At 43.3% G+C, this 88,150-nt stretch carries 56 protein-coding genes; 23 read left to right on the top strand and 33 right to left on the bottom strand.

Annotation, left to right across the window (positions count from 1 at the left end):
• Positions 1-114 precede the first annotated feature (114 nt).
• Positions 115-462: a hypothetical protein gene (locus ACFSKL_RS09470; protein WP_376885676.1), complete on the top strand. Its 348-nt coding sequence runs from the start codon at positions 115-117 to the stop codon at positions 460-462.
• Positions 463-901: 439 nt separating this feature from the next.
• Here the strand turns inward: ACFSKL_RS09470 and ACFSKL_RS09465 are convergent, their stop codons facing one another.
• From ACFSKL_RS09465 to ACFSKL_RS09435, 7 genes are all read right to left on the bottom strand, one after another.
• On the bottom strand, positions 902-2,173 hold the full coding sequence (locus ACFSKL_RS09465) for a DUF4998 domain-containing protein (RefSeq protein WP_376885674.1): 1,272 nt from the start codon (positions 2,171-2,173) through the stop codon (positions 902-904).
• A gap of 15 nt (positions 2,174-2,188) precedes the next feature.
• A complete protein-coding gene (locus ACFSKL_RS09460; RefSeq protein WP_376885672.1) occupies positions 2,189-3,421 on the bottom strand; it encodes a DUF5000 domain-containing lipoprotein in 1,233 nt (410 codons plus the stop codon).
• Between the two features lie 27 nt (positions 3,422-3,448).
• Positions 3,449-5,323: a RagB/SusD family nutrient uptake outer membrane protein gene (locus ACFSKL_RS09455; protein WP_376885670.1), complete on the bottom strand. Its 1,875-nt coding sequence runs from the start codon at positions 5,321-5,323 to the stop codon at positions 3,449-3,451.
• 9 nt (positions 5,324-5,332) lie between these two features.
• Positions 5,333-8,743: a SusC/RagA family TonB-linked outer membrane protein gene (locus ACFSKL_RS09450; protein WP_376885668.1), complete on the bottom strand. Its 3,411-nt coding sequence runs from the start codon at positions 8,741-8,743 to the stop codon at positions 5,333-5,335.
• Between the two features lie 150 nt (positions 8,744-8,893).
• Positions 8,894-9,940 (bottom strand): FecR family protein, encoded by a 1,047-nt coding sequence (locus tag ACFSKL_RS09445; RefSeq protein WP_376885749.1) that lies wholly within the window; start codon positions 9,938-9,940, stop codon positions 8,894-8,896.
• Between the two features lie 280 nt (positions 9,941-10,220).
• The gene (locus ACFSKL_RS09440; protein WP_376885666.1) at positions 10,221-10,904 is read right to left on the bottom strand and encodes an RNA polymerase sigma factor; all 684 of its coding nucleotides are present in this window, start codon (positions 10,902-10,904) and stop codon (positions 10,221-10,223) included.
• A gap of 1,003 nt (positions 10,905-11,907) precedes the next feature.
• Positions 11,908-12,825 carry a dihydrodipicolinate synthase family protein gene (locus ACFSKL_RS09435; RefSeq protein WP_376885665.1) on the bottom strand — a complete coding sequence of 306 codons (918 nt, stop codon included), beginning with the start codon at positions 12,823-12,825 and terminating at the stop codon, positions 11,908-11,910.
• A gap of 443 nt (positions 12,826-13,268) precedes the next feature.
• Between ACFSKL_RS09435 and ACFSKL_RS09430 the strand changes: the two genes are divergently transcribed.
• Positions 13,269-15,038, top strand: a complete 1,770-nt coding sequence (locus tag ACFSKL_RS09430; protein ID WP_376885663.1) for a DUF885 family protein — start codon at positions 13,269-13,271, stop codon at positions 15,036-15,038.
• A gap of 687 nt (positions 15,039-15,725) precedes the next feature.
• Here ACFSKL_RS09430 and ACFSKL_RS09425 read toward each other — a convergent pair.
• The 9 genes from ACFSKL_RS09425 to ACFSKL_RS09385 all read right to left on the bottom strand — a co-directional run bounded on the left by ACFSKL_RS09425 (position 15,726) and on the right by ACFSKL_RS09385 (position 31,195).
• A complete protein-coding gene (locus ACFSKL_RS09425) occupies positions 15,726-18,080 on the bottom strand; it encodes an alpha-L-arabinofuranosidase C-terminal domain-containing protein (RefSeq protein ID WP_376885661.1) in 2,355 nt (784 codons plus the stop codon).
• 192 nt (positions 18,081-18,272) lie between these two features.
• Positions 18,273-19,265, bottom strand: a complete 993-nt coding sequence (locus ACFSKL_RS09420; protein ID WP_376885660.1) for a hypothetical protein — start codon at positions 19,263-19,265, stop codon at positions 18,273-18,275.
• Between the two features lies 1 nt (position 19,266).
• Positions 19,267-19,917, bottom strand: coding sequence for a hypothetical protein (locus ACFSKL_RS09415; RefSeq protein WP_376885658.1), 651 nt, complete (start codon positions 19,915-19,917; stop codon positions 19,267-19,269).
• Between the two features lie 12 nt (positions 19,918-19,929).
• Positions 19,930-21,405 carry a RagB/SusD family nutrient uptake outer membrane protein gene (locus ACFSKL_RS09410; protein ID WP_376885656.1) on the bottom strand — a complete coding sequence of 492 codons (1,476 nt, stop codon included), beginning with the start codon at positions 21,403-21,405 and terminating at the stop codon, positions 19,930-19,932.
• Between the two features lie 31 nt (positions 21,406-21,436).
• A complete protein-coding gene (locus tag ACFSKL_RS09405; RefSeq protein WP_376885654.1) occupies positions 21,437-24,577 on the bottom strand; it encodes a SusC/RagA family TonB-linked outer membrane protein in 3,141 nt (1,046 codons plus the stop codon).
• A gap of 504 nt (positions 24,578-25,081) precedes the next feature.
• On the bottom strand, positions 25,082-26,938 hold the full coding sequence (locus tag ACFSKL_RS09400; protein WP_376885653.1) for a DUF4859 domain-containing protein: 1,857 nt from the start codon (positions 26,936-26,938) through the stop codon (positions 25,082-25,084).
• Positions 26,939-27,150: 212 nt separating this feature from the next.
• Positions 27,151-27,408: a hypothetical protein gene (locus ACFSKL_RS09395; RefSeq protein WP_376885651.1), complete on the bottom strand. Its 258-nt coding sequence runs from the start codon at positions 27,406-27,408 to the stop codon at positions 27,151-27,153.
• Complete coding sequence (locus ACFSKL_RS09390) at positions 27,405-28,733, bottom strand: PepSY-associated TM helix domain-containing protein (protein WP_376885649.1); 1,329 nt, start codon at positions 28,731-28,733, stop codon at positions 27,405-27,407. Before ACFSKL_RS09390 ends, ACFSKL_RS09395 begins: the two co-directional genes overlap by 4 nt.
• 17 nt (positions 28,734-28,750) lie before the next feature.
• Positions 28,751-31,195, bottom strand: coding sequence for a TonB-dependent siderophore receptor (locus ACFSKL_RS09385; RefSeq protein WP_376885648.1), 2,445 nt, complete (start codon positions 31,193-31,195; stop codon positions 28,751-28,753).
• A 363-nt stretch (positions 31,196-31,558) separates the two neighbouring features.
• On the opposite strand from ACFSKL_RS09385, the gene ACFSKL_RS09380 reads away from it, so the two are divergent.
• The 11 genes from ACFSKL_RS09380 to ACFSKL_RS09330 all read left to right on the top strand — a co-directional run bounded on the left by ACFSKL_RS09380 (position 31,559) and on the right by ACFSKL_RS09330 (position 47,862).
• Positions 31,559-33,988 (top strand): TonB-dependent siderophore receptor, encoded by a 2,430-nt coding sequence (locus ACFSKL_RS09380; RefSeq protein WP_376885646.1) that lies wholly within the window; start codon positions 31,559-31,561, stop codon positions 33,986-33,988.
• Between the two features lie 155 nt (positions 33,989-34,143).
• Positions 34,144-36,519, top strand: a complete 2,376-nt coding sequence (locus tag ACFSKL_RS09375; protein WP_376885644.1) for a TonB-dependent receptor — start codon at positions 34,144-34,146, stop codon at positions 36,517-36,519.
• A gap of 81 nt (positions 36,520-36,600) precedes the next feature.
• Positions 36,601-38,955 (top strand): TonB-dependent siderophore receptor, encoded by a 2,355-nt coding sequence (locus ACFSKL_RS09370; RefSeq protein WP_376885643.1) that lies wholly within the window; start codon positions 36,601-36,603, stop codon positions 38,953-38,955.
• Positions 38,956-39,003: 48 nt separating this feature from the next.
• Complete coding sequence (locus ACFSKL_RS09365; protein ID WP_376885642.1) at positions 39,004-40,221, top strand: PepSY-associated TM helix domain-containing protein; 1,218 nt, start codon at positions 39,004-39,006, stop codon at positions 40,219-40,221.
• A gap of 108 nt (positions 40,222-40,329) precedes the next feature.
• The gene (locus ACFSKL_RS09360) at positions 40,330-42,684 is read left to right on the top strand and encodes a TonB-dependent siderophore receptor (protein ID WP_376885640.1); all 2,355 of its coding nucleotides are present in this window, start codon (positions 40,330-40,332) and stop codon (positions 42,682-42,684) included.
• A gap of 480 nt (positions 42,685-43,164) precedes the next feature.
• Positions 43,165-43,491 (top strand): DUF6686 family protein, encoded by a 327-nt coding sequence (locus ACFSKL_RS09355; protein ID WP_376885638.1) that lies wholly within the window; start codon positions 43,165-43,167, stop codon positions 43,489-43,491.
• Positions 43,492-43,561: 70 nt separating this feature from the next.
• Positions 43,562-44,233, top strand: coding sequence for a nickel uptake transporter family protein (locus ACFSKL_RS09350; RefSeq protein WP_376885636.1), 672 nt, complete (start codon positions 43,562-43,564; stop codon positions 44,231-44,233).
• Positions 44,234-44,328: 95 nt separating this feature from the next.
• Positions 44,329-44,658, top strand: coding sequence for a hypothetical protein (locus tag ACFSKL_RS09345; protein ID WP_376885634.1), 330 nt, complete (start codon positions 44,329-44,331; stop codon positions 44,656-44,658).
• A 5-nt stretch (positions 44,659-44,663) separates the two neighbouring features.
• Positions 44,664-44,960 (top strand): hypothetical protein, encoded by a 297-nt coding sequence (locus tag ACFSKL_RS09340; protein ID WP_376885633.1) that lies wholly within the window; start codon positions 44,664-44,666, stop codon positions 44,958-44,960.
• Entirely contained in the window at positions 44,957-46,582 is a 1,626-nt protein-coding gene (locus ACFSKL_RS09335) for a PepSY-associated TM helix domain-containing protein (RefSeq protein WP_376885632.1), read from the top strand. The genes ACFSKL_RS09340 and ACFSKL_RS09335 overlap by 4 nt, the downstream gene beginning before the upstream one ends.
• Positions 46,583-46,854: 272 nt before the next feature.
• Entirely contained in the window at positions 46,855-47,862 is a 1,008-nt protein-coding gene (locus ACFSKL_RS09330; RefSeq protein ID WP_376885630.1) for a glycoside hydrolase family 43 protein, read from the top strand.
• Positions 47,863-47,992: 130 nt separating this feature from the next.
• Here ACFSKL_RS09330 and ACFSKL_RS09325 read toward each other — a convergent pair whose 3' ends face one another.
• From ACFSKL_RS09325 to ACFSKL_RS09295, 7 genes are all read right to left on the bottom strand, one after another.
• A complete protein-coding gene (locus ACFSKL_RS09325) occupies positions 47,993-48,520 on the bottom strand; it encodes a hypothetical protein (protein WP_376885628.1) in 528 nt (175 codons plus the stop codon).
• A gap of 110 nt (positions 48,521-48,630) precedes the next feature.
• Positions 48,631-49,554, bottom strand: coding sequence for a hypothetical protein (locus tag ACFSKL_RS09320; protein WP_376885627.1), 924 nt, complete (start codon positions 49,552-49,554; stop codon positions 48,631-48,633).
• A gap of 138 nt (positions 49,555-49,692) precedes the next feature.
• Positions 49,693-50,538, bottom strand: a complete 846-nt coding sequence (locus tag ACFSKL_RS09315) for a hypothetical protein (protein WP_376885626.1) — start codon at positions 50,536-50,538, stop codon at positions 49,693-49,695.
• A gap of 127 nt (positions 50,539-50,665) precedes the next feature.
• A complete protein-coding gene (locus tag ACFSKL_RS09310; RefSeq protein WP_376885624.1) occupies positions 50,666-51,463 on the bottom strand; it encodes a LytR/AlgR family response regulator transcription factor in 798 nt (265 codons plus the stop codon).
• Positions 51,464-51,544: 81 nt separating this feature from the next.
• Positions 51,545-53,371 carry a tetratricopeptide repeat-containing sensor histidine kinase gene (locus ACFSKL_RS09305; protein ID WP_376885622.1) on the bottom strand — a complete coding sequence of 609 codons (1,827 nt, stop codon included), beginning with the start codon at positions 53,369-53,371 and terminating at the stop codon, positions 51,545-51,547.
• 281 nt (positions 53,372-53,652) lie between these two features.
• Positions 53,653-54,342 (bottom strand): potassium channel family protein, encoded by a 690-nt coding sequence (locus tag ACFSKL_RS09300; protein WP_376885620.1) that lies wholly within the window; start codon positions 54,340-54,342, stop codon positions 53,653-53,655.
• 18 nt (positions 54,343-54,360) lie between these two features.
• Positions 54,361-56,166: a TrkH family potassium uptake protein gene (locus ACFSKL_RS09295; RefSeq protein WP_376885618.1), complete on the bottom strand. Its 1,806-nt coding sequence runs from the start codon at positions 56,164-56,166 to the stop codon at positions 54,361-54,363.
• 269 nt (positions 56,167-56,435) lie between these two features.
• Between ACFSKL_RS09295 and ACFSKL_RS09290 the strand changes: the two genes are divergently transcribed.
• The 4 genes from ACFSKL_RS09290 to ACFSKL_RS09275 all read left to right on the top strand — a co-directional run bounded on the left by ACFSKL_RS09290 (position 56,436) and on the right by ACFSKL_RS09275 (position 62,552).
• Positions 56,436-57,263 carry an outer membrane beta-barrel protein gene (locus ACFSKL_RS09290; RefSeq protein ID WP_376885617.1) on the top strand — a complete coding sequence of 276 codons (828 nt, stop codon included), beginning with the start codon at positions 56,436-56,438 and terminating at the stop codon, positions 57,261-57,263.
• Between the two features lie 246 nt (positions 57,264-57,509).
• The gene (locus ACFSKL_RS09285) at positions 57,510-57,917 is read left to right on the top strand and encodes a GNAT family N-acetyltransferase (RefSeq protein WP_376885615.1); all 408 of its coding nucleotides are present in this window, start codon (positions 57,510-57,512) and stop codon (positions 57,915-57,917) included.
• 364 nt (positions 57,918-58,281) lie between these two features.
• Entirely contained in the window at positions 58,282-59,802 is a 1,521-nt protein-coding gene (locus ACFSKL_RS09280) for a TlpA family protein disulfide reductase (protein WP_376885613.1), read from the top strand.
• A 14-nt stretch (positions 59,803-59,816) separates the two neighbouring features.
• Positions 59,817-62,552 carry a DEAD/DEAH box helicase family protein gene (locus tag ACFSKL_RS09275; protein ID WP_376885611.1) on the top strand — a complete coding sequence of 912 codons (2,736 nt, stop codon included), beginning with the start codon at positions 59,817-59,819 and terminating at the stop codon, positions 62,550-62,552.
• A 720-nt stretch (positions 62,553-63,272) separates the two neighbouring features.
• Here ACFSKL_RS09275 and ACFSKL_RS09270 read toward each other — a convergent pair.
• From ACFSKL_RS09270 to ACFSKL_RS09225, 10 genes are all read right to left on the bottom strand, one after another.
• Positions 63,273-65,069 carry an alpha-amylase family glycosyl hydrolase gene (locus ACFSKL_RS09270; protein ID WP_376885609.1) on the bottom strand — a complete coding sequence of 599 codons (1,797 nt, stop codon included), beginning with the start codon at positions 65,067-65,069 and terminating at the stop codon, positions 63,273-63,275.
• A 647-nt stretch (positions 65,070-65,716) separates the two neighbouring features.
• A complete protein-coding gene (locus tag ACFSKL_RS09265; RefSeq protein ID WP_376885608.1) occupies positions 65,717-66,508 on the bottom strand; it encodes a hypothetical protein in 792 nt (263 codons plus the stop codon).
• Positions 66,505-67,800: a purple acid phosphatase family protein gene (locus ACFSKL_RS09260; protein ID WP_376885606.1), complete on the bottom strand. Its 1,296-nt coding sequence runs from the start codon at positions 67,798-67,800 to the stop codon at positions 66,505-66,507. The genes ACFSKL_RS09265 and ACFSKL_RS09260 overlap by 4 nt, the downstream gene beginning before the upstream one ends.
• Before the next feature lie 4 nt (positions 67,801-67,804).
• Positions 67,805-69,193, bottom strand: a complete 1,389-nt coding sequence (locus ACFSKL_RS09255) for an alkaline phosphatase (RefSeq protein ID WP_376885603.1) — start codon at positions 69,191-69,193, stop codon at positions 67,805-67,807.
• A gap of 11 nt (positions 69,194-69,204) precedes the next feature.
• The gene (locus tag ACFSKL_RS09250) at positions 69,205-70,515 is read right to left on the bottom strand and encodes a porin (RefSeq protein ID WP_376885601.1); all 1,311 of its coding nucleotides are present in this window, start codon (positions 70,513-70,515) and stop codon (positions 69,205-69,207) included.
• A 66-nt stretch (positions 70,516-70,581) separates the two neighbouring features.
• A complete protein-coding gene (locus tag ACFSKL_RS09245; RefSeq protein WP_376885600.1) occupies positions 70,582-72,657 on the bottom strand; it encodes a phytase in 2,076 nt (691 codons plus the stop codon).
• Between the two features lie 16 nt (positions 72,658-72,673).
• On the bottom strand, positions 72,674-75,529 hold the full coding sequence (locus tag ACFSKL_RS09240) for a TonB-dependent receptor (RefSeq protein ID WP_376885598.1): 2,856 nt from the start codon (positions 75,527-75,529) through the stop codon (positions 72,674-72,676).
• 347 nt (positions 75,530-75,876) lie between these two features.
• On the bottom strand, positions 75,877-76,890 hold the full coding sequence (gene iolG, locus ACFSKL_RS09235) for an inositol 2-dehydrogenase (protein ID WP_376885596.1): 1,014 nt from the start codon (positions 76,888-76,890) through the stop codon (positions 75,877-75,879).
• A gap of 190 nt (positions 76,891-77,080) precedes the next feature.
• Complete coding sequence (locus ACFSKL_RS09230; RefSeq protein WP_376885594.1) at positions 77,081-78,556, bottom strand: CoA-acylating methylmalonate-semialdehyde dehydrogenase; 1,476 nt, start codon at positions 78,554-78,556, stop codon at positions 77,081-77,083.
• 16 nt (positions 78,557-78,572) lie between these two features.
• Positions 78,573-80,156, bottom strand: coding sequence for a solute:sodium symporter family transporter (locus ACFSKL_RS09225; RefSeq protein ID WP_376885592.1), 1,584 nt, complete (start codon positions 80,154-80,156; stop codon positions 78,573-78,575).
• 921 nt (positions 80,157-81,077) lie between these two features.
• Between ACFSKL_RS09225 and ACFSKL_RS09220 the strand changes: the two genes are divergently transcribed.
• From ACFSKL_RS09220 to ACFSKL_RS09195, 6 genes are all read left to right on the top strand, one after another.
• Positions 81,078-81,791: a Crp/Fnr family transcriptional regulator gene (locus ACFSKL_RS09220; RefSeq protein WP_376885590.1), complete on the top strand. Its 714-nt coding sequence runs from the start codon at positions 81,078-81,080 to the stop codon at positions 81,789-81,791.
• 200 nt (positions 81,792-81,991) lie between these two features.
• Complete coding sequence (locus ACFSKL_RS09215) at positions 81,992-83,263, top strand: alginate export family protein (RefSeq protein ID WP_376885587.1); 1,272 nt, start codon at positions 81,992-81,994, stop codon at positions 83,261-83,263.
• A 34-nt stretch (positions 83,264-83,297) separates the two neighbouring features.
• On the top strand, positions 83,298-84,686 hold the full coding sequence (locus tag ACFSKL_RS09210; protein ID WP_376885585.1) for a CmpA/NrtA family ABC transporter substrate-binding protein: 1,389 nt from the start codon (positions 83,298-83,300) through the stop codon (positions 84,684-84,686).
• Positions 84,687-84,749: 63 nt separating this feature from the next.
• Entirely contained in the window at positions 84,750-85,841 is a 1,092-nt protein-coding gene (locus ACFSKL_RS09205) for an ABC transporter permease (RefSeq protein WP_376885583.1), read from the top strand.
• 4 nt (positions 85,842-85,845) lie between these two features.
• Positions 85,846-86,730: an ABC transporter ATP-binding protein gene (locus ACFSKL_RS09200; protein WP_376885581.1), complete on the top strand. Its 885-nt coding sequence runs from the start codon at positions 85,846-85,848 to the stop codon at positions 86,728-86,730.
• A 12-nt stretch (positions 86,731-86,742) separates the two neighbouring features.
• A complete protein-coding gene (locus ACFSKL_RS09195) occupies positions 86,743-87,561 on the top strand; it encodes an ABC transporter ATP-binding protein (protein ID WP_376885579.1) in 819 nt (272 codons plus the stop codon).
• Positions 87,562-88,150: the final 589 nt, after the last annotated feature.

Raw genomic sequence — 88,150 nt, 5'->3', positions numbered from 1 at the left:
TATTGTTTCCAGGGCAAGTTGACTGTCAACCGTCGACAGTTGACAATTATCCGCATGATTACATATGCATAATTTAACTACTGGTGCCATTGCGGATAATCATAATAAATAAAAATGAATACGAAGAACCTCGCTTTTCTACTAATCTGCTATCTCATTTCTGGATGTGATTCTAAAAACACTATTATAGAGGTGGAAATTACACCGGAAATAATCCTCGAAAGCATAGCCACAAGAATGCCTGGGAGCTTGTATTATTCTGATGAGAAACTGTTGATGATCGACCCATTTGGGAATCCCAATTTCATTCAGGTTTTTGATTATAATGGAAACTTGATAAAAAGCTTACATTCCAACATCCCTATTCTGAGACTTTCTGATAACATTCAGTCTAACACTCTTTTTGCAATAGGAGTTACCCCAGAGTTCTGCCTGATGAAGTTCCACTTAGATGATAATTAAACTACTATCGGCTAAAGATCTATAGGTTTGGTTTCGCTTAAAGGCGACTAAAGTGAATCCGAGACTTAGTGTTCTTTGTGAAAAACTTGGTGATCTTTGTGGTTATAATTTTTACCACAAAAATCACCAAGTAAAAACACCAAGTTCCCAAAGTAAAGCGTACTTTATCATATGCGGCTCTACTACAAATTTCAAATAGAAAGGGCCTGTCATAACAAATGACAGACCCCAGCCTTTACCCATACAAAGTCTGCTAAATCAATTCCCGAACACTTTCCTTTACTTGGCTCAGGGAAAGGGAGGATTTAGCTTCTCTATTCAATTGCCTCCATTATTTCAAAACTCATGAATTTAGCCTTCTGGCTTAATTTTTCATGGGGGAAAAATTAAGCCAGAAGGCCAAAAATTTTAATTCATGCTAACCGGTATTACCCACCCATCAGAGTCCCCAAATACCAAAGAATTCAAAAGACTCAATATTACAATGTCTACCATTGGAGGTATCAGGGTATTGCTGGGAGACCTGTCCTCCAGGTTGGGTGGTAGCAAATCCTACAGAGACCTCTGTATCATCAGTTATGGTAAATGTAATTTGAAAGGCATCAGGGCTGTTGCTTCTCAAAATCCTGACAAAGCCCAAGGTTTCATCCGATGTTTCTATTACTTCCACATCTGGAATTTCAGCTCCTTTGCCGACCACTAGGTAAACCTGGTCTCCCTGTCCTTCATTCCATGTATCTGGCACGCCATTGACCAATCTAAAATTAGCCTTAAAGGTATAAGTACCAGGACCGAGGACAAATGTTTGATGGATCTTACCATTTGTTATCCCATCTGGTACAGCCCCCCATCCGGTCTCCACATTGAAAATATTCCCATTTCTTTCATCCCATCCACCATAGCCGTTATGTACTTTGATGGCATCATTGGTGATCCAATCAGCCAATGTACCCCAGCGGCCACTCCTACCCTCAATCTGAAACGGTATCGCCCTGTTCTTAAGCGGTACTACATTAAGTACCCTGAGATTTTGGGTATTGGTATAAAACGTATCCAAGGCATGGCTGCCAGGTACAAACAAGGATTGGTAAGTCAAAGGGCTAGCTGGTTTAAAATCATCTATCGTTATAGTTTCCGTCCCATTCTCCACAAATAAGGTTTTATCTTCACCTACTATCCCTTCATAATAAAATACAGAACCCAATGCCCCACTGTCACTAGAAGTACTAAGATCCAGTGTCAGCAACCCATCCTCATATTTAGCACCCCTAACAAATATATTTTGGATTGCATTTTGGTAATTTTCCCCATATACATTGGCTGGAATTTCAAATGGGACAGACCTGTTGCCTTTTGAATCGACTGTAGTAAAGAAGAAGGTGTAATTGTCCTCTTCCAAACTCTCCAACAAAATATCGGAGGTATTGTATTCCCTTCCCTTTGTCACATCTGCACTTAGGGAATCTGAAACTCCCCTATACGTCCATTTCACCCATACTTTCTCAACAGATGGGTCGGGATAGGTCGTCATGGAAAACCGGATTCTATTCTTGCCTGTAAAGGTCTGTACACCTACAACCTTTCCCGGGTAAACAATAGGCCCTTCCTTTATCATATCCTGATAGTAATGGTCCATCCCCGTGCATGCGGCCAAAAGTGCCAATACCAGGATTGTGATGGCCGAATAAATATTCTTAATGATCATGTTCATAGTCTTTAAATTTTACTACTCTTGATAATCTCCCCAAAATTCAAGTTCGGAAATTGCAAAGTGCTGAGTCCTTCCCCAGGTTTCCTCCACCACTACTCTCAAAAAACGTACAGCTGGAGCATCTATTGGCACATCAAACTCATCCCCGGCATGTCGGGTATCCCAGTCATCCTGAGTAAGTTCCCCTACAGGCAAGCCAGAAGGCTTGATCATTTCGTATTCCCCCAACAGAATCCAGCTATCCCAACTTCCATCAAGATTCGGTTCATTGCTACCATACACCTTCCATTTTCTTGGAGAAAGTCCGGCATAGATATGACTGGACCCTTCCCATCTCTGCCATAGTTTATACCTACTCAGCTTGGCTTTCTTACCCATGTCAAAGGTAAAATGTGCGGGAATGCCAGAGTTGGGTACTGTATGGAAAATCTCATTAGCGTTATTGGCATTACCATTAAACATAAAGTGGATGCCTCTCGGAGCTATTCCACTCCAGCTATGCCCCTGCCAGTTGTCTGTAGGCAGGCGAAGCTCCTCCATGATTGTCCTGTCCAGTTTTTGTTCGAAGAAAGGCAACAATTCCACACTGAGCGTATCAGTGGAATTTCCCCAACGGTCCCTCATCACTATATAGAAATTTTGTGGTTCTGCCGCATATCCTCTTGCAGAGAAGCGGATATTCCTTTGTTTGGTATAATATGAATGGTCCAAACTCAGATCACCTTGCCCTTCTTTTGTGAAGATTTCAAAAACCAATTCCCCTTCAAACTCATTGACCGCCTCAACAGTAAGTCCCCCAAAATCCTCAAATACCTCAATGCTTTCAAAAGTCGTGATCACAGGAGGTCTGTTGATTTCTACAGAAACTACTACAGGCTCTGATCTTTCCTCATTAAGTCCCACGGCATACAAACTTACACTGTAAGCACCTGCTCTTGCAAAACCTTCTACCGTCAGGGACTGGACATATCTGGAAGCTTTCGCTTCCTTCCTTACCCCTTCACGGGTTTCATACTCCGCCAGGACATACAAAACGTTTTCCTGCGGCAAATCATAACTGATCCTTGCTTTCCCTGCCCCGCTGACCACACTTACATTCGTTACTGATTGGGGAGGATTGCCAGGATTTAATTCCTGATACCAAATATCCTCTTCACATGAGGATACCATCAGCAGCACTGACAAGCCTATAAGCATCAAAACAACCCTCTGTTTCAATAAGCTTTTATCTTTATATATATTAACCATTTTGATATTCTTTTATGTTGAAACCCATTACCAACCAGGGTTTTGAACCAGATTTTTATTTCTTAATAAAGTCCCTTCATTCAGGGGCCATAGGTAATCCCGCTGTCTGAAAGTCTGGTTAAAAATGACCCGCTTTCTATAGAATCCCTCCGGGCTTTGTTCAAACACATCCCATCCTTCTATAGGCATGCTTTGTTCTGTATGCGCTCGTTTCCAGCGGCGTAAATCCCAATACCGTTTACCTTCCAAAGCCAGCTCAATCAACCTCTCATGATGGATGATCTGTCTCAAACCTTGCTGTGTCGAAAATTTACCGGGATTATTGGAGTGTTCTGTCCAAGACTCCTGTACTCCTTTCAATCCTGCCCGTTCCCTGACCTGATCCAGATAATAAAACACTTCTTCTCCTGGCCCTTGATATTCATTGTAGGCCTCAGCATACATCAAATACAGGTCTGCTAGCCGGATTACCGGCCAGGAATACCAGCGTTGTGTATAGGAGTTGGTTTGAATGACGTTTTGGGGGTTAATGAGCTTTTTAGGCCAATATCCAGTGACAGAGTAAGCCCACAAAATCTGCAAACCGGCCGCCCCTCCCATCCTGTTTTGAATGTAAAAATTATTGCTCTCATCAAAATTCCCTTGTCCATACCAAACCCCTCCATCAAAACCCAGGCTGGCATAAAACCTATCCTCCCGATCAAAATGAAGTTTGGCAGTGGTGTACCCCTCCCGGATATTCAGTCGATCTTCATTTGAGGCAACTTGTATATCATACCGGTTGGCATAGTCATAATCCTTATCCTCATTGATGGGTACTCCATTTTTGGAGTAAAACATTTCCGCAATCTTGAGAGTGGGAGCGAATGCCCCCGCTACGGCATTATGATTACGGCTGGGGTCCCAGGTGCGGGGAGTAAGAGCAGGCTGGTCGATTAAGGAATTGGAATTCCCCCAAATCACTTCTGAATTCCACCTTTCCGTGACACTATTGCGGATACTCATTTGAATCAAAGTGGATTCGGACAAGCCCGTCTGTCCTATACCGGGAAGATACCTATACAATTGATATCCCAGTGAACTACATAGATCTATGGCTTCCTTGCTGGCATCCATTGCCCTTTTCCATTTACCCAAATCATGTTCGGCATTGAATAAGTTTTCCCCTCTTGCGTTCTTAAAACCGATATAATCAGGGTTTCCATTAAATAAGGGGCTTGCCGCAGTCACCAATACCTGTGCCTTGACCGCCATGGCGATAGGCTTGTTGATCCGTCCGGCCATAGCCTGCATGTCTACTTCCTCAGGAAGTACTTCTATGGCTTCATCCATCAACTCCACAATATAATCCACTATCATATCCACCGGTTCTCTATGCACCTGCACTTGGTCTATTGTTGCATCAATAGGCAAGTTTTCCTTGATCAACGGAATGGGTCCATACATGCGCATCAACCAGAAATGATAATAGGCTTTTAGGAATTTCACCTCAGCTTCCCATACATTTTTCATAGATTCTTCCAGATCGGGAACATTCCTTACATTTTCCAGAAAGATATTACAATCCCTCAACCCTTGGAACATGGCCCTGCCCTCAGTTCCATCCCAATAATTCAGCAGGGAAGAATTTTGGTTCTGCAGCCCTCTGGCCAGTCTGACGGATGACATTCCACTAGTGGGGACTGCCCACATCTCATCACCGCCCAAGAAACCCGGATTCGTAGAAAGACTTGCGTGATTTGGCATCCAAGAATAGCAGGTAAACAAATACCGCTCGGCGGAGGCCCGCATATAGAATGCGTGGTCAATAGTGGCCACATCATCTGGGACCACATCCAGATAATCACATCCGCTTAGCAGAATGACATATAATATTATCAAATACCTTTTCATAGTTTTCATGTTACCTGTTTAGAAAGATGCGTGTAAACCTAAATTGACTACCCTTTGGATTGGATATCCCAATCCATTCCCTGCCATCTCAACGTCCCACAGTTTAAACTTAGACCAAGTCATTAGATTAGTGCCATTGGCATAGATCCTGAGGTTTCTCATCTTGATTTTATCAAGCACCCTTGAAGGCAGTGAATATCCCACCTCCACTTGTTTTAGACGTAGAAAAGACCCATTCCGCATAAACCAGGTACTCCTCTGCATATTGTTTTCTACCAGGGTAGGGCTTAATCTCGGCCATAAAGCATAGATATCCCGGTTCTCTTCAGACCAATAGCTGTCGGCATAAGCCTGCAGCAAGGCATTTTCCGGAATCCCCGGAAGTGTCTCATTCTGGTAATAATAAGGTATAAATGGTGCGGTAGCACGGGAATCTATCCAAAAGGATGATCTGGCTGAACCTTGGAAGAAACAGGAAAAATCCCAATCTCCCCGCCCAAACGAAAGGCCAAATCCATAATTGATTTCCGGTGTAGTAGGATGTCCTATCGGCACCCTGTCCAAGTCCGTAATCCTTCCATCCCCATTTGTATCGAAATATTTGATATCCCCACCCATGGTAGCCTGGTTTCCAAACAATTGCTGGGGGGAATTGGCCACTTCCTGATCGTCTACAAACAAGCGCTCTGCAACAAAACCCCATTCTTGCCTTAAATTATGCCCTACACGGCTCAACCAAGGATGAGGATAATCCGGTTCTTCATAGACCAAATACTCACTGGTCGCATAGGTGAAATTACCCATCATCTGTATCCATGTCTTATGGTTGATGCTATGCTGTCCATTCAACTGTACATCTATCCCTCTACCCATTACCTCTCCGATATTGGCTGCTATCGGTGTCGCCAAACCCATGGTGGTCGGGATATCCACCCTATTCATATAGATATTGGTACGGTGCTCCTTGAATATGTCCGTGATAATCTCAAACTTATCAAACAAACCCAACTCTATAGCCATGTTGGTCTTATAAGACTTCTCCCATCCAATATAGGGATTAGAGTATCGGCTAACTGAAATCCCCGATCTTCCATATAGCCTATCGAGACCAAAAATGGCTCCCCGATCAGCATTATTCATGTTGATCTCCGACAAATACAGGAAGCGTTCGTTATCCCTGGCAACCCTATCGTTTCCTACCATACCATAGGTACCCCTGACCCTTAGTTTAGAAATGATCCTTTTGGCAGGATAGAAGAATTCTTCATTGGAAATACTCCATGCCAGTCCGGCAGAAGGGAAAAAGCCCCATCTGCTTGACTCATGAAAACGCTCCGAACCATTGTATCCAAAATTGAACTCGGCATAGTAGCGGTTGTCATAGTTATATGTAGAACGTCCAGACAAGCCCAGATTTCTGAACGGCAAAGACTCTTGGAGACTACCTGCATTTCCTCTTAAGGAGTTCCTTAGGATAAAAACCATCATCCCACTGACATTGTGCTTCTCCTTAAATGTCTGGTTATAATTCAAGGCGCTTTCCATATAAAACAGGGTTTCTACTTCCTTGTTTCCTTCTGAATAATCCAAGAAATCTGAACCGAACAACTCATTCAGCAGCTCATACCTGTAGTTTCCTGTAAACTGATCAAACCCTGCCATGGAATAGTAAAAAGGCATATAAGATCGGTTTATATCAAAAAAAGCCCTTCTGGTGGTATTTCCCAGGAACCTAAAATTCAACCCTTCTGTAAGAAAAGATAGGTTTTGCCTCAACTCCACTTGGGCCAACATCATGGAGCGGGAACTTTGCTTATAGCCTCTTACCAATTCTGCATATGGGTTCAGGAACTGGCCTAGTTCTGCGTTCCCGAACATGATATGGCGCAAATGCTGCTGCTCATCTCCTGGGGGATAATAAGGCTGGAACAAAACTGGGTTGGAACGCATAATCATTTTGTACACATCCGCTCCCCCTCTCATTGGTCCAGTGTACTCATCAAAGGAACCGTTCAACCTTACCAACAATTCTGTAGTTTCGGTCAAATTCATATCCACATTCGACCTTAACGAGTAATTTTTAAGGCTGATGTTATTATTGAAATTACTCCTCTTGGGCACTTCCAGTACCCCATTGTCCTGATTGAAAGCACCTGAAACAAAGAACCTGGCGACTTTCCCCCCACCCCTAACATTCACATTCACCCTTTGGTTGACAGCATAGGGCTTGACCAGCTCATCCATCCAGTTTACCGCTGGGTAGAGCATAGGATCACCACCGGCGGCAGTACGGTCTATTTTACCTAGTGGGTAGCGGATGGGAGACAATGGATCTCTTGTTGAAATTGCCTCATTGGTCAATCTCATATAAGTCACAGGGTCTGCAAGTTCTACATTTCTGGTAGGTGCCGAAATCGAGTTTTCCAAACGTATGTCCAAAGTCGTTTTTCCTTCAACACCTCTTTTGGTCGTTACCAAAACCACTCCATTGGCTCCTCTGGCGCCATAGATTGCTGTGGCTGTGGCATCTTTCATGATGGTAAAACTCTCCAGGTCATCCACCTGGAGTCTGGCCAAATCAGTAGTGGTAACCTCCACGTTATCTATCAATATCAACGGGGCAATATTGGCTCCAAAGGTGGTGATGCCACGGATAAAGAAATCGGCATTGTCCATCCCAGGCTCTCCACTTCTTTGGTAGGCAATCATCCCTGCGACCCTTCCTGACAATGCTGTGGTCAAATTACTACTGGGAATCTTCAAGTCCCGTACAGCAACACCCTGGACGGCACCTATCATGTCCGTTTTTTTCACCACATTGCCAAAGTCTGTAACAACAACTTCCTCCAGACTGGACAAATCTTCGACAAGAGTCACATTGACCTGTGTGCGTGCCCCCAAAAGAATCTCTTGGGTCTCAAATCCCACAAAGGAAAATCTTAATACAACATCTTCCGAATCAGGGACAGCAAGGACATAATTTCCATCTACATCCGTCGCCGTACCAGTTTGGGTGCCTTTCACCATGACTGTCGTCCCTGGTACAGGCAAACCGTCTGTTGAGGAAATCACTACCCCTTTTACAACCCTATCTTCCATCTTCTCACTTTTTGGCGAGTGGTCACTCGTAACGTGGATGGTCTTATTGACACTCTTAAACCTCAAATTAGTCTTTTTGGAAAGCTCTTCCAATACCGCCAACAAGGACTGATTCTCTACCTGAACGGTCTGGGGCTTTACTCCGGCCAGTTTCCTCTCTTCGTAGGCAAATCCATAGGATGTCTTTTTCTCAATCTCATCAAAAACCACCTTGACTGGTGCATTTTTGATCTTTAGTGTAACAAAAACCTTCTCCAATTCATGTACCTGTGTATCGCCCGCTTTTACTTGGGACAGCAACATACAAAACAGTACCATTTGGAGTATCATAATCTTGCCGATCGATTGCCGACAATTGGTGGGTACTTGTTTTTTCATCATATAAATTTTGGGTATAACATATTAATAAATCTTAAGGTGGTTTTCATTTGGCATTACCTTTTGATGCAATCGGTTAATGCATCTTCATATATATTTAAGCTATTGATTATTTTTCTTACTGACATATACCATTTTATCCCTGATTGTAAAATCAAATTCAGATGAGTAGCGCATGCCAATCAGCACATTACTTAGGGTTTGGCTATGAAATCTCCCGCTGTATCTTCCATCCAGAGATATCTCCTCTGGAACTACAAACTGCACATCGTACCACCTTGACAGAATGTCAAACACTTCGCTGATGGGGATATTCTTGAATTTCAGTACCTTTTCCTTCCATCCCAACATGGCATCGTAATCAAAATCGGTTTCGGTCAATGAACCGGAAGTTCTGTCGTATTTGGCAGCTTCATTGGGAGAAATCTGAAACTTACTTCCCTGTACTGCAACCACTTCTACCAATCCAGTAGCTACAGCCACCTGAAAGTAACGCTGATCTGGATATGCCCTCACCCCAAAAGATGTCCCCAAAACTTTGGTTTCCACCTCGCCACTTTTTACAATGAAGGGACTGGTTTTATCCTTTTTCACTTCAAAAAATGCCTGCCCTTTCAACTCTACCTCCCGGCTTCCCATAAACGTGGAGGGATACCGGATCTCACTATCTGCATTTAAGGTCACCCTGGATCCATCAGGCAATAGAAATGCCTTTTTCATGCCTCTTGGGACAGACTTCGTTACCCATGTTATCTCCGAACCTGTAATTCCCTCTCCCACATTTCCTTGATTGAACAATCCCTTCAACACACCCAGCAATAATATAGAGGCCGCTATTGAGGTTCCCCAAACCAAAAACCTCCTCTTGGATACCTTATGGTGCTTTTTTGGCAAGGGCATATTCCTGTGGTTTGCCAGTATCAACTGATCCAAGATCCTCTGTGAATCCTGGGCATCCATCACATGTTCCTCTTTAGGCCTAAATGAAAGCAATATGTTTTTGGCACTTTGGAGCATGTCGGTTTTGCCCGGGTTATTCCGGCACCATTCCATCCAATACCTGTCGGTGTGCTCATTGGGAGAATGTACCCATTTGGTGAAAAATGGGTTCTTTAGAAAGTCTGATTCGTGTTGGGGATCGAAGCCCATATTTCTCAATACTTAAATAGGTTAAAACTAATCTCGGTTTTGGTTTTGGAAGGTATAGAGACATAAACACTAAAAATGACATCGTCAAAATCTGTGTTTTTTCAAAAAAAAAATCAAAAACAGCTTCAAACAGCCAGAATCAAACAATATTTTTGATTTGTATAATGATCTAAAAGATACCTTAATAGAAAATGACAGCTGTCAACGACCAATTGGTAGGTACTTAAAAAAACAAAAATTGGATATTTGGACTTTTCTCACTGATCCGCCACAAAATATCCTAGCACATCAGTATGGGTAAGAAATATAGCAATTGTAACACGTCTTTGTATTGACCCAGCAATTCAGCCAGTCTGTTGATCGCTTTGTAGAGGTGGTTTCTGGCTGACTTTACATGTGAAAGCCCCATTATCTCGGCAATCTCACCATAGGATAGTCCTTCAAAATAATGTAAAAGAATAATCTCACGCTGTTTTGCAGGCAATCGATTACAGGCATTTTCCAAAAGCTTCTTTTCATCTATGGTGAATCTGGTGTGGATTTGAACCAATTCTGGATCAACACTGATCTGAAACCCATCTTCCCGGGCATATTCACTCATGAAATTAAGTTGTCGATGTTTCTTCAGCAATCGGATCATACTTCTTCTAAAACATGCATAAAGATAAAACTTCACCGAAGACGCAGCCCCAATCTCGGTACGCCTTTGGATCAAATTGAGAAACACATCCTGGACTGCGTCCTGAACCAATCCTTTATCTCGGGTAAACTGCCGTCCGTATGCATACAATTTATTGGAATACAATTCAAAGAGTTTGGCCAAAGCGGCATCACTCCCCTGCTGGAATTCCAGCCATATTGTAGATTCCACAACTAGCCCCGAACTCCCAAAACCCCTTGAATCTACTAAAGGACTATCTTCCCCATGTTCATTTTTCTTACTTACATTTAATCCCGGTATCATTTTAGGCTTGGTTAATTGACACAAAAATTTCCAATTTTTGATTATTATTATTCAATTCATCTTTATATTTAATGATTTGCAATATTAAATTCGTCATAAATAGAATTTGCCCAAATTAAATAAACTTATAAATCAAAAACTAGCAATATTGAAAATTATCAGTATTCAAAGCACACCTTGAGCGGCTCCTAACATGTTCGTTTTTTTTCACCACATTGAATATGTCTATAACAACAACTTCCTCCAGAATGGAAAATCTTCATGCAACGTCTTCCGAGAATTTCTGATTCTCTGTCTGAACAAATTGGGCTTAACCCCAACCGGCATACTCTCCTCCCAAGCAAACCTACAGGCTGCCAATTTCCCAATCTCACCTAAAACACCTTGACTGGTGCATTTTTGGTCTTTAGTGTAACATAAACCTTCTCCAATTCATGCACTTATGCATTGCCCGCATTTGCCTGGGACAGCAGCATTCAAAGTAGTATCATATTATAAGTTTTTAATCATTAAATTTATTTTAAAACATTTCCTTTTATATAAAGAAATATTCATATTATTTCTCCCATCAGTTTTAACATAAACTTTTATTTTTCAAAAGTTAATTTAAAAAAAATATAATTTAAGAATAATAGATAAAAAGTTTCGAAATCGATTCCGTAAGTGATAATATGTTAAAATCAGAATGAAACGGAATTATTCAATTTAAAACCAAAATAATTCAAAAAATAATTACTTTCGTAATAACAATTTATACAATTATTATTTGCTGATTTTACTGTATAGAATTCTTGATTTAACAAAAATTTCATTTACTAAAATTTGAAAATGAAATTTCAACAATGGGTCGCCAATAGAGACAGTTATACATAGTAAAAAACAAGGTGGATTTATTGGTTATCAATACTTTTTTGACAGTCCATCAAAAACACTATGCTCTCATCTAATACATCCCCCATCTCGGAAGAAGCACCCCCTCCCGAGATAGGGGTCATATCCTAAACTATTCTGCTGCCAGTACGGTATAACCTTCCAATACAGGCCTATTGTCTATTCCTTTTTGGACCAGTTTCACTACCCTTTCCCTCTCTTCTCCGACCAGTTCCAATCTCGGTGCCCTTACCTTTGCCGAACCTATACCAGTCATCTCTTCGGCCAGCTTGATGTATTGCACCAACTTGGGATGGATATCCAACTCCAACAATGGCAAAAACCACCTGTATATCTCCAATGCCTCGGCGGTTTTACCCTCTTTGATCAACTTGAACAAAACCACCGTTTCTTTGGGAAAGGCACATACCAACCCTGCCACAAGCCCATCCGCTCCCATGGTCAGACTCTCCATGGTCAGGGTATCTACCCCACATAGGATCTTGTATCGATCCCCAAACTTGTTGATCATCCTGGTCACATTGGACACATCCCTTGTCGATTCTTTGACCGCTTGGATATTTTCGTAAGGCAAAAGTTCCTCAAAAACCTCCAGTGTGACATAAGTCTTGTAATCTATCGGATTATTGTAGATCATGATCGGCAAAGTCGTGCTTTTGGCAATGTCCGCAAAATACGTCACCAACTCCCTATGATCTGTAGTGTAGCGCATTGGCGGCAACAGCATCAACGCATCCACACCCATACTCTCAGCTGCTTGGGCACAGGCTATCGCCTTCTTGGTAGACCCTTCAGCGATATTCAATATCACCGGAACCCTACCCTTCACATATGCAATGGTTTTGCTGGTAAGCTCCATCTTTTCCTCATCTTCCAATACACTGGACTCCCCTAATGTTCCTCCCAAAATAATCCCCGCAACCCCGGCATTTATCTGCTCTTCAACATTTATAAAAAACAGCTTATAATCGATGCTGCCATCTACCGAAAACTTTGTTGTCACGGCAGGCAAAACTCCATTCCAATTCATTTTTTGTATATTTTGATCCTCTTCAAAATTACGACATCAGCCCCCAATAATATTGCACCAGATTAGTCAAGGCTTATACAATATTGGCAATTACAATTTTGGATAGATTATTTTATTAAATTCAACAATAAAAACGCTATAGATTCTATCCAATACTATCGACTAAAGACCGATAGGTTTGGTTTCGTCTAAAGGCAACTAAAGTACATCCGAGAATTAGTGTTCTTTGTGAAAACCTTTGTGGTCATTGTGGTAAAAATTATAACCACAAAGATCACCAAGTAAAAACACCAAGTTCACAAAGAAAAACACGAAAGTCTTTGCTTAATGGCGAGGGATATCCCCCCAGATTGACTAATAGTGAGGCTGATTTTAAAATCCATTGCATTCACTGGCAAAGTGACTAATACACAGAATATCTATAATACATAAACAGAAAACCAATGTCCCCAACACCCGGAAATGTAAAAACCCATTCCCCACACCTATCTCAAACCCTGCCCAAGGCAAGGATTCTGGCAATCCTGTTTGTCTGTATATTGACTCCCCTTTTCTCAAATGCCCAGAGTCTCTATACCGAATTGGAATCCTATAAGGCAGATCTGTCTACCCTGAACAGAAAATACACCAACAGACATTCTGAAGAGTACTTTGAGCGCATCGACAGACATTATTCAGACTGGCTGAACCAGCTCGACAAGATTGATTTCGGGGATCTGGATCGGGATGCCCAAATAGACTATCTTATCTTTAAAAACAAACTCACTAAAGATCGATACTTTCACCAGCAGTCTTACGCTTCCTACAAAGATGTCATGCATGTCGCTTCATTTTCAGGCCCTTTGTCTGACTTTTACACCCAGAGAAGAAAAGGCACCAAACCTGATGCGCAGAAATTGGCTGGTGTATTCAAGGAAACAACAGAAAAAGTCAAAAGCCTACACCGAAGCTTGGAAAAAAGCAGTCCATTCGACAGCTGGCAAAAAGCTGAGCTGGCAAGTGATGCCATCCATAGCTTACAAAGCAATGTTGAAGAAGCCTTTGGATTCTATAATGGTTATGACCCGGAGTTTTCATGGTGGATGAAGATGCCTTTCGAAGAGCTGAACGAAAGCTTGACTGCCTACAAAACGTTCTTGAAGGAGCATTATCAAAATACACTTGTAAAAGACGATGGCAGTGGGATCATCGGAAAACCTATTGGAAAAATAGCCTTGGAAAAAGAGCTCGAATTCGAGTATATCCCCTATTCTCCCGAGGAGTTGATAGCCGAAGCTGAGAAACAATTCGCTTGGTGTGAGGAGGAAATGCTGAAAGCATCCAACGAACTTGGCTACGGAAATGACTGGAAAGCTGCGATTGAATACGTCAAAAACACCTATGTGGCACCTGGTACCTGGCCAGAGGACATCTATTTTTTGGCAGAAGAAGCGATCCAGTTCCTTGAAGACAGGGACCTGATTACGATCCCCGAATTGGCAAAAGAAACTTGGAGAATGCGCATGATGTCTCCCGAGGCCCAGCGGATCAACCCTTTCTTCCTTGGTGGTGAAGTGATCCAAATATCTTACCCTACATCCACCATGAGCCATGAGGAAAAAATGATGAGCATGAGGGGAAACAACCCGCACTTTTCCAGGGCGACCGTCCAACATGAATTGATCCCTGGACACCATTTGCAGGGCTACATGATGCAAAGACATAAGCCATACAGATCACTTTTCTCCACCCCGTTTTGGATAGAAGGCTGGGCGCTCTATTGGGAAATTGCACTTTGGGACAAATCATTCCCGAAATCCCCAGAAGATAAAGTAGGGATGTTGTTTTGGAGAATGCATCGCTGCGCAAGAATCATCTTCAGCCTGAACTACCACCTGGAGAAAATGTCCCCCCAAGAAGCCATAGACTTCCTGGTAGACAAAGTCGGTCACGAACGTGCCAATGCAGAAGCAGAAGTAAGGAGGTCTTTTGAGGGGCGTTATGGCCCATTATACCAAATCGCATACATGGTAGGAGGACTACAGCTCTATGCGCTCAAGGATGAATTGGTAGAAAGTGGAAAAATGCCCGAAAAGGAATTTCACGACCTGATCCTCCAAAACAACAGCATCCCCATAGAAATCCTGCGAATTGTCTTGAGCGGAGAGGAAGTGAAGAAAAACTATACTACCAACTGGAAGTTTTTGGAAAATCTTGACATCCCCCACAGATAGATAGATCCAAAACCCAACAAAAATATTGAGATTGGGTCAAAAGAATGGTCTTTACCAAAAGGAAATTCTGCACGTCGATACTTCATTAAAAGAGATAGGAGAAAGATCGAAGGGACAACTCCCTTTGTCTTTCTCCTATCCTATTTTCATTATATGATTATCCGCTACTTTGCCAGTAAGTAAATAAGCAAAACATCATGTTGCGGATAATCGTCAACTACGCCACGGCGCACGAGTGTCAACAGCCTACGGTCAACAGATTGGACACAACAGTTGTTGGGAACATTTTAAAGGTCTACTTGCAAGAAAGCGTATATACATATTTCATTATTAGAGAAACTCCACAAAACAACCTTTGGCATGAAAATATCGGTATTTGCTTTTGAGTCAAGCTCAATATTTCTTCACACAAAAACACCTCAACTTTTCCACTGACAATTAGCCATTTATGCTACTTTTCCAACACTAAAGACAAAACCTGGGCTTTGTGGACTTGGTGGTGAAAAAAACCTAACCACAATGGACACGGCAGAATACACAAAGAACATAAAAACACCAAACATAATCTTCGTCTAAAGACGGGGGAATTACCCCCTGAGTGTGGCATTAAAAAAAATAGAGCCCGATTGGGTTCAATCGGACTCTATCAGTATTTGAAGGCCAAAGAAAATAAATTGGCTTTTGGTATTACTCTACAGGGAATTTATAAATAACGGCACTCATTTTAGGCACTTTTACCTTTCCTCCATCCATGGTGACCATCTTGGATTCAAGGGTGATTTTTTCTTCTTTTTCTTCGTTGAAATCCATGTCATCAGAAGAGGTGATGATATACATCTCACCATTATTCTTTACCCCATTTCCATCCAGCCCAATCGTCAGCTCATAATCCTCAAAGTTGGCATTTACCACCGCCACGGTCAGAAATCCATTATCCTCGGTCAATGCAGCAGCCACATCCAAAGGCCTGTGATCCCCTTGCAAACTTACGGGAATAGTACCGAAATGATGCCTATACATCTTCAAGACCAGGCCCGTACTTTCCATCCAGCTGCCTGTTTGGGTTGCTTTGATAGCACCTATCACATTGACTGTCTGTGCGTAATTGGCCATATAATAAATATCCGATTGTCTCGAAAACTCATTCAATCCCGCAGCAATACCCAAAGCATCCCTCAAGAAATAGCGTGTTCCCAGCAATCCATGGACATGTGGGCCATACCAGTAATTCCACTCGTCCATGGCAATTCTCAGTACTGGTTTTTCCGGATCACCACTTCTTTTCCTATGCTCTTCGGCCACCTCTTTGATAAGATCTGCAAGCTGCCGGGCATGTGTCAGCAATCCCCCGGAATGCCAATCCTGCTTATAGATATGCTCACTGATGTAATCCATATTGTCCAAACTATGCTCATACATCATGTCATTCCAATGCCCTGGGAATCCTACCCCGATCAGTTCAATATTGGGATCAACTTTAATCATTGCCTCTGCCACTTCATTATGCTTAACCACATATTCTTCTATTGGTATATTACCCAATTGCCAATCGCCAAACATCTCGTTGCCGACTGCCCATAGCTTCACGTTGTATGGTGCTTCATGGCCGTTATCAGCTCGCCATTTACCCATTTTTGTAGAGACATCCCCATTGACATATTCTACTTCCTCTGCAGCCATTTTTGCTGTTCCCAGCCCTGTGTTGACCGCAATGTTTGCATCGGTATCCAACAACTTGCACAATTCCATAAATTCATGGATTCCCACATCATTGGTTTCCAATCCATCCCAGGCACGCTCGTAGCGGGTAGGTCGCACGTCACGGTCACCCAAACCATCTTTCCAATCATAGCCACTCACAAAATTGCCCCCTGGCCAACGGTAGATAGGCGCATTCAGCTCTTTCATCAATGCCAAAACATCTGGTCTGAACCCTTTCACATTGTCCGAAGGCATCAATGTGGCTGCCAACAAACGCATCTTTCCCAAGCCTTTGGCTGTAATCCCCAAACCACCGGCTTCCACCTCACCCGAAGGCTGGAAGGAGAAAGCCACTTTGGTATGTCCTTCTGATTTTTCTTTGGAAGTAATCTCGGCTGCATGCTTTTGGTCTCCGGACAGCCAGAATACTTCAGGCTCTACATTGTCAGGAATATCCAACAAAAAGTAACCCTCGTAAGCTTTCGCCTTAAATTTCAGGTTCCTTTGCTCCAAACCCTGCTCTTGGTCGGCACTCAAATCCAACAATGGTGTCGGATTCCCTGAATACTTGTAATTGCTGTCATGGGATATTTTTGATCCCCATATTTTCCATGGGCTGTTTTTTGCGCCAGGGGCATAGTAGAATTTCCGATCTTCCAACAACTCAGCCCAAATCCCTCCATAGATACATTTGCCCATATGTTCGATAAATTGACCATAGATATACGCTTCCATGGGAGCTTTCTGGACTGTCAAATCAATATTGACAGCAGGTTTCAACTCAGCAAGGGCAATTTCCCGAACCTCCACATCTTTGAGGTATATGGCTCCTTTTGCAGGACCTTCCTTTCCCAAGACACTTTCTATCAGGAAGCTATCAAAACCTTCTGTATTGAATTCCTGCTCAAAGGAAATCCAATCCGAGGTACCGACCAGTATGGTGTCATTGTCTATCTTTATTTGTCCCAGCCGGATTCCAGCACCACCTTTTCCACCTTGGCTCACCACATTCTCTGCTTTGATCTTTGCTGTGATTTTGTAGGTGCTGTAAGGCTTCAGTTGAACCTTCCTATACCACCTGGATATAGAAAACGAATCTGCCTCAATCGCCAAAACCCCAAGGGCAGAACTTTCCGAAGGGATGATTTTATAATTTTCCTTTGGACTCCAGTACTCCCGTTCCCATCCATTCAGGCTGTCTTTTTCGGGGCTAAAAGTTGGAGACAGTCCGAGAATCTGGGAATCGACCGAAGTGTCGCAGGAGAAAGTGCTAAAAGCGATCATCCCCAAAAACAATATCGACAGCATATCTGACAATCTTTTTACTAATCCTTTTTTCATATTAATATGACAGTTAATTTCTTAATTTTAATATCATTTCCATTTGGCATTTTGTCCTATAATGACAAAAAAGAGAGAAAAAGATCTTCTCTCCTTTTTTATAAATAAACCCTAAACAATTTAACTTGACTACATGCTTATATCTTCAATTGACCTAAGATTGAAGTAGCATAATTACTTCTCTTACTTACTTTAGATATCTATAAAATCACATTTGATAGTGATATTATAAGTACCAGGAAGATTGAATTTCATATAACTGTTTATCCTGACATTAAAGCTATTAAACCCTGCTTTTGCTTCAAACTCCTTGGCCACATCTCCAGTGGGACTAAAAGAAAACCCGAAATTTCTCCAAGGCTCAATCCAAGAATAAGGAAAGGGTGTAACTGGATAAGAATAGGAAACCTTGGTATCGCTTACATCACTTGGCACCTCTCCATCCCAAGGAGTAGAATCGCTAAACTTATATCCGTCAGAAATCCTTTGTTCCTGAAAGCCATACTTGCTGGGATTGATTACTTCACCATCCTTGTCCACAAATTTGAATGTCACTTTGTTCTCTCCAGATGAGTCCCATTCTGTAGAAGATCCAAATCCAAAGAATATTTCTTGTACAACATCCTTACCCTCTTCATCCTTCACTGTTCTGAAGGCTGATGCACCGCCATGTACATCGGGAAGTGGGTTGGCTTCGTGGATAATGATCGTACAGATATCTTTGACCACCCTGGTCCCTGCCCCGTTGGAAACTTCTACATCCATGGTATATTCTCCCACCGGGATATTGAACGTTTGGTTGGAAAACAACATGGAACCACCTGACTCCACTACGGAAAATATAGGCATCAACTTCTCTGATACTTTCTCATTGATAGACTCATAGGTATCGGTTTTGGAAATCGAACTGGTATAAACTGATGTCGAGTATTCCTTAAAGAACAAGTCATTCACCACTTCCCCTGTAACTTTGTTGCGAATCTCCGTAGGGATTACCTTCAATGGCAAAGTAGACCCATCACCCTGAATAGTGTTGGATGTGACAACCCTTCCCTGAGGAACATAAAATGGGTTCTGTGAGTAGAAAATATTGTCGCTTATAAATCCCTCAGGAACTTCTGCACAAGCTGTCAACACAAAAACAGCCAAAAGGACACTGCATATATTTACGTATGTAAGTCTCATATTATTGGAAGTTAAAATTAAGGTAATGGAGGTTTTCTAGAATATGGACAGTTCCAGTTGTGGTCGAAATATTACTGGTCTGAACATAATTACTTCTGTCTCGCTCGTTAACAGGTATTTGATCTATAGGAATCCCCATTTCAAAATCAGACTCCCCTACGATTCTGAATACGCGGAGTCTGTAAACAGGCTGTGTAGTCCATTGCGTGTACTGAAACTGTGTTTGAAGTTCCTTGTGTAAATCAAACCGTTTCCCCCCTTTACTTTCTATGATATTGGATTCCACATCCAGGGATTCCAAAGTGGTAACCGGATCAAACAGGTAATTTCTCAGAGAGTCTCGTGTGGTATATGTAAACAGGGAATCCAAAGTCCAGTTTGCTCTCATGCTCCTGCCTATGCTATAATCAGTGATTGCCAACACAGTACCTGCTGCATTGACCTCTTCCTTCATTCCCAGGTTGTCGATTAGCATGACCAGCGTATCAAAATTTGAGAATCGTTCTGTCCTCAAATAATCATAGGTCGTCATGTTCACTTTCGGATTATGTATCCCGTCTTCTGTGAGATATTCATATGCACAGGAAGGCAGCAAGGATATCACCAAGATACCAGCCATGATGTATGTTATACAATTGCTTTTCTTTTTCATAATAGTATTGGTTTAGAGTCTACTATCCCAAAATTGGGTTTGTGTCAAAATCGGGTTGTTGTTGAACAAAATGGGATCAACTGGCCAATAACTTTTTCCACCCTCAAAATCAGCCGGGGTAATAAACTCAAATTTGTAAATTTGCTTGTGTCGGGCCATTCTTACCATATCAAAAAACCTGTGTCCTTCCAGAAACAGCTCCCGGGCCCGTTCTTCCATGACTTCCTGATAAACATCATCTGGATTGGTCAGGGGCTGGATTTCATTCACCTCCCTTACCTCATTGAGAATTTGTAATGCCTCGGCATTGCGCCCGACAGCAGCAAGTGCTTCGGCTTTCAGCAATCTCAGCCCTGTATACCTATAGATATTGATCACGTATGAGTACCTTGGTCCAATTCTGTCCCCTTCATTTTCCCAACTAAAGTTGAGGTACTTCATGATCATAGGTCTTGGTTGATCCACTTTTTGAAAGCCATATTTGAATCGGATATCATCTTGGTCCTCAAACAGGGCATTCAAACGGCTTGTACTAATGGCAAACAAGGGCTCTGGACGATCCCTGTGATAAGGGGTAGCCCCAGTCACCCAAGCGATATCACTATCCAACCCCGATTCGAAAGTATTTTCCATATCTTCCAAAAGCCTTGGAAGGAAGAAAACATTATCGGGGGTATTGCCTGAATAGAACCTGTTTATATAATCACTTTCCCCACGAGGACCATAGCCATAAGTGCCGTTGGCGTCCATCTGATCAAGCGCCAATATAGTTTCAGGATAATTGCCCAACCAAGCTTCGAAATGGGCTTTCAAGGCATAGGCTACCGCTTTATTGGCCCTTATTCCTCTTTTCCCTCTATAAGAGGTAGAAAGAAGCGCAATCGCTTTGTCTATATCACTTCGGATAAGCTCATATACTTCTTCTTTTGGTGATCTGGGAATATTGGTTGCCAAAATCACATCTTTCACCACTTCAGTAGACATTGGAACATCACCCCATATTTTGGTAATATATAGGTAGGTAAACGCTCTCAGAAAGTAGCCCTCGCCCAACAAATGGCTTTTGACGGACTCATTGCTAAAATTGCCTACGGGTATTGCCGGCACTTTTTCTACAATGCTATTGGACCAATCAATCACCCGGTAGAATGAAGTCCAGTCTCTATGTTTTACTTGCGGTCTCCATACTTCGCTTGCCGCAAAGGAATAGTCCAAGGAAAATTGCCTGGCGAAGTTAAAATCCCATTCACAGTTGCTGAATTGATCTGAAGTCACATCCCCATAAGTGAAATACCTACTCGCTTGTGTCATGGCATTTCTCAACAAGCTATAACCTCCATTTACTGCAACTTCCACCTCATTTTCATTGCTCCAAAAAGCCTCATCTACCGCCACACTTATTGGCTCCCTGTCCAAAAAGTCTTGGCATGCCCCAAGCACAAACAATGCTGCAAAGAGGACAGATATTTTAATATAGTTCATTTTCATAATTCCTTCTTTTTTCAGTTATTATCTTGAATTAAAATTCTATATCCACGCCAAGTGTAAACTTGGGAGGCAATGGATAGCCATCTCCCCTTGTATACCCTCCTGGATCACCCACTTCCGGATCGGGAAGGTTTGCTTGATGCCACAGGAATACATTCTCCCACATGCCATACAGCCGAACACTTCTCAGCTTGGCCTTATCCAATATATTTTGGGGAAGTCTGTAGCCTACTTGTATATTTTTAATTCTGAAAAAAGAGCCATCATCGATAAAGTAAGACTGGGCGATGTGGTAGTTGTCTACCGTGTTTTGGGCTCCAAGAATCCTTGGATACACAGCTTCGGAACCCGGCTCTGTCCAAAAACTGAAATTATCGAAATTTGATGCAGGACCGGAATTTGTACCCCAATCAGCCCAATATCTTTGAGATCCATTCAATTTGTCTGAAAGAAACCCGTTCCATAATTTTCTACCGGCAACAAAGTATGCATAGACTCCAAAAGTCCAGTTCTTATAGATAAAGTTGTTGTTAAAACCTCCAGAATACTTTGGGTGCGGATTTCCAAGTAAAACTTTATCCTGATCATCAATATTATAATCTCCATTGATATCCCTTCTAATCGGATCCCCTGCACGGAAAAAATTCCCTCCATACCATCTTGTCGGCTCACCGGTAAGTGGGTTGACAGGCACTTGATCATCATAGTCATATATTCCATCCACCATCCACACACTATATTCATATATCGGACGGCCTTTGGTCAAGACATATTGTAACCAAGGTGGCCCAACTTTATAATCCCTGTTGTCGTTGGGCAACTCGGTGATCATGTTTCTATTGATAGCCAACACAAAATTTATGGACCATTGTAGGGAACCTCCCGGCTTGAGATTTTGGGTAGTCAATGTAAACTCAACCCCTTCATTTCTAATCGAGGCAACATTGCCAAACCCTTGTGTATATCCTGTGGTCACCGGAACCATGACATTGAATGGGATATTTCTGGATTCTCTATTGTATATTTCTGTTGTCAAATTGATCCGATCCTTGAAAGCCCGGAGGTCAAAACCAATATTCCATTGAGGATCTGTCTGCCAAGTTAAGCTGCCCCCTGTAGCGACTGCATTGTAATCGGGATAGATAAAGGCTTTTCCTCCATAGCTGTTTACGGGCCTTGGTCCATAGCCCATATCCCCACCTTGGGTTATGGCTGTCAGTCTTCGGAAAGAAGCATAAGGATCACCAGGATCATAACCTGTCATCCCATAGCTTCCCCGGATTTTGAGAAAGTCAACAATATTGCTCTGCGGAAAGAAGGACTCTTCAGTCATTACCCATCCTACTGACACCGAGGGAAAATGCACCCATTTATTCTGCTGTGCATAGCGGGAAGACCCATCCATTCTCCAAGAAGCTGAGAATAAGTATTTGGCAGCAAAGTCATAATTGGTTCTGGCAAAAACAGCCAATCTTGAATAATCAGAAACAAAGGTATTGCTCCAGCGGTCTACAAAATCCGTATTGATCCCCTGGATGGTTTTATAGAAATCCGTAGGGAGGTTGGTGGCTCCGAAGTTTTCCGATTTACTTTGAAATACCTTTGCACTTTGTCCCAAGATCGCACTGATATTGTGCCTTCCAAAAGTCTGTGCATACATCAGGTAGTTCTCTACTTCCCAGTTGGAGTTGCTTTGGCTGCTAAACCTGGCTTCCGGTGTACGGGAATTACTAATCGTAGAAGCCCTTGCTTCTTCCCTTCTGCTACTTGTCAAAAATCCAGTAGCATTGACATTGAATGAAAGAAAATCAGTCAACAGAAGCCTTCCCTGCAAATTGGCGGAAATATAATTATCGACATTTTTGTCACGGATATCGTTATACGCTCCCTTGTATCTGTTGATCTCATCGTCGGTGAGATTCCAGAAAGAGGAAGGGAAACCCCAAGGGGAAAAAGGGTAGTTATCCGCCAATCCATTTCCCCTTTTTCTATCCGAAAAAGATCCCATCAGCGTAAGGTCGAAATTCAACCTGTCATGGGGTTTAGCATTCAAAAACACTGTCCCCTGATATCTTTTAAAGCCCGTATTCAGCAAAGTCCCCTGTTCATCGAAGTAGCCTAACGAAACCCTGTAGCTGCTTTTTTCATTCATCTGGGCAATGGAAAAATCCATATTGCTGATGGTTGCATTTTGTAACAGCATGCCTTGCCAATCAGTATTGTTGTTGAAGGAGCTGTTTAGACTATCTGTCAGATAAGGACTCAAGTTATGCCAGAAATTCTCATCTCGCGGGGCAAATTTCTGGATCAGGTCCATTTTGTACCTTCTCTCCGCCGCACCTGTATACACAGGCATCATCCGGGGGATATTGCTCCGGCCCGTATAGGCATTGATCCTGATCTGAGGCTTACCGTCTTTTGGCCTTTTGGTTTTGATGATGATCACCCCATTGGCAGCACGCGATCCATAAATGGCCGCCGCCGATGCATCTTTCAGAATATCGATGGACTCGACATCATTAGGATTTAGCATGGCTATGGGATCCACTCCAGATGCCGCCGAACCCATCTCATTGAGGTCCAAGAGTACCCCATCCACTACGTAGAGCGGATAGTTGTTCCCATTTGGTCCAGATAGATTGCTTACCCCCCTTAGATTTACCGTATTGGGAGCTCCTGGTTCACCTGATGAAGCCAATACTGTAAGTCCGGCCACCTTCCCCTGCAAGGCCATGTTCAAACTCGGCGAGGGGGAATTTTCGATATCCCGGGATTGTACAGTGGATATGGATGCCGTAGAGAGATCCCGCTCGATATTCTGATATCCTATGACTACTGCGTCTTCCATTTGAAGGAAGTCAGGATCCAGGTAGATCTCAATCTGCGTTTGATTCCCTACGGTAATCTCTTTCTTCTTGAAGCCGATGGCTGACACGACCAATACCGGGTTTCCCGATTTAATCTCTAGTGTAAACCGCCCATCAACATCACATGCCGTCCCATTGGACGTCCCTTTTATCAGGATATTGGCTCCTATCAAAGCCTCCTTGGAATCCGAATCATACACAGTCCCTTTGACGATGTGCTGTGCCCACCCTCCATGAGAGATGAAAGTTGCCAAGAGCATTATCAGAATACTCCGGGCATACCAATTGGTAAAGATTTGTTTCATAGTTTGTATGTTTGGTTTGAAATATATGCATCAATCAAAACCCGTGTAACAAACTCTTTTACAACACATTGACATCTTCATAAAAGAGACTGGATTTTGAATTTTATAAATTTAAAAAGTATTTAAGTGTATTTTTAACACTAAATTAACCATGAATGACACTAGATTACTAAAAGTATAGAAATTAGAAATAATTTCTCTCTTAACACTGTATTTACATTATTTAATATTGAATTTATCAGATATAGACAAAGTTTACCACACACTTAAAATCTGCGACAAAAGAAACCTCTAATCTTAAATTTCTCCAACATTAAGCATCGCTCAAATAACAAATCCAATACCTATTAAAAACATAGGAAGGAAGAGTATTCATAATTCAAAATCACAAAAAAGGGTAGGCTCAAAAATTTGAGCCTACCAAGATTTCTAAAATTTCCCTATGCCACTATTATGATATAAACAAGCTTTCCCTACCTCATCCCACCCAAAACCTAATTTGTATCAGATCAAAGTGATATTGAATTTCACGGTCACCTGGACTGTCTGGCCAGGCAAATATGTGTAAACAAAAGCCTGACTGATCTCATAGGTATCCCCAGGCTGGCTGTGTCCTGGATACTGGCCAATAGTAAATGTGAAATTACTTTCACTAAACTCAGAAAAGACTTTAGCATCCTCACCCCAGTTACAGATATTACCATCGGCATCAAACCAGTGGCCATATCCATTGGCGGTATTGGTGGCATTGAGCGTGCCATCACCCTCCACACCAAAAAACTGGATACTTTCTCCAAAACTGCTGATGATTTCATTGGGCTGCAACACAAAAGCCTCCGCCAACTCGGCCATGTTCAAAGTAATGGTAGGACCAACATAGTCAGTGCCACTAACTGGAAATTCCACATCAATGCTTATGGTTCGATCACTTGGAACAGCATCTTCCGGAAAATCCACCATTCCCAATATATTGGTATTCGAAAATTTGACCTTATAAGGCCACTGGTCATCATTGGATTCATCATCATCCCATGCGTGCGGTTGATAAGTATTGGGAGCACCTGTCACCACAAACCAAAGTTTGCTACAATTTTGTGGTACTTCAAAGCTCGCAACTCCCGTCATCCCCTGATTCATATCGCCATAGACCCTTTGCCCATTTTCGAGAAGTGCCACATAGCCATATCTCCATCCAGCCCTGCTTGGATCGGCTACAGCATTGTAACCTGAGGCATTGACCAATCCAGTAAAATTCGCAGAAACTGTTCCCCCACCTTCAGGCACATTAAGAGGAATTACATTATAGCCTGTAGTACCCGGTGTGAAATCATAAGTTACCTGATGGCTTCCATCTTCCAAGGTTTGAAAATTGAACCTCTGCTTCCCAATATGGTCAGCTCCTTGCTGCCTCACTCCATCTAAATCCCATGTGACGTTTTTACTTGCCGCTTCATAGATTTCATTGTTGAATTGCTCTACAGATACCCCCGTCAGCCGCATGTACGCCTGGATAGGATCCTCGGGATTGACTGCTTCCCTCCATATCTTCCCAATAATGTCTATCCCATGTTTTTCTGTCCAGTAATAATGGATAAAGTAACTTGCATATCTATAGGCTTCATGACAAAGATGCCTGTGATAGTTATCTACATAAACTTGAAAGTCGTGGGTGGTAAAAACCTGTTCTGGATAAGATTGCCATGCCTGCCACTGGGCAGTCTGCTCCCAGAATGTATTCCCGCCATTTCCTCCGAAACCATAGCGAAAACCACTGCCTCCCTTTAGGTCAGAGAAAACCTGATACTGGAAACTGTGTCCGATTTCATGGGCAATGGTTGCCCCTACGGGTTTACAGGTTGACGGATTTACCCAGATTGCACCAATGACATCATCATACCCTGCCCCAAAAGCCATCCATTCTTCTTGGTAATACAAGAATATCATCATTTTATATTTATCCAGATTCGACTCGCCCACCCCTCTTTTAGCAAAGACAAGCTCATCTACATTGAGTTCATAGTATGTCTCCGCTTTGGCCAGCAAGTCGTCGATATCCACCCTGTAGAACTCGGGGACTTCTTGGGAATTGGGATCGTTTCCTTCGTACTTTTTGTCCCAAAACACGATAAAGTGATCTGATTGCCTACTTCTCTGGAAACTCCACGTACTGGAATCGTCATTGTAATCCATTTCTGAAAATTCATTGGGTACATAAATTTCCAATGAATCTGGTTCCAAGTCTCCGACTTCAGGTCCGGACGGTATCTGTTCAGTACAGCTGATGGAATATAGAGCCATCAGCATTATGGTGAAAATTACGGCGCTTTTTTTTTGTAGATTCGAAAAATTGATCTTTTCCATAGTCATAGTAGTTTAATGAGCTGATAACATGATTAATTTCAAGCAATTTATATTGGCAAACCCCATTTATGGTTTTGTCCAATTTAATATTACCTAAAGAACATTTAAAACTATCTAAACTTTTGGATATCACAGCAATACAATATCACCGAATACCGGTAGCAATTTCGCAAAAACCAAGAGCGGACAGTCAAAACCATTTCATCATCAGACTAGAAAAAACTAAATACAACAACCAGCAATAGAACAAATAAAAGCAGCAGGTGGAAATAAAGTTTTCTGATTTTGAATGTGAATGGCACCAGCAAAGCGAGAATGGAAGATACAATCAACAAGTTCAGATTGACCATTTTTCGGCCATAAATCAAATACATGTCCAACTGATACAACATCAGAATTATACTGACCAGAAGTACGCAGGAATAGAAAGGAAGGAGAAAATGCTCCAAGATTTTTTGGGGATTTTTCATACCTTGGTTTTATAAATCGAATGCTTTTTCATCCTTTTCTTGACCATTTTGATCCCAGAATAGACCAGAATCCCGACAAGTGTGAGATACACCAATGGTGTAACCAAAACTGACATGTATACATACCCGACCCAAACAGAACCAAATCCGAGTATGATCAAAACACCTATACCATAAAGTGTGAATACGATTGTCTTTTTCAATGCCATGGAAGATTGAACCTGCTTTCCCTTTTTTCTGGAGAGATAAATGACAAAACCACTGATTGACAGAAATCCCGAAGTCAAAGCCAAAAGAGCGTAGGCTATTTTAAGCCCCAACCCTCCAAACCTTCCAAAATGCAAGCCTTCCTGCAAAAAATAAAGCCAATGTCCCCATTCCTGATCCCGTATATCATAAGCAAACAATACCGCTCCGCTTTTTTTGTCCAGTACCACCTTGTTGATATGGGGTTCGATAGGCAATCCTGCGAGATCTCCGCGGATTTCCACAGATTGGCTTCCATCCACTGAAGGGATGACCATCACGGGGTGAAACCCAGGAATACTGGCCCGTGATTTCTCCAAAAAACCATAGTAATCAAAAGATGCTCCCTTGTCCTCATCTGCAGAAATCGGAATCTCTGCTCTTTTATAATTATTGGGGATTTTGATATCCAACCAGCTCATCAGCTTGGGCTGCAGACCCAACCAAGCTCCGGTGAGTGCTATGCCCAAATTGAACAACAGCGCTGCCATACCTATCAGTTTGTGCCAGTCAGCCATGAGGATCCGGATGCCTCTTCCCTGCCGGATTGTGCCGAAAAGCTGTTTTTTCATAAATTTTCCATAAATCAACAATCCGGTGATACAGGTCAGGGCCAGCCCCAACCCAGCCAGCCCAACCAGTTGCCTTCCGTACCATCCATCCAACAACCGGACATGTACCTGACGGAGAAAATTCACCAAGCTGTTAAGGTGATCCTTGACGGCAAGAATTTCTCCAGTATATGGGTCAGCAAATATCCTATACCTCGATGAGCCCAAAATCCCATTTGGATTATAGAAATCAAAAACCAAAGCCCTGTCCGGTTTTTGTGGTGGAACTATATTCAGCAAGACAAAACCCGGATACTGGCTTTGTAGATTGGACAACATTACAGCCACATCGGTGTAATTTTCACCTTTATCTATTTGATGGTATCTTGCTTCCAGCAAATGGTCTATTTCAGGAATGAATACAGCTAAAGCTCCCGTCAGGCTTAAGACAGCTATCACGATACCCACATACAGACCTGTCCAGTTGTGGATTTTCCAAAGGATATTTTTTGGTTTTGTCTGGGACACAAATATTGCAGTTAGACTTAAAAGGTATAGCTGATAGTCCCCAAAACATTTCTAGGCGCTCCCGGGAACAACCGGATATAATCATAGCCACCCACCCAATGGGTTTTGTTGCTCAGGTTGTTGACATTAAGCTGCAAGCGCATATTTCCACTGGTATAATAAACAGCCGCATTGAGCAATGTATAGCCCGGTATGGTCTGGCTTGCATTGAGGGATACATTTCTTTCTGTTACGAAATTGGTTCCGAATCCAAATCCCAATCCCTGAAATGATCCCTTGTCAAATTCATATTTGGTCCAAAGATTCCCCTGATGTCTGGGGGCATTGGGTTTCTGACGGTTAAGATCTCCCTCATTGGGGCTTTCTGTGATACTGGCATCATTGTAGGCATAGGAAGCCAGTACGCTCCAGTTCATCAAAATCCTCCCTGTCACATCAAATTCAATCCCTTTGGCAGTTTCTTTTCCTATTTGTTCAAGCAGGTCTATTTCTCCAAGAACGGGATACAATGTGTTTCTCTGCTCAATTTGATAGATTGCAGCTGTGACCTCAAGTCGCTTGTTGAACCACTCAGACTTCATTCCGAATTCCACCATGTCGCTGATCAATGGGTCAAAAGGACCTCCAGCGTTGGGATTGGAGATCACAGAAGCAGTCTGGGGATTATAGCCTTCCACATATGTCCCATAGACATTGATGTTTTCAGTAGCTGAGTACACCAACCCAAATCTAGGCAACAGCACATTTTGGGTTACCTTGGTTTCTGTGGGCTTTTTGTATTCCTCAAAATCAGTATAGAATTCATAGCGAAGCCCAAGCATTGCCTGAAACTTACCCCATGTGATCTGATCCTGTACATAGACACCGTTGAGATGGTAAAGCGTTGGATCAAAGCCTCTGGTCAAATAGTGATACTTGCTCACGTCGAGCATTCTTTGGGAAGCAATGGGGTCATTCAGGTCAAAATGTGGGACGTTTGGCACTGGATTGCCAAAATTATCCAATAGATAATTTTCTCTTTCCGAAGGTCTGTAAACATTGATTGAACCTGTATCGTCCGCATTCCTATAGCCAGATGCCGTTAGTTGCGAACCTCCAGGGGGCTGGATTTCCTGGGCATAATCATAGCCTACCACCAATTTGTGTTCTAGGGGACCTGTGTTTCTGTCAATGTTGAAAAATGCTGAAAAATTATCCACATAACGGCTTCTTTTTCTGATGAAGATCTGTCGGGCAACCATATCGCCCATGGTATCCCCATTTCCATCCAACGCATAGGCATTGGCTGAGCGATGCTCACTGAGGTCTTCATTGTAACCTGTTTTCATGTAAGAAGCATTGAAACTGGCCCAATGGTTGAATCTGTGGTTCAATGAAGTAGTAACGGTGTAGGTTTGCTCTTTTAAATAATCGCTTGCTGTATTGAGGGAAAGGGAAATGGGGGTTGCATATATATCATCCTGGAATGCCGATTGCCCCCTGTCCAACCTGCTGTTCGAATTGTTGAAAACCATATCCAAGTTTACCCTTGTTTTCTCTGAAGGGATAAAGGAGAATGACGGTGCGATGACGATGTTCTTGTCAAATTGGAGATCCCTGAAAGTCTGGGCATCTTCATAGCCGACATTCAGCCTATAAAGCAAAGACTTGCTGTCATTGACAGGTCCTGTAAAATCGGCCAAAGCCCGGAATGTGTTGAAACTCCCCACTGAAAAAGAAAGGCTGTTGCGGGTAATATCCAAGGGCTTTTTGGTGACACGGTTGACCACTCCACCTGGACTCGCATTCCCGAACAGGGCTGAAGAGGGCCCTTTGAGAACTTCTACCCTTTCCAGAAAATTGATCAAAGGCTGTTTCCAAAAACCTGTGGTGGTCCTCATGCCGTTGACGAGCTGTGTATTTGAAGATCCGTTGATTCTAAATCCCCTGATAGTAATGTCATCATAAAAGGTAAATTGGTTGACACCGCTGAAGTTTTTGACAGTTTCCCCTGTCCGCATCAGACCTTGGTCATGGATCAATTCCTTGGTCACATAAGACACAGACTGCGGCAGGTCTTTGATGTTGGTTTGGGTTTTACTTCCAAGGAAAGTGGAAGTGTTTTTATACCCATCTTCTTTTCTTCCGATAATTTCCACTGCCTGAAGTTGGGAAAATGATTCTTGAAGCTGAATCTCCCTGTAATTATGTCCACCTTTGATGGCTATTTTTTCAATAACCGGATCAAAACCCAGATATGAGACTTTGATCGTATAGGTTTTTCCTTCAGAAAAATCCAAGTCAAAACCCCCATCCAAACCGGTAACAGTTCCAGAAAGGGTTTCTACCACCTGTATACTTGCACCTACTATGGGATTTCCATCCATACCGTTGACTTTCCCTTTTAATGTGTAATTGGACTGGGCAAAACTTGCCTGACAGGCAAATACCCAAAGAATCATAATAGTAAATGCTTTATTCATTTTATTTAGATTGATTATTGATAACTGCAAAACTATGAACGGAAATCTATAATTCAATCTTTATTTAGATTTAATTTAAATAAAGAATATTTATCGTTTTTAGGATTCCATAGTCAATTCAAAAATCGAATGGATAAACTCAAATCCAGAAACAGAGTGAATTTCATATGTGAAAATTATAAGTCCCTATAATATGAAACAGACAAGGACCATTTTTCAGAACCTTATCTAGCCTAGCAGCCCATCGTCTATGATCTTTCAAACTCCATAGAAAAATATTATTTAAAATAATTCTAAATAACATATGAACACAAACTGGTTCACTCTACTTTTGTATTAATTTAGATTTAATCCAATTAAGTAATGAGAACATATTTATCAATTCACGGGTACGCCAAAAATGTACGGTTGTACACAATATTCATCATGGTTTGGTTTTCGACATCCATGGATTTATTAGCCCAAAATCAATCAGCCATACAAGGAAAGGTCCGGAATGAACAGGGCCAAGCACTAAGCCATGTCAGCATCTTGGTAAAAGGCACACACCAAGGTACATTGACAGAGATGGATGGTTTTTTCCGTATCAGCAACTTGGAAAAAGGCCAGCATTTGTTGGTAATTTCACACATAGGATATGGCACACAAGAAAGGGCTGTACAGCTATCTGACAACCAAACTTTGACGATTTCAGATGTTATTTTGAAAAACAGCGAAGGCAACCTCCAGGAGGTTACTGTCACCGATAGGAAAATCAATCCTTTTGATGGCAAAGAATCAGACTATGCAGCACGCATGCCGCTTGAAAACCTTGAAAACCCACAGGTATACAATGTAGTCACCAAAGAACTCATGGAAGACCAAGTCATTGTCGGTTTTGATGATGCCTTGAAGAATGCACCCGGAGTACACAAGCTGTGGAGCTCCACCGGAAGAGGTGGAGATGGAGCGGGGTTTTATTCGATGCGGGGATTCAGCGTACAACCCCGCCTGATGAATGGCATAGCTGGGATTTCAAATGGAAGCCCAGACCCCGCCAATATCGAAGCCATAGAAACTATCAAAGGACCATCTGGGACTTTGTTTGGAGGCAGTCTGGTTTCCTTTGGAGGCTTGATCAATGTGGTAACAAAAAAACCATATGAAGGTTTTGGTGGGGAGGCTACATTCACCGCTGGTTCTTTTGGTCTCAGCCGAATCACCGCAGATATCAATACGCCTGTGGATAAGGCGGAAAAAATCCACTTCAGGATCAACACTGCCTATCACCAAGAAAAGAGTTTTCAGGATGCCGGCTTTAGAAAAAGCTTTTTTGTGGCACCATCCATCTCCTATCAGGTAAATAACCGCCTATCCTTTATGGTGAATACGGCGTTTTTCGATTCTGAAAGCACCAATCCCCTGATGCTATTCCTAAACCGAAGCAGGGAATTGTTGGTAAACAGCCCAAAGGATTTAGGAATCGGATACAAGCGATCCTTTACCAGTGATGACATCACCATCAAAAACCCCACTGTCAATATCTATGGGCAGGCCAACTATAAAATGTCAAACAATTGGGTTTCCCAGACCAATATTTCCAGAAGTGTAAGACAGGCAAACGGCTATTACCAATATGTCATGTTTATCATGCCGGGAGACTCTTTGCTGAACAGATACGTGAGCAACCAGCATTCAACCAATATCGTGACCGACATCCAGCAAAACTTTATCGGAGACTTCAAAATTGCCGGGATGAGAAACAGGCTGGTAGTAGGTCTTGACCTGTTTCACCAACAGGCTTTCAACAACAACTCTGCCTACATTGTCTTCGACACAGTCAGTACAGCCAGGGTGGATCCTCGATATACACAACTAACCCGATCTGCTGTAGATGCCCGCTTGGGACAAAACACAAACCCTACCAAAAACGAAACCAATGTATACACCTACAGCGCCTATTTTTCGGATGTATTGAACATCACAGATCGGTTGATGGCCATGGTCAGTTTGCGTGTGGACAGATTTGACAACAAGGGCTCATACAATCAGCGTACCGATGCCACTTCAGGCGATTTTGCACAGACCGCATTCTCTCCAAAGCTCGGGGCAGTCTACCAAATATTGAAAAATAGGGCTTCCGTATTTGGAAACTACATGAACGGTTTTCAAAATGTAGCACCTATCACCCAGCCGGACGGATCCATAGACATATTCGACCCCCAGCATGCCAACCAGTGGGAGATTGGAATAAAAACGGAGCTGTTTGACGGAAAGGTGACAGGCAGTGTCAGCTACTATGATATCTATGTGCAAAATGTCACCAGACCTGACCCAGACAGGGTTGGATTCTCCATACAGGACGGAAATATCACCAGCAAAGGCATAGAAGCCGAGATCATCGCAAACCCTATCCCAGGACTCAATATCATCGCAGGATATGGCTTCAACGAAAGCAAAAACGACAGGACTGCCGAAGGTATAGATGGAAGAAGGCCAGTCGCAGCCGGTCCCGAACACTTGGCCAATATCTGGGCTAGTTACAGGGTCGAACGCACTGCATTGAAAGGATTGGGGGCAGGGGCAGGGGCAAATTTCGCCTCCGAAAACCTGATCACCAACTCCGCCGCCACAGGCATATTTGCACTTCCGGCATACACCGTCTTTGGGGCGACACTCTTTTATGACACCCCGGCCTACAGGATTGGATTGAAGGTAGACAACCTGACCGACAAGCAATATTGGGGCGGATGGACAACTGTGGAACCGCAGATGCCAAGGAGGATTTTAGGGACTTTAGCTTTCAAGTTTTAACAGAAAAAACACCTCACAATTTCCATTGACAGTAATTCTGACAATGGCCCATTCTCGCAAATCAATTGGGTAGAGCTAAAAAGATGCCTTTGGTTTCTGTGCCAAGCACAGCCCTGTAAGGCCGCATCAATACTTCGCTCAAAAAAAACACCAACATGAAAACAACCACATACTACCTCCTTCTTTGTCTACTCTTGGGCAGTCCTACATTGCTTGCACAAGGTTCCGGTATCACCATCTCTGGAACTGTACGGGAAGCAGGCAAAAAAACACCCATAGCCTATGCGACTGTCATGCTTAGGGGTAAGGTTGACGATCAAATGATAGATGGAACGACCACTGATGATGATGGGAAATTTGAGTTATATACAACATATGGGGATTTCTACGTCGAACTGAGCTTTATGGGATATCTCACCAAAAAAATTACGGATTTTGAATTCGAAGGAGCACATTTAGACTTGGGCAACATTTTTTTCGAAGAAGATAGCCAAACCTTGGATGAAGTGGTGATTCAGGGCGAAAAATCCCGCACAGAATTCCAACTGGACAAAAGGGTCTTCAACGTTGGGCAGGACATTGGCAGTACTGGGGCAAGCGCACTGGACATTCTTAACAACATCCCCTCGGTAAGTGTCAACATAGAAGGACAGATCAGCCTGAGGGGAAGTCAGGGAGTTCGTATCCTGATCAATGGAAAGCCATCCGTTCTGGCCAGCGAGCAGGGGAATATCATGGGTACCATCACTGCCGATATGATCGAGCGGATAGAAGTCATCACCAATCCCTCCGCCAAATACGAGGCGGAGGGTACTTCGGGGATCATCAATATCGTCCTAAAAAAAGAAGGAGAACAAAGTCTGAGTGGATCCATCACAGTCAATACCGGCATGCCCAACAACCACAGTTTGGGCTTAAGCCTGAACAAAAGGACTGACAGACTGAATCTATTCACCCAATTGGGAATAGGATACCGTACATTCCCCAGGCACAATGAGACTTTCAGCAACGATCTGTCTACCAATAATGAGCTTAATACATTGAGTGACAGGGATTTCAATGAGGCGTTTTACAACCTGATTTTGGGAACTGATTACAGAATCAACAACTCAACGGTTATTAGCCTATCGGGCCAGTTTGCTTATGAAAAGGAAACCACCGATTCCAACAATGACTACACACTCAAAAACCCAGAAGGAATCCTGACCGATGCCTGGTCACGAAAAGAGGATTCCTATGCCGACAATCCCAAATGGCAATCCGAATTGCAGCTGAAAAAGGATTTTGACGATTCTGGAGACCATATTTTGCTGATAAGTGGTACGGGAGCATTCTTCCGCAAGGATCAGGTATCAGATTTCCAAAACCAAACCACAGTCGGCAACTCCCCAAATGCATTTCAGAAACTGAATACAGATTTCAAAGAAGGCATCTATACATTCAAGCTGGATTATACCCGACCATTGGCAGAATACTATGAATTGGAAACGGGGGCGCAGTATGTCATCAATGAGGTTTCCAATGACTACGGAGTTCTTGATCTGAGGGAAGACGAATGGGTTCCCAACATGGATTTCACAAATATATTCTTGTTTGACCAAGATGTGTTGGGAATGTACGGCACCGTGGCCAAGGAAAAGGATAAATGGGGTGCAAAACTTGGATTAAGGTATGAATACAGTTCCCTGGATACAAGATTGGAAAATACCGGAGAAAAAAACAGGCAGCATTATGGTGACTTTTTCCCAACTGTCCACACCTCATACAAGTTTTCCGACCAATACTCCATCCAAGCAGGATATTCGGCAAGGATTTTCAGACCCGGTCTTTGGGAATTGAATCCTTTCTTTGCATTACAGGATAATTTCAACATCTATACAGGAAATCCCAACCTCAGTCCTGAATACACAGATTCCTACGAAGTGACCTCCATTTTCCATTGGGACAAAATATCCCTCAATGTGGGGGTCTACCAGAGACGAACCACCAATGTGATAGAAGAGGTGCTGACTGTCCAGGATAATGTGAGTATCAGGAAACCCGACAATGTAGGCTTCAGCCGAACCACCGGCCTGGAACTCAACGGAAAGTACACTCCCTGGGAATGGGCTTCGATTGATTTTGATTTGAATTACAATGCTTTTTCCCGAAAGGGAGACTACAACGAGCAATCTTTTGACTTCAGCGGAGACCGATGGATCTCAAGGATGATGACAAAAGTCAAACTCCCCAAAGACTTCGACCTTGAAGCTGCCTGGAACCACGAATCCGCCTACAAAACCTTGCAACTGGATATCCTTGAAAACTACTACTTCGACCTCGGTCTACGAAAAAAGCTATTGAAGGGAAAATCTGTAATAAACCTCAGCGTACGTGATGTATTTGCCAGCAGGAGATACCGTGCCATTTCTTCCGGACAAGGGCTAGAGTTCAACAGACTGGGCATGCAGGGGCGCTTTGTGACATTGGGAATCAGCTATGGAATCGGCAAAGGAAATGCCATGGAGTTTTCCGGACAAAAGAGTTTCTAGCTTCACCAGATCATCAAAAATCCACATACGATTACCCAAAAGCCACTATTCAATAACATAATAATTTCTACCACAAACAAAATGAAAAATTACATGTACAATCCAATAGCTAGAGATCAAAAGTCTCTAGCAACATACTTATTTATCCTACTCTCTTTTTCCTGTTTTTCAACCACCCAAGCCCAGCAAAACACTGCCAGCATCCAAGGAAAAGTCCTTACTGAAAAAGGCCTGCCTCTCCCCTTTGCCAATGTTCACCTCAAAGACAAAAACAAAGGCGCACTGACCGGTGAAAAAGGCCATTTCTCCATTGAGCAAGTGTCAGCGGGAAAATATTTGTTGGTCATTTCCCATTTGGGTTATACAACCAAAGAAATACAGATCAAACTGGAAAACGGACAGGCACTAAGCGTCCCTGCTGTTCGTCTACTGGAAAATGGCAGCGATCTCAATGAATTCACCGTTACTGACAAACGTATCAATCCCTATGGAAATAAAAAGACAGTATATGTGGCAAGGATGCCACTCAAAAACCTGGAGAATCCACAGGTGTTCAGTATTGTCAATAAGGAGTTGATGGAGGAGCAGATTATGACAGACATCAAAGAACCATTGCGTTCTGCTCCCGGGGTGGTTCCGGCGGATTACATTACAGGGATGTTCAGTATCGTGTCTAGGGGGTTTAGGGTCTGGAGTTATGCCAGAAATGGATTGGCCACCTCGGTTTGGAGATCTGGGACTGAGATTGCAAACCTTGAGAGAATAGAATTGATCAAAGGCCCTTCGGGAACACTTTTCGGATCAAATGTCTCTTCATTTGGAGGGGCCATCAACCTGGTTACCAAAAAGCCACATTCCGAATTTGATGGACAATTAGGCTATGGCCTTGGAAGTTTTGGCCTGAGTAGGTTCAATGTGGATGTAAATTCCCCACTCAACAAGGAAAAGACCTTGCTTTTCCGCCTGAATGCGGTTCACCATCAACAAAACAGTTTCAATGAATTTGGAAGAGGAAAAAGGCTTGCCGTAGCACCAAGTCTCTCTTATCAGGTCAATGACCGTCTTTCAATCCTTTTTGATTTGGAGTATATGAAGAGCCTGTCCACCCGTCTACCAATGACACTGTTGGAGTCCGGTGCTGATTTTGGCAGTTTCAAGGATATTCCTATGGAATTTGAAAAGTCCTTTTTTCTAAATGACCTGCAAAGTGACTCGGAAGCGATCAAATACTTTACAAGAATCCAGTATCAGCTAGGTGACAACTGGACTTCCACTACAGATATTTCCCATATCAACGAATACAACGAAAATGGTTACCAGCCCTATCACCAATGGATAGACAAAACAACAGTACTTCCCTACGTGGTGAACTTTGGCCCCAGAGAAAGGACTTCTGCGAATTTCCAACAGAATTTCAACGGCACCTTTTACACTGGTCAGTTTCATCACAACATGCTGGTGGGCTTAAGTTATGAATACCTCCACGAATCTACCATCAGCCGAAGGAGTTTCTCTTTTGATACACTTGCCATGCCACAGTCCTACCGGCACATCGGCAAAACCAAGGTCGATCAGGTTTTGGCTGATCCATCGGTTGTAACATCAGGCCTATTGGGCCAAAATTCCCTTGGTGCCTATATATCGGATGTCATCAAGTGGACTGATCGCCTATCTACCATGCTCAGTGTTCGCTGGGACCGCTTTGAAAGAACGGAAGGAAGCCCATTTACCCAAACTGCTTTCTCTCCAAAACTTGGACTGATCTACCAACCTGTAAAAGACCAGGTATCCCTGTTTGTCAATTACATGAATGGCTTCCAAAATCAAGCTCCGAGAGATCAACCGGATGGCAGTATTTTTATTCCCAACCCAGTATTTGCCAACCAGATGGAAGGAGGGGTCAAGACAGAACTTATGGGCAACAAGCTGAATGCGACCATCAGTTATTACCACATAAGCATCGACAATGCCATCCGAATGGGTGATGACCAATTTACTTTTCAAGATGGAAAGCAGGTCAGCAAGGGAGTTGAAGTGGAATTGATAGCCAACCCCATCCCCGGCTTGAACATCGTAACAGGATATGGCTTCAACGAAAACAAAATCGTCCGGGCGGAAAGCTTCGAAGGCAATCTGGTACAGGGAGCACCTCAGCACATGATCAACTACTGGGTGAGTTACCGAATGCCCATCAAATCCATCAAGGGGATAGGCCTTGGTGTGGGTGGAAACCAGGTAAGCGAAACTTACTACAATGCCAGCAATACCATGGTAATCCCTTCCTACCACCTGCTCAATGCCACGGCATTTTATGAGAAAGACCAATGGAGATTGGGGCTTAAGCTCAATAATATCACAAACGAGCGATACTGGGACATTTCAGGAAACCACCAGTTTACAAGGAATTTTGTGACCAACTTTTTATTTAGGTTCTAACTCATGTATTACTGAAATGAACAATATGTAATTCATAAATCTGAATCCATGATTCCAATCAAAACCCTTATCAAAAAGCTTCACCTCTGGCTCGGAATCACTTCAGGACTGGTGGTAGTCATTCTCGGTATTACGGGTTGCATCTATGTATTTGAGGAAGAACTGAAGCAATTGGTATACCGACAACGCTACAATGTCAATCACTCTGGGCATGCTCCCCTGCCAATTGAAGAATTGCTCCCAATAGCACAGGAGGCCTTGGGAAAGGATAAGCCAGTGATAACAATCAGGATACCTTCCGAATCCGGAAAAAGCTATCATTTCTCAACTTACAAGAGTGATCCCGAAGGCTGGAATTACTTCAATACTTCCAAATATCACCTTACTGCCTATATAAACCCTTACAGCGTAGAGGTATTGGCGGTAGAAAATACCCGTCTGGAATTCTTCCGAATTGTACTTTGGCTCCATTACAATCTGCTCTTAGGCAATGTCGGAAAGCAAATAGTCGGTTGGAGTACCGTAGTTTTCATCCTACTGTTGATCACCGGATTGGTCCTGTGGTGGCCCAAAAACAAAGCCGCCGCCAAACAACGGTATTGGTTCCGATGGAAATCCACCACAAAATCCAAGCGGAAAAACTATGACCTCCATAATATACTTGGCTTTTACCTATTCAGCCTTGGTCTCGTCATTGCACTTACCGGACTGGTTTGGGCATTTCCCTGGTTTAACCAAGGGGTAGACTGGTTGGCAAATGGCGGAAAAAATTCCCCAAAGAGGATTTCTGAATATGCGGATTTTACAGAGGCCCCAAAGAAAGAAGGAATTCAGGATCTCATTCTGTATGACCTGAAACAAAAAAATCCAGATGGCCATCGATATGAGATACGGAAATTGGAAGGAACATTTCTCTTTCAGGGGCTGACACTTTATAAAAATAGCTACCAGAGACACCGGTTTGACATTTACCAGTATCATCCCGAAACGGCAGAAGCCCTGGAGCAGCTTACCTATGCGGATAAAACCAAGGGGGAAAAACTAAGAAGCATGAACTACCCCATCCATGTAGGGAGCATTTTGGGTCTGCCCGGTAAAATCCTCGCTTTTTTTGCCAGTCTGATAGCAGCAAGCCTTCCCATCACGGGTTTCATGATCTGGTATAATCGGGTGTATGGAAAAAAGAAAAGTAGAGACCATCAAAAACCTGCTATGGGAAAACCTTCCAAATTTAAATCCAAAAACTTGCCCAGCATCGAAACATGATTGGATTTCCAAACACCATAAACATGCTTTTCCAAAAAGGACATTGTCGGAAATAGCCTGTCAATATTTAACAACAAACTTCAATGATATTCATAAAATAAACTTACCATGAAATTGACCTTTAATCTAAAACTCAGCATCATCCACACACTATCCTGCTTGATACTGCTCTCAGGTATGGTGCAATCAGTACACGCCCAGCAACAAACTGCCTCAATCCAGGGAAAAATCCTCAACGAATCAGGCAAACCTGTCTCCTTTGCCAATGTATATCTGGAAGGCAAAAACAAGGGAGAACTGACGGATGAAGATGGTTTTTTCTCCATCGACAGACTCTCCGCCGGGAATTACCTTTTGGTAATTTCCCAGTTGGGATTTGCCAAGAGGGAAATCCCAATCAAGCTCTCCAATGGACAGTCACTTACCGTTCCCGACATCAAACTCCAGGAAAATGGCAGCGATCTCAATGAATTCACCGTTACTGACAAACGTATCAATCCCTATGGAAATAAAAAGACAGTATATGTGGCAAGGATGCCCTTGGACAATCTGGAAAACCCGCAGGTATACAGTGTGGTGACCAAAGAACTGATGCAGGAACAGGTCATCACTGACATCGGCGAGACAGTAAGAAATGCATCGGGTGTAGTCCCTGTAATCTACGCATCTGGGGGATTCGGAACGACATTTCGGGGATTCAGCACAGGTATCAACGCCCGAAATGGTATGGAAGCTGCCACTGGCCGCTCTAGTCTTGACATCGCAAATGTAGAGCGGATCGAAATTTTAAAGGGGCCTTCAGCCACGCTTTTTGGTGCCAATGTCTCTTCTTTTGGGGGAGTTGTCAACTTGGTGACCAAAGTCCCCTTGGAAGAAAGACGAACTGAAATTTCCTATACAACGGGAAGCTTCAACCTCCACCGAATCTCTGCAGACGTAAATACATCACTCAATGATGATAACACAGTATTATTGCGGGTTAATACTGCCCTAAACAGGGAGAAAAGTTTCATGGATTATGGCTTCAACAATACCTTTATGATAGCCCCAAGCTTACTTTTCAAAGCTTCAGACCGGTTGACTATAACCTTGGATATGGAATATTTCAATGCAATCAGCACAAGACCCCAATATTCCAGGTATACACCCAATTCAGGAATCACCAGTCCCAAACAACTTCAAATTGATTACCAAAAAGCCCTCTTCCATGAAGATGCAGACTCACAGACTGACGCAACTAAGCTCTTTGCCCAAGCCAAATATCAATTGAACAACAACTGGACTTCTACCACCTTATTTTCCTTCCTCAATGAGGATGTCAACCATAGTTACCAGGCCCAACCCACTTGGATATCCCCTACAGAAGTCGCCAGATCTGTAGGTATGTGGGGACCAATCTATGCAAACTACACCAACTTCCAGCAAAATTTCAATGGTGAAGTCAAAACAGGCAGCATTGACCACAAAGTTCTTGTAGGTATTAACCTAAGGGCCTTCGATGGCAGAAGTGAAGCCAAGGGGGCAGGTTTTATTGACACTGTCAACGTCACCAATGAATTTAGACCACTCAGAAGAGAGGAAATGGATGCCCATCTGACTCCTAACTTTTATCCAGGATGGCACAGTCACAATGACCTTACCTACAGCGCATACATTGCTGATGTCATTCAACTAACAGACCGCTTATCCACAATGCTAAGCTTGAGATTGGATCATTTCAAAAGACCTGATGACGGTTCTGTGGCAGGCTTTGAGCAAACTGCACTGGCTCCAAAAGCAGGTGTGGTATATCAAGTTGTAAAAGACCAACTATCTGTATTTGGGAACTACATGAGTGGATTTCAGAATCAGGCACCAAGGACACAACCAAACGGTCAACAAATGGCGATAGACCCGATATTTGCCACACAATCGGAAGGTGGTGTAAAAGTAGAATCCTTCCAAAACAGATTGACCACTACATTCAGTTATTACCATATAGCCATAGACAATGCCGTACGTGTCAATGCCGATGGATTTGCTATGCAAGACGGAAAACAAGTAAGCAAAGGACTTGATGTAGAAATCATTGCCAACCCTTTTTCAGGCTTGAATATAATCGCAGGTTATGCCTATAACGACAACAGGATAATCCAAGCAAGTGATGAATCCATTGCAGGAAACAAAGCCGCTGATGCACCGGAACACGTCGCAAACTTTTGGGCTTCTTACACTTTCCAGCACAAGTTGAAAGGCTTGGGAATAGGATTTGGAGGCAACCATGTCGGACAGAGCTACATGTTCAGCGATAATGTATTTGCTATCCCTTCCTATACATTACTCAATGCCACTGCATTTTATGACCAAGGGAATTGGAGAGTTGGGCTAAAATTAAACAACATCACCAACGAAAAATATTGGTCATTTTGGGGAGTAGCGCAGGCACCTACCAACTTTGCAGCAAACCTAAGCCTTAGGTTTTAGAGATAGAAGCAAGAAGCGAAGCCTGCCCCGGTGAATATCGGGGAGACAAGAGGCAAGATTCAAGACAAAGTGTCATGTCCTGAAATTTGAGTTACGACTACGTCACCTCGACGGCAGGAGAGGTCTCTTTACTTGGACTAAGTGGCATTAATGAAGATTGAAAACAAAAGAAAAACAATTAAATAAAGTGTCAAGTATTTTCAGGAAGTGACAGAGTCTGTCCCAAAAGTATCCTTAGATATGGACTGTAGTTAAAAATGCAGTAGGGAGAACCAAAATATTTTCAATAAATTCTCTTCCCTCTCATATTATATAAAACCCTTTTGTCTATGATCTTTCAAACTCCATAGAAAAATATTATTTAAAATAATTCTAAATAACAAAAGCAACAATAAAGGATATTTCTATATTTGTTTTTATTAAAACTTAATCTAAATAAAACCAAGTCTTCATACCTCAACAGGTCTAAACAAAACTGAGATGAGTGAATGCAATACGGAAGTAATATTGATGAAAGATGGATTTATCCTTACACGTTGCGAGCATTGTGACAGGATTTGCCTGATGTACCAGCAATTCATGATCCGGTTGAACTCCCAGGACTTTGGTGCATTTATGCGCTATATAGAGCATATGGAATTTGAGTCACATTACTTTCCATTTTATGACGGAATCGACAGGATCGTTTTGGAAACCTACCATCCAGATATCCAATTCACTTTGATGGAAGAAGAGTTTTACATGCTAAAAGCCTACCTCCAAGAAGCCAAAATGCATCTGCAGATCGCAGAACTCCTGAAGCAATGAGTTTTCAACCATTATAAATATCCCGAACAAATAGACAATCAACCTTATGAATACAAAGCAACTATTACTAATGGCAACATTTCTTTTCACCATCACATCTGCATGGTCCCATGCCCTTTGGATAGAAACTTCCCCGATAGGAAAAAAGGGTGAAAAGCATGAAATCAAAGTCCATTATGGCGAATATGCAGAAGGCAATACCGAAGCCTTGGCCAACTGGTATTCAGATACCAAGGAATTTGAATTGTGGGTGATCTCTCCCTCTGGAGAAAAACAAAAGCTTGCGACGACTCCACATGACAAGTATTTTGAGACTTTTTTCACCCCTGAACAGGATGGTGAATACTCCCTCTACATCAGCCATGCAGCCAAAGATTTGGGTGGAAAAACCCTCTATCAATTCAACACCTCGGCTTCTGTCAAAGTAGGGCAAACCGACAGCTTTATACCAGCTGAATCTATCGCCAACGACTTGAAAATCATCCCCCACAGCGACAATTCCTACATTGTACTCTACAAAAGCCAAGTTGCCTCAGGCATTTCTGTAGAATTGGCAGGTCCTACAGGTTGGTCAAAGGTATTCACCACCGATGAGCTGGGCATGGTTACCATCGAAACTCCCTGGGAAGGAGCATATCTGCTCGAAGCCACCAAGAGTATCAAGGAATCTGGCCAGCACCACGACAATACGTATGAGGCCATATGGAGATGCGCAACCTATAGGTTTGATTTAATTTTTTGATTGTATAGTGTTTTTTTTCAACATTCCGCCAGTCTGAACTGCTGACGGGATGTTCTTTATTACTAAAACCGAAAGCAAAAACAATAGATCTAGACATGTATACAATTATAATCGGGTTTACAACTTTAGGATTTATCCTAAACTACCTCAGTTCCAAACGGGTAATCCTCACCTCACAGACTGGATTAAGAACATGGGCTTATGCCAATACCTTCAAAAGCAAAGGCTTGGGTTTGGCAGCCTTAACTATTGGGCTGATCCTTCACATCATGCATTTAGGCCTTGGTTCTGGTATCTTCTCATATCTGGTGACATTGATGACTGTAGGAAGCCTTGTCGTACTCCTCTATCCACTAAATGTATTCAATTTCAAATCCCTTTTATTGGTTTTCGCAATCAGCCTGAGTCTCGAACTGTACCTATAAGCCCTATGCCAGCCAATAAAAAACACCTTTCTTCTTGGACACAGCGTTTGGCCAAAATCAGTGCAGGCTTTGTCGGAGGCTATCTGGTCTCGGCATCAATGTTTATTGCCTTGGCCTTTTGGACTGACCATATCAATATGGTCATGAGTTTAAGGTTTGCCGGGTTTATAGTTTGGGCTTTCTTGATGGTTTTTGCCTTCCTCTCCAAAAACGGTTGGAAAACCTGGGGAATCTACCTGTTGGTTACTGCAGTATTTGCGGTCGCCATCTACTTTGGACAAATATATAGACCAATACCATGAATATCAGAAATTACAACATCCTCTTCCACACCCATACAATCAGTGGAATCATCATCAGTGCAGCCCTGTATGTCATTTTTTTCGCAGGATCCTATTCTTTTTTCAGGGATGATATAGAGGCATGGGAGAGAAATGAACCAGTTACGGAAAGCATATTTTTGGAAACCGACTTCAATCGGCTATTGGATACATTGGCTTCCCAACATGAACTGGCCAATCGGGATATCACCATCCGCCAATATAAGCTCAGCCAACGGGCCAACGTAAACATTTCCGCCACCAAAGACACTACCCAAAGCGCAACTAGTGAACGTAGCAGTTTCTTCTACACCAATCTCAAAGACTTTAGCTCCACAGACTATAACAGTTCTTATACACTGGGTGAGTTTCTGTACAGGCTTCATTTTTTTGCACAACTGAACTTATATGGCCGCTCCGGTTACATCCTTGCGGGCTTTGTTTCATTTTTCTTTCTCTTTGCGTTGATTACCGGTGTTTGGATACATTGGGACAAGATCATCTCCAATTTCTATCTCTTCCGTCCCAAAGCCAAGCTCAAAAACCTATGGACTGATGCACACACTGCATTGGGGATTTTGGGACTCCCCTATCAGTTTATTTTTGCTGTCACTGGTGTCTTTCTGATCATCGGCACTACCGTGATGGCACCTCCGGTTCTCTCGCTGATTTATGGTGGCGACCAGGAAAAGCTCTACGAAGACATGGGCTCCAATCCCCCTGCCTACGAACTTAAGCACCAAAAACTCGAAAATATCCCAGACATCAACCAATCGCTAAAAAAAGCGACCGAAAACTGGGGGTATTTTGAATTAAAATCCATCTCGTTATTTTCTTACGGTGATCAGAACATGCACATTGCCATTGAAGGTGCACCTTCCACCAAGTCCAAATTCACTGGGAAAGGCCAGATAATCTTCAATGCCCATGATCAGGAACCCATTTATCACATGGATCCATACGGCAATACCAGCTACCTCCACGCATCCGGTGATGTATTGAGAAAGCTCCACTTTGGCGACTTTGGCGGCTTGGGGCTAAGGATTATCTATTTTATCCTTGGCTTGGTTTCCTGTGTGGTAATCCTATCAGGAGTCATGGTTTGGCTCGTGGCAAGGGACAAAAAAAGCACTCCGGACACCAAGCGGAAATTCAATGCTTGGCTGGTGTGGATCTATCTGGCTATATGCTTGGGCATGTATCCCGCTACAGCAATTGTATTCTTTGCTGTCAAAGTATTTTTGACAGAACTTAGCCCTGATCGCATGAGGTTTATATTCCAGGTATTCTTCTACAGCTGGCTGGGGATTACCATATTATTAACAGCACTCAGGGACAACCGCTCGATCACCAAATACAGCTTGTTGACGGGAGCCATCATCGGACTCGCAATCCCTATTGCCAACGGCCTGGTAACGGGGAATTGGTTTTGGAACACTTTCAACAGTGATCAAATCCAACTATTCACAGTGGATATGCTTTGGCTGCTCACTTCTTTGATTTCTCTTTGGACTGTCTGCAAAATGAAGCGAAAAGAAAACCCAGAACCCGCTTCTGAAACCATTGCCAAACCGAATAGGGAACATGTACTCCAAAACACTTGAAGATGTCAAGGCTACGCCCCTATGGGTTTCTACTATTACTTATTTTCTACGAAGATTGCAGAGCTACGCCCTTTGGTACAGATCGGTCAACCTTATTCTTTTTCCTTTGCGACCCTAGTGCCCTCAGTGGCATAACCTTCAATACTTTTCAAACCACCCCTAGCTGGAAATCAGAATAATTTGATTGGAAATTTTTTAAATGTCAAAAATACACTAATTTTATATCACATGAATTTACATAAACCCTTTTTCAAAAAACAATAAAAACCCCGATGAAGTATTTACAAAGTATCTGCCTGGCAATAGTATTGGCTATTGCCTTTTCCACCCCCCTGTTTTCCCAAGAATTGACATTCAACAACCCCATAGCAGAGCAACGTGCAGATCCTTGGGTCTACAAAAATGACGATGGTACCTACTACCTGATTGCTACCGTGCCGGAGTATGACAAGATTGTGATCAGGAAATCCAAGAGCATCAATGGATTGAAGAATGCCGATGAAAAGACAGTATGGCTCAAGCATGACAAAGGTGTGATGGGACATCATATCTGGGCACCCGAATTGCATAAAATTGATGGGAAGTGGTATATCTATTTTGCAGCAGGAGAGGCTGAAAACATCTGGAATATCAGGATGTGGGCTTTGTCCAATTCCTCAGAAGACCCCATGGAAGGTGATTGGAAGGAAGAAGGCCAAATCAAGACGGATATAGATTCTTTTTCCCTTGATGCCACAGTATTCGAGCACAATGACAAAAGATATATGATCTGGGCGCAAAATGTACGGGGAGGTGCCCATGGAACAGCTTTGGTCATGTCTGAAATGAAAGACCCTACGACCTTGACAGGTCCTGAGATAATCCTCACGGAACCGGAATTTGGCTGGGAAAGAGTCAAATACAATGTGAACGAAGGTCCGGCTGTGATCAAAAGAGATGGGAAAATCTTCGTAGCCTATTCCGCAAGTGCCACCAATGACAACTATTGTCTGGGTTTGCTTTGGATAGACGAAGACAAAGACATCATGGATATTTCCAATTGGAGTAAGTCTCCCGGTCCAGTATTCTATTCCAATGAAGATCACCAAAGATTTGGCCCTGGCCATAACTCCTTCACATTGGCAGAGGACAATGAGACCGTCATCATGATCTATCATGCAAGGGATTATAAGGAAATCCAAGGTGAGGAGCTATCCGATCCCAACCGGGCAACCAGGGCAAGAGCCATCAAATGGACGGAAAGTGGATTCCCTGATTTCGGGCAAAAAGTACGGGATTGACTTTGATTAACCTGGAAAACCCGGCGTAAAAGAATCTATGTTTTGGCATAAACCAAGCAAAAAAATGAGAGGTAAGTAACACTATTGCCGAACGGAGCCAGATAACAGTCTCCGTTCGGCAAATAGAAACCTATTTGAGTTTAAATGCAACCCCTACATTCAGCCATCCCCAGTTATTTCCCAGCTCACCATACATCCCAACGTTTTCGGTAAAGTAATACCTGGCTCCAACATGGACAGCAGGATACAAACCACTGTTAAAAGAATACATGCTTCCCATTCCTTCAAAGTTGAATTGGCGGAAGTAAAGCCCCAAGCCACCGTAGATATCCCATCTGTCATCTGTCAGTTCAAACAATTCGTTAAAATGGTAGGAAGCTTTGGCACCTACAAACAATACATTGAGCCCACTGAGTGAGACAAAACCAAGATCTCCACCGATCCCTATAGCCCCCTTTTCCAACTTGGCGATGCCGTACTCTACACCAGCGCCCAAAGGCAATCCCCAGGAACCACCATAAGAAAAGGTATTGCCAAGTCCCAACCCTGCCTGAATGACCCAGTCATCTTTTTGAAATGATTGTGCTTGGCTCTCAAACTGTAGTGACACTCCCAATACAAAGGCTAAAAAGACAGCAATAGTTAATTTTAATTTCATAATACTTATAATTTGTAGTTTAAGGTACTTGTTGTTTTAATCAAGATTTTAGATACGCAATAAGAATGCGATTCAATCAATTTTTTCAGGTATAAGCAGCTACCTAGAGTTTAATCTTCTCCTTCCCCAAAGAGAATTGCGAACATTTGAAAGGCGATGGTCATTTCATCATCCTTGTAACTGTAGATTGGCTCGGTTTCGGTGATAGACATTTCTTGTGCAGTGACTATTCTTGGTGTCACCTCGGTGAATTGATACACGATTGGATAAGCGAGGCCATTCACGAGGTATGCATTGATTTTCATGATCCCCCCATCCTCTTCAAGATAATATGGATGTAGGAAGTTGACTGAAGCAGGCATCTGTTCCGAAGTCCAGACCTCCAGTTTATAGGGTGCCGTTTCTACCGATTTTCCGGTATACACATGTTTTCTGCACAGGTATCCCGCCACCAACTCAGTCTCTTGGGTACGCTGGATATTGTAAAGCCCCCCATCGATGGACGTCTGTGCGAAATCTTTCGAAAAATCTTCCTCAGTATAAGTAAAGCTGAGCTGGTTAGCTTCATTCCAGCGGGACTGCATGTAATACTGCCCCAATAAGGTCTTCTTGTTTATCTTGTTTTCCCCACGGTAAGTCAATGCTTCAAATTTTGCCAAAGCTTCATCACCCTTGACATAGACTACATTGTCGATCAGTGGCATGAACATGATAGACATCATATATCCCAGTTGGCCCAAACCGTCTCCATTTTCATCAAATGAATCTTCAAACTCCATCAAGGCGGCAAGCTCCTCCTCCGTAAAACCAGCGATTATTTCCTCCATCTGCTCATCCATATCCCTGGAGGGATCTATTTGCCGGTAGATTTCTATCAGCAGTGATAAGGCTGGAGATCCTTCCATAGAAATATCGATATCGATTTTCCCTTCGGTAAATTGGTCTTGGACAGGGTCAACAGTAGGGACTTTGTCCTCGTCTGAACATGATGCAAAAAACAATACTGTAAACAGCATCAGTAGATTCTTTTTCATAATTGGTTTGGTTTGTTTAAAGATGGTAATACGCAATGAAGGCACCTCGCTGGGGTGCCATAAGTTTGGGACGGCAATACCATCCCAATTTATTATCCTAGGGCAAGTGTTATCCCCAAGTTTAGTCTTTACCCGAAATCAATCGTCTATACCTACATCTATGGATGCGATTTTCACATTGCCGATATATACACGGTCATTTCGTTCCATGTTCCTTCCCGGGGCATTGATAAAAAAGTACTTGGCTGATTCTGGATACATCATTTCCGTATCCAGCACTTTGTATTTGTCAATATACACTTTCATCCAGCTTCCATTGGTCACTTCTATCTCCACACGCATTGTCCTACGGGCATAGTTGCCCAATGGAAATTCAAAATTATCTTTTTTACCTACTTCACTGACGAATTTGATATTGCTGTAATTCCCCCAATAATTGAGTTTTACGCCAGAAACAGCACTATACCACGTATCATTGAGTTGGTTGCTCCGGTGGAAACCAAAGTAAAAATCATCTTTGATAGATGCTTTTTCCAGCCTGGTCAGGACATCAAATGTGATGGTAAAATTCTCTGGAAGCTCTTCGATTTCTGCAATTTTATAATTGTTCTTGTTATGAAACTGAAGCCAACGGCCTGGTACCCCAGGAACTTCAACTACAGAGCCACCTCCACTGCTTTTCCATTTTTTGGCCATACCGCCAATTGATTCGGAACTGAAATCATCTTCGAATATTAATGCACTTCCCGGCTTGAAATCATAGATTTTTTCAGGTAAATCACCCAAGATCCCCGCAGAAGATTCCTCGCCTACGCTTTTGTTTTTGTCTGTAGGACTGCCGTTGATGACCTTATCAGCTTCTTTCTCAATTTTCTTTTCAACAGATTTTTGGATATTCTTTAATATCTGGGCCGAAACATCGTTAGCTCCGAAGGAAAGAAAAACCATCGTCAAAAACACAAATGGAATTACGTATAATTTCATAAACAAGTATAGTAATCGTGGATAAGTCTAATATTCAATATATAAAATTATAAAAATGTATCCTGAATACTCTCGGAAAAGAGTACCTATTTAGAATTCGCCTTGTTTTATTGAGAATTTGAAGCTTTTAGCTTAGGCTTTCAAAGTAAGCCATCAGCAAAGCCCGCTTGTTTTGTGACACCGGGACAGTGATGTCATTTTCCAATACTAGAAGATTGTTTTTTTTCTGAAATGATTTGATATAGCGAAGGTTGACCAGATGGGATTGGTGTATCCGCATAAATCCACAGGGTGCCAGCTTGGTTTCGTAGGATTTCAACGGTTGGGAAACGGTGATCCTCTCCCCATCACAAAGATGGAATATTGTATAATTGTTGTCTGACACCGCCTGAAAGATATCCATCACCTTGACAATATGGATGTTGTCCGTACTTTTCAGGACGATTTTTTTATTGTCATGCTCCTTTTCTTTAAAGTTGAGGAAGAAAGTCTCCAATTGCTCTTGAAATTGCCCCATATCCATTTGCCTGAGCACTTTGTGTACGGCATTGAGCAAGTCATCTGGTGTGAAGGGCTTCAACAAGTAATCCAAAGCGCTGTATTTGAAAGCTTCTACTGCATAGGTAGCATATGCGGTTGTGAATATTATCTTGTATTCCTTGCCGGGAGCGGTTTGCCTTAGCCTGTCCAACAGCTCAAATGAATCGCCATCTGGAAGGTTGATATCCATAACCAATAATTGGGGGCTGTTTGAAGTAATCATCACCTCTGCCTCTTTCAGATCTTTGGCTTCCAATATGACGGAAAATTCATCACTCCCTACAAGGATATCCTTTACATAGGAGCGGCTTTGCGCTTCATCTTCGATGATGAGGCAAGAGATTTTTGGCTTGTCGGCATTGTCTTTCTCAGAAATCTGATACATATCAGGGTCTTATGGGGCTATCGTTTGGCTTTTATGGATTACGGTACACTTCCTGGGTTGGTTGTTTTTCATTGTATTCGATCAATTTAGCAAGGGAATGGCAATGCGGACTTTCGTCCCCGGGAAATCGGCATCTTCACAGCAAGCGGAATAGGAAATGGTGATTTTTTCTTTGTGGGAAGTATTGTAAGCCTGTATACGTTTATTGATGATTTCTTTTCCCATGGAGCGGTGTGCCTGTGATTTTGATGCCCGAATCCCATTGCCGTTGTCAGTGATCTCAGCAATCAGATGGGATTCTTCTATTTCAAAATAAACATTGATAAGTCCATCCATTCTGTTTTTGATACCATGTACAATGGCATTTTCCACAAACGGCTGCACCAACATCACAGGGATAAATACACCGTCTAGGTCATCGATGTTTCTCGTGGAGACATCGTAGGCAAACGAGTTGTTGGCATTTAGCTGGTGGAGTCTCAGAAAGTCCTTCGTCATTTGGATTTCTTCTGCCAGGGAGATTTCCTCTTGGTCTGATGTCTCCAATACAGTCCTGATCAACTTACTGAAGCTGTTGAGGTACTCCATTGATTTTTTGCCGTCATTCTTATAAATGAAATTCTGGACACTTTGCAAGGCATTGAATATGAAGTGTGGGTTGAGCTGCGAGCGCAGGAAGCGCTGCTGCAATGCGGTCCGATCAAGTGCCTGCTTGGTTCGAACTTGCTTGAACCAGATATAAACCAATCCTCCCAATAACAAGACCAGTACAGATACACCTATTGCTAATATGCGTTGTTGTCTAATCAGCTGTTCCTGCAACTCATTTTCAGCCTGTAGGATATCTATCTGCTGTTGTTTTTTGTTTGCTTCGTATTTTTCGGTGATTTCTGCAATCTGTGCTTTGAGATGTAGCTGGGAGAGTGAATCATCTATATGGGAATAGTCTTCCAGGTATCCTAGAGCACGGCGGAAGTCACCTTGTTTAGTTGCCGTATTTTTGAGGTTGATAAGAATCGGAAGCTTTTCCTCCCCTTCGGCATATCCCAAGGCTTCGTGGTAGTATTCCTCTGCCTTTTGGTATTGTCCAGACATTTGATAGGCATGTCCTATATTGTTGAGGGCCGCCAATGGCTTCCCCTGTTGGGTGCTTTCCTTGATTGACAGGGCTTTTTTTCCAGCTTCGATAGCCAATTCCCACCTGGAATCTTCCGAGTATATTTTGCTCAGGTTTGTATAGAGTGCTGACAAAACGAACTGGTTACCTCTCTCCTCGGCCATCGGAATGGCTTCCTTCGCCAATTTTTCACCTTCGGAATAATCTCCCAAGTCAAAGTACATAGCCACCAGGTTGGTCATGACGTGAAGCCTCACTTCACTGCTTTCTTCCAACATTCCTAGCGCCTTCTCCAAGTAAGTTCGGGCATTGGGAAAATCCTTTGAACCTGCATACAATGCCCCTAAATTGATATATACTTTGCTGACTTCCTCCGGATACCTATCCTCTTTGATGTACAACATACTTTTATGGTACATTTCAATGGCTTTTTCCGGGGCATGCTCATATTGTGCCACTGCTCCCATGCCATTATAAAACCTCCCTATATAGAGGCTATCCTGCGTTTTTGTTGCCAATGAAAGTCCCGAAGCATAGTGAAGACTGGCTTCTTCGAATTTTCTCTCCTGCATCAGTTTTGAACCATGGCGGTAGAGACTGTCCAGCAAATCTTGGGTCGAGATGCCATCCGAGACAATTTCCTCTGTTTGATCATTTTTGACAGTCAATCCAGTCTGAGCCGAAGTATTGGAACCAAAAACCAACCCTGGCACAACGCTTCCAAAAGTTGTGGCAAAATCTCTGGAAAGGGCATTTTGACCAAAAGCAAATAGCCCTATGAGTAAAGTCACTTTCCGAATGAATGGTAAAAATATCAACATTGTATATTAAAACTGACAATCCATTTTACTGGATTAGTGATGGGACTCCCTTTCAATAAAATAAACCGACCCACAAATTTAATAAAAACATTCAAACAAATTTTGGGTCAAACCCAAGGAAACAATCTGGGGGAATTCAAATGAGCCGCAATCATTGGTGCGATCTACCGATGTTCACAACCAGCTTCACTGACTTTGGCAACTAGCCAAGAAGTCCCCCATATCACCTAATCCACTTGGCTATTACTAGTCTAATCTTCAAGTTTCAGGATACTCTGAATATCATTGATATGTCCAAAGAGCAATAAAATATCACCTTCCTCCACGACTGTATCGGGGGTGACTACACCTGTCACTTTTTTCTTCTTTGATTTGACTCCAAAAATATTCGGTTTCTCCACCATCTTGATCACCGTCAATATATTGATATGATAGTCTTGGCGGATTTTTGTCTCAGAAATAGTCAGTCCAACATACCTTTTGGGGGTCTTGACTTCAATGATATTGTAATCGTCAGACACATCCAAAGAGTCGATCACACCTTTCATCTGAAGGCTTTTGGCCATTCTTTCTGCAGAATCTTCTTCAGGATGCAGGACTTCATCTACCCCGATGGCTTGGATGACCGTTTCATGTATTTTGTTGATAGACCTACTGATCAGTCTTTTGATATTCAGCTGCTTGAAAATGGCGGTAACCATAATCGATGCACCAAAATCCTCCCCTATGGCGATAATCACAGCGTCCGCTTCCTTGCAGGGAAGGTTCTTCACAGCCTGGGCATCTGTCGCATCCATCACGATGGCATGGGTAATCTTATCTTTGACGGCTTCGACTTTAGCCTCACTCGCATCAATCCCGATCACTTCATGACCGTAACTGGTCAGCCTTGCTGCCAAATGCCCCCCAAAATTCCCTAAACCTACAATGATATATTTCATAATGATGATATTTACTTTTTAAGTAATGAACACTCCCTCTTCCGGATATTTGTACCTCAAAGTCCTGGCCTTTTTTATAAAGGCAACCAAAGCAGTCAATGTGCCTACCCTTCCCAAAAACATGATGACCGTAACGACAATTTTACTGCCTGTTGACAAATCACCTGTAACCCCAAGACTCAGCCCTACGGTAGAGAATGCTGAGAAAATCTCGAATGCAACACTGATCAACGGTAATTGTGGATCAAAGAGCAAAACCAAAAACACGCCCAAGCCAATGACAAAAAATGACAATAGGATCACGGCAAATGCTTTTCTGATCGTATCGTTGCTGATTTGTCTTTTGAATATTTCGACCCGGTTTTTCCCTTTGGCGATACTGATCGCGTTCAGTACGGCCACTGCTATCGTGCTGGTCTTCAACCCACCTCCCGTAGATCCTGGAGAAGCCCCAATCCACATCAATATCAGGTAGATTAAGATTGTCGGCATGGCCAGAGCAGACATATCCACTGTATTGAACCCAGCTGTCCTTGGGGTTACTGCCCCAAAAAAGGCCGTCACAAATTTGCCATAGCCCGAAAGTCCTTTTAGAGTGTGCTCTGCCTCATAAATCCAATAGGTGACAAAACCCAAAAACAACAGAACAAATGTAGTATAGACTATCAACCTGATATTCACATTGACTACCCTGGGGGAATGCCGATACTCTTCCTCACCAGTGATGGATTTTTTGGTCCCAACGACCACATGCTTGAGGTAATTGTAATACCCCAAAACCACCGGAAAACCTATCCCTCCCAAGATGATCACTATGGCAATGATAAGGTGAACGGTGTATTCCTCCCTAAACCCTACCTCATAAAGCCCATTCCCCAAAGTCGAAAAGCCTGCGTTGCAAAATCCGGAAATTGCATGGAATACAGAGAAAAACAGCTGATCTCCACTATTTTCAAACAAATTGCTGTCAATGATGGAAGAAATCAATAAAGCTGCCACCCCTTCTGTCAGCAAGGTAAAGAGGATGATCTTGAGCAAAGTAGAATTAATGGCACCTATATTATCTTCGTTGATATAATCCTTGAGGAAAAGTTGGTTTTGCAGGGAATAGGACCCTTTGAAAAAGAACCCAAAAAACGATGTAAAGGTCATCATACCCAGACCACCTACCTGAAATAATATCATGATGATAAACTGCCCAAGAAACGTAAAATCGGAGGAGGTATCCAAAACGATAAGTCCAGTCACACAGACTGCCGATGTGGAAGTAAATAAGGCATCTATCAAACTGATTCCATTGACAGTGGCATTGGGAAGGGATAATAAGCCTGTCCCTAGCAATATCACCAGCAAGAAACTGAGAATGAAAACCATTGCTGGATGGATCTTTAGCTGATTGGCTACCAAGCTCAACTTACTCAGCTCAATCAAAAAAAGGATCAAAACCAATAGATTCACAAAAAAAGCCTTGATCTGGAGATTCCCCACCGTCATTGAACTTTTCAATTCAACAACTTCAAAATTGACCAGGGATGCCAATAGCAAAACCAGGATGATGCCGATTTCTACGACAAACCTTGCAGTCTTAAATTTCTCCGATTTGGAAAACAACCTGATGGTATAGCCCAAAGACAAGAGCAATAAAAGGGAAAAGTAAATTTTCCCAACCAATCCAGAATGGACTTCATCCCTGAAGCCTAAATCAACCATCAACATCCCAAAGGCCAATACACTGATGACCTGAATAATCCTGTTATTCAGGTCAAACAATTTCCTGATCCTTAAGATCTTTTCGTCGGGACTTTCGAAAAATCTATTCTCCATATCAATTAAAGAACCCGAAAGGTATCAAATAGCATACAGATAGGAAAGGTTTTTTATATATTTAACTCACCTGTAAGCACCATGTGACTTGCTAAACAGAAATCCCAAGCATCTCAAAGGCCATAAGCTTGAGGTGTTGATTCTGTTCTAACTTTATAGTCCACATCATTTTTTTTGAAAAATTAGACTATTTTTGTTGCCATTCGCTAGCTATTGGTACGGAATATTGGATAACCAACCCATCTTTCCGCCATACTGAATTTGATTTTATGAGATATTTTGTATTCATGATCTTCTTGTTTGTCTATATCCCAGGATATGGACAGAAAGTCAATATAGGATTTCGAAGTGGTGTCAGTTTCAGTAATCTGTATTCACATAACGCCCCAGGTGAGAAACCAAGTCCTCAAATTGTAAAAAACCCATCGGGACATATACTGTCAGGGCAGGATACACGTCAAGTCAACTCGCATTATTATGAAACCCGTTTTATTCAAGACATGCGAATTGGTTTATTTTCATATATATATGTGGATTATGAAATTACCAAAAGACTTTCTGGTGAAATTGGACTTGGCTATACGCAAAGAGGAATTGATATAGAATATAGCCTACATTCCACTACTGTCAATTCTGACAACAATACCGTGAAATCATTTCACCAATTTAGACGTGAATTTCGATTGGATTACATTTCGATCCCCATTACCTTTCAATATAAGTTAGACAAGAAAGAGCGGTTTTATGTTGTCGGAGGCATTTACAGTTCTGTAGCTGTTGATTTTTTAATCAAAGAATCACTTGTAACAACAAATCGACAAACATTTGACCCTTCAGGAAATCATTTAGGGACAACAGAAGATAAAAGTTGGACTACAGTGTCATACGCCAACCGCTTTGATTCTGGGCTAATACTGGGCGGGGGCATCAACTTGCCACTGAAAGAAAAAATGGCTCTTGCATTAGATATCAGAAGTGCTGTAGGTATGAGAAATGTACCGAAAAAATATGATCAATATGGATTTCAAGGGTTCAGGAATACTGCAAAAAACATCGGTTTCGAAACTGGAATAAAATTCCAGTATAATATCAACTAAACTATTATCGGCTAAATACCGATAGGTTTGGTTTCGCCTAAAGGCGACTAAAGTGCATCCGAGAACTAGTGTTCCTTGTGAAAAACTTGGTGATCTTTGTGGTTATAATTTTTACAACAAAAATCACCAAGTAAAAACACCAAGTTCACAAAGAAAAAAACACTATATTCTTCGCCTAAAAGCGAGGTATTTTCACCCAGAGTGAGACATTAAAGAAGCCCAGCAAATCACAAACCTATTAGACAAATGGAAATAAACATATCAGACAGAAGAGACATCAAGATTGAAGATATTTTAGAACTGTATAGAGCCAATAAGTGGAGCTCTGCCGACAAACCCACTGAACTCTATAATGGCTTGACCAATTCCCACACACTCCTTTCTGCATGGGACAATGGAAAATTGGTAGGGATTGGCAATGCCATTTCTGATGGGCACCTGGTTGTATATTATCCCCACTTACTTGTACACCCCGATTATCAGGGAAAAGGGATAGGAAAATTGATCATGGAAAGAATGCAGGAAAGGTATAAGGACTTTCATATGCAAATGCTGACAGCAGATGGGGAAGCCATTGATTTTTACCAAAAAACAGGTTTTGCAAGAGCCGGAAAAACAGAGCCGATGTGGATTTATAATGGTACAGAACATTGATTTGGAAACAGGTTTGAGATTGCAGTATAATGTATATGATCCATTCAGAAGAAGATACGCTATCTGTCCGTATTGAAAAGCACCCTGTTTTTATTACTTAAGTTAGTTTTTATTTTGAACTTAATTAATTAGGTTTGGAAAGAAGGTAATTGAGGCAGTATTATTTCAGAAAAATCACCTTTAACAGTTTCAAAGAGAAGAATTCTTTTAGAGTTGGCCTTTAATTGGTCTGTAGCGACACAAACCAAGGTAACCCTCGAAAGATTTGCAGTCTAAAAACGATACCCTCGCTTTTACATATTGATTGAAATAGCGTGGACATCTAATATTTTGAGCCTGACACGCAGCATGACCCAAAACCAACATGAAAAAACTTGTAGCTTTATTGACATTCGCCTTATTGATATCCTCTGCCTATGCTGGCAGTGATGATCACAGCAACCCAAAAAGGGTGGTCATTGCTGGCAAAGTCAAAAATATGGATCCCAACAATCTCGAAGTAAAATTAGCTGTCAACCAGCTTGCGCTAGGCCAAGCTGCTGTTTATGCCAAAGCGGATTCCCTGGGCAACTTTCACGCTTCTTTCGAAACCTACATCCCCACTGATGTATGGATAATTTACAAGACGAATTTTCTTGTCATGGTACAGCCTGGAGACAGTATCTATGTGGAGTTTGATGGCAAACATAAAGACCGTCCCCAATTACTCGAAACAATTAAATTTGATGGGGATGGCAGCAAAACCAACCAAGATGCTGCAAAATTCCAGTCAATGTACTTCTCTAGCACACTTTACCATGATTGGGATGCGAAGATGTTGGCAATAAAAAATTATGACCATGAAGATTATTTACTACATCTGGACTCAATAGGGCATCAATTCACCGACTTATACAATGGATTCTTGGTTGAAGTCCAGCCTGATGAAAATGTAAAAATCTGGGCAAAAACCTTTATTGAACAAGAATATTACGACGCACTTTCCATGTACCCCAGGGAGCATGCAAGGGCCAACAACCTAAAGGATGAAGAATGGAGCGTACCTGAAAACTTCTACGACAAACTTTTGGACAGATTGCCAATTGAAAGAAACATGCTTGTCAGCGGATACGCAATCTCAGGTTTTATCAATAGTTTTCACTACAATTATTCAAGAAAAAAAACAAGGAGTGAAGAGTTAATCCAAAAATATAAAACACCTGAAGGTCATATAGTCGCACCAAAAGAAATCATTGATTCCATCAATGTTTATGGAATCATAAAACATACACCAGACACCTTGTTGCGGCAAATGGTTCTAACAGAATTTTTCCAACAGAATTTAGAAAACTCAGAAATCGATATATATGAGCAGTATAAAAACATTGTGGACACCTATATTCTTGAACCATTTTTAAGGGAGCCGTTATTTGAACAATACAAAGAGGTTAAGAATCGTATAGAAAACCCTCAAATAGCGACAGATGCCTACCTGAAGAAGTTTGAAGATGCTACCTACAAGGAGCTCTTTGATTCCGTCCTGACAAGCAACAAAGGAAAGGTTGTATATGTAAATTTTTGGGCCACTTGGTGTGGTCCCTGCAAAGCCGAAATTCCCCATTCAAAAAGGCTGATGGAAGAAATGAAAGAAAAAGATGTAGCCTTCGTATATATCTGCATTGACTCCAAGGAAGAATTGTGGAAAGCAGACTTAGCAAATTTCCAAATTGGCGGCCAACATTACTACTTGACAAATGAGCAAAGTACAGCCATGAGAAAGGCTTTCGAGATACAGGGAATCCCGTATTATCTTTTGATTGACCAAGAAGGAGTGATCCTGGAAAAAGGGTCACATTTGAGACCTGGGGGCATGAAAAGCAAACTATTGGGAGTTCTTGGGAATTAAAACACATCAATACATTGACCGAATACCCCAAAGACATTGAATTCAAATACAGCTGGAGAAAATACCAACAGCGGGTTCTTGACGACCTAAAAGAACACCTCACTGACGGGCATTTGCATATAATCGCCCCGCCAGGTTCTGGGAAAACTGTCCTGGGACTTGAAGTCGCTCTTCGGCTGAACAGCCCCACTTTGATACTTGCCCCTACAATTGCCATCCGAAACCAATGGATCCAACGTTTTTGCGAACTTTTTCTCCAAAGCAACCTGACCCCCGACTGGATTTCGAGAGATATCAGAAACCCAAAATTCATGACTGTAGTAACCTACCAGGGACTTCATGCCGCATGCAATAACTGGAGGGTTGATGAAGAGGAAATTGACGAGGAGGAGGATTTCCCTAAAGGACAGGCAGAAAATGGAATCAAAAAGTCTACAAACCCAAACCTTGACAGCATTGTATCCGGACTGAAATCGCAGCAAATCAAGACCATTGTTGTAGACGAAGCGCATCACCTAAAGAATGAATGGTGGCAAACACTGACAAAGGTAAAAGAAAAGTTAGACCCCGTCATCGTTGGTCTGACAGCTACACCACCCTACGATGTATCCGCTACAGAATGGCAACGGTACGTTGCATTGAACGGCCCAGTAGACACAGAAATCTCCGTGCCCGAATTGGTGGTTGAGGGTGACCTTTGCCCACATCAAGATTATGTGTATTTCTCATTGCCAACAACAAAGGAAAACCAGAGCATACTCGATTTCAGAAACAATATTGAAAAGCTTTTTGGGGAAATAAAGACTGACGAAACCATCCTAGAAGCCATTCAGCAGCATCCCATTTGGCAAGAGCCGTCCAAACAATTGGACTGGATCTATAACAATCTGTCCTCCTATTCTGCTTGCCTTATTTTTCTCCATGACAATAAAATAGAGATCCCCGCAACACATCTTGAAGTCATTGGAGACAAAAACTTTCAAATCCCCAAGCTCGATTTCGAATGGATCGAAATCTTATTGGACTTCTACCTTTACAAAGAAAAAGAGTATTTCAAAGCCTTTGAACCACATCAAAAGACACTTGAAAAGCGATTAAGAAGGTATGGAGCTATTGAAAGGAGGCAGATCAACTTTTTGCACAACAGGCGTATCACGGGATTCTTGACCTCAAGTATCAGTAAACTGAATGGCATCAAGGAAATTGTTGATTTTGAATATGGCAATCTGGGCAAAGACTTGCGTCTGGTCATCCTGTCTGACTTTATCCGGAAAGAATTTTTCATCAATGCACCTGAAAACAACCTAGAACTGAACAAGATTGGCGTCATTCCCATTTTTGAGAAATTAAGAAGGGAAAACAGAGCCAACAAGAAAATCGCCGTGCTCACAGGTTCTATGATTATCATTCCCCTTACGGCTTATGCGGCATTTGAGGCAAAGGCTGCGAAATATGGCATTACCCAGATCAATTCAAGCCCAGTTCCTTTTGACAGCAGTTATATTCTGATCAACCAAACTGCCCAACTCAAGCACGATATTGTCCATATTGTCACCCAAGTCTTCCAAGCTGGGGAAATAGAGGTTTTGATAGGGACAAAATCTTTGCTGGGCGAAGGCTGGGACGCCCCAGCTATCAATGCCCTCATCCTGGCAAGTTTCGTAGGCTCCTTTGTGCTTTCCAACCAAATGCGAGGCAGGGCGATCAGGACACAAAATGGGAATGGTGACAAAACAGGGAATATTTGGCATTTGGTATGCCTTGATCCCACTTCAATGACAGGCGGTGACGATTTTGAGTTGCTCAAAAGACGTTTCAGAAGTTTCTTAGGTGTTTCGTTCAGAGATGAACCCGCAATAGAAAATGGTATTGGAAGGTTGGATTTGCCGGAAAACATCCACCACAGGGAGGAAGCCGAAAAGAAAAACACTGAAATGTTTGGGCATGCAGGCGACCGGGAAAGCCTAAAGCTCCGTTGGAAAGAGGCATTGGCGACTGGTGTCAATCTCGTGGAGGAGATCAAAATCCCCTTTCCCGAAGAAAGGGAATACAAGGCAGTCAAATCGATGTACCTCTACAAAACTATCAGAAACCTCCTGGGAGCCTTGGGGTCAGGATTGCTGGGTTATGGTCTGGAAAGTCTTGAAATTCTTGGCCGGGCATCGAAAAATATAAAAACTGCAAAAGACCTGTATGTATATCTTGCGGTAATTGGCACCATTGGCATGGTGATTTTCGGAAGGCAGACATTCTTAACACTGAGACTGTATTTCAAATACCGGGACATTTCTAAAGACCTCCAACAAATCGGCGATGCCCTGCTAAACGCATTGATCAAAGCAGGATCCATCCATACCGAGCATTCAAATTTGAAGGTCGAAACTTCGGTTGATAAGTGGGGCGCGGTGTTTTGCCATTTGGAAGGGGGAACAACCTTTGAGAAATCCACTTTCATCCTTGCACTGCAAGAGGTCATTGCGCCCATTGACAATCCACGTTATGTGATTATCAGAAAGAATAGGTTTATGCTTTTGACCAAGCAAAAGGACTATCATTCCGTCCCTGAAATACTCGGACGGAACAAGCACTTGGCGACATATTTCAAGGGTCAGTGGGAAAAGCTTGTCGGCAGCTGCGAATTGGTTTTCACCAGGACAATAGAGGGCAGAAAACTGCTTTTGAAGTCAAGGGTAAAATCCTTGGCGGCACAGTTTGAAGACAAAGTAGAGCATATCAACAAATGGAAATGAAAATTCGGCAAACCAGGACCAATCCCTTGACAATAGATCAAGGGGATTATCCTATAATCTGGTTTTAACGACATAGCTCCACCAAAAACCAAACCTATCGGCTGAAGACCGATAGGTTTGGTTTCGCCTAAAGGCGACTAAAGTGCATCCGAGACTTCGTGTTCTTGGTGAAAAACTTGGTGATCTTAGTGGTTATAATTTTTACCACAATGATCACAAAAAAAACGCCGAGTTCACAAAGAAAAAAAACACTAAAATCTTCGTCTAAAGACGAGGGATTTTCCCCCAGGGTGAGGCATTCAAGAGGTCAGGGCTACGCCCCTCTAAGGTTTACACCATACCATTTCCTACGAAGAGTACAGGGCTAACGCCCCTGACCAGTGATTTTCTAGTATCGACCGCAAGGGGCCTGTCCCGCAGAATTGCGGGAAGATATCTCACTTTGCCTCCCTATGGTGAGGTAAATTCGATATGACCCTGTCGCATTTCATTGGTAGTTGCACAGGATCAATCCCGATAAACCTAGACAGGTTATCCACAAGCAATTTGCCCGCTACACCACAGGCGTGGTGGATCCAATATCAATGTATTTCGGGCTGAATCAAAAAGCAGGTATTTACTTCATTACAGGCATCATCCCGTATATACATGTTTTTTTTTAATCTGTAGACTCATAACCACTGACTCCTTTCAGGACGATACTCCCACCATACGCAGGTTTTATCTGGACAATATCACCCCTCCATAAGAAGGTATATCAATCATCAAGGAATATCGCTTGCCATTCATGCCCTCTCCCGAATGTAGTTCACTGAGATCCACCTCCGAAAAGACCTCATCATATCCAGACCAGCCACTATTGAAAACCACTTTCCACACTCCATCCTGATCAATACCAAACCGGTAGCCGATTTTCGTTTCCACACCAAAGTTCACTACTACGACAACAGGATTCCCGGGGTCATCATAGTGGTAGCGGGTATATGCCAACACCAAACCTTCATCATCCCGATGGAGGATCTCGATCCCCTGTCCGTTCAGCCCACGTGCAAAACCTTCGGATGATTTTCTTAGATGAATCAAATCCCGATACAGGGTCATAATTCCCCCAAAATACCCCAACCGACCCCAAGCCAATGCTGAAGAATCATGAAAATGTTCGAAGGTGAGAAACTCCTGCCCCTGAAAAACCATTGGGATTCCTGGTGCGGTAAATATAACAATCGCCCCCAAGGTAGATTTCTTCTTGGCATATTCCCCTTCTGCATCCCCTGGCTGGATCTCCTCGGGAAGTCTTTTGGAACCCATATTAGCTACTTCGTCATGGGATTCTGTATAGATCACCTTTTCAAAAACGTCATCGTTGAACTTACCCAAAAGTAGCTCCTCCACTGCATGGATACTTCTGTCCGCATCCTTGCCCACCGTCAAGACTTGCCTCAATACCTGGGAAAAACCGATTCCCCACTGAGAGTCAAAACCAAGTCCCCCTTGGTCCAATCTGGCCGTAACAGCCGCATCAAACTTCAGATCCTCCGCAATCAGGATCTTGCAGGGAAATTTCTCCTTTATCTCCTGGTTCAAGCTCTTCAAAAAACCTACCCCCTCTTCCAACACCGCCCCTCCAATATGGTCATTGGCATCGAGCAACCTAATGATAGCTGTAGCATCGAACCGCAGCCCATCACATTGGAATGCCTCCAGCCACAACATCGCATTGTCCCTAAGGTAATTGCGCACTTCCGGTCGGCCATAATCTGGCCTTGTATTGCCCCATGGGGTATTGGCCCGTTCATCATTGTAAAAATAGATGCCCCCCATCCCATTTTCCTCCCATCCGTCAAACTGCCAGAGATTCAGATCCGAAGGTCCCAGGTGGTTGTATACCACATCCAGGATAACGGCAATCCCCCTGATATGGGCTTCAAAAACAAAATGCTTTAGGCCATCTGGTCCACCATAAGAAGTCTCCACGGCAAAGGGGTTGCAGGGATTGTATCCCCATGAAAAATCCCCTGGGAATTCAGCCACAGGCATGATTTCAATAGTATTGACCCCCAAATCCCTGAGGTAATCCAGCTTTTTTGCGGCTGTATAGAAATCCCCGACCTGCCCTTCCTCTTTGCCTTCCCTATTGAAAGTCCCAAGATGCAATTCATAGATCACCACTTCATTGATCGCCGGTGGGCGAAAACCATGGTCATTGAAATCTTTCCAAAGATCATATACGACACTGTTCCCGTTGCTATGGGTCATTTTCAGTGCATACGGGTCGTTTCTGTGCAGTATGTTGCCATTGTTGTGGATGATAAATTTGTACTCATCCCCTGCTGTCGCATCCGGGACATGGCAAGCCCAAAACCCATTCTCTTCATGCTCCAAAGGAAATGAGGAATCGTTCCAACCATTGAAAGAACCATACACAAAAACCTGCTCTGCATTGGGCGCCCAAAGCCTAAAAGTCACCCCATTCTGCCCTAAAACCGCCCCCATTCCGGAATACTTCTTATGATCCATATCTTGCCTTCTATTAGCGCTATAATTATAACCTGGTAGTTTTTTGTCCCCTTAGTGTAGTATGAAGTAAAATTCCCTTAGCCCAATCACCTCAGCAAGCCACATCCCTGCTTGCTATTACAACTTCCAAGCCAAGATGAAAGTTTGGAACGGACTGCTCCAAAAGAAAAAACGGATATGCATATTTTTTTATATCATATCCGACATCTGAAATAAAAACCTGAGTTCGACTATTCTCACTTTGTCAACCTGCCTGCCGGCAGGCAGGAACGGTTTTAAATGGTGAGAACTACGAAAAGAAGGTGCGTGAAGTAATATTGGCATATTGTGGATTGAAAAAGTGAAGTAGATTGCCGTTTAAAACCGAATAGTCGGCTCAGTCAATAAAAACACCCATTTACTGCGTTAAATTTCTGAGCGATAGCTTAGGCTATCCCTCAAAAATTTGCCTTGTAACTGGATATTTTTATTGATTTTGACTTTGTGATAACAATCGAACTCAGGTTAAAAAGAAAAGTTCTCAACAGCGGGAGTACAAACTCCCCATCCAGATCCACCACCATCTCAGCCACCCTGCACCTGAGGTCAGCCCATGGAAAACAATGGCTATAGCCACCACCCAAATCATTGACTGATGGTCATTTGTGTCAACCCTCTTGGGCTACAGTCGGAGACAATTCCCCACTTGCCTTCTTTTCTTTCATAATCACCAAAAGAAGCAAAACCACCGGCAAGGCAATATTCGGCCATCTCACCAAAACTTCTTTGTGCATCAGCCAGCCAAAGCTTAGGAAACGCACTGCAAAAGTCACCAAAACCCAAAATAATGCCCACATATACACATATTTGACGGGGTACGCCAGTATAAGTGTGGCCACCAAAACATCCACTCCACCAATAATCTTCATCATCAACAATGCTTGGTCCTCTTTCAAAGACAGTCCCAGAACATCAAAACTGTTCAATATATATTCCGCAAAATATGGATGTCCCAACCAGGACTCAACCCCATGTATAAAAAACACCAAAGCCAAACCCATCCTTAGGGCCACCCCCCCTGTTGCTTTGGTCCGATCAAATGACAAAAACACCAAACCAATCGGAAGTAGGTATCTTGGGGCATGGCCAGCCAATGACCACATTGAAAAGAAGTTTCCCCCAAAATCCTGCGCCAAATAGCCAAAACCGAATGCTCCCAAAGCGATTGGGAGCATGGCAAACCATAATTTTGGGACTAGGGACAGAAAGCCCAAGATCAGGAATATAAACCCACAGACTTTTTCAATATGCTTCACCTGATCTATCGGCAAAGCATAATCCATAAAGAGTACCGAACCCAGTACGCTTCCAGTCTGTAGATTGAGAAAAAGGCCAATGGTATAAACAAACACACAAGCCCGTCCAATGGCAAGGGGATCAAGCAGCCCAAGCTTTCTCATGGTTTTCGGGGCTTTCTTGAATATTCATCCACAATCCTACCCTGCTCGTCAATTGCCTGCAACTTCAATTCTCCCTGACTCATACTGATCAAATGGACATGGTTGATACTGGCTCCCATCCCCGGAGGCTGGATAAACCACAAACTGGCATCCACCTTCCTTTGGGGCACACCCAATCCCCCTTCTCCTATATATACGATTCCGTCTTCGTGCTTTTTCCCGTCAAGGATTGGCACCGTCCTTTTGAGTATATGCCCATCAGACTCCATAGCCAAATCCACCCTGTACTTATCAAAAATCGGCGTCCATGTCTGCCTTACCCTTGCAAAGGTAAAGTCATTAAAATCTTTGGCTACAGGATATGCAGGCCTGTGGTAGTTGACAATCACCCATCTTTTGGTACTGCGATATTTTTCAAGCTCCTCTATCAACCATTCTTTTTGCTTGCCTCCGATGATCGTTTCGGTATTGAGTGTCAAGACCACTGCATCCATTCCTAGCTTGGTGGTGTAATAATATGAATTGATGTTTTCACTATTGATTTCCCCAAGCCAAAAATTCTCAATAAAACCTATTTCCTCATCGTGGTTTCCCTTGGAAATCACAAGTGGCAAAACCCTATTGTCTTTGGTGGTAGTCAATTGATGGTCTTCAAACCACCAATACAAGTGTCTCCAATTGGCTGTAGACCCATAATCCGCCCCATGAAACAAAGCAATAATCTCTGGATTGGACTCCAACAAGCTTCGCATCTGCTTATTCATATTCTGTCTATCTACATGGGGGGTTCTTCCCGCATACCGTGGTTTTTCACCACCCAACCTTGAATCTCCTCCCCATAGAAATTTGTGGGAATTGGCAATGTCCGAACCCGTGACAAAATAATGCTCTTCTGAAACCTTCCCTCCACTCTTCACAACAAAATAATACTTCTTACCCGGACTTAGCCCTTTTATTTCTGCATGGTTATAAAAGCCCTGAGGCACCCCCTCAGTCTTATCCATGGCCGTCATGGTGATTTTTCCGTTTCTCACCTCATTTTCCTCAAAATTGTATTTTCCCAGCTCTCCCTGTCTGGGAACCGTATCGTAAAAAAGCACATTGTCCTCCGTCATTAAAAATGATGTCCAACTCACAATTGCATGGCTGGAGGGATCTTCCGTAAATACAACCCGGAGATGCTTCACTCCTGATGCCGCCTCTACTCCATTGTCACCTTTGAACTGGGCGCTTGCCAATACCAACAACAGCATTACTGTCAACATTGGCAAATAATTTCTTTGCTTATTCATATTTTTAAATTTCAGCAGTTTCGAGTATAAAATCATGCAATTTATAATTTTCCATCATTCCAGGTAGTTTATCGGAACCCGGTCCAAAAACAGACAGCTCCACAAACACACCTGAATGCTCATTATTCGCCCAATGTACGGAAAAATCCCGTTCTTGATAGGTCGCCAACAATTCAAAAGGCAACTTCCGGGGATTGTATAGGCCTGTTTTTTCCAAATTTTGATACTTGTCCAAAATCAACCTCGCTTCCGGAACAGCCAGTCTCACTTGCTGGTGTACATCCAAAAGCTCTATTACTTGTTTGGGGCTGAAATTACTGTCGATTTGATTCAACACCCATTCGTTTGAACAGCCAACCCCCAAAAGAGAGTCAAAATTATCATCTGCTTTATCACCATAAAAGACTCCAGGCTCTCCATTCCCATGATCTGTTGTGATGATGACGAGTGTTTCACCATCTTGCTCCGCAAAATCCATGGCTACTTTTACAGCCTCGTCAAAATCCAACTGATCGTATAGAAGCGCCGGTGTATCGTTGCCATGTGCAGCCCAATCCACTTTTCCACCTTCTACCTGTAGCATAAACCCACGGTCGTTTGTTCCCAAAAGCCCAATAGCCTTTTGTGTCATTTCTGCAAGACTTGGTACTTGATCCCCAAGCAACTGTTGGTTGTTGCGGTCTATGGTATATGGGAGCGCATCCTCTGCAAATGTCCCCAGCACCGGTCCTGAACCGGGGTTGAGCTTTTTCAAGGCATCTTTATCCTTCACTACCTGGTATCCGGCTGCAGCAAATTGCCCGAACATATCTTTGCCATCGGTTCTTTTTTGGGAGTCAAAATATTTGGCTCCTCCTCCGAGCCAAAGGTCAAATCTGAGTTTCAGGTATTCTTCGGCAATGCCAGCTTGGTCATTTCTGTCGGGAACATTTACACAAAAGGAGGCAGGGGTGGCGTGCGTGACCGGGACTGTCGTTACACAACCCACCGACTTGCCTGCATTTTTAAACTTCTGTAAGATTGGCATTGGTTTTTCACCCATGGGGCCGACATTGATGGCTCCGTTGTTGACACGCATCCCCCCACCCCAGGAAGATCCTGCTGCCGCCGAGTCTGTGACTATGGAGTTGGCGGAAGCCGTGTCCATGATAGCCCTGGCCACCTTCCCCTGCTGATAAAGACTTACCCAAGTTGAGGGGGTATCGTTTTTTCGTCTATGCAGTAGGTCTGCCATGCTCAATGTCCCCATACTCATGCCATCGCTTACCATAAAGATGACATTCTTCGCTTTTCCTTGATTCTTTAGTGTATTCCCCAACAAACTGAAGGATGGGGCCATTGCTGTACCAATCGAAGCCAAAAGGCCTCTTTTGAAAAATAATCTTCTTTTCATATCAAATTCAATTAGATTCCAACTTCTATCTGAAACCTGGTTATCAATTGTCTTCTGCTGTCCTTGCCATCCAGAAAACTTTCCTGTTGTTGTAGGGTAATATCCGTTTGTAATTTTACCCGATGTCCTTTTACATATTTGTTGAGCCCCAGTGTAAATTCCCTTACATCACGCTCAAACTGCCGGATTTCCGGCATTGGCACAAGCCTGGAATACCTCCCTACCAATTCGAAATCCGAAGGCATGAGATAACCTACCTGATAATTTTCTCCCTGACCTGCCCTGATATATCTCACTTCCCCCTGGGGAGAAAATGTCAATGGATCAGGAGTCTGGCGATTGATATATTCACTGCTGATGGAAAGCCCATTATATTTCAAAAGAAAATCTGCCATTACAGTCTTCAAATCCCTGCCTTCATGTAGATAATGCCCCAACTGTCCCCCAGTCCTCAGCGTATTGTTATTGTAACTATAGGAAAAACCTATGGACAATTTTGGACTCGGCTCCCTCATCAGGTCTGCCTCGAAGTAATCACCCCCATTGGTAAAATGCCCAAATGGCAAAAATTCACCCCTAAGGGTATATGCCAATCCTGCATCCGTACTAAGCACATTCCTCCCTTCCCCGGTACTGATCGCTCCCCTCAATACGTACACGTTTTCTATAAAATATGCCTGGATTCCAAAATCGCGGTCTATATTGAATGTCGCATTTACAATCGACCTATCTGGAAGTTGGAGATCACCGGATGAATTGACCCTTTGTCTATTCCCCGGCAATTTGGTCTGTCCAACACCCAGTGAAAACCTATCGGTGACCTGGTAACGCACAAAGGCATCCCGAATGATATTGGGAAATTGGGTCACATCATAATCCATGTCTCCCCTGGTAAAGGAAAGCTGAATGACATAGGTCAATCTGGGGGAATAAACAAACCCATCCAGCCGCAGCCTCAGTCTCCTTACCCTGGCTTCTATCTCCTCAATCCCAAACTTATCAGCCAAGGGAGTATAAAATGCAAACCTGTTCTGCATCCTAAACCTGATGTTCATCTGGAACAAGCTATCAGGTGCAGTAATCTCCAAACCTTTACCGTATTGAAAGTATGGTGTTTGGGTAGGGGGTAGCTGCTGCGCAGCTACCCTTCCCATCACTAACCCAAAACAAACTAAACTAACAAAGATATTGGTGGTTATTTTCTTTCTTGATCCCATAATATGCAAATCCACTTCCCTTCCACCTGCCATGCGTGTACGTGATTTCCAAATCTTCATCTGTACAGTTGACCGGTGATTTTCAGCGATTATCCCACCACACATACAAGTTTTTTTGAAACCCTAGGCAGAATCGCGGATAATCACATTCCATAAATATCGAATCTCCTGTTATTTCAATTTCTGGAAAACCTTCAGTTCGGCACCAGCAATATCCTCCCAGTCGTATAAATGGAATGTCTGGTCCGTAGACATGACTACAAAAAGGCCATTGGGAAATTTCCCGCCAAATGCAGTGGAACTTACCTCGGAGCCATCGCTATGAAGTGCCTTCACCTCTACCTCTTTGAGCCATTTGTGGTCATGGGGGTTTTCCTCGGATCCCTCTCTGGTATATATCTGAAACTTATTCAGCTGCTGGTCAGACGCAAGGATATACCCTGTACCATCAGGCAGTTTGTAAATACTGAGCCCTTCGATGTCCCTTCCAAAATCCTTCGTACCGAACAAGGCCAGTTCTTCATTGCCTTTTTCGGGGTCTGCATGGTATTTCCTAATCCCAAACACTTCGTCTGAATAATAGATATATCCCAATTCATTGTCTACCACAATGGCTTCAATTTCCTTTACCCCACTGTATTCTCCGAATTCTCTGACTTTTTCCATCGTCACGGTGCCATTACCAGCATCCTTGAGGTGATACTGCCATATATATGTCCCACTGGGGCCATCCTTTCTGCCCACTACGGCAAAAATCTCCCCATCTGAAGGCCTTGTGTAGATCGCTATCCCCATGGGATCCCGCATACTTTCCCCTTCAAAAACTGGCAATCCCCCACCGTCAATCGGCTTCAAATCTGGCATACTGAACACCCTGAGCATATCTGTATTCCTTTCTGTGGCAACTGCAATATCAACAGACTTGCCGCCAAGCTTAAGCCCATATGCAACATCCACATTGTTGGGCCTACCCATGCTGGTGATTTTGTTGACGATTTTCCCATCAAGGTCAAATACATAAAGTCCACCACCTTCTAACTTGTCTGTCCCTACTATCAGGCTTTTCTCCGGATCCTCCGGGTGGATCCATATAGCCGGATCATCAGAGTCAAACTCGACTTGTTCAGTAATGACTTTTGGTTCTATGGCATTTTTTGAATGCAAGGGGACGCCATCAGGGGCAATTTTCAGCTCATCTCCAGCAATATCTGCCCAATCATATAAGTGAAATGTCTTATCCGTAGACATGGCAACAAACAATCCGTTGGGAAACTTATCCCCAAAGCTCGAACTTGTCGTTTCCGAGCCATCACTTTCCTTGGCCTGTACTTCTATGCTCTTGAGCAGCGTGTGCTCATGGGGATTATCTTTTGTGCCTTCCCTCGGAAACACATGGAACTTGTTGGACTGCTGGTCTGATACCAGTATGTACCCTGTACCTATTTCCAACTTATAGAAACTGATACCCTCATGGTCTCCCTTGAATCCCTCAGTGGCAAATACTGCAAGCTCCCCATCGCCCATATCCGGATCGGCATGGTATTTCCTAACCCCAAAACCTTCATCAGAATAGTATAGGTATCCCAATTCGTCATCGACAGCAATAGCCTCTATTTCTTTGTTCCCACTAAAGGTTCCAAATTCCCTGACTTTCTCAGCAACGATATTCCCATCATCATCAAGGTCTAGGCTATACTGCCAAAGATATTTCCCGGAAGGACCGGTTTTCCTACTCACGATTGCAAAAACCTGATCATCGGATTCCCGCACATAAAGCGACACACCCATTGGATCTCGATCCTCCTCTCCTTCAAAGAGCTCGATCCCCATATTGTCAATCGGCTCCATCTCAGGCACTCTAAAAACCCTCAACTTGTTCGCCATTCTTTCGGTGACTGCGGCAATATGGAATTTCTCGCCTCCCATTTTCACCTTTCGGATATCCACATTGTTGGGACGTTTTAGTCCCCTGATGGTTTTATCTTCGATGATATTCCCATCCAAGTCAAACACATAGAGGGCTCCATCTTCATGTTTGTCCGTCCCAAGTATCAAACTGTTTTCAGGCTCCTCCTTATTGTACCAGATCGCCGGGTCATCGCTGTCAAACCTTACCGCTTCAGTTACTACCTTGGGAATAATTATTGGGGTTCCGTTCCCAACACCTGCTTGATGGCCATTTGATCCACAAGAACACAGGAACAAAAGGCTACAGAATTTCAGAAACTCTTTTCTTATCAACATCATAGAATGATTTTATAGATTAAAGATTGAATCTCAAGCCCGCCATCCCCCACCAACCATGGATGGAGTTTCTGTAAGGGTAGATTGGATTCCCAAAGTAATGGGCATGGGAACTGTTCGTAAGGTTGTTGAGATTGATAAATGCATTCCATTGGGATGTGATCTTTTGGGATGCACTGAAATCAAGCTGGCCAAACCCTTGGAAAAACCTATCCATGTAAATCTCCTGGTTTTGTTCTAGGGAAGGAAGACTTGTAGTAGCCCCTACCTCCTGAAGCCATGTCTCTCTCCAATTGTATGAGAGTTGGGCAGAAAAGCCTCCCTTATCGTACTGTAGCGCAGCATTGAAGATGTGCTTGGGCTGGAGGGGAAGGGTTACGGTCCTCATTTCCGGTTCGCTCACATTTGCTTTAGATACCGCATAAGTATAATTGGTATAGACGCCGAAGTTCTTAAGAAAACCAGGCAAAAAGTCCAGTTTCTGCTGCCATGCTATTTCTACCCCTGTAATGGATGCACTCTCACCGTTTTGGGGTGTCACCTGCATAAAACCATCATAGACTGAATTCGGATCCTGGATTACAGTCACTTCGTTGAAAATGAAATTTCTAAAGCTTTTGTGAAAACCACCTATCGAGACAAATCCCACGCTTTTGAAATAGGTTTCAAAAGAGACATCGATATTCTGGGCATTGCTTGGGGCTAGGTCGGGATTTCCGGTGGTGATGATTTCATTGTCCTGGTTGATCAACCTAAACGGCACCAATGCAGCAAAGTCCGGCCTTACAATTGTTTCAGTATATGAAAATCGTATATTGGTCATTTTACTGAGTTCATACCTTGCATTCATCATTGGAAATAGATTGAAATAACCTATATCATCAACCTCTACAGGCACTGTTCTCACGTAGTTTCCATCCCTATCAAATTCGACCTCATTTCCTCTATAGTAATTATCCACCTGCTCAGCCCTCAAGCCAAGATTTAGGTTCAAGTTTCCAAATTTGAGGTCAGTCATAGCATATGCGGCGTAGATATCCTCCACTGCGTTGAAGTTGTTTGGGTCTGAAGAAGCCCTGGTCCTATCTTCATCCAATCCAAAATTAGCTTCATTTTGATTGAAGAAATTTTTCCCTGCTACCCAGTCCATGTTCCCGCTTATAGGATATCTTCCTCCAACCAGCGCAGAGTTGTTTGGCACAAAAAAATTATTGAAGGTAAGTGGTTCTGAACCTGAATAACTTGTCCATCTTTGCTCAACCATATCCCTATCCTTTGTTTTTCGCCAAGCCTTGGCGCCAACTTTAAAGAAACCCTTTCCTGTACCAAGGTTGTACGGTGTTTTAAGGTTGATGGTGGCAAACATATCCGTGTCCAAAATATCATCTCTTCTTCTTTCATAATATCGGAAATCCATTTTGGAGGGATCGTTGAGATCTACATTGTTGGTCACTTCATAGCTGCCAAATTCCCTGTTGGAAATATCATAGCTATAGTTTGGCCTTTCACTGTGCCTGAAAGCATAGTATTCTCTCAATGGCACATTGAATGTTCCCCTGGAATAGCCTAAGTTATAATCCAACGTACTCCTGCCTATATCGTGCTGTCCTCCAAAATTCAGGTTCAACAGATTGGTAATCCTGTTGTACTCCCGCATTACCTTTTCAAACCTGGCCCTCTCAGAGACACCGGGGGCAGTGTAATTCCCATTGTCAAGCCCATGCCTGGCATCGTTTCTAAGTTCGTATTCGTCAAACCTATTGTAGACAGCCCTTAAGTAGAGCGAAGATCTTTCGTTGAAGCTATAATCTAGCTGTGTACCAACACTTGCCCTGATCCTCTCAGTCTCATAAAGTGAAGGCCGAAGTCCTGCCAAAACATCCTGGTTGCCATTCCCAAAGTCCCGCACATCCCAGTCATGTCGGATATCCTCCGTAGCACGGTTGTCCTTTTGGTAGTTTCCACTCAACACAAAATCCAACTTGCCAACCCTCTTGCTATAAGTCAAAGAGCTCAACCACTGTGGTCTACCAGACATGGCATTGTATCCGGTTGCAATCTGCCCCCTTACAAAGACATCGTCACCTACCGGTCTTGTGGTGATCAGGTTGATCGATCCAGAGGTCGCATCTGCATCCATTTCGGCGGTAGCAGATTTGATCACTTCCATAGAGCTGATCATACCTGTAGGGATTATTCTAGTATCCGTCTCCCTATCCTCACCTGTTGCAGACATCCTTTGCCCATTGAGCGTCACTGTGTGCATCCCGGAAGGGAGTCCCCTGATCATTACGCTTTCCGCTTCTCCCCTAGAAGGCTCAGTGACTACACCTGGAACTCTTTTGATGGATTCCGCAATGTTGAGGTCAGGAAAACGCTCAATCTGCTCAAATGAAACCACACTTTTAAGATTTAGGGCTTCCTTTTGGACATTGATGGATCTCGATTGGCCTTTCCTAAAGGCTACAATCGTAACTTCATCCATCCCTTCCATTCCAGACTCCAGGCGTATATTGACTGTCACCGACTTATTGGGCTCCACGACCACTTCTTTGGTGACCGTATCAAATCCAATAAAGGAAAAAATCAGTACCTGCGGTCCCTCTGGTACACCCTGAAGCCTGTAACTCCCGGTATTGTCAGTCACAGTACCAAAATTGGAGCCCATTCCTTCGATACGTACTGTGGCCCCTATTAGTGGTTCCCCGGTATCACCATCGTATACTTTTCCTATCACCTGCCCATTGGCGGGCATATCCATAGTATCTTCACTATGTACCAAATAGTCCTTCCGATCATTGTGGCTTGGACTTGCCATTACCGCTGTCATGCAGAGACAGGCAGTAACAAATGAATACAGTATTTTTGTTTTCATGGGTTTATTGGGATTAATTGGGGTTTATTGTTAACGTTTTTTTTTTGACAAAATCCTTCCAGCTTAAAAGACAGAGATCTTTTAACTAAACCTTTATCTAACAAAGGTTAAGCAATTAAACTAACTGGGGGGTAATGATTGGATAATTATAGAAGCTGATCACAAATAATCTATCGACGCCAAATATTCACTTGAAATAACAGCTCTATTCATTCAAATATTTTAATTTTCATGTCCTAATTTAGATATAATTTCAATGGGTCACAAAATTAGTTATGCAAAGGTTTGCAAAGGATAATTAGCCCAATTAAAAGGTTTTTCCCTTACAAAAAACCTTTATTTTCTTTTCAATACAATAAAATGCCAACCTTATCTTCTATTTCCTTGAGTCTTATGGGCCTTTTTTCCATTACTGATTTTTGCGCAGCAAGAGCGATCAGCATAGCCTGGAGGCCATCAAAACCAGAGACAGGCATTTGGCTCCCACCGGTAAGTGATTCGACAAATCTTCGCATCTCGATTTGATATGACAAAGTGTACCTTTCCATAAAGAAATTCAGAGGCAAAGCTCCATGGGCACCATGTTGGTTATAGAGCACATGGGTATCAGGCTTGTTGTTGTCCACCTTAGCCATCCCATTGGACCCGAAGATCTCAAGTCGCTGGTCATACCCATATACCGCCTTTCTGCTGTTGTCTATCACCCCCATGGATCCATCTTCAAATTTCAATGTAACCACAGCCGTATCATAATCCCCAGCCTCCTTGACATCATCAGAAACAAATGCCGCGGCAACCGCATATACCTCCTCTACTTCTTTTCCCATAATAAACCTGGCCATATCAAAGTCATGGATACTCATGTCCAAAAACATCCCTCCTGAACTTTTCAGGTATTCCAAAGAAGGAGGCGCAGGATCTCTGCTTGTGATTTTCAGCATATGCACATCCCCTATCTCCCCTTCCTGAACCAGCGTTCTGATTTTTTGGAAATTGGGATCAAACCTCCTGTTGAACCCAAGCATTAGGTTTACACCAGCCTGGTTTATTTCCTCCAGGGTCTCGATGACTCTTGAGATGGAGAGGTCGTGTGGCTTTTCGCAGAAAACATGCTTCCCAGCAGCAGCACATGCGGAGATGTAATCAGCATGCGTGTCTGTGGGAGAGCAGATGACTACTGCATCCACCTGTCCGCTTTGGATCAAATCTAAGGCTTCCATATTGGGTACACCGAGATCCTCCTTTAAATTGGGGTCCGAAACCGCTACCACTTCTGCATTTTCAATTTGGTTTTTCAGGTTTTCGAAATGGATTTTACCAATCCTTCCCATTCCGATGACACCGATTTTTATTTTTTCCATTGTTATGATTTTTGGTACATACATACTATTTCAATAAAGCTTGGATAGGGACATAATAGGCCTTCCACTGTTGTTTCAAAGCCCAGCTGCAGAATGGCGAATCAACACCTAGGGTAAGCAGGCTATATGAAGATCTTTCAGGACTAAACAACCTGTCCCTGGCATGGAAGCCCTACTGCCAATTTTGGTTTTAGAACTTCCTAGTCCATTCCTTTGGCCATCTTTCGATGACCACCTTCGTCTGGGTAAAGAACTCTATCCCATGCCTTCCCTGTCCATGAAGATCGCCGAAGAAACTGTCATTCCAACCACTAAAGGGAAATTGGGCCATTGGGGCTGCCACTCCAATATTGACCCCTATATTGCCCGCATCAGCTTCATTTCTGAACTTTCTTGCACTGGCACCACTACCCGTGAAAATACAGGCCATGTTCCCATAATTATTGGAATTGATAAATTGCAATGCCTGGACTAGACTATCCATAGGCAACAAGCTCATCACAGGACCAAAGATTTCGGTATTCACCACATCCCCTTCCAGTGGAAGTCCCTCCAATATGGTCGGGCCAATGAAATTCCCCTGTTCATAGCCTGGCACTTTACAGTTCCTGCCATCCAGCAGCAGATTGGCACCTTCTTGTTTCCCCTTCTCGATCAACATCTCAATCCTCCCTTTGCTCTGGGAAGAAATCACCGGTCCCATTTCTACGGACTCATCCAAGCCAAAGCCAGTGACCTTCAGTTTTGCAGCTTCATAAAGGCTTTCTTTGATGCCCCCACTTTGGTCTCCAATAGTAATGATATTGGATGCTGCAAGACACCTTTGGCCGGCACAGCCATAGACGCTGTCGGCAATGATCCTGGAAGTGACATCCAGATCTGCATCGGGCATGATTACCACTGGGTTTTTGGCACCTCCCTGGGCTTGGACACGCTTGCCATTGGCGGCACCTTTGCTGTAGATATACCGAGCCACTTGGGTAGATCCCACAAAGCTGATAGCCTTCACCTTGGGATGCTCCAACATTGCGTCTACGGTATCTTTGCCCCCGTGGACCAACCCCACCAATCCGTCCGGCAATCCTATCCCTTCCATCAGTTCAAATACCCTCACCATGGTCAATGGCACTTTTTCGGAAGGCTTGAACACAAAGGAATTGCCACAGGCAATGGCATATGGCAAAAACCAAAACGGAATCATTCCCGGAAAATTGAAAGGCGAAATACAGCAACAAACACCCAATGGCTGTCTGATCATAAATTCATCAACGCCCCTGGCTATGTTTTCGGAAAACTCACTCTGTATCAATGTAGGCGTGGCACAGGCTGTTTCCACATTTTCAATGGCCCTTTGCAATTCTGCCCTGGACTCTGCTATTGATTTCCCGCATTCAAGGGTGATGATTCTGGATAGTTCCTCCCTATGCTCCTCCAAAAGTGATTTGAGTTTATAAAGTGGCTGCACCCTCTGCATTACCGGCACGTTTTTCCACTCCAAGTAGGCTGCCTGTGCGTGCATTATGGCGGCATCCAAATCCTTGGCAGTGTTTGCTCCCATCGGAACATGTGCCAAGACTTCCTGGGTGGCGGGGTTGATTACCGGGGAAGTCTGGCTTTCCGAACTCTCAGACCATTTCCCATTGATGTAATTTTTTAATTTTTCCATGATATTGAATAGTAATTTAGATGGATCCGAAGATGATATAAACAGTGACTGTAATGACTACCAAGACCGCAGACACCAAGCCAGCAAAGCGCCAACCCTTCATTTGGGAATCACTGTATTTATAAGTATTTTTTGTAAGACTTGTATAAGGCCAGAGATAAGACACCAAGAACATCACCAGGCAGTTGAGCAAAAACTCAATCCCCCAGATATGTACAAAATGGATGTCTACCTGAAGGACAAAGGTCGCCATGATGTAGAATACCAAGCCTACAAGCAAAGCTGACTTGGCAGCAGTTGGGGTCACCTTTTTTGTAAAAAAACCAGCCAACATAATGGATGCGATAGGTATGAAGAAAATACCATTCAGCTGCTGCAGGAGCTGAAAGAGCCCTTCGGGTGCACTTGCCACCATCGGTGCTGCCAAAATAGAGCTTACTGCCAATACCGCCGCAGAGACCTTCCCTATTCTGACCAATTTTTTGTCAGACACAGAGCGCTGGATGATTCTTTTGTAAATATCAATACTGAAGATGGTGGATGCACTGTTCAATACGCTGTTGAATGTACTCAATACCGCTCCCATTACTATGGCGGCAAAAACACCCTTCAGACCTACCGGGAGGACCTTTTTGACCAAAGCGGGATACACCAAATCCTGATCATCCATAAATGAATCCCCGAAATAATAAAAACCAATCACACCGGGCAGAATGATGATAAACGGAACCAATAATTTCAAAGCCCCTGTCAACAACAACCCCTTTTGCGCTTCTTTTAGATTTTTTGCCCCCAAAGCCCGTTGTAAGATGGTCTGGTTCATACACCAAAAGTAAATCTGGTTGATAATCAACCCCGTAAAGAGTGTCTCAAATGGAAGCACCGAATCCTTTTCACCTATCACACTGAATTTCTCTGGGCTGTTTTCAAACACCTTGGCAATACCTGAAAGGGGATTGCCCTCACCAATCATGATCAAGGCAAGCAATGGGACCAGAATCCCTCCCAACAATAGCCCATAGCCATTTATCGTATCCGAAACAGCCACAGCCTTCAAGCCTCCAAAAACAGCATAGACAGCGCCCAGTATCCCAACGCAGACAACCGTAACCCAAAGGCCTTCCTGATGGGTCACCCCCAGCACTGAGGATACTTCGAATATGCTTTCTAAATTGATCGCACCGGTAAAAAGAACTATTGGAAGTAAAGTAACTGCAAATGAAACCAACAGAAAAAAAGCGACCATTGACCTAGTCCCAGCATCAAATCTCATCTCCAAATATTGGGGGATTGTAGTCAGCCCCATCTTTAGGTACTTGGGCACAAAGTATACCGCTGCCAAGATCAACGCCAAAGCAGAAGTCACCTCCCAAGCCACGATGATAAAGCCGTTTTTATAAGACGATCCATTCATGCCTACCAAATGCTCGGTAGAAATATTCGTCATGATCATGGATCCCGCAATAACTATCCCGGTGAGGCTCTTTCCCCCAAGGAAATACCCTTCTTGGGTAGAAAGGTCTTCTTTTCTCGTTTTGTACCAGGCGTACCAGGCCACAAATAGGGTGAAACTCACAAAACTTATTACAGTCAGGGTCATTAAAATTTGGTTTTTGGGTTATTGATTGTGGTAATAGGTCACTCAGGCAAAAACCCTGGTAGAGTCCCTTTGCCTATCTTGGTATTCTTTCAAGCTATTGCCTGCATCATCTATGGATTTTGACTTCCATTCCCTTTCCGGTATAGTCACCGACAAGGTTTGAATGACCACTGGGGAGTTGACGGCATTTGCGGCTTCAATGACTCCAAAGACCTACGATAGCCCATCCCCAGAAAGCTGAAAATCCACATTCGCCATCATAATTCCTTGGCTGGACCTTTCGTTTTTAGCGTTGCTTGATATCACAATACAACAGCTAAATATTTAATAAAAAAAGGAAACGCAAAACTATCACCATGCAAAGGTTTGCGTAAACGAAATAAAACATCCAATAAAAAAAAATAATCAAAATATTCCCTCTGGGATACTCACATAGCCATTAGGAGCTGGCCCAAGTGATTTGTTTTCCTACAAACATGGAATACCTACCCACCACCATTGCATAGACGAGCAGGCTACTTCTGATTTTGTATTCGGGATTGAATTTATGATGACCTCCCAGATCTCTCACTGTGATCAAAAAAATAAGTATGCACCCAAAACAAACATCGACACCCCTGCTCTTACCATCTTCATTTTTGAAGAATCAGAAAATCTAAAAAAAAAAGCCCATCTGACTGTCGTAAACTGCCCTTACTATCACCTATTGGAAATGATCTGCAATAGTTTTGTTTGGAGTGTTTCTAACATAGATAAAAATAAGATACCAAAATGATAGTCAATTGTTTAATCGGGTGCAAAAGTAAGAAGAATTAATCTTGTAAAAAACCCAGTCCAAATACGTCTTTCTAAGTAACGGCTATGAATTGATATTATTTTTACGTATTTTTACTTAATTACGAAATTAAAACAATTGGTATCATGCCTATTCTAAAATCAGATTGCCAGAGCTGCCACAACGACCATTGCATCATCAAGAAAAACAGGCATCTCGCCCAAATGAAATCATTTATCGACAGGAAAAGCATGGTCCAATGCAAAAAAGGCCAGAACCTCATCATAGAAGGCGCTCCTGTGCATGGGCTGTATTTCGTCATGGAAGGGAAGGTAAAAGTTGCGAAAACAGGCCTGAACGGCAAGGAACAGATCGTAAGGATGGCGGGCAACGGTGAGATCATAGGCCATCGGGGATTTGGAGTAGGGCAATTCTACCAAATCAGTGCAGTATCGCTTGAAGACACGATATTGTGCAATTTTTCCAATACAGAAATGAAAGAAATGCTGCTCACCATCCCTTCCCTCACCTACGATTTGATGATCTTCTATGCCGAAGAACTCAATAGGAGCGAAACCAAGGTAAAGAAATTCGCACAGATGACCGTGAGGGAAAAAATCATTGACGCCATCCTATATATCAACCGAAAATTTGGCCAACACAAAGGCTTTTTGAACCTACAGCTATCCAGGAAGGAGATCGCGGATTTTGCGGGGACAACCGACGAACAAGTGATCAGAACCATCTCATCCCTGAAAAAAGAAGGCCTTATCCTTGCTGCTGGCAAAAAGATTGGCATAAAAAACGTAAATATACTTAGCAAAGAGATTTCGGAACACAACCATTTCCTAGACAGCTAAAACACCACAAACACCTGTATTTAAGCTTTTTAATCTTACAAACCTGCTAAATAGCAGGTTTTTTTATGGTATAAAAGATTGTTTCAACCTGCCCTATCCCATAAAACACAAACCTCCACTTACGTATGTTTGCAACAATAATTAAGTACTTATACTTAATAATCATTGAAACACAGTCTCTCAACACTTAAAAACCAGCCATGAAAAAAATCATTTACTTATCTACCTTGCTCATCTGCCTGACCACGCTAAAGGTCTCGGCACAGATCACCTTGTCTGCAGAAGTCAGGCCCAGAACAGAATTCAGAAACGGGTTCAAGACATTGACCGACCAATCCAAAGACCCGGCACTCTTTACCGAACAAAGATCCAGGCTATACCTGGACTATGCATCAGAAGCCATCAAAGTAAGGGTATCCTTCCAGGACATCAGGATTTGGGGGGAAAGCCCCCAGATATTCAAGCAAGAGAACGGCAAAGCCTTTATCAATGAAGCTTGGGGTCAATATTACCTAAACCCTGTCTACTCAGTGAAAGTCGGTCGGCAGATCATCTCCTATGACAACGAGCGGATCTTGGGCGGCCTGGAATGGGCCCAGCAGGGACGAAGGCACGACGCCATGCTCCTGATGTACGAAGGTCTGGAAAACAACACCAAGCTCCATGTAGGACTGGCCTACAACCAAGACAGCGATGTACCGGAGCCCGCATTCCTACAAGCGCCAGGCGCCTCGTTTTACAATGTCAACGGCAATTATAAAACCATGCAGTACGGCTGGTTCAACAAAACCTCCAAGACAAGCAGCCTTTCACTGATCGCCATGAACAATGGCTACCAAAACGCCGACTCGACAGTATCCCAGAAGCAGACACTGGGCTTCACCGGACACACGGGCCTTTCCGGAGTGAAAATAGGCGGGGACTTTTACTACCAAACCGGAAAACAGGGACAGAGGAGCATCAGCGCTGTTTTGGCAGGCATCAATGCCACATTCAAAACAAAGGTAACCCCACTGACCTTTGGGGTAGAATACATCTCTGGAGACAATGATCCTACCGGGTCCAAAATCACCAGCTTCAGTCCTGATTTCGGCACCAACCATGCCCACAACGGTTTTATGGATTATTTCTATGTCGGACCACAAAACGGAGCAGTTGGGGTCACGGATATGTATTTCAAAACCAGTTTCAATGTAGCAGGAGGTGCCCTGAAAATGAATATCCACGAATTTCTGACAGGATCCACACAAACTGGCAATGACGGCGCAAAACTGGACAAAGCCATGGGCACGGAGATCGATTTGGTCTTCATCAAAAAACTTAAAGGGGGAGTACTCTGGCACCTAGGATATTCCCAGATGTTTGCCACTGACACCATGCAGGCACTCCGAGGTGGTGACAAAACCTCGATCCAAAACTGGGCCTGGACCATGATCACCTTTTCCCCTACACTTTTCACTTCAGAAAAATAAAGTATTCCAAAAACATCGATAAACGAAAAAACATATGATATCCATAAAAAACCAAGCCATCAAGGCCATAGCTATCCCAGCCTTCCTCTGTACCCTATATAGCTGCGGAGGCAATACCGCCAACGATAGCGCAAGCACATCGGAATCTGCCACCTCCTCCACCGTCCAACTTGACATAGAAAAACCACAACTCACATTCGGATTTATCAAACTGACAGATATGGCCCCTCTGGCCATTGCCAAAGAACTTGGCTACTTTGAAGACGAGGGGCTGTTCGTAACCATAGAAGCCCAGTCCAACTGGAAAAACATCCTGGACAGGGTTATCGACGGACAATTGGATGGGGCGCATATGCTGGCGGGGCAACCCATCGCCGCCGGTGCCGGGTTTGGCAGACAGGCCGAATTGGTCACGGCATTCTCCATGGACCTGAACGGCAACGGGATCACTGTATCCAACGAAGTATGGGGCAAAATGAAGCCTAACGTACCAAAAGATGCCGAAGGCAAGCCTATCCACCCCATCAAAGCAGATGCCTTGGCACCTGTTATCAAGGAATTCAACAATGCAGGAAAAACCTTCAAAATGGGGATGGTTTTCCCTGTCTCCACCCACAATTATGAACTCAGGTATTGGCTGAGTGCAGCGGGGATCCACCCTGGATTCTATACCGCCGACAATATCCAGGGACAAGTGGACGCAGAGGTATTGCTCTCTGTAACCCCTCCACCACAGATGCCTGCCACCCTGGAAGCTGGAACCATCTATGGATACTGCGTAGGTGAGCCATGGAACCAGCAGGCAGTATTCAAAGGTATCGGAGTTCCCGTGACGACCAACAACGATGTATGGAAGAACAATCCCGAGAAAGTATTTGTCATGACCAAAAAGTTTATGGAAGAAAATCCCAACACCGCCATTGCTGTGACCAAAGCCCTGATACGGGCAGGAAAATGGCTAGACACCCCAGGAAACAGGCCGAAAGCGGTAGGTATTTTGGCCAACTCAGCCTATGTGGGAGCGGATTCGGTAGTTATCGCCAACTCGATGACTGGAACCTTTGAATACGAAAAAGGAGACAAAAGACCCTCACCTGATTTCAACGTGTTCTTCCGGTACCATGCCACCTATCCATTTTATTCAGATGGAATATGGTTTCTGACCCAAATGAGAAGATGGGGACAGATCCCCGAAAGCAAACCCGCGGCATGGTATGCAGAGACCATCAAGGACATCTACCGTCCGGACATCTGGATGAAGGCAGCAGAATTATTGGTCAAGGAAGGCCATCTTGAACCAGCTGACATTCCCGACACGGATGGCTACAAAGCACCTACCACCGCATTTATCGACGGAAATTCCTATGATGGAAAAGATCCGATCGGATATATCAACAGCTTTAAAATCGGCAACAAGGATTAGAACAGACAAGGGCCCGGAAATCATCCCGGCCCTTGCCCCAACTTCAACAGAATGAATTTACAAATGAAAGAGAAATCAATCAGTACACTGCGGTTTGTAGGACTGGGCTTTTTGGAACCCATGATCCGAATGGTCAGCGGAGAAGAAACCAAAAAGAATATGGCAATATTTATCAAGAAATCTATATTCCCGCTGGCATCCATCTTTATCTTCATAGCCTTATGGCATATGGGCGCCTCCTATCTATACAATAAGGAAGCAGCCGTAAGGATAGAAAAAGCCAAAACAGAACAAGGGGAAGAAGCGGCTTTGGCCATGAAATCCTGCATCGAATCAGGAGATGTCAGTTGCCAACCAAACACGCTTCCCTCCCCTTCACAGGTATTCGCAGCCTACCAATCCCTCTGGAGAGACCACCTGGAGATTTCGGGAAAGAAGGCGGACTTCAAACAGAAAGTCGTACAGACCAATTCCAAAAGGGCAGCACAGGGCCTGCCCCCCATCAAATATACCGGAAGGCCTTCTTTTCTGGACCAAATCGGAACAAGCCTAAAGACGGTGGCGGCTGGATTCTTTCTGTCACTGGTGGTCGCAGTACCGATCGGGATCGTCATCGGACTGAGCGAGGTGCTCAGAAACTCCTTCAACTGGCTGATCCAGATCCTCAAACCTGTCTCACCTGTAGTCTGGTTGCTGCTGGTATTCATGATCGTCAAGACCCTGATCACGGATCCCAATATGGACAAATCCTTTATCATTTCCTTTATCAGTGTAGGATTGTGCGCCATGTGGGCCACCTTGATCAATACAAGCATGGGCGTATCCAGTGTACCCAACGACTATATGAATGTGTCCAAAGTACTTAACTTGAGCATAGGCCAAAAAATATTCAAAATCATCATCCCGGCATCGTTCCCACTGATTTTCACGGGACTGAGGATTACCTTATCGGTCGCCTGGATGGTATTGATCGCAATAGAATTGCTGGCGCAAAGTCCCGGTTTGGGTTCATTCGTTTGGGAGGAATTCCAAAACGGCGCCAATGATTCCAATGCCAAAATCATCGTAGCCATGTTTGTGATCGGACTTATTGGCTTTATGCTGGACAGGATCATGCTCACCCTTCAAAATCTCATGTCATTCAGCAAAGCATAATACCATGGCACTACTCGAATTAAAAAATGTTTCCAAATCCTATGGAGCCGGCTCCAAAAAAGTGGAGGTACTCTCGGACATCAATCTTTCCGTCAACGAAGGGGAGTTTGTAGCCATCGTAGGATTCTCAGGCAGCGGAAAAACAACCCTGATCAACCTGATCAATGGCCTAGCGCTTCCCGACAGCGGAGAAGTCCTGCTGCATGGCAAGCCCATCACCGGACCGGGCCCAGACCGGGGGGTCATCTTCCAAAACTACTCCCTGCTACCTTGGCTATCCGTATTCAAAAACGTGAAACTGGCTGTAGACGAGGTATTCCCCAAGCTTGGCAGAAAGGAGAAAGACACCCATATCAGAAAGTACATTGATATGGTCAACCTCAGTCCGGCCATAGACAAAATGCCTTCTGAGCTCTCCGGCGGCATGCGGCAGCGGGTTTCTGTGGCCAGGGCCCTGGCTATGGATCCAGAGATCCTGCTGATGGATGAGCCACTCAGTGCATTGGATGCATTGACCAGGGGAACCCTGCAGGAAGAAATCGTAAAAATCTGGAGCCAGGACAAAAAAACAGCCATCCTCATCACCAACGATGTGGACGAGGGAATCATGATGGCTGATCGCATCATCCCACTGACACCAGGTCCCAAAGCAACACTCGGGCCGGAATACAAAGTAAACTTCGAAAGGCCCAGGATAGTCACGGAAATCAACAAAGACAGGGAATACAAGATCTTGAGGAATGACATACTGGAATACCTCATAGAAGTAGGGGCTACCAGAAGACAGGTAAGCGATCAGAAATACATCCTCCCAAACCTGCAGCCCAAGCTCCCCAACAGATCAGTTTTCAGAAAGGGAAGCAAGGAAAAACCAAGTTTGAAACTTTAGAACAGCAAGACCATGGAAGCACTATTAGACAAAAACACCTACACTATTCCGCATCTCGAAGGCAAACCCGACATGCTGGTGTGCCAAAACCTCAAAAAAGTCTATCCCACCGGCAAAGGGGACTATGTGGTACTTGACGATCTCCACCTGGCTGTCCGTCAGGGGGAATTTGTATCGATCATCGGACACTCAGGTTGTGGAAAATCCACATTGCTCACCATGATCGCAGGGCTCAATGAAATCAGCGGGGGAAAAGTCTATGTAGACCAGCAAGAAATCACAGGCGCAGGTCCTGACCGTGCCGTGGTCTTCCAATCCCCCAGCCTACTCCCTTGGCTTACGGCCATACAAAACGTGATGATCGGTGTCAAGCAGGTTTTTCCACATGCCAGCAGTGCCGAAAAAACCGATATCTGCAAATATTACCTGGACAAAGTAGGCTTGGGCAACGATTTCCATAAAAAAGCCAGTTCACTCTCCCAAGGCATGCAACAGCGTGTTGGGATTGCCAGGGCTTTTGCGTTGAAACCCAAGATTCTGCTGCTTGACGAACCCTTTGGCATGCTCGATTCCCTCACCAGGGGAGAGCTCCAAGATGTGCTGCTGGAGATCTGGCAAAAGGAGAAAATCACCGCCTTGGCCATCACCCATGATGTGGATGAATCCATATTCTTAGCTGACAGGGTTATCATGATGACCAGCGGTCCTTATGCCAAAATCGGGGATGAATTGGCCATCCCTTTTGATAGGCCGAGAAACAGAAAGGATGTCTTGGAACACCCGGACTATTATGACTACAGAGGCTACCTGATCAATTTCCTGAACCATTGACCCGAGAGGAGAAGCGAGTAAAACTAGATACGAGAAGCGAGAAACAAGATAAGTGACATGTCTTTCTACGACTACGTCACCTCGACGGCAGGAGAGGTCTCGCCCCGTCTTTGAAGAAGGCAAGTGAAAATTGAAGTTGGAGTGTGAAATTCAGTTCGGGACAAAGGTCTCGCAGAGATCGCAAAGACGCAGAGGTACGCTGGGGATAGTAGATGCTGGATTACAATCAAGAGGCTGAATTCTTGATTCATTATTCGGAGTTTAAAATTCATAAATTCAAAAAAGTGTCCAGTAAAATCAGGACGGGACAGACGTGAGACGTTAGATATGAGATTTGAGATATGACAAAGTATGCTTTCTACGACTACGTCACCTCGACGGCAGGAGAGGTCTCGTCCCTATTTGAAACTGGAAAGTTAAAATTGAAGTTGGGGTGTGAAATTCAGTTCGAGATTTCTCCCTTTGCCTCCCTAAAGTGAGACAGGTTCGAAATGACTTGCCTATAAAACGAGGAGTTAAGTATAAAAAAAGTGTCAAGTAAATTCAGGACGGGACAGACGTGAGACATTAGATATGAGATTTGAGATAT

It is taken from the genome of Belliella marina, from assembly GCF_042682445.1.
Classification (GTDB): domain Bacteria; phylum Bacteroidota; class Bacteroidia; order Cytophagales; family Cyclobacteriaceae; genus Belliella; species Belliella marina.
This window is presented reverse-complemented; position numbering and strand designations above follow the sequence as displayed.

Coding starts and splice junctions, on each gene's coding strand:
- ACFSKL_RS09330 (WP_376885630.1), top strand. CDS start 46,855: ATGAAGTATTTACAAAGTATCTGCCTGGCAATAGTATTGGCTATTGCC.
- ACFSKL_RS09460 (WP_376885672.1), bottom strand. CDS start 3,421: ATGGTTAATATATATAAAGATAAAAGCTTATTGAAACAGAGGGTTGTT.
- ACFSKL_RS09270 (WP_376885609.1), bottom strand. CDS start 65,069: ATGGATCATAAGAAGTATTCCGGAATGGGGGCGGTTTTAGGGCAGAAT.
- ACFSKL_RS09340 (WP_376885633.1), top strand. CDS start 44,664: ATGCCAGCCAATAAAAAACACCTTTCTTCTTGGACACAGCGTTTGGCC.
- ACFSKL_RS09315 (WP_376885626.1), bottom strand. CDS start 50,538: ATGAAATTATACGTAATTCCATTTGTGTTTTTGACGATGGTTTTTCTT.
- ACFSKL_RS09455 (WP_376885670.1), bottom strand. CDS start 5,323: ATGAAAACTATGAAAAGGTATTTGATAATATTATATGTCATTCTGCTA.
- ACFSKL_RS09450 (WP_376885668.1), bottom strand. CDS start 8,743: ATGATACTCCAAATGGTACTGTTTTGTATGTTGCTGTCCCAAGTAAAA.
- ACFSKL_RS09325 (WP_376885628.1), bottom strand. CDS start 48,520: ATGAAATTAAAATTAACTATTGCTGTCTTTTTAGCCTTTGTATTGGGA.
- ACFSKL_RS09400 (WP_376885653.1), bottom strand. CDS start 26,938: ATGGAAAAGATCAATTTTTCGAATCTACAAAAAAAAAGCGCCGTAATT.
- ACFSKL_RS09420 (WP_376885660.1), bottom strand. CDS start 19,265: ATGAGACTTACATACGTAAATATATGCAGTGTCCTTTTGGCTGTTTTT.
- ACFSKL_RS09355 (WP_376885638.1), top strand. CDS start 43,165: ATGAGTGAATGCAATACGGAAGTAATATTGATGAAAGATGGATTTATC.
- ACFSKL_RS09470 (WP_376885676.1), top strand. CDS start 115: ATGAATACGAAGAACCTCGCTTTTCTACTAATCTGCTATCTCATTTCT.
- ACFSKL_RS09295 (WP_376885618.1), bottom strand. CDS start 56,166: ATGGAGAATAGATTTTTCGAAAGTCCCGACGAAAAGATCTTAAGGATC.
- ACFSKL_RS09425 (WP_376885661.1), bottom strand. CDS start 18,080: ATGAAAAAAGGATTAGTAAAAAGATTGTCAGATATGCTGTCGATATTG.
- ACFSKL_RS09265 (WP_376885608.1), bottom strand. CDS start 66,508: ATGAGAAAGCTTGGGCTGCTTGATCCCCTTGCCATTGGACGGGCTTGT.
- ACFSKL_RS09200 (WP_376885581.1), top strand. CDS start 85,846: ATGGCACTACTCGAATTAAAAAATGTTTCCAAATCCTATGGAGCCGGC.
- ACFSKL_RS09260 (WP_376885606.1), bottom strand. CDS start 67,800: ATGAATAAGCAAAGAAATTATTTGCCAATGTTGACAGTAATGCTGTTG.
- ACFSKL_RS09415 (WP_376885658.1), bottom strand. CDS start 19,917: ATGAAAAAGAAAAGCAATTGTATAACATACATCATGGCTGGTATCTTG.
- ACFSKL_RS09245 (WP_376885600.1), bottom strand. CDS start 72,657: ATGATGTTGATAAGAAAAGAGTTTCTGAAATTCTGTAGCCTTTTGTTC.
- ACFSKL_RS09395 (WP_376885651.1), bottom strand. CDS start 27,408: ATGAAAAATCCCCAAAAAATCTTGGAGCATTTTCTCCTTCCTTTCTAT.
- ACFSKL_RS09320 (WP_376885627.1), bottom strand. CDS start 49,554: ATGAAAAAGAATCTACTGATGCTGTTTACAGTATTGTTTTTTGCATCA.
- ACFSKL_RS09380 (WP_376885646.1), top strand. CDS start 31,559: ATGAGAACATATTTATCAATTCACGGGTACGCCAAAAATGTACGGTTG.
- ACFSKL_RS09410 (WP_376885656.1), bottom strand. CDS start 21,405: ATGAAAATGAACTATATTAAAATATCTGTCCTCTTTGCAGCATTGTTT.
- ACFSKL_RS09240 (WP_376885598.1), bottom strand. CDS start 75,529: ATGAAAACAAAAATACTGTATTCATTTGTTACTGCCTGTCTCTGCATG.
- ACFSKL_RS09385 (WP_376885648.1), bottom strand. CDS start 31,195: ATGAATAAAGCATTTACTATTATGATTCTTTGGGTATTTGCCTGTCAG.
- ACFSKL_RS09205 (WP_376885583.1), top strand. CDS start 84,750: ATGAAAGAGAAATCAATCAGTACACTGCGGTTTGTAGGACTGGGCTTT.
- ACFSKL_RS09465 (WP_376885674.1), bottom strand. CDS start 2,173: ATGAACATGATCATTAAGAATATTTATTCGGCCATCACAATCCTGGTA.
- ACFSKL_RS09225 (WP_376885592.1), bottom strand. CDS start 80,156: ATGACCCTGACTGTAATAAGTTTTGTGAGTTTCACCCTATTTGTGGCC.
- ACFSKL_RS09310 (WP_376885624.1), bottom strand. CDS start 51,463: ATGTATCAGATTTCTGAGAAAGACAATGCCGACAAGCCAAAAATCTCT.
- ACFSKL_RS09280 (WP_376885613.1), top strand. CDS start 58,282: ATGAAAAAACTTGTAGCTTTATTGACATTCGCCTTATTGATATCCTCT.
- ACFSKL_RS09290 (WP_376885617.1), top strand. CDS start 56,436: ATGAGATATTTTGTATTCATGATCTTCTTGTTTGTCTATATCCCAGGA.
- ACFSKL_RS09250 (WP_376885601.1), bottom strand. CDS start 70,515: ATGTGTGGTGGGATAATCGCTGAAAATCACCGGTCAACTGTACAGATG.
- ACFSKL_RS09350 (WP_376885636.1), top strand. CDS start 43,562: ATGGCAACATTTCTTTTCACCATCACATCTGCATGGTCCCATGCCCTT.
- ACFSKL_RS09215 (WP_376885587.1), top strand. CDS start 81,992: ATGAAAAAAATCATTTACTTATCTACCTTGCTCATCTGCCTGACCACG.
- ACFSKL_RS09195 (WP_376885579.1), top strand. CDS start 86,743: ATGGAAGCACTATTAGACAAAAACACCTACACTATTCCGCATCTCGAA.
- ACFSKL_RS09230 (WP_376885594.1), bottom strand. CDS start 78,556: ATGGAAAAATTAAAAAATTACATCAATGGGAAATGGTCTGAGAGTTCG.
- ACFSKL_RS09335 (WP_376885632.1), top strand. CDS start 44,957: ATGAATATCAGAAATTACAACATCCTCTTCCACACCCATACAATCAGT.
- iolG (WP_376885596.1), bottom strand. CDS start 76,890: ATGGAAAAAATAAAAATCGGTGTCATCGGAATGGGAAGGATTGGTAAA.
- ACFSKL_RS09210 (WP_376885585.1), top strand. CDS start 83,298: ATGATATCCATAAAAAACCAAGCCATCAAGGCCATAGCTATCCCAGCC.
- ACFSKL_RS09360 (WP_376885640.1), top strand. CDS start 40,330: ATGAAATTGACCTTTAATCTAAAACTCAGCATCATCCACACACTATCC.
- ACFSKL_RS09445 (WP_376885749.1), bottom strand. CDS start 9,940: ATGGGCTTCGATCCCCAACACGAATCAGACTTTCTAAAGAACCCATTT.
- ACFSKL_RS09375 (WP_376885644.1), top strand. CDS start 34,144: ATGAAAACAACCACATACTACCTCCTTCTTTGTCTACTCTTGGGCAGT.
- ACFSKL_RS09220 (WP_376885590.1), top strand. CDS start 81,078: ATGCCTATTCTAAAATCAGATTGCCAGAGCTGCCACAACGACCATTGC.
- ACFSKL_RS09255 (WP_376885603.1), bottom strand. CDS start 69,193: ATGAAAAGAAGATTATTTTTCAAAAGAGGCCTTTTGGCTTCGATTGGT.
- ACFSKL_RS09285 (WP_376885615.1), top strand. CDS start 57,510: ATGGAAATAAACATATCAGACAGAAGAGACATCAAGATTGAAGATATT.
- ACFSKL_RS09300 (WP_376885620.1), bottom strand. CDS start 54,342: ATGAAATATATCATTGTAGGTTTAGGGAATTTTGGGGGGCATTTGGCA.
- ACFSKL_RS09430 (WP_376885663.1), top strand. CDS start 13,269: ATGTCCCCAACACCCGGAAATGTAAAAACCCATTCCCCACACCTATCT.
- ACFSKL_RS09405 (WP_376885654.1), bottom strand. CDS start 24,577: ATGAAACAAATCTTTACCAATTGGTATGCCCGGAGTATTCTGATAATG.
- ACFSKL_RS09370 (WP_376885643.1), top strand. CDS start 36,601: ATGAAAAATTACATGTACAATCCAATAGCTAGAGATCAAAAGTCTCTA.
- ACFSKL_RS09365 (WP_376885642.1), top strand. CDS start 39,004: ATGATTCCAATCAAAACCCTTATCAAAAAGCTTCACCTCTGGCTCGGA.
- ACFSKL_RS09345 (WP_376885634.1), top strand. CDS start 44,329: ATGTATACAATTATAATCGGGTTTACAACTTTAGGATTTATCCTAAAC.
- ACFSKL_RS09435 (WP_376885665.1), bottom strand. CDS start 12,825: ATGAATTGGAATGGAGTTTTGCCTGCCGTGACAACAAAGTTTTCGGTA.
- ACFSKL_RS09440 (WP_376885666.1), bottom strand. CDS start 10,904: ATGATACCGGGATTAAATGTAAGTAAGAAAAATGAACATGGGGAAGAT.